This window comes from Plantibacter cousiniae (nom. nud.) (assembly GCF_977070315.1).
On record NZ_CDRVEU010000010.1, the window covers coordinates 1 to 114464 of the forward strand.

At 59.4% G+C, this 114464-nt stretch carries 102 protein-coding genes and 1 tRNA gene (1 of these 103 running past the window's edge); 46 read left to right on the forward strand and 57 right to left on the reverse strand.

Going from position 1 to position 114464, the window contains the following annotated elements; translation table 11 throughout:
• Window positions 1-172: 172 nt before the first annotated feature.
• Window positions 173-529, reverse strand: a complete 357-nt coding sequence (gene queD, locus ACW55A_RS18610; RefSeq protein ID WP_003317991.1) for a 6-carboxytetrahydropterin synthase QueD — start codon at window positions 527-529, stop codon at window positions 173-175.
• Between the two features lie 200 nt (window positions 530-729).
• Here queD and ACW55A_RS18615 point away from each other — a divergent pair, with 200 nt between their 5' ends.
• From ACW55A_RS18615 to ACW55A_RS18640, 6 genes are all read left to right on the forward strand, one after another.
• Complete coding sequence (locus ACW55A_RS18615) at window positions 730-1038, forward strand: PepSY domain-containing protein (protein ID WP_003371699.1); 309 nt, start codon at window positions 730-732, stop codon at window positions 1036-1038.
• On the forward strand, window positions 1038-1346 hold the full coding sequence (locus ACW55A_RS18620; protein ID WP_003317989.1) for a PepSY domain-containing protein: 309 nt from the start codon (window positions 1038-1040) through the stop codon (window positions 1344-1346). The genes ACW55A_RS18615 and ACW55A_RS18620 overlap by 1 nt, the downstream gene beginning before the upstream one ends.
• Complete coding sequence (locus tag ACW55A_RS18625) at window positions 1346-2014, forward strand: response regulator transcription factor (RefSeq protein ID WP_003349419.1); 669 nt, start codon at window positions 1346-1348, stop codon at window positions 2012-2014. The genes ACW55A_RS18620 and ACW55A_RS18625 overlap by 1 nt, the downstream gene beginning before the upstream one ends.
• Window positions 2011-3330 carry a sensor histidine kinase gene (locus ACW55A_RS18630; RefSeq protein WP_003436032.1) on the forward strand — a complete coding sequence of 440 codons (1320 nt, stop codon included), beginning with the start codon at window positions 2011-2013 and terminating at the stop codon, window positions 3328-3330. The genes ACW55A_RS18625 and ACW55A_RS18630 overlap by 4 nt, the downstream gene beginning before the upstream one ends.
• Before the next feature lie 125 nt (window positions 3331-3455).
• The gene (ctpM, locus tag ACW55A_RS18635; RefSeq protein WP_498811109.1) at window positions 3456-5135 is read left to right on the forward strand and encodes a methyl-accepting chemotaxis protein CtpM; all 1680 of its coding nucleotides are present in this window, start codon (window positions 3456-3458) and stop codon (window positions 5133-5135) included.
• Between the two features lie 149 nt (window positions 5136-5284).
• Window positions 5285-6355, forward strand: a complete 1071-nt coding sequence (locus ACW55A_RS18640; RefSeq protein WP_003371712.1) for an AI-2E family transporter — start codon at window positions 5285-5287, stop codon at window positions 6353-6355.
• Window positions 6356-6463: 108 nt separating this feature from the next.
• Here ACW55A_RS18640 and ACW55A_RS18645 read toward each other — a convergent pair whose 3' ends face one another.
• Complete coding sequence (locus ACW55A_RS18645) at window positions 6464-7387, reverse strand: alpha/beta fold hydrolase (RefSeq protein ID WP_498811110.1); 924 nt, start codon at window positions 7385-7387, stop codon at window positions 6464-6466.
• Window positions 7388-7506: 119 nt separating this feature from the next.
• On the opposite strand from ACW55A_RS18645, the gene ACW55A_RS18650 reads away from it, so the two are divergent.
• A complete protein-coding gene (locus tag ACW55A_RS18650; protein ID WP_096105226.1) occupies window positions 7507-8463 on the forward strand; it encodes an AraC family transcriptional regulator in 957 nt (318 codons plus the stop codon).
• Window positions 8464-8531: 68 nt separating this feature from the next.
• Here ACW55A_RS18650 and nuoN read toward each other — a convergent pair whose 3' ends face one another.
• The 22 genes from nuoN to ACW55A_RS18760 all read right to left on the reverse strand — a co-directional run bounded on the left by nuoN (window position 8532) and on the right by ACW55A_RS18760 (window position 33080).
• Window positions 8532-10001: an NADH-quinone oxidoreductase subunit NuoN gene (nuoN, locus tag ACW55A_RS18655; protein ID WP_003371717.1), complete on the reverse strand. Its 1470-nt coding sequence runs from the start codon at window positions 9999-10001 to the stop codon at window positions 8532-8534.
• Between the two features lie 7 nt (window positions 10002-10008).
• Window positions 10009-11541: an NADH-quinone oxidoreductase subunit M gene (nuoM, locus tag ACW55A_RS18660; protein WP_060707968.1), complete on the reverse strand. Its 1533-nt coding sequence runs from the start codon at window positions 11539-11541 to the stop codon at window positions 10009-10011.
• A gap of 39 nt (window positions 11542-11580) precedes the next feature.
• Complete coding sequence (gene nuoL / locus ACW55A_RS18665) at window positions 11581-13434, reverse strand: NADH-quinone oxidoreductase subunit L (protein WP_024663375.1); 1854 nt, start codon at window positions 13432-13434, stop codon at window positions 11581-11583.
• Window positions 13431-13739 carry an NADH-quinone oxidoreductase subunit NuoK gene (gene nuoK / locus ACW55A_RS18670; RefSeq protein ID WP_003317980.1) on the reverse strand — a complete coding sequence of 103 codons (309 nt, stop codon included), beginning with the start codon at window positions 13737-13739 and terminating at the stop codon, window positions 13431-13433. The genes nuoL and nuoK overlap by 4 nt, the downstream gene beginning before the upstream one ends.
• Complete coding sequence (nuoJ, locus tag ACW55A_RS18675; protein WP_003317979.1) at window positions 13736-14245, reverse strand: NADH-quinone oxidoreductase subunit J; 510 nt, start codon at window positions 14243-14245, stop codon at window positions 13736-13738. The genes nuoK and nuoJ overlap by 4 nt, the downstream gene beginning before the upstream one ends.
• Window positions 14246-14255: 10 nt before the next feature.
• Complete coding sequence (nuoI, locus tag ACW55A_RS18680) at window positions 14256-14804, reverse strand: NADH-quinone oxidoreductase subunit NuoI (protein ID WP_002554018.1); 549 nt, start codon at window positions 14802-14804, stop codon at window positions 14256-14258.
• 11 nt (window positions 14805-14815) lie between these two features.
• Window positions 14816-15823, reverse strand: a complete 1008-nt coding sequence (gene nuoH, locus ACW55A_RS18685) for an NADH-quinone oxidoreductase subunit NuoH (protein WP_003371726.1) — start codon at window positions 15821-15823, stop codon at window positions 14816-14818.
• Entirely contained in the window at window positions 15820-18537 is a 2718-nt protein-coding gene (gene nuoG, locus ACW55A_RS18690; protein ID WP_455808623.1) for an NADH-quinone oxidoreductase subunit NuoG, read from the reverse strand. The genes nuoH and nuoG overlap by 4 nt, the downstream gene beginning before the upstream one ends.
• Before the next feature lie 136 nt (window positions 18538-18673).
• Window positions 18674-20032, reverse strand: a complete 1359-nt coding sequence (nuoF, locus tag ACW55A_RS18695; RefSeq protein ID WP_003405108.1) for an NADH-quinone oxidoreductase subunit NuoF — start codon at window positions 20030-20032, stop codon at window positions 18674-18676.
• Window positions 20029-20526 (reverse strand): NADH-quinone oxidoreductase subunit NuoE, encoded by a 498-nt coding sequence (gene nuoE, locus ACW55A_RS18700; protein ID WP_002554014.1) that lies wholly within the window; start codon window positions 20524-20526, stop codon window positions 20029-20031. The genes nuoF and nuoE overlap by 4 nt, the downstream gene beginning before the upstream one ends.
• Before the next feature lie 2 nt (window positions 20527-20528).
• Window positions 20529-22310: an NADH-quinone oxidoreductase subunit C/D gene (gene nuoC, locus ACW55A_RS18705; RefSeq protein WP_455808624.1), complete on the reverse strand. Its 1782-nt coding sequence runs from the start codon at window positions 22308-22310 to the stop codon at window positions 20529-20531.
• Window positions 22311-22384: 74 nt separating this feature from the next.
• The gene (locus tag ACW55A_RS18710; RefSeq protein WP_002554012.1) at window positions 22385-23059 is read right to left on the reverse strand and encodes a NuoB/complex I 20 kDa subunit family protein; all 675 of its coding nucleotides are present in this window, start codon (window positions 23057-23059) and stop codon (window positions 22385-22387) included.
• 10 nt (window positions 23060-23069) lie between these two features.
• Window positions 23070-23483, reverse strand: a complete 414-nt coding sequence (locus tag ACW55A_RS18715) for an NADH-quinone oxidoreductase subunit A (protein WP_002554011.1) — start codon at window positions 23481-23483, stop codon at window positions 23070-23072.
• Between the two features lie 463 nt (window positions 23484-23946).
• Window positions 23947-25272 (reverse strand): isocitrate lyase, encoded by a 1326-nt coding sequence (aceA, locus tag ACW55A_RS18720; RefSeq protein ID WP_455808625.1) that lies wholly within the window; start codon window positions 25270-25272, stop codon window positions 23947-23949.
• Between the two features lie 528 nt (window positions 25273-25800).
• Window positions 25801-26544: a secretin N-terminal domain-containing protein gene (locus ACW55A_RS18725; RefSeq protein ID WP_455808626.1), complete on the reverse strand. Its 744-nt coding sequence runs from the start codon at window positions 26542-26544 to the stop codon at window positions 25801-25803.
• Between the two features lie 186 nt (window positions 26545-26730).
• Window positions 26731-27153 carry a GNAT family N-acetyltransferase gene (locus ACW55A_RS18730; protein ID WP_003371737.1) on the reverse strand — a complete coding sequence of 141 codons (423 nt, stop codon included), beginning with the start codon at window positions 27151-27153 and terminating at the stop codon, window positions 26731-26733.
• Window positions 27146-28312 (reverse strand): ribosomal protein uL16 3-hydroxylase, encoded by a 1167-nt coding sequence (locus ACW55A_RS18735; protein WP_065349569.1) that lies wholly within the window; start codon window positions 28310-28312, stop codon window positions 27146-27148. The genes ACW55A_RS18730 and ACW55A_RS18735 overlap by 8 nt, the downstream gene beginning before the upstream one ends.
• Window positions 28313-28372: 60 nt before the next feature.
• Window positions 28373-29743, reverse strand: a complete 1371-nt coding sequence (gene purB / locus ACW55A_RS18740) for an adenylosuccinate lyase (protein WP_003371741.1) — start codon at window positions 29741-29743, stop codon at window positions 28373-28375.
• Window positions 29744-29874: 131 nt separating this feature from the next.
• Window positions 29875-30495 carry a high frequency lysogenization protein HflD gene (gene hflD / locus ACW55A_RS18745; RefSeq protein WP_003405097.1) on the reverse strand — a complete coding sequence of 207 codons (621 nt, stop codon included), beginning with the start codon at window positions 30493-30495 and terminating at the stop codon, window positions 29875-29877.
• Window positions 30495-31595 (reverse strand): tRNA 2-thiouridine(34) synthase MnmA, encoded by a 1101-nt coding sequence (mnmA, locus tag ACW55A_RS18750; RefSeq protein ID WP_003436015.1) that lies wholly within the window; start codon window positions 31593-31595, stop codon window positions 30495-30497. The genes hflD and mnmA overlap by 1 nt, the downstream gene beginning before the upstream one ends.
• Window positions 31596-31685: 90 nt before the next feature.
• The gene (locus tag ACW55A_RS18755; RefSeq protein ID WP_003350322.1) at window positions 31686-32132 is read right to left on the reverse strand and encodes an NUDIX hydrolase; all 447 of its coding nucleotides are present in this window, start codon (window positions 32130-32132) and stop codon (window positions 31686-31688) included.
• 42 nt (window positions 32133-32174) lie between these two features.
• Complete coding sequence (locus ACW55A_RS18760; protein WP_024663379.1) at window positions 32175-33080, reverse strand: LysR family transcriptional regulator; 906 nt, start codon at window positions 33078-33080, stop codon at window positions 32175-32177.
• Window positions 33081-33383: 303 nt separating this feature from the next.
• Here ACW55A_RS18760 and ACW55A_RS18765 point away from each other — a divergent pair, with 303 nt between their 5' ends.
• Entirely contained in the window at window positions 33384-34265 is an 882-nt protein-coding gene (locus ACW55A_RS18765) for an alpha/beta fold hydrolase (RefSeq protein ID WP_498811111.1), read from the forward strand.
• A gap of 151 nt (window positions 34266-34416) precedes the next feature.
• Here ACW55A_RS18765 and ACW55A_RS18770 read toward each other — a convergent pair whose 3' ends face one another.
• On the reverse strand, window positions 34417-36639 hold the full coding sequence (locus ACW55A_RS18770) for an NADP-dependent isocitrate dehydrogenase (RefSeq protein WP_044308824.1): 2223 nt from the start codon (window positions 36637-36639) through the stop codon (window positions 34417-34419).
• Window positions 36640-37256: 617 nt separating this feature from the next.
• On the reverse strand, window positions 37257-37541 hold the full coding sequence (locus ACW55A_RS18775; protein WP_499140575.1) for a cold shock domain-containing protein: 285 nt from the start codon (window positions 37539-37541) through the stop codon (window positions 37257-37259).
• A 218-nt stretch (window positions 37542-37759) separates the two neighbouring features.
• On the opposite strand from ACW55A_RS18775, the gene clpS reads away from it, so the two are divergent.
• Complete coding sequence (clpS, locus tag ACW55A_RS18780; RefSeq protein WP_003405085.1) at window positions 37760-38122, forward strand: ATP-dependent Clp protease adapter ClpS; 363 nt, start codon at window positions 37760-37762, stop codon at window positions 38120-38122.
• A 30-nt stretch (window positions 38123-38152) separates the two neighbouring features.
• Window positions 38153-40426: an ATP-dependent Clp protease ATP-binding subunit ClpA gene (clpA, locus tag ACW55A_RS18785; protein WP_003371759.1), complete on the forward strand. Its 2274-nt coding sequence runs from the start codon at window positions 38153-38155 to the stop codon at window positions 40424-40426.
• 117 nt (window positions 40427-40543) lie between these two features.
• On the opposite strand, the gene infA is transcribed toward clpA, so the two are convergent.
• The 3 genes from infA to aat form a co-directional block, all read right to left on the reverse strand.
• Window positions 40544-40762 (reverse strand): translation initiation factor IF-1, encoded by a 219-nt coding sequence (gene infA / locus ACW55A_RS18790; protein ID WP_002553999.1) that lies wholly within the window; start codon window positions 40760-40762, stop codon window positions 40544-40546.
• A gap of 101 nt (window positions 40763-40863) precedes the next feature.
• Window positions 40864-41571 (reverse strand): arginyltransferase, encoded by a 708-nt coding sequence (locus tag ACW55A_RS18795; RefSeq protein ID WP_003371761.1) that lies wholly within the window; start codon window positions 41569-41571, stop codon window positions 40864-40866.
• 48 nt (window positions 41572-41619) lie between these two features.
• Window positions 41620-42309, reverse strand: coding sequence for a leucyl/phenylalanyl-tRNA--protein transferase (aat, locus tag ACW55A_RS18800; protein ID WP_044308822.1), 690 nt, complete (start codon window positions 42307-42309; stop codon window positions 41620-41622).
• 468 nt (window positions 42310-42777) lie between these two features.
• Here aat and ftsK point away from each other — a divergent pair, with 468 nt between their 5' ends.
• The 6 genes from ftsK (at window position 42778) to cysG (ending at window position 50290) form a co-directional block, all read left to right on the forward strand.
• Window positions 42778-45183, forward strand: a complete 2406-nt coding sequence (gene ftsK / locus ACW55A_RS18805) for a DNA translocase FtsK (protein WP_058417278.1) — start codon at window positions 42778-42780, stop codon at window positions 45181-45183.
• A gap of 76 nt (window positions 45184-45259) precedes the next feature.
• Window positions 45260-45883 carry an outer membrane lipoprotein periplasmic chaperone LolA gene (lolA, locus tag ACW55A_RS18810; RefSeq protein WP_003371767.1) on the forward strand — a complete coding sequence of 208 codons (624 nt, stop codon included), beginning with the start codon at window positions 45260-45262 and terminating at the stop codon, window positions 45881-45883.
• Between the two features lie 18 nt (window positions 45884-45901).
• Complete coding sequence (locus ACW55A_RS18815; protein ID WP_498811112.1) at window positions 45902-47224, forward strand: replication-associated recombination protein A; 1323 nt, start codon at window positions 45902-45904, stop codon at window positions 47222-47224.
• The gene (crcB, locus tag ACW55A_RS18820) at window positions 47224-47598 is read left to right on the forward strand and encodes a fluoride efflux transporter CrcB (protein ID WP_003317947.1); all 375 of its coding nucleotides are present in this window, start codon (window positions 47224-47226) and stop codon (window positions 47596-47598) included. The genes ACW55A_RS18815 and crcB overlap by 1 nt, the downstream gene beginning before the upstream one ends.
• 16 nt (window positions 47599-47614) lie before the next feature.
• Window positions 47615-48895 carry a serine--tRNA ligase gene (gene serS, locus ACW55A_RS18825; protein WP_003436002.1) on the forward strand — a complete coding sequence of 427 codons (1281 nt, stop codon included), beginning with the start codon at window positions 47615-47617 and terminating at the stop codon, window positions 48893-48895.
• Window positions 48896-50290 (forward strand): siroheme synthase CysG, encoded by a 1395-nt coding sequence (gene cysG / locus ACW55A_RS18830; RefSeq protein ID WP_003436001.1) that lies wholly within the window; start codon window positions 48896-48898, stop codon window positions 50288-50290.
• Window positions 50291-50340: 50 nt separating this feature from the next.
• Here cysG and ACW55A_RS18835 read toward each other — a convergent pair whose 3' ends face one another.
• The 6 genes from ACW55A_RS18835 to tusD all read right to left on the reverse strand — a co-directional run bounded on the left by ACW55A_RS18835 (window position 50341) and on the right by tusD (window position 53821).
• Complete coding sequence (locus tag ACW55A_RS18835) at window positions 50341-51339, reverse strand: glutathione S-transferase family protein (RefSeq protein WP_455808634.1); 999 nt, start codon at window positions 51337-51339, stop codon at window positions 50341-50343.
• Between the two features lie 96 nt (window positions 51340-51435).
• Window positions 51436-52437, reverse strand: a complete 1002-nt coding sequence (locus ACW55A_RS18840; RefSeq protein WP_058417281.1) for a glycosyl transferase family protein — start codon at window positions 52435-52437, stop codon at window positions 51436-51438.
• Entirely contained in the window at window positions 52434-52769 is a 336-nt protein-coding gene (locus tag ACW55A_RS18845) for a TusE/DsrC/DsvC family sulfur relay protein (protein WP_003317943.1), read from the reverse strand. The genes ACW55A_RS18840 and ACW55A_RS18845 overlap by 4 nt, the downstream gene beginning before the upstream one ends.
• A complete protein-coding gene (gene tusB, locus ACW55A_RS18850; RefSeq protein ID WP_226439866.1) occupies window positions 52766-53065 on the reverse strand; it encodes a sulfurtransferase complex subunit TusB in 300 nt (99 codons plus the stop codon). The genes ACW55A_RS18845 and tusB overlap by 4 nt, the downstream gene beginning before the upstream one ends.
• Window positions 53065-53427 carry a sulfurtransferase complex subunit TusC gene (tusC, locus tag ACW55A_RS18855; RefSeq protein ID WP_072366206.1) on the reverse strand — a complete coding sequence of 121 codons (363 nt, stop codon included), beginning with the start codon at window positions 53425-53427 and terminating at the stop codon, window positions 53065-53067. The genes tusB and tusC overlap by 1 nt, the downstream gene beginning before the upstream one ends.
• Window position 53428: 1 nt before the next feature.
• A complete protein-coding gene (tusD, locus tag ACW55A_RS18860; RefSeq protein ID WP_455808638.1) occupies window positions 53429-53821 on the reverse strand; it encodes a sulfurtransferase complex subunit TusD in 393 nt (130 codons plus the stop codon).
• A gap of 234 nt (window positions 53822-54055) precedes the next feature.
• Here tusD and ACW55A_RS18865 point away from each other — a divergent pair, with 234 nt between their 5' ends.
• Together ACW55A_RS18865 and ACW55A_RS18870 are read left to right on the forward strand one after the other, a co-directional pair.
• Window positions 54056-55357 carry an MFS transporter gene (locus ACW55A_RS18865; protein ID WP_498811113.1) on the forward strand — a complete coding sequence of 434 codons (1302 nt, stop codon included), beginning with the start codon at window positions 54056-54058 and terminating at the stop codon, window positions 55355-55357.
• A 15-nt stretch (window positions 55358-55372) separates the two neighbouring features.
• The gene (locus tag ACW55A_RS18870; RefSeq protein ID WP_455808639.1) at window positions 55373-56152 is read left to right on the forward strand and encodes a substrate-binding domain-containing protein; all 780 of its coding nucleotides are present in this window, start codon (window positions 55373-55375) and stop codon (window positions 56150-56152) included.
• Here the strand turns inward: ACW55A_RS18870 and ACW55A_RS18875 are convergent.
• Both ACW55A_RS18875 and ACW55A_RS18880 read right to left on the reverse strand, forming a co-directional pair.
• A complete protein-coding gene (locus ACW55A_RS18875) occupies window positions 56138-57046 on the reverse strand; it encodes a LysR family transcriptional regulator (protein WP_044308814.1) in 909 nt (302 codons plus the stop codon). The genes ACW55A_RS18870 and ACW55A_RS18875 overlap by 15 nt on opposite strands.
• A gap of 143 nt (window positions 57047-57189) precedes the next feature.
• A tRNA-Ser gene (locus ACW55A_RS18880) sits at window positions 57190-57277 on the reverse strand.
• Window positions 57278-57398: 121 nt separating this feature from the next.
• Here ACW55A_RS18880 and ACW55A_RS18885 point away from each other — a divergent pair.
• The 6 genes from ACW55A_RS18885 (at window position 57399) to ACW55A_RS18910 (ending at window position 64983) form a co-directional block, all read left to right on the forward strand.
• Complete coding sequence (locus tag ACW55A_RS18885; protein WP_003317937.1) at window positions 57399-58070, forward strand: Bax inhibitor-1/YccA family protein; 672 nt, start codon at window positions 57399-57401, stop codon at window positions 58068-58070.
• A gap of 479 nt (window positions 58071-58549) precedes the next feature.
• A complete protein-coding gene (locus ACW55A_RS18890; protein ID WP_498811114.1) occupies window positions 58550-59980 on the forward strand; it encodes a serralysin family metalloprotease in 1431 nt (476 codons plus the stop codon).
• A gap of 56 nt (window positions 59981-60036) precedes the next feature.
• Window positions 60037-60420: a protease inhibitor Inh/omp19 family protein gene (locus ACW55A_RS18895; protein ID WP_003435993.1), complete on the forward strand. Its 384-nt coding sequence runs from the start codon at window positions 60037-60039 to the stop codon at window positions 60418-60420.
• Window positions 60421-60501: 81 nt separating this feature from the next.
• Window positions 60502-62298 carry a type I secretion system permease/ATPase gene (locus ACW55A_RS18900; protein ID WP_054081081.1) on the forward strand — a complete coding sequence of 599 codons (1797 nt, stop codon included), beginning with the start codon at window positions 60502-60504 and terminating at the stop codon, window positions 62296-62298.
• Window positions 62295-63632, forward strand: coding sequence for an HlyD family type I secretion periplasmic adaptor subunit (locus ACW55A_RS18905; protein ID WP_003371807.1), 1338 nt, complete (start codon window positions 62295-62297; stop codon window positions 63630-63632). The genes ACW55A_RS18900 and ACW55A_RS18905 overlap by 4 nt, the downstream gene beginning before the upstream one ends.
• Before the next feature lies 1 nt (window position 63633).
• The gene (locus tag ACW55A_RS18910; protein WP_248685020.1) at window positions 63634-64983 is read left to right on the forward strand and encodes a TolC family outer membrane protein; all 1350 of its coding nucleotides are present in this window, start codon (window positions 63634-63636) and stop codon (window positions 64981-64983) included.
• On the opposite strand, the gene solA is transcribed toward ACW55A_RS18910, so the two are convergent.
• The 3 genes from solA to ACW55A_RS18925 all read right to left on the reverse strand — a co-directional run bounded on the left by solA (window position 64984) and on the right by ACW55A_RS18925 (window position 69323).
• Window positions 64984-66159: an N-methyl-L-tryptophan oxidase gene (gene solA, locus ACW55A_RS18915; protein ID WP_003435989.1), complete on the reverse strand. Its 1176-nt coding sequence runs from the start codon at window positions 66157-66159 to the stop codon at window positions 64984-64986. It abuts the gene before it with no gap.
• Between the two features lie 428 nt (window positions 66160-66587).
• Window positions 66588-68171, reverse strand: coding sequence for an aldehyde dehydrogenase (NADP(+)) (locus ACW55A_RS18920; protein ID WP_498811115.1), 1584 nt, complete (start codon window positions 68169-68171; stop codon window positions 66588-66590).
• A gap of 261 nt (window positions 68172-68432) precedes the next feature.
• The gene (locus ACW55A_RS18925; RefSeq protein ID WP_187810021.1) at window positions 68433-69323 is read right to left on the reverse strand and encodes a LysR family transcriptional regulator; all 891 of its coding nucleotides are present in this window, start codon (window positions 69321-69323) and stop codon (window positions 68433-68435) included.
• Between the two features lie 103 nt (window positions 69324-69426).
• Here ACW55A_RS18925 and ACW55A_RS18930 point away from each other — a divergent pair, with 103 nt between their 5' ends.
• Complete coding sequence (locus tag ACW55A_RS18930; protein ID WP_455808640.1) at window positions 69427-69966, forward strand: GNAT family N-acetyltransferase; 540 nt, start codon at window positions 69427-69429, stop codon at window positions 69964-69966.
• 113 nt (window positions 69967-70079) lie between these two features.
• Complete coding sequence (locus ACW55A_RS18935) at window positions 70080-70724, forward strand: TetR/AcrR family transcriptional regulator (protein WP_046719247.1); 645 nt, start codon at window positions 70080-70082, stop codon at window positions 70722-70724.
• Window positions 70725-70762: 38 nt separating this feature from the next.
• Here ACW55A_RS18935 and ACW55A_RS18940 read toward each other — a convergent pair whose 3' ends face one another.
• Window positions 70763-73504 carry a beta-glucosidase gene (locus ACW55A_RS18940; RefSeq protein WP_032609888.1) on the reverse strand — a complete coding sequence of 914 codons (2742 nt, stop codon included), beginning with the start codon at window positions 73502-73504 and terminating at the stop codon, window positions 70763-70765.
• Window positions 73505-74000: 496 nt separating this feature from the next.
• On the opposite strand from ACW55A_RS18940, the gene ACW55A_RS18945 reads away from it, so the two are divergent.
• The 13 genes from ACW55A_RS18945 (at window position 74001) to ACW55A_RS19005 (ending at window position 85193) form a co-directional block, all read left to right on the forward strand.
• Entirely contained in the window at window positions 74001-74228 is a 228-nt protein-coding gene (locus ACW55A_RS18945; protein ID WP_003435985.1) for a hypothetical protein, read from the forward strand.
• A gap of 83 nt (window positions 74229-74311) precedes the next feature.
• Window positions 74312-76036, forward strand: coding sequence for a type II secretion system ATPase GspE (gene gspE, locus ACW55A_RS18950; RefSeq protein WP_046719248.1), 1725 nt, complete (start codon window positions 74312-74314; stop codon window positions 76034-76036).
• A complete protein-coding gene (gene gspF / locus ACW55A_RS18955; protein WP_003371834.1) occupies window positions 76033-77235 on the forward strand; it encodes a type II secretion system inner membrane protein GspF in 1203 nt (400 codons plus the stop codon). The genes gspE and gspF overlap by 4 nt, the downstream gene beginning before the upstream one ends.
• Before the next feature lie 25 nt (window positions 77236-77260).
• Window positions 77261-77692: a type II secretion system major pseudopilin GspG gene (gspG, locus tag ACW55A_RS18960; RefSeq protein ID WP_003317918.1), complete on the forward strand. Its 432-nt coding sequence runs from the start codon at window positions 77261-77263 to the stop codon at window positions 77690-77692.
• Between the two features lie 8 nt (window positions 77693-77700).
• Window positions 77701-78135 carry a prepilin-type N-terminal cleavage/methylation domain-containing protein gene (locus ACW55A_RS18965; protein WP_072366198.1) on the forward strand — a complete coding sequence of 145 codons (435 nt, stop codon included), beginning with the start codon at window positions 77701-77703 and terminating at the stop codon, window positions 78133-78135.
• Entirely contained in the window at window positions 78135-78506 is a 372-nt protein-coding gene (locus ACW55A_RS18970; RefSeq protein ID WP_003343408.1) for a type II secretion system protein, read from the forward strand. The genes ACW55A_RS18965 and ACW55A_RS18970 overlap by 1 nt, the downstream gene beginning before the upstream one ends.
• A complete protein-coding gene (locus ACW55A_RS18975; RefSeq protein WP_003371841.1) occupies window positions 78503-79135 on the forward strand; it encodes a type II secretion system protein GspJ in 633 nt (210 codons plus the stop codon). Before ACW55A_RS18970 ends, ACW55A_RS18975 begins: the two co-directional genes overlap by 4 nt.
• Window positions 79132-79866 carry a general secretion pathway protein GspK gene (locus tag ACW55A_RS18980; protein ID WP_003435982.1) on the forward strand — a complete coding sequence of 245 codons (735 nt, stop codon included), beginning with the start codon at window positions 79132-79134 and terminating at the stop codon, window positions 79864-79866. The genes ACW55A_RS18975 and ACW55A_RS18980 overlap by 4 nt, the downstream gene beginning before the upstream one ends.
• On the forward strand, window positions 79863-80957 hold the full coding sequence (locus ACW55A_RS18985; RefSeq protein WP_017278748.1) for a type II secretion system protein GspL: 1095 nt from the start codon (window positions 79863-79865) through the stop codon (window positions 80955-80957). Before ACW55A_RS18980 ends, ACW55A_RS18985 begins: the two co-directional genes overlap by 4 nt.
• Window positions 80932-81543: a type II secretion system protein GspM gene (gene gspM / locus ACW55A_RS18990; RefSeq protein ID WP_003435978.1), complete on the forward strand. Its 612-nt coding sequence runs from the start codon at window positions 80932-80934 to the stop codon at window positions 81541-81543. Before ACW55A_RS18985 ends, gspM begins: the two co-directional genes overlap by 26 nt.
• Complete coding sequence (locus ACW55A_RS18995) at window positions 81540-82070, forward strand: general secretion pathway protein GspN (protein ID WP_003371856.1); 531 nt, start codon at window positions 81540-81542, stop codon at window positions 82068-82070. The genes gspM and ACW55A_RS18995 overlap by 4 nt, the downstream gene beginning before the upstream one ends.
• A complete protein-coding gene (gene gspD / locus ACW55A_RS19000) occupies window positions 82070-84397 on the forward strand; it encodes a type II secretion system secretin GspD (protein WP_003435970.1) in 2328 nt (775 codons plus the stop codon). The genes ACW55A_RS18995 and gspD overlap by 1 nt, the downstream gene beginning before the upstream one ends.
• A 67-nt stretch (window positions 84398-84464) precedes the next feature.
• Entirely contained in the window at window positions 84465-85193 is a 729-nt protein-coding gene (locus tag ACW55A_RS19005) for an alpha/beta hydrolase (protein ID WP_498811116.1), read from the forward strand.
• A gap of 46 nt (window positions 85194-85239) precedes the next feature.
• Here ACW55A_RS19005 and ACW55A_RS19010 read toward each other — a convergent pair whose 3' ends face one another.
• Both ACW55A_RS19010 and ACW55A_RS19015 read right to left on the reverse strand, forming a co-directional pair.
• Window positions 85240-86094 (reverse strand): hypothetical protein, encoded by an 855-nt coding sequence (locus tag ACW55A_RS19010; RefSeq protein WP_498811117.1) that lies wholly within the window; start codon window positions 86092-86094, stop codon window positions 85240-85242.
• 119 nt (window positions 86095-86213) lie between these two features.
• Window positions 86214-87410 carry an MFS transporter gene (locus tag ACW55A_RS19015; protein ID WP_187810023.1) on the reverse strand — a complete coding sequence of 399 codons (1197 nt, stop codon included), beginning with the start codon at window positions 87408-87410 and terminating at the stop codon, window positions 86214-86216.
• Window positions 87411-87672: 262 nt separating this feature from the next.
• On the opposite strand from ACW55A_RS19015, the gene ACW55A_RS19020 reads away from it, so the two are divergent.
• Genes ACW55A_RS19020 through ACW55A_RS19030 form a run of 3 tightly spaced genes read left to right on the forward strand, consistent with a single transcriptional unit; the run spans window position 87673 to window position 90642 of the window.
• Complete coding sequence (locus ACW55A_RS19020) at window positions 87673-88404, forward strand: GntR family transcriptional regulator (protein WP_455808641.1); 732 nt, start codon at window positions 87673-87675, stop codon at window positions 88402-88404.
• Between the two features lie 49 nt (window positions 88405-88453).
• Window positions 88454-89740 carry an MFS transporter gene (locus tag ACW55A_RS19025; protein WP_455808643.1) on the forward strand — a complete coding sequence of 429 codons (1287 nt, stop codon included), beginning with the start codon at window positions 88454-88456 and terminating at the stop codon, window positions 89738-89740.
• Between the two features lie 56 nt (window positions 89741-89796).
• On the forward strand, window positions 89797-90642 hold the full coding sequence (locus ACW55A_RS19030; RefSeq protein WP_498811118.1) for an amidohydrolase family protein: 846 nt from the start codon (window positions 89797-89799) through the stop codon (window positions 90640-90642).
• Window positions 90643-90646: 4 nt separating this feature from the next.
• On the opposite strand, the gene ACW55A_RS19035 is transcribed toward ACW55A_RS19030, so the two are convergent.
• From ACW55A_RS19035 to pncA, 8 genes are all read right to left on the reverse strand, one after another.
• A complete protein-coding gene (locus ACW55A_RS19035) occupies window positions 90647-93685 on the reverse strand; it encodes an efflux RND transporter permease subunit (RefSeq protein WP_455808644.1) in 3039 nt (1012 codons plus the stop codon).
• On the reverse strand, window positions 93682-94773 hold the full coding sequence (locus tag ACW55A_RS19040; RefSeq protein WP_498811119.1) for an efflux RND transporter periplasmic adaptor subunit: 1092 nt from the start codon (window positions 94771-94773) through the stop codon (window positions 93682-93684). Before ACW55A_RS19040 ends, ACW55A_RS19035 begins: the two co-directional genes overlap by 4 nt.
• Window positions 94770-95894 (reverse strand): efflux RND transporter periplasmic adaptor subunit, encoded by a 1125-nt coding sequence (locus ACW55A_RS19045; RefSeq protein ID WP_498811120.1) that lies wholly within the window; start codon window positions 95892-95894, stop codon window positions 94770-94772. Before ACW55A_RS19045 ends, ACW55A_RS19040 begins: the two co-directional genes overlap by 4 nt.
• A 164-nt stretch (window positions 95895-96058) precedes the next feature.
• Window positions 96059-96922: an alpha/beta fold hydrolase gene (locus tag ACW55A_RS19050; RefSeq protein WP_003371888.1), complete on the reverse strand. Its 864-nt coding sequence runs from the start codon at window positions 96920-96922 to the stop codon at window positions 96059-96061.
• A gap of 498 nt (window positions 96923-97420) precedes the next feature.
• Window positions 97421-98818, reverse strand: a complete 1398-nt coding sequence (locus ACW55A_RS19055; RefSeq protein ID WP_498811121.1) for a sensor histidine kinase — start codon at window positions 98816-98818, stop codon at window positions 97421-97423.
• Window positions 98796-99479, reverse strand: a complete 684-nt coding sequence (locus ACW55A_RS19060) for a response regulator transcription factor (protein ID WP_003371891.1) — start codon at window positions 99477-99479, stop codon at window positions 98796-98798. The genes ACW55A_RS19055 and ACW55A_RS19060 overlap by 23 nt, the downstream gene beginning before the upstream one ends.
• An 86-nt stretch (window positions 99480-99565) precedes the next feature.
• A complete protein-coding gene (locus ACW55A_RS19065) occupies window positions 99566-100501 on the reverse strand; it encodes a formate/nitrite transporter family protein (protein ID WP_044308795.1) in 936 nt (311 codons plus the stop codon).
• 141 nt (window positions 100502-100642) lie between these two features.
• Entirely contained in the window at window positions 100643-101287 is a 645-nt protein-coding gene (gene pncA / locus ACW55A_RS19070; protein WP_455808647.1) for a bifunctional nicotinamidase/pyrazinamidase, read from the reverse strand.
• A gap of 192 nt (window positions 101288-101479) precedes the next feature.
• Here pncA and ACW55A_RS19075 point away from each other — a divergent pair, with 192 nt between their 5' ends.
• Window positions 101480-103606: a TonB-dependent siderophore receptor gene (locus ACW55A_RS19075; RefSeq protein ID WP_498811122.1), complete on the forward strand. Its 2127-nt coding sequence runs from the start codon at window positions 101480-101482 to the stop codon at window positions 103604-103606.
• Between the two features lie 110 nt (window positions 103607-103716).
• Here the strand turns inward: ACW55A_RS19075 and ACW55A_RS19080 are convergent, their stop codons facing one another.
• From ACW55A_RS19080 to ACW55A_RS19100, 5 genes are all read right to left on the reverse strand, one after another.
• A complete protein-coding gene (locus ACW55A_RS19080; protein ID WP_498811123.1) occupies window positions 103717-104904 on the reverse strand; it encodes a cellulase family glycosylhydrolase in 1188 nt (395 codons plus the stop codon).
• Between the two features lie 488 nt (window positions 104905-105392).
• Entirely contained in the window at window positions 105393-106349 is a 957-nt protein-coding gene (locus ACW55A_RS19085; protein WP_455808650.1) for a D-2-hydroxyacid dehydrogenase family protein, read from the reverse strand.
• Between the two features lie 42 nt (window positions 106350-106391).
• Window positions 106392-107045 carry a DUF1345 domain-containing protein gene (locus ACW55A_RS19090; protein WP_003396441.1) on the reverse strand — a complete coding sequence of 218 codons (654 nt, stop codon included), beginning with the start codon at window positions 107043-107045 and terminating at the stop codon, window positions 106392-106394.
• Window positions 107046-107197: 152 nt separating this feature from the next.
• The gene (gudD, locus tag ACW55A_RS19095; protein WP_003371908.1) at window positions 107198-108550 is read right to left on the reverse strand and encodes a glucarate dehydratase; all 1353 of its coding nucleotides are present in this window, start codon (window positions 108548-108550) and stop codon (window positions 107198-107200) included.
• Between the two features lie 63 nt (window positions 108551-108613).
• Window positions 108614-109960 (reverse strand): MFS transporter, encoded by a 1347-nt coding sequence (locus tag ACW55A_RS19100; RefSeq protein WP_498811124.1) that lies wholly within the window; start codon window positions 109958-109960, stop codon window positions 108614-108616.
• 441 nt (window positions 109961-110401) lie between these two features.
• Between ACW55A_RS19100 and ACW55A_RS19105 the strand changes: the two genes are divergently transcribed.
• Entirely contained in the window at window positions 110402-111115 is a 714-nt protein-coding gene (locus ACW55A_RS19105) for a FadR/GntR family transcriptional regulator (RefSeq protein WP_455808652.1), read from the forward strand.
• Between the two features lie 333 nt (window positions 111116-111448).
• On the opposite strand, the gene ACW55A_RS19110 is transcribed toward ACW55A_RS19105, so the two are convergent.
• Window positions 111449-112600: an alpha/beta hydrolase gene (locus ACW55A_RS19110; RefSeq protein WP_498811125.1), complete on the reverse strand. Its 1152-nt coding sequence runs from the start codon at window positions 112598-112600 to the stop codon at window positions 111449-111451.
• Window positions 112601-112770: 170 nt separating this feature from the next.
• Between ACW55A_RS19110 and ACW55A_RS19115 the strand changes: the two genes are divergently transcribed.
• On the forward strand, window positions 112771-113862 hold the full coding sequence (locus ACW55A_RS19115) for a sugar diacid recognition domain-containing protein (protein WP_054081068.1): 1092 nt from the start codon (window positions 112771-112773) through the stop codon (window positions 113860-113862).
• Window positions 113863-113974: 112 nt separating this feature from the next.
• On the forward strand, window positions 113975-114464 hold the 5' portion of the coding sequence (locus ACW55A_RS19120) for a glycerate kinase (RefSeq protein WP_498811126.1). 650 nt of this gene lie beyond the right edge of the window; the window shows 490 of its 1140 coding nt (coding positions 1-490); its start codon is at window positions 113975-113977; its stop codon lies off the right edge, out of view.

The window sequence follows — 114464 nt, forward strand, 5'->3', positions numbered from 1 at the left end:
AGTAGGTCATCGTCAAGATTGAATTCCAGAAACCCTCTTCGCTTACGCGTTGAGGGTTTTTGTTTGTCTGGTGCCTGTAAAAACCAGCGTGAGAGCACGTTATTCAACATGTACTTCCGATCGACAGGCACAAAAAAACCACCGGCAAGGTGGTTTTTTATTTTCAGGGCAATCAATCCCCGCGGTATTCACATCCGCTGGTGCACGTCTCGTGAATACGAACGGCCGACAGTTCCGGCAGCAGAGGCTTCAACTCATTCCAGATCCATTTCGCGAGGTTTTCGCTGGTTGGATTCTCCAGGCCCGGGATGTCATTCAGGTAGTTATGATCAAGGCGTTCGTACAGCGGTTTGAAAATCGCCTTGATTTCCGAAAAGTCCCGGATCCAGCCGGTATGCGGGTCAACCTTTCCGGCCAGATGAATACCGACACGAAACGAATGGCCGTGCAGACGTCCACACTTGTGCCCCTCTGGAACGTGGGGGAGGCGGTGTGCTGACTCGAAGGTAAATTCTTTGAAGATTTCCACTGTGTATTGGCCCCGGAAAAATGGCGATCGCTGACGCGATAAATGCAATCTGCGAGTTTAACAGCAATGGCCTGAAACTCCATGCAAGGGTGAACCTGTCAGAGCGTTTGATGGCACTCGGCCAGATCTATTCAGTTTGAGTTAAGTTGTACCGGTTAAGGTGGGCGCCATAGAAGCACCGATCGTTATGGATACCCTCTATGAAAACGCTGACTACCCTGCTGGCGGCCCTCACATTGGTTTTGACGTCCTGTTTCATTCAGGCGTACGGCGTCGACCCGCAGGAAGTGCTGCGCCTCAGTGATGCAGGTACGCTTCATTCGGCTGAGACACTAGATGCCAAAGCGCTGAGCAAACACCCCGATGCCAGTATTATCGGCACGCAGTTCAAGAACATATACGGCAGGTACGTTTACAATGTCGAGCTGCGTGACAAACAGGGTATTGAGTGGGTCCTCGAAATAGACGCCGCCACGGGCCAGGTCTACAGGAATCATCAGGATAACTAATGAATGTCGACAAGCGTCTCTGTGTCATCCTTGGTTTGAGCCTGACCTGCTCTTTTGTGTATGCCAGAGATCTGAATCAGGATGAAGCGCTCAGTTTGCGTCAGCGCGGGGTCATCCTGCCTCTCGAACAGTTCATCGAGCGCGCGATGGGCCTTCATCCGGGCTCTCGTCTGCTCGAGGCCGAGCTAGAGGAAAAGAATAATGTGTACGTGTATGAGTTTGAATTGCTGACCCCTGAGGGCGTTGTCCGCGAGCTCAAGTTCGATGCGCGTGATAGCCGATTGCTGAAAGACGAGGACGATGACTGATGCGCCTGCTACTGGTTGAAGACCATGTTCCCCTTGCCGATGAGCTGCTCGCTGCGCTGGGGCGTCAAGGCTACGCGGTCGACTGGCTGGCCGACGGGCGCGATGCGGTTCATCAAGGCGCAAGCGAACCGTATGACCTGATCGTTCTGGATCTGGGGCTGCCTGGCATGCCAGGGCTTGAGGTTCTCCAGCAGTGGCGCAGCAAAGGTCTGGCGACCCCCGTGTTGATTCTGACCGCGCGCGGCTCCTGGTCAGAGCGCATAGAAGGCTTGAAGGCAGGTGCCGATGATTATCTGACCAAGCCTTTTCATCCTGAAGAACTGCAGCTGCGTATTCAGGCATTGCTGCGACGTTCGCACGGGCTGGCCAACCAGCCCACGCTGGAATCCGCCGGTCTTAATCTGGATGAAGGCCGTCAATGCGTCAGTCGGGACGGCGTGGATATCCAGCTCACCTCGGCAGAGTTTCGTCTGCTGCGTTATTTCATGTTGCACCCTGGACAGATTCTCTCGAAAAGCCATCTGTCAGAGCATTTGTACGATGGCGAAAACGAGCGTGATTCCAATGTCATCGAAGTCCATGTCAATCACCTGAGGCGCAAGTTGGGCCGCGCAGTCGTCGAGACACGCCGCGGTCAGGGCTATCTGTACGGCGGAGCCGGCGGTTGAAATCCATACAGCGACGTCTGAGTCTGGGGCTGATCGCCGTCATGGTCGTTGTCGGTCTGGTGATGGCGCAGACCAGTCTCTGGCTGTTCGAAGTGGGCCTGCAGCGCTACCTGGAGTCAGGTCTGCGCAACGAGAGTGAAAACCTGCTGGTAGCGCTGGTGCGAGGTCCTGCCGGGCTGCAACTGGATGACCATCGCCTGTCCGGTGCCTACCAGCGTCCACTGTCCGGCCATTACTTCCGGATGGACTTGCCGCAGGGGCACTGGCGCTCCCGTTCCCTGTGGGATTTCGAGTTGCCCCAGCCCGGGGTAGGTTTGCATGCCAATCTTGAGCTCGGCAAGACCGGGCAATCGCTGTTGATGCTGACCAGCGAATACCGCAAGTTCGGCAAAGAGGTTTCAATCACCGTCGCACAGGATTACACACCGGTCAGGGCGAGTTTTCGCCTCATGCAGCAGATCGGGCTGGGACTTGGGCTGGCCGCTCTGATCCTGGTGCTGGTATTGCAACGCATCACCGTGCGAAGAGCTCTTCGCCCGCTTGAAACCGTTCGCGAGCAGATTTTTCAGCTCCAGCAGGGCCAGCGTTCACAACTGGACAACCAGGTTCCCCTCGAACTCGAGCCGCTGGTGGCGCAGATCAACCACTTGCTTGCGCATACCGAAGACAGCCTGAAACGCTCACGTAACGCACTGGGTAATCTGGGACATGCCTTGAAGACACCGCTCGCGGTCTTGCTCAGCCTGGCCCTCAGCGGACAATTGGACGCCAACCCTGGATTGCGCAGGACCTTGCAGGAGCAGCTGGAAAATATCCGCCTGCGTCTGGAGCGCGAGCTCAATCGCGCACGTCTCTCCGGTGACGCTCTACCGGGAGCCCGCTTCGATTGTGACGCCGAACTGCCTGGGCTTTTCTCCACGCTGGGCATGATCCATGGTGCTCATCTCCAATTGATCAACGATGTCGAGGCGGGCATGTACCTGCCGTGGGATCGGGAGGACATTCTCGAGCTGCTCGGCAACCTGCTGGACAATGCCTGCAAATGGGCCGACAGCGAGGTGCGTCTGGACATTCTCAGTCAGGATCAGGGCTTCTGCCTGTTGGTGGATGACGATGGACCCGGTATTCCGGAGGCGCAACGCGCAGAAGTGTTCAGCCGTGGCGCTCGTCTTGACGAGCAGATTACCGGCCACGGGCTGGGGCTGGGTATCGTGCGCGATATCGTCGAGGCATGGGGCGGTCAACTGCAACTGCAGGAGAGCCCGGCAGGTGGGCTTCGGGTACGCATCGACCTGCCCGAGCGGACTGCCCCGTAGGGCGTCAGCCAGTATCGTTCAGCGTCTTCATACAAAAGGCAGGACAGGTCTTAATGTCCATCGGAGAGTGCCGATAACCTGATTGGGCACCTCTGACTTATAAAAATAACCATAAGGCCAATCCTATGCGTCTCAGTCTGAAAGCCAAGGTTCTGTCGCTGGCAGTCCTGCCGGTTCTGATGTTTGCGCTGGTGATCAGCGCTACGACCGTATTCATGCTGCATCGGCAGGCCGAGCGAGAGGTCAGCGATACGCGAGAGCGCTTGCTCAACGAGGCCAAGGCAACGTTGCAAAACTACGTTGCTATCGCCATGACCGCCATCAAACCACTTTACGATGCCGCCACGCCCGGCGACGACGCTGCGCGTGCCAACGCTATCAAGCTGCTTTCCTCGGTCAGTTACGGCAAGGATGGTTACATCTTTGGCTACGACTCTCAGGTGATCCGGATTTTCAGAAGCAACAGCCCTGACGGTGTGGGCAAAAGTTTTGCTGATGCCCGTGATGCGAACGGCGTCTATATCAATCGCGAGTTGGTGGCGGTCGGCAAGGCGGGCACCCACTATGTAATGTACTCGTCGGCACTGCCTGGCAAGACTGAACCGGTCCCCAAGATCGGCTATACGGATTATCTGCCGAAATGGGATCTGGTCATCGGCTCTGCCGTCAATATCGATGGCATCGATGCTCAGGTTGCCGTGGTCAGGCAGGGTGTCGAGGCACGCTTGAAGGAGATGCTCTACAGCATTCTCGGCATTACCGTTCTGGTCCTGGTCATTATCGGCATCATCGGAATAGTGCTGACAGGCACTTTGCTGCGCCCGCTCGGCCTGATGAAAAACAGTCTGGATGACATCGCGGCAGGTGAAGGCGATCTGACTCGTCGGCTGGTGATTACCAGCAATGACGAGCTCGGCGAGCTGGCAGGCTCGTTCAACAGGTTTGTCGACAAGATTCATGGCATGGTTCGTCAAATCAGTGAAATGACCGGGCAGCTCAATGGCCTGGTCGGCGAAGTCAGCTCGCAGGCACAGCGCTCGGAAACGGCCATGGACCGTCAGCGTCACGAAACCGATCAGGTGGCTACTGCAATCAATCAGATGTCGGCTGCTGCTCAAGAGGTTGCCAAGAGCGCGCAGGGTGCGTCCATTGCTGCTCAGCAGACCGACGAGCAAGGGCGAGCCGCCAAGCGTGTGGTGGATGGCAGCATTCGGCAGATTCACGCGCTGGTCGATGACATCCGCAAAAGCGGCTCTTCATTGGATGTCTTGCAGAAGGATGTTTCTTCCATTGTCAGTGTGCTGGGCGTCATCCGCTCGATCGCCGAACAGACCAACCTGCTGGCACTCAATGCTGCCATCGAGGCCGCCAGGGCAGGGGAGGCAGGACGCGGTTTTGCCGTGGTCGCCGACGAAGTACGGGCACTGGCCAGCCGGACACAGCAGAGCACGCAGGAGATCCAGGGCATGATCGATCGCTTGCAGCAGGGCACTCAGGAGGCGGTGACAGCCATGCGCCGTTCCAGCGAAGCAGGCGACGGCACCTCGGCGCAGGCCAACGAAGCCGGTACATCGCTGGTGAGCATCGGCGATCTGATCGCGACCATCAATTCGATGAACGCGCAAATCGCCAGTGCCGCAGAAGAGCAGACGGCGGTTGCCGAGGAAATCAATCGCAGCGTCCATCAGATCGCGGGTGCAGTCGAGAGTGTCGCCGATGAAACCCGGCAAAGCGCCCAGACATCACGCAGCCTGGCCGAACTCGGCGCACGCCTGGACGGTCTGGTCGGTCAGTTCAGGGTCTGATACCTCTCCGGCAGGGGTGTAAACCCCTGCCACAGCCTGTACCTGGCATCGCCGTCATATTGCCGTCATGGAAGATGGCACTCGTGCGCTCGTGTGCTGACTAAGCTCTAGACCGGGCGCGATGCGCGGTCTAATGACATGGACAGGACATGAACGAAACCACGCTGCAATACAAAACCCTCATTCTGCTACTGGTACTGGTGACCATTGCCTTCATATGGATTCTGCTGCCGTTTTATGGCGCAGTGTTTTGGGCGGTCATCCTCGGGATCATCTTCGCGCCTGTGCAGCGCAAGTTGCAGATCAAGTTCAACTGGTCACGCAATCTCACCTCCCTGTGCACCCTGACGATCTGTCTGGTCATCGCGATTCTGCCGGTGATCGTGATCAGCGCCTTGCTGGTTCAGGAGGGCACCACGCTGTACAAGAACGTCGAGACCGGGCAACTGGATATTGCCGGCTATCTGGCCGAGTTCAAGGACCTGCTGCCGCACTCCATTCAGGCGCTGCTTGATCGTCTGGGCATGGGCGACCTGGAAGGGTTGCGCGACAAGATCGCCAAGGGTGCGATGCAGGGCAGTCAGTACCTGGCGACGCAGGCATTCAGCTTTGGGCAGGGCACATTCGACTTTGTCGTCAGCGTCTTCATCATGCTCTACCTGCTGTACTTTTTCCTGCGCGACGGACAGGAACTGGTGCGCAAGATCCGCACGGCCTTCCCGTTGGGCGAACAGCAGAAGCGTCGTCTGCAGCTCAAGTTCACCCGAGTGGTACGTGCCACGGTCAAAGGCAACGTGGTGGTCGCGGTGACGCAAGGTGCGCTGGGTGGCTTCATCTTCTGGGTGCTGGACATCCCGAGTGCGCTGCTGTGGGCGGTGATCATGGCGTTCCTGTCGCTGTTGCCTGCGGTAGGGGCCGGGATTGTCTGGGCGCCAGTGGCGGTCTACTTCCTGCTCAGCGGCATGATCTGGCAAGGTGTAGTGCTGGGCTTGTTTGGCGTCTTCGTGATCGGTCTGGTGGATAACGTACTGCGCCCGATCCTGGTGGGCAAAGACACCAAAATGCCGGACTACCTGATCCTTATTTCCACGCTTGGCGGCATGTCGGTCTTTGGTCTGAACGGCTTTGTGATCGGACCTCTGGTGGCTGCGCTGTTCATATCCAGTTGGGGATTGTTCAGCGGCTCCGGCTCCAAGAAACCCGTGAGACTGCCAGGCTGACATTGGCAGGTCGCGTGGTCGACACAGACCCGCGCATGCCCCCTGCCATTTATCAGGCAGGGAGCATGCGCGGTTTTTTTCATGAGGACGAAACTCCCGGAGCAGGTCTCATTCTGAGCTTTTTGCCGCGATCGCAGCCGAGTCCATGAAGGCGGCCAGATCGGTATTGAAGCGCGATGCTTCTTCCAAAAATGGCGCGTGGCCTGAGTTTTCGTACACCTTCGATTGAATTCGAGGATTGAGCTGCCGAGCGCGTGCGATGCTGGGCTGAAGGTTGACCAGTTCATCCTTGCCGCCATACAGCATCAATACCGGCACCTTTGCCTTGGGCAGGCCTTCGGCCACATCGACAGTCATTGCAGGCGTAGCACGGGTCATCGCCCACGATGCCATCGCAGCACTCGACACCAGCCGCTCGAAAGTCGGTGCATCCGGCTGTGTGTGGAAGCACAGTCCGAGAAAGGTACGTACTGCATCAAGGTGGGTTTTCAGGTCCTCTGAACTCAGGCCGGCATATAGATGAGGGTGGGCTGTAATCAGGGCCGCGTTAAGCTCGATGACACCATCAACATACACAACGCCGCCGATCTTCGCGTCACCATAGGCGGCGAGGTAGTTGGACATGACCACGCCGCCCAATGACCAGCCGACCAATACCGGACGCTTGCTTGTGGTGGCTTCAAGTACCGCTGCCAGGTCGTCCGCATAGCGACGCCCGTTACGGTACGCCTCGACACTGTCGGGCTTGTCGGAAAGCCCGTGACCGCGCAGGTCATAGGTAATCATTCGGTAGCGCTGCAGTTGGGGGCTGGCGATCTGCTTTTGCCAATTGAGGCGACTGCCCAGCAGACCGTGAATGAAAATCAGGGCCGGGCCGTTCGGATCGCCTGATTCCTGCACAGCGAGTTTGACGCCGTCAGGGGCTGTGACGGTGTAGTGTTTGTCTACTGCCAGGGCCAGTGATGATAGTCCGGTCAGCAGCGCAGCAAGCAAAGTATTGCGCAGCAGGTGAACGAAGCGAATGTGATTCATGAGGCTATTTCCACGCGGTAGAAGTGATGGGCGCACTGTAGGTCGATGACGCAGGACGGTCTATGACGTAAGATCCTGATAATTGATTGATCGTCCTGAACTCGAAGTGGCCTCTCTCCATGCAAGCCCCATCAAATGACCCCATCAGCGAGCTGCTGCTCGGTATGCGTCTTTTCGGCGTTCAATTCCGCAGGCTGGAAGTTGTGCCGTCTCTGGGTGTTGGCTTCACTAACGCAATCGGACGAGCGCAGTTTCATTTCGTCGGGCGTGGGCCGGTCTGGCTACGCAGCGCTGAGAGCGTTCTGTACAGGCTCGATACCGGCGACGCGGTTCTTATTCCGCGCGGTGGGCACCACGCTGTGTTGACGGCCGAAGACACGGCTGCAAGCGATGTACAGCTGTTTGATCCGTCTACCGGCATCAGCGATGGCGTTCACGATCGGGCTGATGCCGAGGAGGGCGGAGCGGTTGATCGGGCGATTATCTTCAGCTGTTGTATGGAGTTGGAACTGGGCGGCATGCAGCCGCTTGTTGCCGCCATGCCGGATGTCATGCAGGTCAGTACTCTGCTGGAAACGTGCCCCGAGCTGCGGCCCATGCTCGCGGCAATGGAGCGTGAAGCCTTGATGCTACAGGCCGGGCACGCAGGCATTCTGGCACGTCTTGCTGAAGTCGTGGCCGCGCTGCTGGTGCGTGGCTGGGTCGCGGGTGGCTGTGGGAATGCCACAGGCTGGCTCGGTGCTTTGCAAGACCCTCGGCTGAGTCGCGCCATCGTCATGATGCACCAGCGTCCAGGTAGACGCTGGACGGTGGCCACGCTTGCCCATGAGGCCAGGCATTCCCGCTCTGTGTTCGCACAGCGCTTTCTCGAGGCAACGGGTATGCCGCCATTGCAGTACCTGACGGAGCTGAGAATGCGCCTGGCGTTTCACCGCCTGAGCCGCGAACACTGTTCTCTGGAGGCTGTTGCCAGTCAACTGGGCTACGGTTCATTGGCCGCCTTCAGCCGTGCATTCAAAAGAACGGTGGGCCTATCCCCAGGCGCTGTGCGTTCCGCGAAAAGCGTTGCCGGGTAGCCGTTCCAGCCGTTTTCGGAGATAAAAAAAAGCCCTGCTCAAGAGCAGGGCTTTGCGTTTGCGCAGGATCAGCCTGCTACGTGCAGACCGGCATTGACCACCAGATCGAGCAGCGGTTGCGGGTAAACACCCAGCACGAAGGTCAGGATCGCAACGGCCAGCAGCATCACACCACCTGTGCGCTGAGCCCAGTTGATGGCTGCGTCGTGGCGAGGAAGCTTGTTGTCGACCAGATACATGGTGACCATCACACGCAGGTAATAGAACACGCCGATGGCACTACCGATGACCAACGCCCCGATCAGCCACCACAGCTGCGATTCGACACCGGTGGCGATGATATAGAACTTGCCGATGAAACCAGCGGTAAGCGGGATACCTGCCAGCGACAGCATCATCAGGGTCATGACTGCCGTCAGGTAAGGGCGACGCCAGAACAGACCGCGGTATTCGAACATCGCGTCGGCATCACGTCCGCTGTAAGGCGAAGACATCATGGTGATCACGCCGAAGCTGCCCAGCGAGGTCAGGACGTAAGTTGCCAGATAGACACCAATCGCCTCGACCGCCATGCCTTTGCTGGCCACCAGCGCAATCATCAGGTAACCGAAGTGAGCGATGGAGGAGTAGCCCAGCAGACGCTTGAGGTTGGTCTGAGTCAGCGCAAGCAGGTTGCCGACCAGGATCGACGCTACGGCGATGACTGCCAGTACGTCATGCAGGACACCGCTGCTGGCTGCCGGTGAAATCTGGAACAGACGCACCAGTACCGCAAATACCGCCACCTTGCTGGCGGTTGCCAGGAAGGCCGCGACCGGCGCAGGGGCGCCTTCGTAAACGTCCGGGGTCCACAGGTGGAAAGGTACCAGTGACAACTTGAAGGCCAGGCCGACGACCATCATGCCCAGACCCAGGCTGGCAATCGGGCTCGGCATACCGGTCGCTGCGATGGCCTTGCCGATACCGTCGAAGCTCAGCGAACCTGCCTCTGCGTACAGCAGCGCCATACCGAAGAGCAGGAACGCGGACCCTGCGGCCGACAGGACCATGTACTTGATGCCACCTTCCAGCGAGCGCTTGTTGAAGAAGGCATAAGCCACCAGCCCGTAGACCGGCACCGACAGCAGTTCCAGGCCGATGAACAGGCCCGCCAGATGCTGAGCGCTGACCAGAACCAGCCCACCGGCGGCTGCCAGCAGGATCAGCAGGTAAAGCTCTTCGCGATTGCCCGGATACCCGGCCTTGCCGTCACCCAGATAGGCGTGCGCCATGGTCACGCAAGCGAGGGTAGAGGCGAGGATGATCGCCATGTACAGGCAGGCAAAGTTGTCGATATGCAGCAGTGGCGTCACGACCAGAGGGGCAACTTTCAGTGCTGGATAGATCGACAGCAGGGCCAGGTTGAGGCCTGCTACCGAAAGCAGGAACGTTTGCGAGTGATTGCGGCGCCATGCGATCGCCAGCATCACCACGACAATGGTGAGGCTGGTGATCAGCAGTGGCGCAAGCGCAATAAAGTGTTGAATCGTCAGGTCCATAGCGCTCTTACCGGGCCGAAGCGAGTTGAGTGAAGGCAGTGCCTAGCCATTGCTGCACGCCGTGCATGGTCGCTGCCGAAGTGTCGAGGAACGGCTGCGGGAACACCCCGAGCACGACCAGCAACACGGCAAGGCCCAGCACCATGATCATTTCCCGTCCGTCCATGCCCTTCAGAACCTCGTCGGACTTCGACGGGCCGAAGTAGGCGCGGTGGATCATGATCAGCGAGTAGACAGAACCAAATACCAGACCGGAGGTGGCGATCGCCGTGATCCATGGTGAGCTGGCGAAGCTGCCCAGCAGAATCAGGAACTCGCCGACGAAGTTGCCAGTGCCCGGCAGACCCAGAGAGGCGGCGGCAAAGAACAGGCTGATGGCCGGGATGTAAGCGATGCGTGACCACAGGCCGCCCATCTCACGCATGTCGCGGGTGTGCAGGCGCTCGTACAGCTGACCACTGAGAATGAACAGTGCCGCAGCCGACAGACCGTGGGCAATCATCTGGATCAGTACGCCTTGCAGCGCTTGCTGGCTGCCCGAGTAGATACCGATCAGTACGAAGCCCATGTGCGAAACGCTGGAGAACGCGATCAGGCGCTTGATATCAGTCTGGGCAAATGCCAGGAATGCGCCGTAGAAGATACCGACCAGCCCCAGCGTCATGGCAATCGGTGCGAACTCGGCCGATGCGTTGGGGAACAGCGGCAGGGCAAAGCGCAGCAGACCGTAAGCCGCCGTCTTCAGCAGGATACCCGCCAGGTCGACGGAGCCTGCAGTCGGTGCCTGGGCATGCGCATCCGGCAGCCAGGAGTGCAACGGCACCACCGGCAGCTTGACGGCGAAGGCAATGAAGAAGCCCAGCATCAGGATGTACTCGGTGCCCGGTGCCAGTTTGGTCTTCAGCAGGTCGGCGTAGGCAAAGGTGATCACGCCGGTCTGATTGAAGTGCACCAGCACCAGACCCAGGATCGCCACCAGCATGATCAGGCCACTGGCCTGAGTGAAGATGAAGAACTTGGTGGCTGCGTAGATACGGGTTTTCTTCCCATCCGAAGAACTGTGACCCCAGAGCGCGATGAGGAAATACATCGGCACCAGCATCATTTCCCAGAAGAAGAAGAACATGAACAGGTCGATGGCCAGGAACACGCCGACGACACCGCCCAGGATCCACATCAGGTTAAGGTGGAAGAAACCGACCTTGCGCTGGATTTCCTTCCACGAGCACAGCACCGACAGCACACCCAGAAGGCCGGTCAGCAGGATCATCAGCAGCGACAGGCCATCGAGTGCCAGATGCACGTCGATGCCGAAGCGGGTGATCCATGGGTGGTGGAATTCCAGGGTCCAGGTCGGATCGGCACCCGGCACCGGCGCGTAGCCGAAGTCGCCGGTAGCCCACAGCCAGAGGCCGAGAACCAGTTCCAGGGTCATTGTCAGCAACGCAATCCAGCGCGGCAGGGTAGAGCCGAAGCGCTCACCCAGCCAGCACAGCAGGCCGCCGATGAAGGGGATCAGGATTAGCCAGGGCAGAATCATGACGGGCTCAATTCCTTTCGCAAATTCGCAAGGTTCATATCAGATCGCAACCAGAACGACGGCACCGAGTACCAGAACGGCACCCACGGCGATCGAGGCAGCATACCAACGCAACTGGCCGGTCTCGGTGCGGCTCATGGTGTCATGACCGCCTTTGACCAGACGTGGGATCAAGCCGATGGTGCGGTCGAACGGATCACTACGCAGTACATGGCTGATTGCCAGATACGGCTTGACGAACAGCTTGTCGTAGATCCAGTCGAAGCCCCATGCCGCGAACCACCAGGCCGAGAGGAAACGGCCCGGAGCGCTGTTGGCGATAGCCGTCGCCAGGCGGCGCTTGCCGAGGAACAGCAAGGCTGCCAGCAGGATACCGGCCAGCGCGATGGCGCCGGAGGCGATCTCCAGGCTGTGCTTGGCTTCGCCACCGGCATGGCCGACGCTCTGCGGCAGCACACCGGCCAGGGGCGGAGTGATCCACGCGCCGATGAACGTCGACAGTACGATCAGCACCGACAGTGGCAGCCAGTGAGCGATACCGTGACCTGCGTGTGCTTCGGTCTTGGCTTCACCGTGGAACGCGATGAAGATCAGACGGAAGGTGTACAGCGACGTCATGAACGCGCCCACCAGACCGGCATACAACAAGCCATTGTTACCGCTGGCAAATGCTTCCCAGAGAATTTCGTCCTTGGAGTAGAAGCCCGCCGTCAGCAGCGGCAGGGCGGAAAGAGCAGCGCCACCGACGATGAAGCTGGCGTAGGCCAATGGCAGTTTCTTCCACAGGCCGCCCATCTTGAAGATGTTCTGCTCGTGGTGGCAGGCAACGATCACCGCACCGGAAGCAAGGAACAGCAGCGCCTTGAAGAAGGCGTGGGTCATCAGGTGGAAGATCGCGCCTTCCCAGGCGCCAACGCCCAGTGCCAGGAACATGTAACCGATCTGGCTCATGGTCGAGTAGGCGAGGATACGCTTGATGTCGGTCTGCACCAGTGCGGCGAACCCCGCCAGAACCAGCGTGACGCCGCCGACAATGCCGACCAGATGCAGGATGTCAGGTGCCAGTGCGAACAGGCCATGAGTACGCGCAATCAGGTAGACGCCCGCCGTGACCATGGTCGCTGCGTGGATCAGCGCCGAAACAGGAGTAGGACCGGCCATCGCATCCGCCAGCCAGGTTTGCAGTGGCAGCTGTGCAGATTTACCGACCGCACCGCCCAACAGCATCAAGGTCGCCAGCACGATCCAGAAATCGCCGACCTTGAAGTGTTCCGGCGCCCGGACCAGCAGTTCCTGCACATTGAGCGTGCCCAATTGCTGGAACAGGATGAACAAGCCGATAGCCATGAACACGTCACCGATACGGGTGACGATGAACGCTTTGAGGGCTGCGTTGCCGTTGTTGCGGTTGCTGTAATAGAAACCGATCAACAGATAGCTGCACAGGCCCACGCCTTCCCAACCGAAGTAGATGAACAGCAGGTTGTCGCCCAGGATCAGGAACAGCATGCTGGCAATGAACAGGTTGGTGTAGGAGAAGAAGCGCGAGTAGCCCGCTTCACCGCGCATGTACCAGGACGCGAACAGGTGGATCAGGAAGCCGACACCAACCACGACGCCCAGCATCGTGACGGACAGCCCGTCCAGATACAGCGCGAAGTTGGGCTGGAAGCCATCGACGTCCATCCAGCGCCACAGCACCTGCGTGTAGTGACCGCCTTCAGGTGGTGCCACGTTGAACTGCCAGATGACCCAGGCCGTGACGATGGCTGAAAGGCCGATGGAGCCGACACCGATCAGCGCAGCGAGGTTTTCCGAGATGCGTCCACGGGAGAACGACAGCAGCAGAAAGCCGATGAGGGGGAATACGAAAGTCAGAAAGAGAAGGTTCATCCGCGCATCTCGCTGGCAGCATCGATATCGAGAGTGTGGAAGCGGCGATACAGTTGCATCAGGATCGCCAGGCCGATACTGGCCTCGGCTGCCGCAAGGCTGATCACCAGGATGAACATCACCTGCCCGTCCGGTTGCCCCCAACGGCTGCCGGCCACAACGAACGCCAGTGCAGCGGCGTTCATCATGATTTCCAGGCTCATCAACACGAAGAGAATGTTACGGCGCACCATCAGGCCGACCAGACCCAGGCAGAACAGGACCCCGGCGACCGCCAGACCGTGCTCAAGAGGGATAGCATTCATTGGCTTGGCTCCTTGGCCTCGTTGCGGCCCAGATGGAAGGCCGTGATGGCTGCTGCAAGCAACAGCATCGAGGCGAGTTCCACCACCAGCAGATAGGGCCCGAACAGGCTGATGCCGACTGCCTTGGCGTCGACCGTGGTGTGACCGACACCAGCGCCGGTCGGGTTGGCGAACAGCACATACAGCAACTCGGCCAGCAACAGCGCGCCGAGAATGACCGGGCCGATCCATATGCCGGGTTTGAGCCAGGCACGTTCCTGCTGAACCGAGGCCGGGCCGAGGTTCAGCATCATCACCACAAACACGAACAGGACCATGATTGCGCCCGCGTAGGCAATGACTTCCAGCACGCCGGCGAACGGAGCGCCGAGGCTGAAGAACGTCATTGCTACGGCGATCAGCGAGATGATCAGGTAGAGCAGGGCGTGCACCGGATTCGTGTTGGTGATCACCCGTAGGGTGGACACAACAGCGATACCGGATGCGAAGTAGAAAGCGAATTCCATCTTTACTTCCTTAAGGCAGCAAGCTCTTGACGTTGATCGGCTCGGCTTCGTTCTGTGCGGAGCCCTTGGGCTTGCCGCCGATGGCCATACCGGCAACGCGATAGAAGTTGTAGTCAGGGTTCTTGCCGGGTCCGGAGATCAGCAGGTCTTCCTTCTCGTACACCAGATCCTGACGCTTGAAGTCGGCCATCTCGAAGTCCGGCGTGAGCTGGATCGCGGTTGTCGGGCAGGCTTCTTCGCACAGGCCGCAGAAGATGCAGCGCGAAAAGTTGATGCGGAAGAAGTCGGGGTACCAGCGTCCGTCCTCTGTTTCGGCCTTCTGCAGCGAAATGCAGCCGACGGGGCAGGCTACTGCACACAGGTTGCATGCCACGCAGCGCTCTTCACCATCGGGGTCGCGGGTCAGGACGATGCGGCCGCGATAGCGGGGCGGAAGATAAACCTGCTCTTCGGGGTATTGCAGGGTGTCGCGCTTGCGAAAGCCGTGGCCGAAGACCATGACCAGGCTGCGCAACTGGGTACCCGTACCCTTAACGATGTCACCAATATATTTGAACATGGGTCAAATCCTCACTGAACCGAGCCTGCCGGTGTGTTCAACAACACAATCGCAGCAGTCACCAGCAAATTGATCAGGGTCAGCGGCAAACAGAACTTCCAGCTGAAATCCATGACCTGGTCATAACGCGGGCGCGGGATGGAGGCGCGCAGCAGGATGAACAGCATGATGAAAAACGCGGTTTTCAAGGCGAACCAGAAGAATGCCAGCGATGGCAGAATGTCGAACGGGCCGTGCCAGCCACCGAAGAACAGCGTCACCAGCAGCGCCGAGATCAAGATGATCCCGATGTATTCGCCCACGAAGAACATGCCCCATTTCATGCCGGCATATTCAATGTGGTAGCCGTCAGCCAGTTCCTGCTCGGCTTCCGGTTGGTCGAACGGATGGCGGTGAGTGACCGCGACGCCAGCGATGAAGAACGTACAGAAGCCGAAGAACTGCGGAATGATGAACCACAGGTTCTGCGCCTGATATTCAACAATGTCGCGCATATTGAACGAGCCGACCTGAACCACGATGCCCATCAGCGCAAGGCCCATGAACACTTCGTAGGACACGGTTTGTGCCGAAGCACGCAGGCTGCCCAGCAGGGCGAACTTGTTGTTGCTCGACCAGCCGGCGAACAGCACCGCATATACGGACAGACCGGCCATGGCGAAGAAGAACAACAGGCCGATGTTCAGATCCGCGACGCCCCAGGTCGGGGTGATCGGGATGACCGCAAAGGCGATCAGCAGGGCACTCATGGCAACCACCGGCGCCAGGGTGAAGATCACCTTGTCGGCGAACGGTGGGGTCCAGTCTTCCTTGAAGAACATCTTCAGCATGTCGGCTGCGATCTGGAACATGCCGAACGGACCCACACGGTTCGGACCATAACGGTCCTGCCACCAACCCAGCAGACGACGTTCGATGAAGCTCAGCAGGGCACCACAAACCACGACCGCCAGCAACACCACAATGGCCTTGACCACTGCAATGATTGCGTCGATCACATCAGGGGTAAACCAGGTCATTGCGCTGCCTCCTGCAGACCGTCAACGGATTTGCCGAAGAGTGCTGGCGGAATGCCAGGCAGTCCTGCCGGCAATGCCACAAGGCCTGCGCCCAGTTCTTCGCTGATGCGCAACGGCAAGGTCAGCGTTTCACCGCCGATGCTCAAGGAGAGCAGGGCACCGTCGTTGACGCCGAGACGATCGGCTTCGGACTTGGCCACTGCGACATAGGCCTGCGGGATGCGTTCCTGAACCGGCGCGGCCAGAGACGAGGTTTCGTCGCTGCCGAACAGGTGGAAGAACGGCACGACCTGCCAGGTGCCGCGCTCTGGAGAGAACGCACGTGGCACGCTGGAGAACCACGACAGACCATCGCCCTGGCTTTCGATCAGGCGAGTGCCCGGGTCGCCGGCGCGCAAGTGACCGCCGACTTCGTCCTGAAACTTGTTCCAGGCCTGCGGCGAGTTCCAGCCCGGCGACCAGGCGAATGGCACCTGCTGACGAGGCTCTGCCGAGCCCGAGTAGCCTTCCATGGAGAAGGAGAACGCTGTGTCGATGTCTTGCGAGGTGCGCGGCTCATGCACGCTGATATTGGCTCGCATCGCGGTACGGCCGCTATAACGCAGCGGTTCGCGAGCCAGTTTCAGGCCCTTGATGCGGAACGACGCAGACGGCGCGGCGTTGACGATACCCGCCAGTTGCGGGGTGCTGCTGGCGCAGGCCTCGGTGACGTGGTCGAGTTGCGTCCAGTCAACCGGCCTGTTCAGCAAGGTGGCACGCAGGGCATGCAACCAGCGCCAGCCTTCGTGGACCAGAATGCTCGCATCCAGATAGGTCGGATCGAAGACCTGGAAGAAGCGTTGGGCACGGCCTTCCTGGCTGACCAGTGTGCCGTCGCCTTCAGCGAAGCTGGCAACTGGCAGGATCAGGTGGGCGCGGTCGCTGGTCGGGGTTTTCTGATGGTCAGCGACGATCACGACCTTCGCAGCGCTCAGTGCGGCGTCGACGATCTTGGCGTCCACACGACGATACAAATCGTTCTCCAGCACCACGATGGCGTCGGCCTTGCCAGAGATCACCGCTTGCAGCGCGGCATCTACGGACTCGCCGCCGAACATCGCCAGGCCCATGCTGTTGGCTTCAGGCACGATCAGGCTGATGGAACCCTGCTTGTCGCGCAGCTTCAAGGCCTTGGCGATGTTGGCAGCAGCTTCGATCAGCGCTGTCGAACCCAGCGAACTGCCGGAAATGATCAGCGGTCGTTTGGCAGCCAGCAGCGCATCGGCAATGCGTTGCGCCAGTTCCAGCGCCTCGCTGTCCAAACCATCGACGGCAGGTGCGCTGGCGTCCAGGGCATGAGCCACGGCAAAACCGATACGCGCAAGATCATCGGGCGCTGCATGCACGCATTCTTCTGCAACATCGTCGAGACGGGTTTCGGCGAGGCTGGCGATGAACAGCGGATTGAGCTCGTGCTGACCGATGTTCTTCACAGCCGCGTCGAGCCACGGCTGGACTTTCATCGCCGCAGCCATGTCTTCAGCCTTGCCTTTGACGGCTTGGCGCAAGCCCAGAGCCATACGTGCCGCCGTCTGGGTCAGGTCCTCGCCGAGGACGAAGATGGCATCGTGATCTTCGATGTCGCGCAGGGTCGGGATCGGCAGCGGGCTGTCGTTCAGGACCTTGAGGATGAGTCTGATACGCTCCAGCTCACCGGCTTCGATACCGCTGTAGAAATGCTCGGCCCCCACCAGCTCACGCAGCGCATAGTTGCTTTCGAGGCTGGCGCGAGGAGAGCCGATACCGACGATGTTACGGCCGCGCAGCAGGTCCGCCGCCTTGTCCAGCGCCTCGTCCAGGCTCAGTTTGACCTGGCCGTCGACAAGCAATGGTTGGCGCGGGCGATCCTTGCGATTGACGTAGCCGTAGCCGAAACGTCCGCGGTCGCAGAGGAAGTACTGGTTGACCGAGCCGTTGTAACGGTTTTCGATGCGGCGCAATTCACCGTAGCGTTCACCCGGGCTGATGTTGCAGCCGCTGGAGCAACCGTGGCAGATGCTTGGTGAGAACTGCATGTCCCACTTGCGGTTGTAGCGCTCAGAGTGGGTCTTGTCCGTGAACACACCGGTCGGGCAGACCTCGGTGAGGTTGCCGGAGAACTCGCTTTCCAGCGTGCCGTCTTCAACGCGACCGAAGTACACGTTGTCATGGGCACCGTAGACGCCCAGGTCGGTGCCGCCCGCGTAGTCTTTATAAAAGCGTACACAGCGATAACAGGCGATGCAGCGGTTCATCTCGTGCGCGATGAAAGGCCCCAGCTCCTGATTCTGGTGGGTACGTTTGGTGAAGCGATAACGGCGCTCGTTGTGGCCGGTCATCACGGTCATGTCCTGCAGGTGGCAGTGACCGCCTTCCTCGCAGACCGGGCAGTCATGCGGGTGGTTGGTCATCAGCCATTCGACGACACTGGCCCGGAAGGCCTTGGACTCATCGTCTTCGATGGAAATCCAGGTGTTGTCGGTGGCTGGTGTCATGCAGGACATGACGATACGACCGCGTGTGTCGTTCTCGTCGGTGTACTGCTTGACCGCGCACTGGCGACAGGCGCCGACGCTACCAAGGGCAGGGTGCCAGCAGAAATAAGGGATATCGAGGCCCAGCGACAGACATGCCTGTAACAGGTTGTCTGCACCATCGACTTCGAGCGCTTTGCCGTCTACGTGAATAGTAGCCATGGTTCAAAGGTCTTCGTTGGCCCGTTGTCAGCGGGCGTGGCTAATGGAATCTCGGTAGTACCCGTATCGTTCAGCCCGGAGGGCGTCAGCAGGTACGAGGACGGCAGCCCGAACAGCCGCCGACCGTTGTGTCTTGTTATGCGCCGACCACTGTCGGACTTTTGCCCGGAACGAGCGTGGCTGCGCTGGCTGGCGCGATACCGGCTTCGAACTCTGAGCGGAAATACTTGATCGCACTGCCCAAGGGTTCAACGGCGCCCGGTGCATGGGCACAGAAGGTCTTGCCAGGGCCGAGGAAATTGACCAGACCCAGCAGGGTTTCGATATCACCCGGCTGACCCTGACCGTTCTCGATGGCGCGAAGCATTTTCACGCTCCATGGCAAACCGTCGCGGCATGGCGTGCAGAAGCCGCAGGACTCCTGAGCGAAAAACTCTTCCATGTTGCGCAGCAGCGAGACCATGTTGACCGAATCGTCGACCGCCATCGCCAGACCCGTACCCATCCGGGTGCCGACCTTGGCGATACCGCCTGCATACATCTGGGCGTCCAGATGCTCAGGCAGCAGGAACCCCGTACCGGCGCCTCCGGGTTGCCAGCACTTGAGCTTGAAGCCATCGCGCATGCCGCCGGCGTAGTCTTCGAACAGTTCGCGAGCCTGTACGCCGAAAGGCAGCTCCCACAAACCGGGGTTTTTGACCTTGCCGGAGAAGCCCATCAGCTTGGTGCCGTGGTCTTCACTGCCTTCGCGAGCCAGCGACTTGTACCAGTCGTTGCCGTTGTTGACGATGGCAGGCACGTTGCACAGGGTCTCGACGTTGTTCACACAGGTCGGCTTGCCCCAAACGCCTACTGCAGCAGGGAAGGGCGGCTTGGAGCGCGGGTTGGCGCGGCGGCCTTCCAGCGAGTTGATCAGTGCGGTTTCTTCACCGCAAATGTAGCGACCGGCACCGGTGTGCACGAACAGTTCGAAGTCGAACCCGGTGCCGAGAATGTTCTTGCCCAGCAAGCCGGCGGCCTTGGCTTCCGCCACTGCGCGATTGAGGTGCTTGGCCGCAGTGACGTATTCGCCGCGCAGGAAGATATAGCCGCGATAGGCTTTCAGCGCGCGGGCACTGATCAGCATGCCCTCGACCAGCAGATGGGGCAGTTGCTCCATCAGCATGCGGTCTTTCCAGGTGTTGGGCTCCATCTCGTCCGCGTTGCACAGCAGGTAGCGGATGTTCATGGATTCGTCTTTGGGCATCAGGCCCCATTTCACACCGGTGGGGAAGCCTGCGCCACCGCGGCCCTTGAGGCCCGAGTCCTTGACCGACTGGACGATATCGTCAGGCGCCTGTTGCGTCAGCGCCTTGCGCGCTGCGGCATAGCCGTCCTTGGTCTGGTACTCGTCGAGCCAGACCGGTTCGCCGTCGTCGCGCAGACGCCAGGTCAGCGGATGGGTTTCTGCCGTGCGCGCAATGCGGTTGGCAGGGCCGAAGGAAGTGATGGTCATAGGTAACCCTCCAGCATCTTGGCAACGCCAGCAGGCTGTACATCGCCGAAAGTGTCGTCGTCGACCATCACGGCCGGCGCCTTGTCACAGTTGCCGAGGCAGCAGACCGGCAGCAGTGTGAAACGACCGTCGGCGGTGGTCTGACCCAGGCCGATGCCCAGTGAGCTCTTGATCTCGTCGACCACGTTTTCGTGGCCGCCGATGAAGCACACCATGCTGTTGCAGACGCGAATGATGTGACGCCCGACCGGCTGGCGAAAGATCTGGCTGTAGAAGGTGGCAACGCCTTCGACGTCGCTGGCGGGAATGCCCAGCAGGTCGCCGATCGCGTAAATCGCGCCGTCGGGCACCCAGCCACGTTCCTTCTGAACAATTTTCAGGGCTTCGATGGACGCCGCGCGCGGGTCCTCGTAGTGATGCATCTCATGCTCGATGGCCGAGCGCTCGGTTTCGCTCAGCGCGAAACGGTCTGTCTGGATTAGCGGGCTATTCATGCTTAGCGGTCCACGTCGGCCATAACGAAATCGATACTACCCAGGTACGCGATCAAGTCCGCGACCATGCTGCCTTTGATCACCGAAGGGATCTGCTGCAGGTGCGGGTAACTCGGGGTGCGGATCCGGGTACGGTAGCTCATGGTGCCGCCGTCGCTCGTCAGGTAATAGCTGTTGATACCCTTGGTCGCTTCGATCATCTGGAAGGACTCGTTGGCCGGCATGACCGGGCCCCACGAAACCTGCAGGAAGTGCGTGATCAGGGTTTCGATGTGCTGCAGGGTGCGCTCTTTCGGCGGCGGCGTGGTCAGCGGGTGATCCGCCTTGTACGGGCCTTCCGGCATGTTGCGCATGCACTGGTCGATGATCTTGATACTCTGGCGCATCTCTTCGACGCGGACCATGCAGCGGTCATAGGCATCGCCATTGGCGGCCAGCGGCACTTCGAATTCGAAGTTCTCGTAGCCCGAGTAAGGGCGCGCCTTGCGCAGGTCGAAATCGCAACCGGTGGAGCGCAGGCCTGCACCGGTGACGCCCCATTCGAGGGCTTCCTTGGTGTTGTAGGCGGCGACGCCGACGGTACGACCCTTGAGAATACTGTTCTGCAGGGCAGCCTTGGTGTATTCGTCCAGGCGCTTGGGCAGCCAGTCGACGAAGTCCTTGACCAGTTTTTCCCAGCCACGCGGCAGGTCGTGAGCGACCCCACCGATGCGGTACCAGGCAGGGTGCAGACGGAAGCCGGTAATCGCTTCGATCACGGTGTAGGCTTTCTGGCGGTCGGTGAACGTGAAGAACACCGGTGTCATGGCGCCCACGTCCTGAATGTAGGTACCCAGGAACAGCAGGTGACTGGTGATACGGAAGAACTCGGCCATCATGATGCGGATGACGTCGACCTTTTCCGGCACCTTGATGCCTGCCAGCTTCTCGACCGAGAGCACATAAGGCAGGTTGTTCATCACCCCGCCCAGGTAATCGATACGGTCGGTGTAGGGAATGAAGCTGTGCCAGGACTGGCGTTCGGCCATTTTCTCGGCACCACGGTGGTGGTAGCCGATGTCCGGAACGCAGTCGACGATCTCTTCGCCGTCCAGTTGCAGAATGATACGGAACGCGCCGTGAGCAGAAGGGTGGTTCGGCCCCAGGTTGAGGAACATGTAGTCCTCGTTGGCGCCAGAGCGTTTCATGCCCCAGTCTTCCGGACGGAAGCGTGCGGCTTCCTCTTCCAGTTGCTGTTTGGCGAGGGTCAGGCTGTACGGGTCGAATTCCGTTGCACGGGCAGGGAAGTCCTTGCGCAGCGGATGACCTTTCCAGGTCGGCGGCATCATGATGCGGCTCAGGTGCGGGTGGCCTGGGAAGTCGATGCCGAACATGTCCCACACTTCACGCTCGTACCAGTTGGCGTTCGGCCAGATGCTGGTAATCGTCGGTACGCTCAGGTCGCTTTCGGAAAGCGCTACCTTGATCATCACGTCGCTGTTTCGCTCGATCGACAGCAGGTGATAGAAGACGGTGAAGTCTGCACCGGGCAGACCACGACGGTTTGTGCGCAGACGCTCGTCGACGCCATGCAGGTCATAGAGCATGGAGTAGGGCTTGGGCACGTTGCGCAGGAACGTCAGAATTTCAAACAGTCGGGCGCGCTCGACCCACAGCACGGGCATGCCGGTGCGAGTCGGCTGGGCAGTGAAAGCCTCGGCACCAAAACGGTTATTCAGTTCAACGACGACATCTTGGTCGTCAGCCTTGTAAGGCGGGATGTACAGAGCGTTGTCTGCAGTCATAGGTCTCAATCACTTCGGTCAACGTACAGAATCAACCCCGGTTCTTGTCTTTTTTATAAGAAGAACGGGCTGGATCAGACTTCGTCGGGGCTGCGCAGGTTGGTCACCTGAATACGCTGTTCGCGGCGCTGTTCCTTTTGCGATGGCATCTCGGCGCGATACACGCCTTGATCGCCAACGACCCAGGAAAGAGGGCGACGCTCCTTGCCGATGGATTCCTGCAACAGCATCAAGCCTTGCAGAAACGCTTCGGGGCGGGGCGGGCAGCCGGGCACGTAGACATCCACGGGAAGGAATTTGTCCACCCCCTGGACCACTGAGTAGATGTCGTACATGCCACCGGAGTTGGCACACGAACCCATGGAAATGACCCACTTGGGTTCGAGCATTTGCTCGTAGAGACGCTGGATGATCGGCGCCATCTTGATGAAGCAGGTACCGGCAATGACCATGAAATCCGCCTGTCGTGGCGACGCCCGGATCACTTCAGCGCCAAAGCGCGCGATGTCGTGGGGTGCCGTGAAGGCGGTGGTCATTTCCACATAGCAGCACGACAGGCCGAAGTTGTAGGGCCACAGGGAGTTTTTACGTCCCCAGTTGACCGCACCGTTCAGCACGTCTTCCAGCTTGCCCATGTAGATGTTTTTGTGGACTTGATCTTCTAACGGATCGGAAACGGTTTCCCGTTTGCCAATGGGGTACTGCTCGTTAGGAGCGTCCGGGTCGATCCTGGTGAGATTATATTGCATCGCCAAAGCCTCATTGTTTCAGCTTCGCTTGCCGATTACGGCGACCTTCAGGAGCCCAGTCAAGAGCACCAACCCGCCATAGGTAGACAAGACCTGCCAACAGAATTGCTATGAAAACGAGAGCTTCGACGAATCCGGTCCAGCCGCTTTCGCGGACGGACACAGACCAGGCAAAGAGAAAGAGGGCTTCAATGTCAAAGATCACGAAAAGCATCGCGACCAGATAGAATTTTGCGGAGAGACGCAGGCGCGCACTGCCGGTAGGCAGCATGCCGGATTCGAAAGGTTCGTTCTTGCTGCGGCCCCAGGCCTTGCTTCCGAGCAGGCTGGAAAGACCGAGCATGAAGGCGCAAAGGCCGACAACACCCAAAAGGAAAATGGCGAAGCCCCAGTTATGGGCAATCAGACCTGTCGATTCGGGCATGCTGTCAGTCCTTGTTAGAGAGCAAAGGTCTCTGTGCTTGATAAAGAGTCGAGGCAGTGACGAAATGTCGCAGTGCGGTCAACGGATTGATTTTATGTGCAAACAGTTGGCAAGTAAATTTTCTACATCAAATTTATTTACGGAATTAATTGCCCAAGGCCTTTCAGGGAGGCTGCAGGGCCTGCCGGGCGGGCATCAGCGGGGATTTCGTTAATTATGTTTCTTGACCGAGAAAAGCAGGAAAACGCAATTTGAATGATAATTAATATCATTTGAAGTGGTCTTGGTAGTTTGCCGTTCGGTAGTCGGCGCATAGTGGGTAACGGTACTGCTTATAAAGTACGCCTTTTGTAGCATTCGCCCGGCAACTGCATATTGTCCGAAATCAATACCGGCACCTTCTGACACAAAAGACAGACCGCCCTGACGGACGGCCTGTGTTTTCAACGCGTTGCGCGGTGTATCAGTGGAATTGCTCTTCTTCGGTCGAGCCGGTGAGTGCGGTTACCGACGATACGCCGCCCTGAATCACGGTCGTCATGTCGTCGAAATAGCCGGTACCCACTTCCTGCTGGTGAGCCACGAAGGTATAACCCTTGGCAGCGTCGGCGAATTCCTGTTCCTGCAGCTTCACGTAGGCGGTCATGTCGTTGCGGGCGTAGTCATGCGCCAGATTGAACATGCTGTGCCACATGTTGTGAATGCCTGCCAGGGTAATGAACTGGTGCTTGTACCCCATCGCCGACAGCTCGCGCTGAAACTTGGCGATGGTTGCGTCGTCGAGGTTTTTCTTCCAGTTGAAGGACGGCGAGCAGTTGTAGGACAGCAACTGATCCGGGTATTCCTTTTTGATCGCTTCGGCGAAGCGGCGTGCCTCGTCCAGATCCGGCCTGGCGGTTTCGCACCAGATCAGATCGGCGTAGGGCGCGTACGCCAGACCGCGTGCGATGGCCTGATCGAGGCCGGCGCGAACCTTGTAGAACCCCTCATGGGTACGTTCGCCGGTCACGAATGGCTTGTCGTACGGATCGCAATCGGATGTCAGCAAGTCGGCAGCGTTGGCATCAGTCCGGGCCAGAATGATGGTCGGTACACCGGCCACGTCGGCGGCCAGGCGTGCAGCGACCAGTTTCTGTATGGCTTCCTGAGTCGGGACCAGCACTTTGCCGCCCATGTGGCCACATTTCTTCACTGAAGCCAGTTGATCTTCGAAGTGCACCCCGGCGGCACCGGCCTCGATCATGCTTTTCATCAGCTCATAGGCATTGAGTACACCGCCGAATCCGGCTTCCGCGTCTGCCACGATCGGAGCGAAGTAGTCGATGTAGCCTTCGTCGCCCGGCGCCTTGCCGGCTTTCCACTGGATCTGGTCGGCACGGCGGAACGAGTTGTTGATGCGCTTGACCACGGTAGGCACCGAGTCAACCGGGTACAGCGACTGATCCGGGTACATGGACTCGGCAGAGTTGTTGTCGGCGGCGACCTGCCAGCCGGAAAGGTAGATGGCCTGAATGCCAGCCTTGACCTGCTGCACAGCCTGGCCGCCCGTGAGGGCGCCCATGCAATTGACGAAATCCTTGTCCGGCCGAAAGGACGGTTTGGCACCCTGGGTCACCAGGTTCCACAGCTTGTCCGCGCCCAGCCGTGCAAAGGTGTGTTCGGGTTGAACCGAGCCGCGCAGGCGGACCACATCTGAAGCGGAATAAGTACGGGTCACGTTTTTCCAGCGCGGATTTTCAGCCCAGTCTTTCTCGAGAGCCGCTATTTGTTGTTCGCGTGTCAGTGCCATGGTGATAAACCTCTAGAAGTAGGTCTCGTTGGAAAGTCCTGCTCCGCCAAAACGCCTCGTTTATCGAAGGCACGGTAGATGGCTGCTCGCTGATCCGGGGTTTTGCCTGAAGCCGCATGTTATGAGTGGCGCGACGGGCGAACGAGGTGCTCGAGGGGAGAGCGGGCGTCCGGACATGAGGCTGTCAGGTGGACAGTCGGGCCTGCAGTGGCGTTGTGCATCACCGTCGGCCTTGCCGGGTTACCGTTTACGCTTCCGTCCCTCGGGACAACTTCGTTCCAGTCGCAACCTCGTCAAACTGCCTTGTGGGCGATGCGGACACGAATCGGCTCTGCGGGTGTGTGAGAGCGGCGACTCGAAGGCTTTTTGCAAAGCCTCTGATTAGCGGGAGCGAGGCAATCATGCCTCGCACTTTAGGGGGGCGTCAAACGTTTTGTAGTGCTTTTTTTAAATCACTACATATTTGTGAAAAGTAGACCGGGCAGTCATCAAAAGGCCCGTAAGTATTGGGTTTTCGGCCCGTGCAGGCTATTCGAGGGTTTCGACCTTTACACGCAAAATCATATCGTCACGACCCTGTGTGGAATAGCGTTGCGCCAGGCCACTTTGATCCGCGACGGATTCATTGCTGTTGCTCGCCAGTGTGATCCATTCTCCCAGCCGTCCGCTGACCTGGCTGTCAGTACTCTGCACCTTGATAGCGTCGGGTCGCTCCTGGCTCATGCGGTCATGATTGGTGCTGATACTCAGGTGAACCGTGTCGCCGGTCACGCTGGCCGTGACGTAAAACCCTTGGGTTACATTGCGGTACTCGGTGTCGCTTCGGGAATATCCGTACGCGTCCGTGGATGAAGAGGTCAGCGGCACACTCTGGCCAACCTGTATGAGTGCCGGGGTGCCCTCGCTGGTCTGCACTTGTTGCACGCCGCCTTCACGGCTGGCGGTACCGTACTGAATAACCCGCGAGCCACTGCTGCTGCGGGTCGCGCTGTCGCTGGTGTCGATGCTGATCAGCAAGCGTTTCGGTGCCGTATCGAGCTGCGAGATCAAGGCGCGAAGTTCTTCGATCTTGCGTGACTCTGCATTCACGATCAGTTGATTGCCGTAGGCGCTGACGGTGCCTTCGTCCCCCAGAAAGGATTTGGCGACCGGCAACAGATCGGCACTGGTGCGGTAGTTGAGCGGGACGACTTCGGTCGCCGCGAAGACCTGAACGCTAAAGACGATCAGCATCGAGGTGAGCGCTGCATTGAGCAAGTTGCGTACTGACATGTTCATTCTCCGCGGTGAGCGCGTAAAGCATGATTGTGCCACTGTGTCGGCTGCAGGCAATCAAGCTGAATGGTCAGGCATAAAAATGCCCTGCGGCTTTTCGGTTCGACCTTGAGGGGGGCGAGCGAAAAAGAGCAGGGCGATCATCATGTAGTGCCGCTGCAAGCGCCTACATAACTGCGTTGATCACGCTTCGCGGAGCATATCAACGTGTGGCAGGCCGGCTTCGAGAAACTCGTCGCTGATAACCGAAAAGCCGAAGCGCTGATAAAACTCGACGGCCTGCACCTGAGCGCTCAGCTTGAGCGGCTTGAGCCCACGCTGTTCGGCTTCATGGATCACTGCACCCAACAGAGCCTCGCCGACCTTCAGGCCACGCCAGTCTCTCAGGACTGACAGGCGACCGATCTCGCCATCGGGCAGCAGTCGGGCAGTGCCCACCGCATATTCACCCTCGTACGCCAGAAAATGCACGGCACCTGCGTCTTCGGCATCCCACTCCAGTTCCGGCGGCACCGATTGTTCGGCAATGAATACCGAATCGCGTATGCGCCGGATATCGGCGTTGTTCTTCTGCCATTGGGCGACAGTTACAGTGACTTTATTCATCGGCAAATCCCAGGCTTCCTTGTTTTACGAGTTCGCAAAGCAAATTGCGCCCCTCGTCATCGGCCAACCATTGGCCAAGGTTTTCGCTGTGCAATGCATCGGCGGCACAGATCAGTTTGAGCAGGTCACGCAGGCTGCCTGGCAGCAGGCGGCTCTGGCCACTGGCAAACAGTAGCAGATCGTCATCGACTTCAGACCACGCCAGCCGTGCGCTCGGGTTACGAATCAGCACCGCGCCCTGCTCAAGGCTGTCGAGCAGGTCCTGTTCGTCGAGCTCTGGGCCGGTCACCAGTTCCGGGTAGCGCGGTTCGGTCATGAACTGGCCGAACCAGGTCAGCAGCAGGCGTTCGTCACTCATGTGCTCGGCCAGCAGCGTTTTCAGGCGATCAAGCGCTTCATGCTGGATCTGATGAGGATCGCTGACCGGCTGGGCGTCAGCATCGGTGTAGCGCTCTTCGTCCGGTATGAACTGGCTGAGGAAGTCAGTGAAGTGAGTCAGGACTTCGGCGGCGCTTGGTGCGCGGAAACCGACCGAGTAGGTCAGGCAGTCGTCGACGGCGACGCCGCAGTGCGCTAGGCGCGGCGGTAGATAAAGCATGTCGCCCGGTTCCAGCGTCCACTCTTCGGTCTTCTCGAATTCGGCAAGGATGCGCAGGTCGGCATGCTGCAGCAGCGGGCTTTCCGCATCGCACATCTGGCCGATCTGCCAGTGGCGTTTGCCATGCCCCTGAAGCAGGAACACATCATAGTTGTCGAAGTGCGGACCGACGCTGCCGCCAGGGGCTGCGTAGCTGATCATCACATCGTCAATCCGCCAGCTGGGCAGAAAGCGGAAGTTTTCCAGCAGCTCGCTGACTTCCGGAACGAATTGGTCCACGGCCTGGACCAGCAGCGTCCAGTCGCGCTCGGGCAGTTTGCTGAATTCGTCTTCAGCGAACGGGCCACGACGCAGCTCCCACGGGCGCTCGCCGTTTTCGATGACCAGGCGCGACTCCACTTCTTCTTCCAGGGCGAGGCCGGCAAGCTCGTCCGCGTCGATCGGGCTTTGAAAGTCCGGCAGAGCCTGGCGGATCAGCAGCGGTTTTTTCTGCCAGTAGTCACGCAGGAAAACGCGAGCAGTGATGCCGCCCAGAAGTTGTAGAGGAATATCAGGATTCATGTGTAAGCCCTTGAAATGAAAACGCCCGGCACAGCCGGGCGTGTGCAATTTTTTTGCGTGTCAGATGCGCTTGGCCTGAGCGGCTGCGTTACCGATGTAATTGGCAGGCGTGAGCTTCTTGAGCTCGGCCTTGGCTTCGGCAGGCATGTCCAGGCCATCGATGAAAGTCTGCAGCGCTTCAGGGCCGATGCCCTTGCCGCGTGTCAGCTCCTTCAGTTTTTCGTACGGGTTTTCGATGTTGTAACGACGCATGACGGTTTGAATCGGCTCTGCCAGAACTTCCCAGCAAGCGTCCAGATCGGCGGCAATGCGCTGCTCGTTCAGTTCCAGCTTGCTGATGCCCTTGAGGCTGGCTTCGTAGGCAATGACGCTATGGGCAAAGCCGACGCCCAGGTTGCGCAGTACGGTGGAGTCGGTCAGATCACGCTGCCAGCGGGACACAGGCAGCTTGCTCGCCAGGTGCTGGAACAGTGCGTTGGCGATGCCCAGGTTGCCTTCGGAGTTTTCGAAGTCGATCGGGTTGACCTTGTGCGGCATGGTTGAGGAGCCGATTTCGCCAGCAATGGTGCGCTGCTTGAAATAGCCCAGCGAGATGTAGCCCCAGATGTCGCGGTCGAAGTCGATCAGGATGGTGTTGAAGCGGGCAATGGCGTCGAACAGCTCGGCAATGTAGTCGTGCGGTTCGATCTGCGTGGTGTAGGGGTTGAAACCCAGGCCCAGCTCGTCTTCGATGAAGGCCCGCGCATTGGCTTCCCAGTCGATGTCTGCATAGGCAGAGAGGTGGGCATTGTAGTTGCCGACTGCGCCGTTGATTTTGCCGAGCAACGGGACTGCTGCGATCTGACTGATCTGGCGCTCGAGGCGGTAAACGACGTTTGCCAACTCCTTGCCCAGTGTGGTCGGGGAGGCGGGCTGGCCGTGAGTGCGGGACAGCATCGGCACGTCTGCAAAGCGAATCGCCAGCTCGCGGATGGCGTCGGCGATCTGGCGCATCAGTGGCAGCACTACGGTGTCGCGACCCTCGCGCAGCATCAGTGCGTGAGACAGGTTGTTGATGTCTTCGCTGGTGCAGGCGAAGTGGATGAACTCGCTGACCTTTTCCAGCTCTGGCAATTTGGCAGCCTGCTCCTTGAGCAGATACTCCACAGCCTTCACGTCATGATTGGTGGTGCGCTCGATTTCCTTGACGCGCTCGGCATGTTCCACGGAGAAGTCTTCAGCCAGGGCATCCAGGATGGCATTGGCTTGCGCGGAGAAGGCCGGGACTTCGGTGATTTGCGGGTGAGCCGCAAGACGCTGGAGCCAGCGAACTTCAACCATCACGCGAAAACGGATCAGGCCGTATTCGCTGAAAATAGGGCGCAAGGCCTGGGTTTTGCCGGCGTAGCGGCCATCAACAGGGGAAACCGCAGTGAGCGAAGAAAGCTGCATGGGATGCTCTCGGACAGTCGGGCGACGAAAAGGGCGCATATCATACATGAAAAGTCAGTCGGACCGGAGCCCGCCGACCAGCGTAGACAGCGTCGTGCCTGGGGTGGTGAAGGTCATTGGCGCGCGGCGGGTCAGCCGTGCAGCAATGGGTAGAGTTCTTTCAACAACTTGCGGCGGCTGAACACCAGTTGCCAGCGATGACCGCCAACTTGCCGCCACAGGCGGGCAGAGCGAATACCGGCCAGCAGAATGCCGCGAATCTTCGAGGCATTGTTCGGCTGCTGCAGGTTACGCATGTCGCCTTGTACCTGAATGCGCTGGCGCAAGGTACTCAGGGTGTCCTGGTACAGCGCGCCGGTCGCGGCAATCACGTTCTCATGGGCGATGCCAAAATGCTCGACCTGGGACTGAATCACCGGAATGCGTTTGCCGATCACTTCAAGCAGGTCATCGCGCTTGGCCAGCTGGCGCTCGAGGCCGAGCATCGACAGGGCGTAGCGCAACGGTTCGCGTTGCAAGGTTGCCGGGTCACGTTCCAGGGCGCTGGCCATGGCGCGATAGCCTTCGTGCAGGTTGAGATCGTCGCCGCCGTAAACGTCCAGCGTATCCTTGGGGTCGACCACCAGCAGGCTGCCGAGCATGCAGCTTAGGGCTGCTTCGCTGATCTGACCGGTCTTGGCGATCCGGTCGACCAGCACGGCGGCCTGGAATACACCGCCCAGAGCGATCAGTTGTTCCTGAGTCGGGCTCATCAACGCTTGTCCTTGCTGGTCCAGGGTTCGGCAATTTCGATCACGCCGCCGCCCAGACAGATTTCGCCGTCGTAGAACACCACGGACTGGCCGGGGGTGACGGCGCGCTGCGGGTCATCGAATGTGGCGCGGTAACCGTCAGCGGTCTTTTCCAGCGTGCACGGCTGGTCGCCTTGACGATAACGGACCTTCGCGGTGAGCTTGCGCGGGCTGCTCAGGTCGATCGGGTTGACCCAATAGATTTCCGAAGAAACCAGCGCACGGGAAAACAGCCAGGGGTGATCATTGCCCTGACCGACAATCAGTTCATTGTTGTCCAGGTCCTTGACCAGCACGTACCACGGATCATCACTGGCGTCCTTGAGGCCGCCGATTCCCAGGCCCTGGCGCTGGCCGATGGTGTGGTACATCAGGCCGCTGTGACGACCGATGACTTCACCCTCGGTGGTCTTGATTTCGCCGGGCTGGGCGGGCAGGTACTGGCGCAGAAAATCAGTGAAGCGGCGCTCGCCAATGAAGCAGATTCCGGTGGAATCCTTCTTCTTGGCAGTGGCCAGGCCGTGTTTTTCGGCAATGGCCCGGACTTCCGGTTTTTCCAGTTCGCCAACCGGGAACAGCGTCCGGGCGATCTGCTCGCCGCCAACGGCGTGCAGGAAGTAGCTCTGGTCCTTGTTCGGGTCCAGGCCCTTGAGCAGCTCGGTACGTCCATCGATATCACGGCGGCGCACGTAATGGCCTGTAGCGATAAGGTCAGCGCCCAGCATCAGTGCGTAGTCGAGAAACGCCTTGAACTTGATTTCGCGGTTACACAGGATGTCCGGGTTAGGGGTGCGCCCGGCCTTGTACTCTTCAAGGAAGTGCTCGAAGACGTTGTCCCAGTACTCGGCCGCGAAGTTGGCCGTGTGCAGCTTGATGCCGATCTTGTCGCACACGGCCTGGGCGTCCGCCAGGTCTTCGCGGGCGGTGCAGTATTCCGTTCCGTCGTCTTCTTCCCAGTTCTTCATGAACAAGCCTTCCACCTGATAACCCTGCTCCATGAGCAGTACGGCGGAAACGGAAGAGTCCACGCCGCCGGACATGCCGACTATGACGCGCTTCATTTCTGAGTTCGAGGGGGCTGGATCACGCATGGGGGTTCAACGGCTGACCTGTAAAAGGACGCGATTCTATCAGGCTGAGGGCGTCGAGTCTCACGCCTTGTCGCGCAGCAGGTCGAGACTGAAATGTTCGCCATCGAGGTAGTCGTCCAGACAACGCAATACCAGCTCGCTGCGCCAGCGCTCCTGTTGGGCCACTAGTTCATCGCGAGTCAGCCAGACTGCGCCGACGATGCCTTCATCGAGTTGATACTCCGGGTGGTGGCGCAGGCCCTTGGCGGCAAAGCAGATTCGCTGGTAGGTCACGCCATTGCTCGGCGCGGTGTACAGGTAGATGCCCACCACGCTGGTCAATTCGACGTCCCAGCCGGTTTCTTCCAGGGTTTCACGCACGGCGGCACGTTGCAGGCTTTCGTTCGGGTCCAAGTGCCCGGCGGGTTGGTTGAGTACGGCGCGTCCGCCTTTGATTTCCTCAACGAAAAGAAAGCGGCCTTGATCTTCGACGATGGTGGCGACGGTAACGTGGGCTTGCCAGGTCATGGTAATGGTCTCTTTGCAGGGGATTGGGTCGGCCGTAACAGCTTATTGGTGCTCGAACTGCAGGTCATGCCTCAGGGCACTGACGCAGAAGTCCACAAAGGCTCGCACTTTGGATGAGCGACGACGGCCCTCCAGGTAAACAACGTGAACCGGTTCCGGCGTTATTTCGAACGTCTCCAGAACACACTTGAGCCTGCCTTCCTGCAGGTGATCGCGTATCTGATAGTACGGCACCTGGGTCAGCCCCCAGCCTTGTAATGCTGCGCTGATCGCCGCCTGATAAGACGTCAGGCTGAGTCTCGAGGCGACATCGACCGAATAATTATTGTCATCGATCCGGAAAAGCCATTGAGGCGGGCGTTCGGCGGTGGTGGTTGAAACCGTCGAATGCTGTCGCAAATCGTCGGGATGCTGCGGAACTCCATGCTTTTCGAGATAGGCCGGGGATGCGCAAACCATGCGCCGCACGCTACCTGTCGGGATTGCGGTCAGAGACGAATCGGGCAGGGCACCGATCCTGACGGCCACGTCGACGCCCTCATCGAGCATGGACACTACTCGGTCGACCAGAATGGCACGGATGTCCACAGCCGGAAAACGCTCGAGAAAGCTCGTCATTACGGGCACGACATGCAGCGCGCCGAACATCTGGGGTGCGGTGATCGTCAGCAGGCCGCCTGGCACTGCATGCAAGCCGCCTGCCGCGCTTTCAGCCTCATCAAGGTCGGCAAGCAGTCGGCGGCAATCAGCGGCGAAGCGCTGGCCCGCCTCGGTGAGCCGCATGTTGCGAGTGGTGCGCACCACCAGCAGGATGCCCAGGCGGCTCTCCAGACTCGCGACAGCCCGGGTTACCGTGGCGGTCGACAGGCCAAAATGGCGGGCTACCCCGGCAAAACTGGTTTGCTCGGCAAGTCCGGCAAAAAGCGTCATTTCCTGAATACGGTCCATAGGCAGCCTGCTTGCCACGAAAGACGCGAAATCGTATCAGCATTTCAGAAATTGAAAGGGTGAATTGATTTTTTCGGTAATTCTGCAGTCCAGTTGCAATGACTAGGATGGCGACTCATTCATCCAGCCCGGTCAGACTCTGCTATGAAAAATTCCGGTTCAGTCGACGCTGAAAATGCCGCATCCGGTGTCAGTCGGCGCAAGGTTTTACAAGCGTCAGCGTTAGGCGCTGCTTCTGCTCTCGGGGCGTCGTTGGTGAGCGCCGCTTCTGCAAGTAATAAACCTCTATCCAGGGAAAGTGCAATGAGCATTGATGATGCCTTCCGCGTGACGTTTCACACTCAGCAGGTAGGGGACGTCAATGTGTGCTATCGCGAAGTCGGAGCCAAGGACGCCCCGGTGCTGCTGTTGCTTCATGGTTTCCCGAGTGCCAGTCACATGTTTCGTGACCTGATGCCATTGTTGGCGAGTCAGTACCGCCTGATCGCTCCCGATCTGCCCGGATTTGGTAATACCAAAGCACCACCGCGCGGGCAGTTCGATTACACATTCGAAAACCTTTACAAGGTAATCGAGGGCTTCACCGAGGCGCTGGGCCTGAAGAAGTATGCGTTATACATATTCGACTATGGCGCACCGACAGGTTTGCGGCTCGCAGCGGCGAACCCGGAGAAGGTCACCGCAATCATCAGTCAGAACGGCAATGCCTACCTGGAGGGATTCAGCGATCAATGGGGCCCGTGGCAAGCCTATTGGCGCGAGCCTTCGGCAGCCAATCGCGAAGCCTGTCGCGCCTCGCTCTCACCGCAAGTCATCCGGGACTGGCAATACGGTACGGGAGCCGATCCTGAAAAGCTTTCTCCCGATGGCTACAACCTCGACATTCTGTATATGGCGCGGCCGGGCGCAGAAGAGATCCAGCTTGATCTGATTCTCGACTACCGCAGTAACGTAGCGGCTTACCCCTCGTTTCAGGAGTGCCTGCGCAAATATCAGCCACCCTTGCTGGCGGTCTGGGGCAAGCACGATCCTGCGTTCATACCTCCCGGCGCGCATGCTTTTCGCAAGGACGTTCCGGCGGCTGAAGTGCATCTGCTGGATGCAGGCCACTTTGCATTGGAAACGCACGCGCCGGAGGTCGCTGAATACATTCGCGACTTTCTTTCGCGCGCGCTGAAAAACTGAAGGGGGCAATCATGTTCTTGAGCAGGGATCTCCCAGGCTTGCGAGATCACACCTGTAACTGAAATTTTTCATGGATAAAAAAATCCCCGGCAAAAGGCCGGGGATTTTTTTGCGAGGCGGTGCATTTTTATGCACCGCCTCGGATTGCCTCTTACAGCGCGGCGATAGCCGCGTTGAGCGTGGCGCTCGGGCGCATGGCCTTGCTGGTGACTTCCGGGTTAGGGAAGTAGTAGCCGCCGATGTCTACCGGCTTGCCCTGAACCGCGTTCAGCTCGGCAACGATTTTTTCTTCGTTGTCGGTCAGGGTTTTCGCCAGAGGTGCGAACTGCGCCTTGAGGTCTGCATCGTCGTTCTGAGCCGCCAGTGCCTGAGCCCAGAACAGGGTCAGGTAGAAGTGGCTGCCGCGGTTATCGATACCGCCGACCTTGCGCGAAGGCGACTTGTTACGGTCCAGGAACTCGCCAGTGGCCTGGTCGAGGGTCTTGGACAGAACCAGTGCTTTCGGATTGTTGTAGGCATGGCCCAGATGCTCGAGGGACGCTGCCAGAGCCAGGAATTCACCCAGCGAATCCCAGCGCAGGAAGTTTTCCTCGACGAACTGTTGCACGTGCTTCGGAGCCGAACCACCTGCGCCGGTTTCGAACAGGCCGCCCCCGTTCATCAGCGGAACGATCGACAGCATCTTCGCGCTGGTGCCCAGTTCCATGATCGGGAACAGGTCGGTCAGGTAGTCGCGCAGTACGTTACCGGTGACCGAAATGGTGTCCTTGCCTGCGCGAGTGCGTTCCAGGGTCAGCTTCATCGCGTCGACAGGTGACAGGATCTGGATATCCAGGCCCGACGTGTCGTGGTCGCCCAGGTACTTGCGCACTTTTTCGATCATCACGCTGTCATGGGCGCGGGACGAATCCAGCCAGAAGATAGCCGGGGTATTGCTGGCGCGGGCACGATTGACGGCCAGTTTCACCCAGTCCTGAATCGGTGCGTCCTTGGCCTGGCACATGCGCCAGATATCGCCCGCTTCGACCTTCTGTTCCATCAGCAGGTTGCCCTGGCTGTCAGTTACACGAACAACGCCGTTGGTCTGAATGTGGAACGTCTTGTCGTGGGAGCCATACTCTTCGGCCTTCTGAGCCATCAGGCCGACGTTCGGTACGCTGCCCATGGTGGTCGGGTCGAATGCGCCATTTTTCTTGCAGTCTTCGATGACTGCCTGATAGATGGTGGCGTAGCAGCGATCCGGAATCACGGCCTTGGCATCGTGCAACTGGCCGTCTGTGCCCCACATCTTGCCGGAGTCACGAATCATTGCCGGCATTGAGGCGTCGACGATGACGTCGCTCGGCACGTGCAGGTTGGTGATGCCCTTGTCGGAATTGACCATCGCCAGCTGTGGGCGAACGGCGTAGACCGCTTCGATATCAGCCTTGATTTCTGCCTGCTTGTCAGCGGGCAGGCTAGTGATGCGCTCGTACAGGTCGCCGATGCCATTGTTCAGGCTGAAGCCGATCTGTTTGAGCGTATCAGCGTGCTTGGTCAGCGCATCCTTGTAGAACTCGTCGACGATCTGGCCGAACATGATCGGGTCGGAGATCTTCATCATGGTCGCTTTCAAGTGCACCGAAAACAGCACGCCCTGCTTGCGGGCGTCTTCGATTTCGGCAGCAATGAAGCTGCGCAGGGCCTTGGCGCTCATGACCGAGCAGTCGACGACTTCGCCAGCCTTGACGGCGGTTTTTTCTTTCAGGACGGTGGTGGTGCCGTCCTGAGCGACGAGTTCGATCTTGACGGTATTGTCGGCCGCGATCTCGGCGGCTTTTTCGCTGCCGTAGAAGTCGCCGTTGCTCATGTGTGCAACGTGAGCCTTGGAGTCAGCTGACCAGGCGCCCATCTTGTGCGGGTGTTTGCGCGCGTAGTTCTTGACCGACAGCGGGGCGCGGCGATCGGAGTTGCCTTCGCGCAGAACCGGGTTCACGGCGCTGCCCTTGGTCTTGTCGTAGCGTGCGCGGGTTTCTTTTTCCGCGTCAGTGGCAGGATTTTCAGGGTAGTCAGGGATGTTGTAGCCCTGATTCTGAAGCTCCTTGATGGTCGCCTTCAATTGCGGGACCGAGGCGCTGATGTTAGGCAGCTTGATGATGTTGGCTTCTGGCGTGGTAGCCAGTTTGCCCAGCTCGGCGAGATGATCCGGCACTTTTTTGTCGGCAAGCAATTCCGGGAAGCTGGAAAGAACACGGCCCGCCAGAGAAATGTCGCGTGTTTCCACGTCGATATCGGAGGTCGCTGTGAACGCTTCGATAATAGGCAGCAGGGAGTAGGTGGCGAGGGCCGGAGCTTCGTCGGTGAAGGTGTAGATGATCTTCGAGCGGTTGGACATTCGTATTAACTCTCTTTTGCTGAGCATGCACAAAATCTCGATACGCGCATTCTAAGCGCGCTTGCCCACGGTTCGGCCATGAGCCAGGTCGAGGTTTATTCGCGGTGATGTTGGGTGCATCAGTCGAGCGTCAAGCTGTCGGGTCAGGTAGCAGCCCGACGCATAAGGAAGGCCGAGGGTCAGAATTCGGACGGGTCGGCCTTGATGACTCTGCGGTCACGGCGCGAGTATATCAAACCATTGGCACCAAGCATTAATGCTATGCGAGCTATCGAAAAATGAATATCCGCCGTTGGTCGAACGTGCGGTTTGCCAGACAGGCACTCGGAGTGGCTGGCGCATCGGCCCCAGCAGGCCTGAAGGTAGGACGAATTCGATGGGAGAGGGGCGAACTTCCATTGTACGGGCTGGGCTGCGCAGGCCATATGAACGTCCTGGAGTCTGGGCATCCGCGGTGCAACAACCGCTAATTCGATACCCTGTGGAGCGCGACGGGTATAAAGCAGACCAACATAGCTGTCTCTTTATGTGTCCGGCAAAGCTCATTGCGTGCTTCTGGCAGTTCGGCTGCTCTGATGGCTGCCGTTATACATCAACTGACTTTTTCAACACGAGCATCAGGCGTCCGCGTGAGCGTGGTCCTGCTGAAGCAGCGGCTGCGTGTCCTTTGCCGGATCCAGCTTTTTCTCTTCCGAGCTGTTGATTTTTATTGCCTGCAGCCCTTTAGGGCCGTGGGCGACTTCAAATCTGACTTTATGGCCAGCCTTGAGGGTTTTGTAACCTTCCATTTCGATAGCCGAGAAATGAACGAACAGGTCCTCGTCACTCTTGCCTTCAGCGTTTATGAACCCAAACCCTTTTGCATTGTTGAACCACTTGACTTTTCCTTCAATCATCACCATCTCCCTCTGCAAAGGACTCCGTCAGGAGTATCATCCACTTCAATCCGCTACCCACCCAAAAAATTTTGGTTGACTGTGCGGACCCTTTTTACCCAATGTGGGCTCTATTGGTTGTAACACCGTTTAGCTGATAGTCAAGGTCATGTGGCAGCCCATTTAAAAACCGTCCAGACTGCGACTAAATTGCTCAATCCGCCCTCAAACGAACATTTCTTTCCATGCATGCATTCAGCAAGATTCGACTAACATTCAATCAGGATGATCCGCAGTCGCACGAGGACGACTCGGCGGGCATTGCGGTGCAGGACGCCAAGCCGACCCTGCAGGCGCCACCGATGTACAAGGTGGTTTTATTCAACGATGACTACACCCCGATGGATTTCGTCGTAGAAGTGCTCGAGGTGTTTTTTAACCTGAATCGTGAGCTGGCTACCAAAGTCATGCTGGCCGTCCATACAGAGGGACGGGCAGTCTGCGGATTGTTTACCCGCGACATCGCCGAGACCAAGGCAATGCAGGTCAATCAATACGCCAGGGAGAGCCAGCATCCGCTACTCTGTGAGATCGAGAAGGACGGTTAAACGCCGACCACTTGGGTATGAGGTGAAGCTATGTTAAACCGTGAGCTCGAAGTCACCCTCAATCTTGCCTTCAAGGAGGCACGTTCGAAGCGTCATGAGTTCATGACGGTCGAGCATCTCCTGCTGGCTCTATTGGACAATGAGGCTGCAGCCACTGTACTGCGTGCCTGCGGCGCAAACCTCGATAAACTCAAGCATGATCTGCAGGAGTTCATCGACTCCACCACTCCGCTGATCCCCGTTCATGACGAGGACCGCGAGACACAACCGACGCTCGGGTTTCAGCGCGTGCTGCAACGGGCAGTCTTCCACGTGCAGAGCTCCGGCAAGCGCGAAGTGACCGGTGCCAACGTGCTGGTTGCGATTTTCAGTGAGCAGGAAAGCCAGGCCGTATTTCTGCTCAAGCAGCAGAGCGTGGCCCGGATTGATGTCGTCAACTATATCGCCCACGGTATCTCCAAGGTTCCAGGGCATGGCGAACACTCTTCTGAAGGTGAACAGGATATGCAGGATGACGAGGGCGGTGAAGCATCTTCCTCAGGCAATCCTCTGGATGCCTATGCCAGCAATCTGAACGAGTTGGCGCGTCAGGGGCGCATCGATCCACTGGTCGGCCGCGAAAGCGAAGTCGAGCGGGTGGCACAGATTCTGGCTCGTCGCCGCAAGAACAATCCTTTGCTGGTCGGTGAAGCGGGTGTCGGTAAAACGGCCATCGCCGAAGGTCTGGCCAAGCGCATCGTCGACAATCAGGTGCCTGACCTGCTTGCCAACAGCGTCGTCTACTCGCTCGATCTTGGCGCGTTGCTGGCCGGGACGAAATACCGCGGCGATTTCGAGAAGCGCTTCAAGGCGTTGCTCAATGAACTGCGCAAGCGTCCTCAGGCGATCCTGTTCATTGACGAGATCCATACGATCATCGGTGCTGGCGCAGCGTCCGGCGGGGTAATGGATGCTTCCAACCTGCTCAAGCCGCTGCTGTCTTCCGGCGAGATCCGTTGCATCGGTTCGACGACCTTTCAGGAATTTCGCGGGATTTTCGAGAAGGATCGTGCCTTGGCGCGTCGCTTCCAGAAAGTCGATGTGTCCGAGCCTTCGGTCGAGGACACCATCGGCATCCTGCGCGGCCTGAAAAGCCGTTTCGAGCAGCATCACAGCATCGAATACAGCGACGAAGCCCTGCGCGCCGCCGCCGAGCTCGCCTCGCGCTACATCAATGATCGTCATATGCCTGACAAGGCCATTGACGTGATCGATGAGGCGGGTGCCTATCAGCGTCTGCAGCCTGTCGAGCAGCGCGTCAAGCGCATCGATGTGCCTCAGGTCGAAGACATTGTCGCCAAGATCGCGCGCATTCCGCCAAAACACGTCAACAGCTCCGACAAGGAACTGCTGCGTAACCTGGAGCGTGATCTCAAGCTCACCGTCTTCGGGCAGGATGCGGCCATCGATTCGTTGTCGACTGCGATCAAGCTGTCCCGTGCAGGCCTCAAGTCGCCTGACAAGCCGGTCGGTTCTTTCCTGTTCGCCGGCCCTACGGGCGTCGGAAAGACCGAGGCGGCGCGTCAGTTGGCCAAGGCACTGGGCGTCGAGTTGATCCGTTTCGACATGTCCGAGTACATGGAGCGGCATACTGTTTCCCGTCTGATCGGTGCGCCTCCGGGTTACGTCGGTTTCGACCAGGGCGGTCTGCTGACCGAGGCCATTACCCGCCAGCCACATTGTGTGCTGTTGCTCGATGAAATCGAAAAGGCTCACCCGGAAGTCTTCAATCTGCTTCTGCAGGTGATGGACCACGGTACGCTGACCGACAACAACGGGCGCAAGGCGGACTTCCGCAATGTGATCGTGATCATGACCACCAACGCCGGGGCTGAGTCTGCTGCGCGCGCTTCGATCGGTTTCACGCATCAGGACCACTCGTCCGATGCGATGGAAGTGATCAAGAAGAGCTTCACGCCAGAGTTCCGCAACCGTCTGGATACAATCATTCAGTTCGGTCGCCTCAGTCACGAAGTCATCAAGAGCGTGGTCGACAAGTTCCTCACCGAGCTTCAGGCCCAGCTGGAAGACAAGCGCGTACTGCTCGAAGTGTCCGAGGCGGCGAGAAGCTGGCTGGCGCAGGGTGGTTACGATGCGGCAATGGGTGCCAGACCGATGGCTCGCCTGATTCAGGACAAGATCAAACGGCCTCTCGCCGAAGAGATCCTGTTCGGCGAACTGTCAGAACATGGCGGCGTGGTTCACATCGATATCAAGGATGGTGAGATCACCTTCGATTTCGAAACCACGGCAGAAATGGCCTGATAGCCGACGCCTCGCCCCGCATCATTGACGGATGCGGGGCATGTCGAGGACATCGATTGTAAAAAACAGGCATACAAAAACGCCCGGCTTATGCCGGGCGTTTTCGTTAATGCCTGTTTAGCGAGCGCGGTAGGTGATGCGCCCTTTGCTCAGGTCGTAGGGCGTCAGCTCTACACGCACTTTGTCACCGGTCAGAATACGAATGTAATTCTTGCGCATCTTGCCGGAGATATGCGCGGTTACGACGTGCCCGTTTTCCAACTCCACGCGAAACATGGTGTTGGGCAGGGTGTCGACGACAGTGCCTTCCATTTCGAAGCTGTCTTCTTTCGACATGCAGTAAAGCCCTCGGTATACAAATGAGTGGCCCGGTGCAAGTGGCGCCAGGCAAAAGCGGCGTGCATTGTGCCCGAAAAAACCAGTTTAAGCCAAGGGGTTCAATACAGAGTGACCCATCTTTGATTGGTGAGCAGCTCGATGGGGCGATATTGAGTCTTGTAATTCATCTTTTTGCAGTTCTTGATCCAGTAGCCGAGGTACACCGCCTGCAGTTGCAGCCTGGCCGCTTCGGCGATCTGCCACAAAATGGCGTAACGGCCCAGACTGCGGCGTTCTTCATCGGGTTCGTAGAACGTATAGACCGCCGAAAGCCCGTTGGGCAGCAGGTCGGTGACGGCAACTGCCAGCAGACGTTGATCGACACGAAATTCGTAAAAGCGCGAGAAAGGCAGGTCGCGAACCAGAAATGTCGAAAATTGCTCCCGGCTCGGCGGGAACATGTCGCCGTCAGCGTGCCGTTGTTCAATATAACGCTGATAAAGATCGAAGTATTCCTGAGTGAAAACAGGTTTGGCGCTTTGCACCTGAATGTCGGCATTGCGTTTCAGAATACGTTTTTGCTGACGGTCGGGAACGAAGAGGCTTACCGGAATGCGTGCGGGTACACAGGCGCTGCAGTTCTGGCAGTGCGGGCGATAAAGGTGATCACCGCTGCGGCGAAAACCCATGTCCGACAGGTCGGCATAGACCTGTACATCCATCGGCTGGCTGGGGTCCAGAAACAGGGTCGTCGCCTGCTCTTCGGGCAGGTAACTGCAGGTGTGCGGTTGAGTGGCATAAAACTTCAGCCTCGCCAGCTCTGTCATGGTCGTCGCCTAATGGTGAATCCTTACCCATGAGTGTATGCCAGCCTGTCAAACTCGCCTAGCTGACCAGTCAGCGTCGGTCGGCTGATCAAGATGGCGGGACAGGTAATCGGCGAAAGTCTGCCGAGGAATGGCGCGCGCGCCGAAGCTGTGAAGATGCTGAGTGGGCATCTGGCAGTCGATCAACACAAATCCCCATTCAGTCAAATGCTCTACCAGGGTGGCAAAGCCGACCTTGGAGGCGTTATCTGCCCGGCTGAACATCGATTCGCCGAAAAACAGCTGGCCCATTGCCAAGCCATAAAGCCCACCGACCAGCTCATCCTGATCCCAGACCTCGACGCTGTGCGCATGTCCACGGCGGTGCAGCTCGATATAGGCCTCCTGCATCGAGCCGGTTATCCAGGTTTCGTTGGCATAGCTGCGAGGGGCGGCGCAGGCCGTGATCACGCTGGCGAAGTCCTGATCGAAGGTCACCCGATAGCGCGACTGGCGCAGAACCTTGCCAAGACTTCGCGAGACGTGCAGTTCTTCGGGAAATAACACAGTGCGCGGATCGGGGGACCACCAGAGAATCGGCTGACCGTCCTGAAACCAGGGAAAGCAGCCGTGTCGATAGGCGCTGATCAGGCGATCGGCCGACAAGTCTCCGCCTGCGGCAAGCAAGCCGTTGGGTTCGCGGAGGGCTTTTTCCAGTGGCGGAAAATCGAGGCTGTTGCGGTTCAACCAGGTCAGCATGGCATCACAACTTTGCGGAAGGGGAGGGCGCACCTGCTCTGTAGTGCAACTCTGTGCGACAGGCGTGGTCACAAGCGGTTGTCATTATGGCGCGTACCTTGTGCATGCGGTAGGGCGCGAGTCTCGCAGCGGTCGTGTGGTCGTTCAAGTTGCGGGCCGTTGATAGAAACACGCCATAAGCCTTTGTCACAAAACGTAATGCATGCTCAAATTGAACATCATCAGTGAAGGTGAAAGCATGTTGTGTCTTGCGGAACCGTCTGAAGTGGAGATGGTGTGTTTTCGTACAGACTCAAGTGGCTGTAAAGCCGTACAATGCCTGTTTTGGGCGTTATCATTCAAGCGTCTGTCGACAGGCTTTCCCGCTGTCTGCACTCCCTGTCCATTCGGGAGCCGTCAGTGCCGTCCGACAGCCGTTTCTGGTCAATCAACGAGATGTTCGCGCTACCGCGCAGGAAATAAAGCGTTTTGAAGAAATCCACCCCCGCACCCAGCGCTGTCCCGCTTTGGCGGCAGCAATTGCACTACCGGCTCAAGGAAGGGGCCCTGATCGCCTTTGGCGCACTGTGCCTGTATCTGATGATGGCCTTGCTGACCTACGATCAGAGCGATCCCGGCTGGAGCCACACCAGCAGCAATGCGGCGCAGGTTCAGAATGCCGCAGGGCGTGCAGGTGCGTTCTGTGCCGATATTCTGTTCATGGTTCTGGGCTACTTCGCCTACATCTTCCCACTGTTGCTGGCGATCAAGGCCTGGCAGGTGTTTCGCCATCGCCATGAGCCTTGGCAATGGAGCGGCTGGCTGTTTTCCTGGCGCCTGATCGGGCTGGTGTTCCTGATCCTCGCGGGTGCTGCGCTGGCGCATATTCACTTCCATTTTTCGGCCGGTTTCCCCGGTTCGGCAGGCGGTGTGCTGGGCGAAGTGCTCGGCGATCTGGCCAAGAAAGCCCTGAATATTCAAGGCAGCACCTTGCTGTTCATTGCCCTGTTTCTGTTCGGCCTGACGGTGTTTACCGACCTGTCCTGGTTCAAGGTGATGGATGTCACCGGCAAGATCACCCTCGATCTGTTCGAACTGTTTCAAGGCGCTGCGAACCGCTGGTGGACCGCCCGTGCCGAGCGCAAGCAGATGGTTGCGCAGTTGCGTGAGGTGGACATGCGTGTCAACGATGTGGTGGCGCCTGTGGCGCCCGATCGTCGCGAGCAGGCCAAGGCCAGAGAGCGCCTGGTGGAGCGTGAAGCGTCGTTGAGCAAACACATGACCGAGCGCGAAAAGCACGTGCCTGCGGTCATCGCGCCAGCGCCTTCGAAGCCTGTAGAGCCCAGCAAGCGCGTCATGAAGGAAAAGCAGGCCCCGCTGTTCGTGGACAGCGCAGTGGAAGGCACGCTGCCGCCGATTTCCATCCTCGACCCGGCAGAGAAGAAGCAGCTCAACTATTCCCCGGAGTCTCTGGCGGCCGTCGGTCATTTGCTGGAAATCAAGCTCAAGGAATTCGGTGTGGAGGTGTCGGTAGACTCCATCCATCCCGGTCCGGTGATTACTCGCTACGAGATCCAGCCAGCTGCCGGCGTCAAGGTCAGCCGCATTTCCAACCTCGCCAAGGACCTTGCGCGCTCGCTCGCCGTGACCAGCGTTCGTGTGGTCGAGGTGATTCCGGGCAAGACCACTGTCGGTATCGAGATCCCTAACGAAGACCGCCAGATCGTGCGTTTCTCCGAGGTGTTGTCCACACCTGAATACGATAACGCCAAGTCGCCCGTCACCCTGGCGCTGGGCCACGATATCGGCGGCAAGCCGGTGATTACCGATCTGGCGAAGATGCCCCACCTGCTGGTGGCCGGTACGACCGGTTCCGGTAAATCGGTGGGTGTGAACGCCATGATCCTGTCGATCCTGTTCAAGTCCGGCCCGGAAGACGCCAAGCTGATCATGATCGACCCGAAAATGCTCGAGCTGTCCATCTACGAAGGTATTCCGCACCTGTTGTGTCCGGTGGTCACCGACATGAAGGACGCCGCCAACGCCTTGCGCTGGAGCGTTGCCGAGATGGAGCGCCGCTACAAGCTGATGGCGAAGATGGGCGTACGTAACCTGTCCGGCTTCAATCAGAAGGTCAAGGAAGCTCAGGATGCCGGCGAGCCGCTTGCCGATCCGCTGTACAAGCGCGAAAGCATTCATGACGAAGCGCCGCTGCTGAGCAAACTGCCGACCATCGTCGTGGTGGTGGACGAGTTCGCCGACATGATGATGATCGTCGGCAAGAAGGTCGAAGAGCTGATCGCGCGTATCGCCCAGAAGGCGCGTGCGGCGGGGATTCACCTGATCCTCGCGACCCAGCGTCCGTCGGTGGATGTGATCACCGGTCTGATCAAGGCCAACATTCCGACGCGTATGGCGTTCCAGGTGTCCAGCAAGATCGATTCGCGGACCATCATCGACCAGGGGGGCGCCGAACAACTGTTGGGCCACGGTGACATGCTGTACATGCCGCCGGGCACCAGCCTGCCGATCCGTGTGCATGGCGCGTTCGTTTCCGACGAAGAAGTGCATCGTGTGGTAGAAGCCTGGAAGCTGCGTGGTTCTCCGGACTACAACGACGATATTCTCGCTGGCGTCGAAGAGCCCGGCAGCGGCTTTGATGGCGGTGGCGGCGAAGGCAGTGAAGACAGCGAAAGCGATGCGCTTTACGATGAGGCCGTCAAGTTCGTGCTGGAAAGCCGTCGCGCCTCGATTTCTGCCGTACAGCGCAAGTTGAAGATCGGCTATAACCGCGCAGCGCGCATGATCGAAGCGATGGAAATGGCAGGGGTCGTGACCTCCATGAATACCAACGGTTCGCGCGAAGTCCTGGCCCCCGGGCCGGTGCGCGACTGATTTTTATCACCCCGTATTGCGGCGACGGCGTGCACGCCACGCTGTCGCATCATCATCGACTTCAAAGAGGAATCCAATGCGCCTTATCCGCATGCTGTTGGCCACCGCACTGACCTTCTCCATGATCCCCGCCCATGCCGACAGCAAAGACGTGGCGCGCCTGACTCAGTTGCTGGAGAAATCCCAGACCCTGACCGCTCGTTTCTCGCAACTGACGCTGGACGGTGGCGGTACCCAGTTGCAGGAAACCACCGGCGAAATGGCGCTGCAACGCCCAGGCCTGTTCAACTGGCATACCGATGCGCCACAGGAACAGTTGATGGTCTCGGACGGCAAGAAAGTCTCGCTGTGGGACCCTGATCTGGAGCAGGTCACGATCAAGAAGCTCGACCAGCGCCTGACCCAGACTCCAGCCTTGCTGTTGTCCGGTGATGTGTCGAAGATCAGCGAAAGCTTCGACATCACCGCGAAAGAGGCGGGTGGCGTGATCGATTTCGTGCTCAAGCCCAAGACCAAGGACACGCTGTTCGACAGCCTGCGCCTGTCGTTTCGCAACGGTATCATCAACGATATGCAGCTGATCGATAGCGTGGGTCAGCGCACCAATATCCTGTTCACCGGGGTCAAGGCCAACGAGTCGATCGCAGCCAGCAAGTTTCAGTTTCAGATTCCCAAGGGCGCTGATGTCATTCAAGAATAAAAGGGCTGATTTCTGACCATGGATCTGTTCAGCCGCGAACCGATAGCTCAGCCTCTGGCTGCACGTTTGCGTGCTACCAACCTGGATGAATATGTCGGTCAGGAACATGTGCTTGCCCACGGCAAGCCTCTGCGTGAGGCGCTGGAGCAGGGCGCACTGCACTCGATGATTTTCTGGGGCCCGCCCGGCGTCGGTAAAACCACCCTGGCGAAGCTGCTGGCCAAAGTGTCGGACGCGCACTTCGAGACGGTTTCGGCAGTGCTCGCCGGGGTCAAGGAAATCCGCCAGGCCGTCGAAGTCGCCCGTCAACAGGCCGGACAGTACGGCAAGCGCACTATCCTGTTCGTCGACGAAGTGCACCGCTTCAACAAGTCACAGCAGGATGCCTTCCTGCCTTACGTCGAGGACGGCACGCTGATCTTTATCGGCGCGACCACCGAAAACCCGTCGTTCGAACTCAACAACGCCCTGTTGTCCCGGGCGCGTGTCTACGTGCTCAAAAGCCTGGGCGAGGCGGCGCTGCGCAAGCTGGTCAACCGTGCCCTGACCGAAGAGCGCGGGCTGGGCAAGCGGCAGCTGACCCTGAGCGATGAGGGGTTTGCGATTCTGATGTCCGCCGCCGATGGCGACGGTCGGCGCATGCTCAACCTGCTGGAGAACGCCTCGGATCTGGCCGAAGACGGCAGCGAAATCGATGTCGGGCTGCTGCAGAGCCTGTTGGGTGACAGTCGACGCCGCTTCGACAAGGGCGGCGAGGCGTTCTACGACCAGATATCGGCGCTGCACAAGTCGATTCGCGGTTCCAATCCCGATGCGGCCCTGTACTGGTTTGCGCGGATGATCGACGGCGGCTGTGATCCGCTGTATCTGGCGCGCCGCGTGGTGCGCATGGCCAGTGAAGACATCGGTAATGCCGATCCTCGTGCGCTGCCGTTGTGCATGTCCGCCTGGGATGTACAGGAACGCCTCGGCAGTCCCGAGGGCGAACTGGCGGTCGCGCAGGCCATTGTCTATCTCGCCTGCGCGCCGAAGAGCAACGCGGTCTACATGGCGTTCAAGGCGGCCATGCGTGAAGCGGGCGAGCACGGTTCGCTGGAGGTTCCGCTGCACTTGCGCAATGCGCCTACCAAGCTGATGAAGCAGCTCGGTTACGGTGAAGAATATCGCTATGCCCATGACGAGCCCGATGCTTATGCGGCTGGCGAAGACTACTTTCCAGACGAGCTGGAGCCACGGCAGTATTACCAGCCTGTACCTCGCGGTCTGGAACTCAAGATCGGCGAAAAGCTCAGGCATCTGAACGCATTGGACGATGCCAGCCCTCGTAAGCGGAGAAAGTGATGATTCAGACTATTCTTGCGGTGTCGATTGCCGGGATCGCTGGTACATTATTGCGCTTTGCGACTGGCACCTGGGTCAGCGCCAACTGGCCACGTTATTTTTACGCGGCGACGCTGGCGGTCAACATCGTCGGGTGCCTGATCATCGGTGTACTGTACGGACTGTTCCTGCTGCGTCCGGAAGTGCCCATCGAAATTCGTGCCGGCTTGCTTGTTGGCTTTGTAGGCGGTCTGACGACCTTTTCATCCTTTTCACTGGATACGCTGCGCCTGCTGGAAAGCGGGCAGGTACCGCTGGCCCTCGGCTATGCCGGTATCAGCGTATTCGGCGGGCTGCTCGCAACCTGGGCTGGCCTGTCCCTGACCAGACTTTGATAGACGAGAGAACGATATGCTCGATTCCAAACTGTTACGTACTCAACTTCAGGACGTAGCGGATCGCCTGGCTTCCCGTGGTTTCACACTGGATGTGGCGCGCATTGAATCGCTGGAAGCCCAGCGCAAGGTAGTGCAGACCCGCACCGAACAGCTGCAGGCCGAGCGCAATGCACGTTCCAAATCCATTGGTCAAGCCAAGCAGCGCGGCGAAGATATTGCGCCGTTGATGGCTGATGTCGAGCGCATGGGCAACGAGCTGAGCGAAGGCAAGGTCGAGCTGGACGGCATTCAGGCCGAGCTGGATGCGCTGGTGCTGAGCATCCCGAACCTGCCTCACGAATCCGTGCCGGTCGGTGCCGACGAAGAGGGCAACGTCGAAGTGCGTCGCTGGGGTACGCCGACGCATTTCGATTTCGAGGTCAAGGATCACGTTGCGCTGGGCGAGAAGTTCGGCTGGCTGGATTTCGAGACTGCCGCCAAGCTGTCCGGCGCGCGCTTTGCGCTGCTGCGTGGCCCGATCGCGCGTCTGCACCGTGCCCTGGCACAGTTCATGATCAATCTGCACATCAACGAGCACGGCTACGAAGAGACCTACACGCCCTATCTGGTGCAGGCTCCAGCGTTGCAGGGCACAGGTCAGTTGCCCAAGTTCGAGGAAGACCTGTTCAAGATCTCCCGCGAAGGCGAAGCCGATCTGTACCTGATCCCGACTGCCGAAGTATCGCTGACCAATATCGTGTCGGGTGAAATTCTCGATGCCAAACAGCTGCCTCTCAAGTTTGTTGCCCACACCCCTTGCTTCCGTAGTGAAGCGGGCGCGTCCGGGCGTGATACCCGCGGCATGATTCGCCAGCACCAGTTCGACAAGGTCGAGATGGTCCAGATCGTTGCGCCTGACGACTCCATGGCCGCGCTCGAGTCGCTGACCGGCAACGCCGAACGCGTGCTGCAACTGCTTGAACTGCCTTATCGCACGCTGGCGCTGTGCACCGGCGATATGGGTTTCAGTGCGGTGAAGACCTACGACCTGGAAGTCTGGATTCCGAGCCAGGACAAATATCGCGAAATATCTTCCTGCTCCAACTGCGGTGATTTCCAGGCGCGGCGCATGCAGGCTCGCTGGCGCAACCCGGAAACCGGCAAGCCGGAGCTGGTCCATACCCTCAACGGGTCGGGCCTGGCGGTAGGTCGCACACTGGTGGCAGTGCTGGAGAACTATCAGCAGGCGGACGGTTCGATTCGTGTGCCTGAGGTGCTCAAGCCGTATATGGGCGGCCTTGAGGTCATCGGTTAAATGGAATTTCTGCCGCTGTTCCATAACCTGCGTGGCAGCCGGGTGCTGGTGGTTGGCGGCGGTGAAATTGCCCTGCGCAAATCACGCCTGATTGCCGACGCCGGTGCAGTGCTGCGCGTGGTTGCGCCGGAAGTCGAGGCACAACTGAGCGAACTGGTTGTCCAGAGCGGCGGTGAGATGATCCTGCGCGGATACAGCGAGTGCGACCTCGATGGTTGCGTGCTGATCATTGCGGCGACGGACGATGAGCCGCTCAATGCTCAAGTGTCCCGCGATGCCCGCTTGCGTTGCGTTCCGGTCAACGTAGTCGACGCCCCGGCGTTGTGTACGGTGATCTTCCCGGCCATCGTCGACCGCTCGCCGCTGGTGATCGCCGTGTCCAGTGGCGGCGATGCGCCGGTGCTGGCACGTTTGATTCGCGCCAAGCTGGAAACCTGGATTCCCTCCAGCTACGGGCAGCTCGCCGGACTGGCTGCGCGCTTTCGCAATCAGGTCAAAGGCCTGTTTCCGAATGTGCAGCAGCGCCGAGCGTTCTGGGAGGATGTTTTTCAGGGCGCCATCGCCGACCGCCAGCTGGCCGGGCAGGGTGCTGAAGCCGAACGTATGCTGATCGCCAAGATTGCCGGCGAGCCGCCTTCTGAGACCGGTGAGGTCTATCTGGTGGGTGCGGGTCCCGGTGATCCGGATTTGCTGACTTTTCGCGCCTTGCGCCTGATGCAGCAGGCAGATGTGGTGCTGTATGACCGCCTGGTCGCGCCAACGATTCTTGACCTGTGCCGTCGTGATGCCGAGCGTGTTTACGTTGGCAAACGCCGTGCGGAGCATGCCGTTCCGCAGGAGCAGATCAACCAGCAACTCGTGGCACTGGCAAAACAGGGCAAGCGAGTGGTGCGTCTGAAGGGCGGGGATCCGTTTATCTTCGGCCGTGGCGGCGAGGAAATCGAAGAGCTGGCGGCGCATGGCATTCCGTTTCAGGTGGTGCCTGGCATCACCGCTGCCAGCGGTTGCGCGGCGTATGCGGGTATACCGTTGACGCACCGTGATCATGCGCAATCGGTGCGCTTCATCACCGGGCACTTGAAAAACGGTACGACAGATCTGCCCTGGTCAGACTTGGTGGCGCCTGCGCAAACACTGGTGTTTTACATGGGGCTGATCGGTTTACCGGTTATCTGTGAGCAATTGATCCGGCACGGTCGCTCTGCCGACACGCCTGCTGCGCTGGTTGAGCAGGGCACCACCGTCAATCAGCGTGTGTTCACGGGGACCTTGGCAAACTTGCCGCAACTGGTCGCCGAGCATGATGTTCACGCGCCGACGCTGGTGATCATTGGTGAGGTGGTCAAATTGCGTGAAAAGCTGGCGTGGTTCGAGGGCGCTCAGGCGACTCTCTGATGCCATTGGTGGGTAGCCCGTCCGGGCTATCCACCACTTCTCCGGATACTTCAGTTGCTCCATACACCTTCACCGGAAAGTCGCTCACGATCGTGATCTGCCTGCAGATCGAGTGCTGGCCCCTTCGGTATGATGCCGGTCGGGTTGATGGTGCGATGGCTCCCGTAGTAATGCCCTTTGATGTGCTCGAAACTCACTGTCTCTGCGATTCCCGGCCACTGATACAGCTCGCGTAGCCAGTTGCTGAGATTGGGGTAGTCCGCGATGCGCCGCAGGTTGCATTTGAAGTGGCTGTAATACACCGAATCGAAGCGCACGATGGTGGTGAACAGGCGTATGTCGGCTTCAGTGAGGTGTTTCCCTGTCAGGTAGCGCTTTTCGCCGAGCAGGTTTTCCAGCACGTCCAGTTCAGCGAACACATCGTCGAACGCCTCCTCATACGCGCCCTGCGAGGTGGCGAAACCAGCCCGGTACACGCCGTTGTTGACCTTCGGGTAGATCTGCTCGTTGAGTTCGTCAATGCTCGCGCGTAACGCTTGCGGGTAGAAATCCAGCGTATTGCCGGTCAGCTCGTCGAATGCGGAGTTGAACATGCGGATGATTTCCGCAGATTCGTTGCTGACGATGCATTGCTGCTGCTTGTCCCACAGCACCGGAACGGTGACGCGGCCAGTGTATCGAGGGTCGTCGTCGGTGTAGCGCTGGTGAAGGAACTGCAGGTCATCCAGTGCATCGCCGCTGGAGCCTTTCTGCTGATCGAAGGTCCAGCCGTTTTCCAGCATCAGCCAACTGACCACTGAAACATCGATCAAGCTTTCCAGGCCCTTGAGCTTGCGCAAAATAAGCGTGCGGTGTGCCCACGGGCAAGCCAGAGACACGTACAGGTGATAGCGGCCCGCCTGCGCAGCAAACTCGCCTGCACCTGACGGTCCCGGCTGTCCATCGGGGGTGACCCAACTGCGTCGCTGAGCATTTTCGCGCTGAAATGCGCCATCTTTGCTGCTTTCGTACCACTGGTCTTGCCAGTGTCCTTCGACCAGAAGGCCCATGTCTGACTCCCATTTCCAGGTTATAGAGCTTGGAGGTCAGCGCAGGTGCATCGGTTCGACTGGATTATGGCCTTTCATTGTCGAAAGGCCGACGGGTCATAGATTCGTGTCGCGGCGATCCCAGAACACCTGCGCTTTGGCGAAGGCTTCGTCACGATCAGCGCCCAGGCCGCGCAAGGCGAGCGCCATGGTCGATATCAATGCCAATTGCGGGTAACTGTCTTCGATCTCTCCTCGCCACAAGGCCAGCAGTTGCTGCGGGTCGAGCGTCGCCGGTTTTACGTGGCGGCGCGGTGAGAGCGCTGGCCATTCTTCATCCCACGGCTGACCGCCGGTGGTGCCGTACAGGTGGCTGATGGTGTCAGGGTTGATCTCGATTTCGCCGCCATCACCTTTGACCACGATGGCGTTGTCACCGAGCAGGCTGCTGGCATCGCGATGCACGCTTTGATAGCCCGGGTGAAAAATGCTTTGCAGGCCGCAGCGCGCCTGCAGCGGATTAAGAATGCGTGCCAGCGAATGAATGGGCGAGCGTAGCCCCAGCGTGTTGCGCAGATCGATCATGCGTTGCAACTGCGGTGCCCAGTCGGCGAGCGGAATGAACGCCAGATGTTCTTGCTCAAGCGAGGTCTTGACCGCTGACCAGTTGCGGCACAGCGGGATCTTCAGCAGGTCCAGCAACTGCTCGGTGTACAGACGCCCTGCGGTATGCGCGCCGCCGCCGTGCAGGAGGATCCTGACGCCGTTTTGCGCCAGGCATTTGGCTGCCAGCAGATACCAGGGCAGATGACGTTTTTTCCCGGCGTAGGTCGGCCAGTCGATGTCGACCTGCATGGCGGGAGCGTTGAGACGTTCACGCACCGCTTCGGTAAACCCCGCCAGTTCCTCGGGACTTTCTTCCTTGTGGCGCAGCAGCATCAGAAAAGCCCCGAGCTGGGTGTCCTCGACTTTTTCATCGAGCAGCATGCCCATGGCTTCCCGTGCTTCCTCGCGAGTCAGGTTGCGCGCGCCACGTTTGCCTTTGCCCAGAATGCGAACGAAGGTCGCAAAAGGATGTTCTTCAGGTGTTTCAGTGACAAGCGCAGCGTAATCATTCATATGCAATTGGTCGGTTTTGGCAGGCCCGCCAGCTTGGCGGCGAGTTTGGCGGGAGTGCCGTTGAACAGGCGGTTGAGGTGCATGCTGTTGCCTTTTTCCGCACCCAGCTTCAGCGCGGTGTATTTGATCAGCGGCCGCGTCGCGGGCGAAAGCTGGAACTCGGCGTAAAAGCCGCGCAGCAGTTCGAGGATTTCAAGGTGCTCGGCACTTAGCTCGATACCTTCCTCGGCGGACAGGGCGTGGGCGACGTCCAGCGACCAGTCGCTGAGGTCTTGCAGAAAACCATCCTTGTCCAGTTCGATGCTGCGCCCGTCAATGTTCAACTGTTTCATAACCAGGTATTGACCTTGTCGAAGCGAAGAGACAGTTCCACGAACGCCGGGTAATCGATGCTGCTGACTCCGGCAGGGAGGGGCAGATTGCGTGCGCTAATGTCTTCGTCGAGGGCGAACAGTTGCGATGAGTCGACCAACGACTGAAGGGCTTTGAGTTGCGTGCTGGACGGCATCAGCGCATAGGTGGCATCGCCACAGAGCAGTACGCCATCCTGATTGCCCAGCAAGCGCAGGCAACTGTCCAGCCGGGTATCGGCAAACGGCGAGTGAGAGAGAACGTGCAAAGTAGCCATCAGATTGTGATCACCTCGTCGTACCGATCAAAAAGCGCTGACAATTCCGCGCGCGTAGTCAATTGGCTCATCTCTTCGCTCAATACGCCAGGAGAGATGCCGCGCTCGGCCAGGCTCTGCCCGCAGACGTAAAGGTCGTCGACACCGAACATCGGCAGGGCTTTCAGGTTTGCGGTCAGGTCTTTCTGTTGCAGGGCGTCGGGCGACTGCTGTGGCGACAACTGAAAAACCCCGTCGTCCAGAAACAGCAGGCCTACCGACAGATCGAATGCCCCGCCCGCCAGTACGATATCCAGTGCTTCGCGGGCACCTGGACCTGACCACGGCGACTGACGGCTGACAACCAATAGTGATCTGGGCATCTCATGGCCCTCCGAAGCAGATCAGGCGATCAGCCGATTGCACGGCATCGTGCAACTGGCCCAGCCCGGACAATTCCCATGGCTCGCGCAGGTTTGCCGCCGGCCGCTGATAACGCTCGGCCTCTTGCGTGTCGAGCACACCGCGACGCAACGCGGCGGCAATGCACACCACGCCGTCCAGCTTGTGCTCGACGATGAAGTCACGCCACTGCAGTGCCATATCCTGCTCGTCCTGCGGCGTTACGACGTTGGCCGACGCGCTGTGTACGCCGTCTTGGTAGAAGAACAACCGGACAATTTCATGCCCGCCTGCCAGCACCGCCTTGGCGAACTGCAAGGCTCGCCGGGAGGAGGGCGCGTGGGCGGCGGAAAAAAGGGAGATGGCGAATTTCATGATCGGCTCTGCCAACAAAACATGCGCAATGATAAAGAATTCAAGGGCTGGCGTGTGAGTTTGGCGCGTGTTGACCTGCAAGCGCTGGGCCGGGATGCAACGGTTTAGGCCTGGATTGATGTCAATTAGGCATCAATCGATGAAAACATGGCACTTATCGTTTCAAAGTGTGTCCGGCAGACTCCTTCCTCACAAGCGCTTACAACACTCTAATAAGATCGCTGGAGAACACTGATGCACGTCTCATCCTCATTACGAAAAGAATCCTCCCGGTCGAAGGCAGGCGCGGTATTTCGGGTTACCTCCGGTAATTTCCTCGAGCAATTCGACTTCTTCCTGTTCGGCTTCTACGCCACCCAGATCGCCTCCGCCTTTTTTCCGGCCAGCAGTGAGTTTGCTTCGCTGATGATGACCTTCGCGGTCTTTGGTGCGGGCTTCCTGATGCGTCCGTTGGGTGCCGTGATTCTGGGCGCTTACATCGATGACGTCGGCCGGCGCAAAGGCTTGATCGTGACCCTGTCGATCATGGCCAGTGGCACGTTGCTGATCGTTCTGGTGCCCGGTTACGCAAGCATCGGCCTGTGGGCACCAGCCCTGGTATTGGTCGGCCGCTTGCTGCAAGGCTTCTCTGCCGGTGCCGAGTTGGGTGGCGTGTCAGTGTATCTGGCGGAGATGGCGACACCCGGCCGCAAGGGCTTCTATACCAGCTGGCAGTCAGGTAGCCAGCAGGTGGCAATCGTTGTTGCCGCTGCACTGGGTTACGGCTTGAACCAATGGATGGCACCTGCTGCTGTCGCCGATTGGGGCTGGAGAATTCCGTTCGCCATCGGCTGCCTGATCATCCCGTTCATTTTTCTGCTGCGCCGCAGCCTGCAAGAAACCGAAGAGTTCGCCACACGCGCTCACCGGCCGACCATGCGGCAGGTGTTCGCGACGCTGCTGCAAACCTGGCGCGTGGTGATTGCCGGAATGCTGATGGTGGCGATGACCACTACCACGTTTTACCTGATCACCATCTATGCACCGACATTCGGCAAAACCGTACTCAATCTGAGTACCTCCGATGCGCTGCTGGTGACGTTGCTGGTCGGTGTCTCCAATTTTATCTGGCTGCCGGTCGGCGGCATGTTGAGCGACCGTTTCGGGCGCAAGCCACTGTTGGTCGCGATGACGCTGCTGACCATCATCAGTGCTTACCCGGCGCTGTCTTTCCTCGCCCTGGCGCCCAGCTTCGCTCATATGCTGGAAGTGCTGTTGTGGTTCTCGTTCCTCTACGGGTTGTATAACGGCGCGATGATTCCAGCGTTGACGGAAATCATGCCGGTAGAGGTGCGTGTTGCCGGTTTTTCTCTGGCCTACAGCCTGGCGACGGCGGTTTTCGGTGGTTTCACTCCGGCGATCTCGACCTGGTTGATCCACCTCACCGGCGACAAGGCTGCACCTGCTTACTGGATGAAGTTCGCTGCAGCCTGTGCGCTGGGTGCCACACTGGTGCTCTACCGGCACATCTCGACCCGCCCGCAACTGGCTGTTTAATCAAGGAAAATCACTATGAAATCGTTATACAAAACTCAATTGGCCGGGCTTTTTCTCGGCTGTATCGCGGTCAGTGCGGCGGCGCAGGCTGAACAGCTCAAAGTCATGACCTCCGGGGGCTTTACGGCTGCGTACAAACTGCTCGGACCGCAATACGCGGCGTCTTCCGGGGACTCGCTGGACACCATTCTCGGCCCATCGATGGGCAAGGCGCCCGAGGCCATTCCGAATCGTCTGGCCCGTGGCGAACACGCCGATGTGGTGATCATGGTCGGCTATGCGCTGGATGATCTGATCAAGCAAGGCAAGGTAGACCCGGCATCGCGGGTCGAGCTGGCTGACTCGCGTATCGGAATGGTGGTGAAGGAGGGCGCGGCCAAGCCTGCGATTGGCACCGACAGTGAGCTCAAGGCGACCTTGCTCAAGGCCAAGTCGGTGGCTTACTCCGACAGCGCCAGTGGCGTGTACATCGAAAAAGAGCTTTTCAAAAAGCTCGGTATCGAGAAGGAACTCGCGCCGAAGGGCAAGATGATCGAGCGCATCCCGGTTGCTTCGGTGGTTGCCAAGGGCGACTACGAAGTGGGCTTTCAACAGGTTGCCGAGCTGCTGCCGATTCCCGGCGTGACGTTCGTGGCGAAGATCCCGGAAGACGTTCAGTCGGTTACCCGTTATGCCGCGGGCATCCCGGTCAATGCCGAGCACCCGAAAGAGGCGAAGGCCTTGCTGAATTACCTGGCCTCCCCGAAAGTCCAGGCCACGGTGCAGTCTACCGGGCTGGATTCAGTTCCCCGCTGAGCGTGACGGCATTTTCCTGACCAGCTGTTCCAGCTCGAGGGCTGCCGGTGTCAAGGTCCTGCCACGACGCTTGAGCAGCCCCACATTGCGCATCACCTCGGGCGCAACCAATGGCACGCTCACCAGAAACGGGTGAGCGGTCATCGGCATGGCAATCGACGGCACCGCAGCCACGCCAAGCCCGGCCTCCACCAGGCCGATCATGGTCGTGACATGGCGGGTTTCGCAGATGCTTTCCTTATGCGGGCGCGACGGGGCCAGCGCCTGATCCAGCACCAGACGATTACCTGAAGTGATGTCCAGGGCGATGTAATCGTGACGGTACATCTCCTCCCAACTGACGCTTTCGCACATTGCCAGCGGGTGATCCCGTCTGCAGGCCATCACGTAGCGTTCCTGCAGCAGCAGTTCGAAATCCACTTCCGGCGCCAGATTGCCGCTGAAACTCACCCCGAAATCGGCTTCGCCCAGGGCAACCGCACTGTTGACCTCATTGGCGCTGGCGTCCATGACCCGAATTCTGATTTTCGGAAACAGCTGGTGGAAGGCGCTGATCACCTGAGGCATGAAGTAATAGGCGGCTGAAGGCACGCAGGCAATCGTCACGCTGCCCATACGCGTGGAGCCGACGCCGTCGATGGTCATCAATGCGCTGTCCAGATCGTCCAGAATGCGCTCGACCTGAGGCAGAAATGCGCGGCCAACCGTGGTCAGGCTGACCCTGCGGGTGGTCCGCTCGAACAGCTTCACATTCAGCGCAGATTCGAGCTTTTCTATCCGCCGACTGAGCGCAGGCTGGGTGATCTGTACGGTTTCAGCGGCCTTGCGGAAGCTGCCATTCTCGACAACGGCACGAAATGCCTGGAGGTCGTTGAGGTCGAAATTGATGGGCATTGCGTAACCAGGATGATTGATTCGGTCTGGACATCAATATATCAGGTTGCGCACGTCAGCTCGCAAGGCGGGGAGGCGGGAGGGCTTCGTTGGCGCCAGAAACGACAAAGCCCTGAATAATCAGGGCTTTGCGCTGCCAAATATGGCGGAGGCATAGAGATTCGAACTCTAGGACCTGTTACAGTCGGCAGTTTTCAAGACTGCTGCCTTAAACCACTCGGCCATACCTCCACTTCGTTGCGGGCGCCATAATACCGGAATGAAACAAGCTGTCAAACTCTGTGACTAGCCAGTTGCAGCGCCTCTGTTATGATCTTTGCAACTCAACATTTCAACAGCAAGGAGTTTCGCCATGCGCGAACAGGATTACAGCCTTAAAACCGGCATGCAGGCCGACCAGCTCGAGGTTAGTCGTGTCCTGCGCAATACTTACGGTCTTCTCGCCCTGACACTGGCTTTCAGTGGTGTCATGGCATTCGTCGCTCAGCAGATGCGCGTCGGCTACCCGAACATTTTCGTGGTGCTGATCGGCTTCTACGGTCTGTTCTTCCTGACCAACAAGCTGCGTGATTCGGTCTGGGGTCTGGTGTCGACCTTCGCCCTGACAGGTTTCATGGGCTTCCTGCTGGGCCCGATCCTCAACCGTTACCTGGGCATGGCCGGTGGTGCTGAAGTGGTCAGCTCCGCCTTTGCGATGACGGCTCTGGTATTCGGCGGCCTGTCAGCCTACGTACTGATTACCCGCAAGGACATGAGTTTCCTGGGTGGTTTCATCACCGCAGGTTTCTTCGTTCTGCTGGGTGCGGTAGTGGCCGGCATGTTCTTCCAGATCAGCGGTCTGCAGCTGGCTATCAGCGCGGGCTTCGTACTGTTCTCGTCGGTGTGCATTCTGTTCCAGACCAGCGCGATCATTCAGGGTGGTGAGCGTAACTACATCATGGCGACGGTCAGCCTGTATGTATCGATCTACAACCTGTTCATCAGCCTGCTGCAGATCTTCGGCATCATGAGCCGCGACGACTGATCAACAAGGCCTGACTACTCAGGCCGCTCTGCTTGAAAAAAGCCCCGACTCGTCGGGGCTTTTTGCGTTTCTGAGGTACGCAAAAGTGTCAGCCTTGGCCAATGATAATGCTGGCGAAAGTGCCGTTCCCTGCGATTGGCTGGCGAGGGTAACTACCCCATGGCATTCGTGCTCCGTCAGCACCGTAAAATCCTGACCTATCAGTCATATTTATCAACCTTGTTAAAGTCTACTCAGGCGTTTATCGGCTATCACGTCATCACAAAAAATAATATCAGGCGATTCCCCAATGGCTGTAGGTGCTTGCCCATTTGGGGCCACTTGACATCATCGAACAGCGCTGGACACAAGATTTCAAGATGTGTCAGTTTTGTTACGCAACGCGATTTTACGCTTCGCAAAGCGAGTGACTGGACTCTCTCGCTACAGGGGAGAGTCCTGTCGTACCTAACCTGTCACACAGCAAACAAGGAAGTGTCATGACGAAAGTCAAAGAAAATGCTGCAATCCAACTTTCCGCTGCTACCAGCACCTCTTTCGACCAGATCAATGCGTTCGCGCACCAGTATGACCGTGGCGGCAACCTCACGATCAATGGCAAGCCCTCGTATTCGTTCGATCAGGCCGCTGATTATATTCTTCGCGACAACGCCGCCTGGACGGATCGCGATGGCAACGGCACCATCAATCTCACTTACACGTTCCTGACGGCCAAGCCTGCCGGGTTCGACAATTCGCTGGGGACTTTCAGTGCGTTCAACGCGCAGCAGAAAGCACAGGCGGTATTGTCGATGCAATCCTGGGCAGACGTCGCCAAGGTCAGCTTTACCCAGGCGGCTTCCGGCGGCGACGGGCATATGACCTTCGGTAACTACAGCAACGGCAGCGCGGGCGGGGCAGCCTTTGCCTACCTGCCCAGCGGCAACAGCCGCACTGACGGCCAGTCCTGGTACCTTGTCGATAACAGTTACAAGGTCAACACCACCCCGGACAATGGCAACTACGGCCGTCAGACCCTCACTCATGAAATCGGCCATACCCTGGGCCTGTCTCACCCGGGTGACTACAACGCGGGCGAGGGCAATCCGAGCTACAAGGACGCCACTTACGCAGAAGACACCCGTGGCTATAGCGTCATGAGTTACTGGAGTGAGTCCAACACTGACCAGAACTTCGTCAAGGGCGGCGCTCCGTCGTACTCTTCGGCACCGTTGCTGGATGACATCACTGCCGTTCAGCAGCTCTATGGCGCGAACATGAGCACCCGTGCCGGTGATACGGTCTATGGGTTCAACTCCACTGCCGGGCGCGATTTCTACAGCGCCACGTCCGCCTCTTCCAAGGTGGTGTTCTCGGTATGGGATGGCGGGGGCAAGGATACCCTCGACTTCTCCGGCTTCACCCAGAACCAGAAGATCAACCTCAATGCCGCGTCGTTTTCGGATGTCGGTGGCATGGTGGGCAACGTTTCGATCGCCAAGGGTGTGGTGGTTGAAAACGCGGTGGGCGGTTCGGGCAATGACCTGTTGATCGGCAATGCTGCCGCCAACGACCTCAAGGGTGGTGCCGGCAACGACATCATCTACGGTGGTGGCGGCGCCGACAGCCTGACCGGTGGTGCGGGTGCCGACATCTTCGTGTTTGGCGCCAGCTCCGACTCCAACCGTGCGGGCCAGGATACGATTCGTGATTTCGTCAGCGGTCAGGACAAGATCGACGTATCGGCCATCTCCACGCTGAGCGCGCTGCAGTTCGTCAACGCATTCAGCGGCCACGCTGGCGAGGCGATCCTCAACTATAACCAGAGTAGCAATCTGGGCAGTCTGGCGATCGACTTCACCGGACAGGGCTTGGGGGACTTCCTCGTGGGGACCGTTGGTCAAGCGTTGGCTACTGATATCGTGGTTTAATCTGTAACAATCATGGACGACCCTGCGGTCGTCCATGATCTGGAAAGTACCCCGTCATGAAGATCAAACACGTTTTTCGAATCGTGCCGGCCGCCTTTGCGTTGCTGGCGGGTATTTCTGGAGCAAGCATGGCCATGAGTTTGAAACTGCCCGATCCTGCTGAACTCAGCGGCAAATGGCGACTTTCTCTTCAGGGAAAGACGAACGAAGTCTGTGAATTGCACCTCAATATCGATGTACCAAAACTGACGGGCGATCTCGCCTGCGCAGTGAAGTGGTTGCACGAAGCACCCACTGGCTGGTTCCCGACTCCGGATGGCCTGGCGTTCACCGACAAGGAAGGCAATCGCCTGATTCACCTCAATAACATGGGGGAGCAGATCTATCAGGCGAGTCTGCCCGACGGTGAGGTGCTGGTCCTTGGACGGCTCGCCGATTAAGCGTTTCATGGATATGCGCGAGTTGTTTGTCAAAACCCAGGGATGTCACTCCGTCACAGGCAAGACCATCAAGGAACAACCATGAGTGCGTTGCCCCAAAGCGCCCGGCCGCCGCTTTATAAAGCGCTGGCTGACTACAAGAGCGCGTTGATTGGTGTCGGTTGTTTTACCGCCCTGATCAACGTGCTGATGCTCGCCCCATCGATTTACATGCTGCAAGTCTATGACCGCGTACTGACGTCGCAGAACCAGACCACCCTGGCCATGCTGACGCTGATGGTAGTCGGGTTCTTTGCGTTTATCGGCTTGCTGGAGATGATCCGCAGCTTTGTGGTGATCCGCATCGGCAGCGAGCTGGAAAAGCGTTTCAATCTGCGCGTCTATCAGGCCGCGTTCGAGAGCAATCTGCACGCCGGGCAGCGTCAGGCCGGACAGGCGCTGGGTGACCTGACCTTCATCCGCCAGTTTCTCACCGGGCCGGCGTTGTTCGCGTTCTTCGACGCCCCTTGGTTCCCCATCTACCTGGCGGTGATCTTCCTTTTCGACCCCTGGCTTGGTGTGCTCGCCAGCGTGGGCACGGTGTTGCTGGTCGGACTGGCCTGCCTCAACGAATGGCTGACCCGCAAACCGCTGGCCGAAGCCAGCGGTTACTCGCAGCAGTCCGCACAATTGGCGACCCGACACCTGCAACAGGCCGAGGCGATCCAGGCGATGGGCATGCTCGAAGTGTTGCGGCGCCGTTGGTTCCATGTGCATGGGCGCTTTCTGGCCCTGCAAAACCGGGCCAGTGACACTGGCGCGGTGATCAGTTCGATCAGCAAGGCCCTGCGTCTGTGTCTGCAGTCGCTGGTGCTGGGCTTGGGCGCATTGCTGGTGATAAACGGAGACATGACCGCCGGCATGATGATCGCCGGTTCGATCCTCATGGGGCGGGTCCTCAGCCCCATCGATCAATTGATCGCCGTCTGGAAACAATGGAGTTCTGCACGCCTGGCTTACGGGCGCCTCGACCAGTTGCTCAAGACCTACGCCGAGCCCGCGCCGCGCATGCCACTGCCGGCACCGCGCGGTCAGATCAGCGCGGAACAGGTCAGTGCTGCGCCTCCCGGCAAAACGTCGCCAACCATTCAGCAAGTGAGCTTCCAGTTGCAGGCCGGTGAAGTGCTCGGCGTGCTGGGCGCATCCGGCTCCGGCAAATCGACCCTGGCACGCGTGTTGGTCGGTGTCTGGCCAGTGCTGGGCGGAACGGTACGTCTTGATGGTGCTGACATGCATCGCTGGGACCGAGAGGCGCTGGGCCCCTATATCGGTTATCTGCCGCAGGACATCGAGCTGTTCGGCGGCAGCGTGGCAGAAAACATCGCGCGTTTTCGCGAGGGTGATGCGAGCGCTGTGGTTGCTGCCGCGCAACTGGCGGGCGTACACGAATTGATTCTGCGCCTGCCGCAGGGCTATGACACGCGGCTGGGCGATGATGGCGCTGGCTTGTCCGGAGGTCAGAAACAGCGCGTCGCGCTGGCCCGCGCGTTGTATGGCGATCCACGACTGGTGGTGCTCGATGAGCCCAATTCCAATCTGGATGCCGCGGGTGAAGCGGCGCTGACTCAGGCGATTGCTGAACTCAAGACCCGCGGCTGCACCGTTGTGCTCGTCACCCACCGCACACAGTCTCTGAACCAGACCGATCGTCTGCTGGTGCTGAGCGAAGGTCGCATGCAGGCATTCGGCGCCACGGCTCAGGTGTTGCAGGCCTTGTCCGGGCAGACCTCACCCGCGCAAGCGCCGCAAGCACACCCCCAATCGCAATCTCGCCCGGCACCTGCCGGGCTTTCCATGAGCCGTCAGTACGGCACGCAGAACAGGCAGTCCGACGTATGAACAGCCCTATCGACACTCATTACGCCGTGCCGGGCAAGGAGCGCGGCGTGCAGTTCTTCGTTCGCGCGGGCTGGATTCTCATGCTGGCAGGGGCGGGCAGCTTCTTTTTGTGGGCCAGTCTCGCTCCTCTGGATCAGGGTATTGCCGTGCAGGGGACGGTGGTTGTTTCTGGCAAGCGCAAGGCCGTGCAGTCGCTGGATGGCGGTGTGGTCAGCAAAATTCTGGTCAGTGAAGGGCAATTGGTGAAAGAGGGCGAGCCGCTGTTTCGCCTCGATCAGACTCAGGTCGAAGCCGACGTGCAATCGCTGCGAGCCCAGTATCGAATGGCCTGGGCCAGCCTGGCGCGCTGGCAAAGCGAGCGCGACAACCTTGACGAGGTGCGCTTTCCTGCAGAACTGATTGCCGCCGGGCAGGGGCAAGATCCCGACCCACGGCTGGCGCTGGTGCTTGAAGGGCAGCGGCAGTTGTTCAGCAGCCGACGCCAGGCCCTGGCGCGCGAGCAATCCGGCTTGCAGGCGAGTATCGAGGGGGCCGGACTGCAGCTCGCCGGCATGCGCCGTGCCCGCTCGGACCTGCTGGCTCAGGCTGACTCGCTACGCAAGCAACTGAGTAACCTGGAGCCGCTGGCGCAGAACGGGTTCATTCCCGGCAATCGCCTGCTGGAGTTCCAGCGTCAGCTTTCTCAGGTGCAACAGAGCCTGGCGCAAAACGCAGGCGAAACCGGACGTATAGAGCAAGGTATCGTCGAGTCGCGCCTGCGCCTTCAGCAGCAGCGCGAGGAGTACCAGAAAGAGGTGCGCAGCCAATGGGCCGATGCCCAGGTCAAGGCGCTTACCCTTGAGCAGCAACTGGCCTCGGCCGGTTTCAGTCTGCAACACAGCGCAATCCTTGCGCCGGCTGATGGCATCGCCGTCAATCTGGGCGTGCACACCGAAGGTGCTGTGGTGCGTGCCGGTGAAACCCTGCTGGAAATCGTCCCGCAGGGTACACGTCTGGAAGTCGAAGGGCGGCTGCCGGTGCAACTGATCGACAAGGTCGCCAGCCATCTGCCGGTCGACATCCTCTTTACTGCGTTCAATCAAAGCCGCACTCCACGGGTTTCCGGCGAAGTGAGCCTGATTTCCGCCGACCAGATGCAGGATGAAAAAACCGGCCAGCCTTATTACGTGCTGCGCACCTCGGTGGGCGACGCGGCGCTGGAAAAACTCAACGGGCTGGTGATCAAACCCGGTATGCCCGCTGAAATGTTCGTGCGCACGGGTGAACGCTCTCTGCTCAATTATCTGTTCAAACCTTTGCTGGACCGTGCCGGCTCCGCGTTGACGGAGGAATAGGATGTCTCGTCATCCCCTGAAAGCCGCTTTGCTGACGGCCATCCTGCTGGGCACTGCTTCATTGAGTCATGCGATGGGCCCGTTTCAGGTCTATGAGCTGGCGCTTCGCAACGACCCGACTTATCTGGGCGCACTCAAGGAGCGCGACGCAGGCCTGGAAAACCGGGTGATCGGTCGTGCCGGCTTGTTGCCTCGCGTGTCATACAGCTACAACAAGGGGCGCAACGATTCCAAGGCGACCCTCAAAGGCAGCGCTCAAGACACCACTGACCATCGCCACTACAACAGTTTTGGTTCGAGCCTGACGGTTCAGCAGCCATTGATCGATTACGAGGCGTACGCCAATTACCGCAAGGGGCTGGCCCAGGCGCTGTTTGCCGACGAGACCTTTCGCAGCAAGAGCCAGGAATTACTGGTGCGGGTGTTGACCCTCTACACCCAGGCACTCTTCGCCCAGGACCAGATCAATATCGCGCGTGCCAAGCAGCAGGCGTTCGAACGCCAGTTCGCGCAGAACCGACAGATGTTCGAGCAGGGAGAGGGCACGCGCACCGATATTCTCGAAGCCGAATCGCGCAACGAACTGGCGATTGCCGAGCAGATCGAAGCCAGCGATGAGCAGGACGCGGCCTTGCGCGAGCTTGCCGCGTTGCTGGGCGAGCCGAGTATCGATGTTACGCAACTGGACCCGTTGAGGGACAGCTTTCAGGCGTTGGTCCTGGCGCCGTCCAGCTTTACCGAGTGGCATGCGCTGGCGATGGCCAACAGCCCGATTCTGGCTTCGCAGCGTCAGTCCCTGGAAGTGGCGCGATACGAGGTGGAGCGCAATCGCGCGGGGCATCTGCCGACGGTGAATGCTTACGCAAGTATCCGTCAGAATGAATCGGACAGCGGCAACACCTACAATCAGCGTTACGACACCAACACGATAGGCATCGAGCTCAGTCTTCCGCTGTACGCCGGAGGTGGCACCAGTGCCTCGGTGCGCCAGGCCAACAGCAAGCGCGAGCAGGCTGAATACGAGCTGGAGGGCAAGACCCGCGAAACCCTGATCGAGCTGCGTCGCCAGTTCAACGCCTGTGCGTCAGGGGTGGGCAAGTTACGCGCCTACCAGAAGGCGCTGATCTCGGCGCAGGCACTGGTCGAGTCGACCCGCCAGAGCATTCTGGGTGGCGAGCGCATCAGCCTGGATGCCCTCAACGCCGAGCAGCAGCTCTACAGTACCCGTCGCGATCTGGCAAAAGCCCGTTACGACTATTTGATGGCCTGGATCAAACTGCATTACTACGCGGGCACCTTGCGCGACACCGATCTGGCGCGCATCGACGAGGCGTTCGTGGTGGCGCGCTGATCAAGCCTGCCTGGCGAAGCGTTGTAATGAAAAGGCCGAGAGATCCATATCGCTCTCGCCATCAATACAGCGCTGCGCCAGTGCCAGTCCGAGCCCGGCCGAATGCTTGAAGCCGTGGCCGGAACAGGCCGAGACCACCGTCACATTTTTCAGGTGCGGATGTTCATCGATGATGAAGTGGCAGTCCGGCGTGACCGTGTAAGCGCACACCGAAGACTTGACCACCTTTGGCGTCAGTCCCGCTATCCTGCCCTGCACCTGGGTGCGGAACATTTCCTGTTCTTCCCGCGCGGAAATGGTGCGGTCGAGCTGGTCCGCCGCTGACGTCTCGCTGTATTGCTCGGTGGCGACCTTCATGCTGTTTTCACCGGGCAGCGGCGGGAAGCCGTAATTGACATCGGCGTCGCCCGGCCCGTGACTCAGGATGAAGCTTGGCGACCGCGCAGCAAAGGCAGCCTCGTGCTGCAACTCGAACCAGAACAGCTTTTGCCGGCACACCCGCAGCAGGTCGCTGAACGGTGCGCCGAGCAGCCCGGATGACCACATGCCCGCGCTGACCACGACCTTGTCGGCGATGATCGAGCCCTTGTCGGTGGTGATTCGTACCTGATCGCCATGCGCCTGTAAGTGCGTGACCGTTTCATGGGTCAGCAAACGCGCGCCATGTTGCCTTGCCAGCTTGAGCTGTACGGCGATGCAGCGCTCGGGCCGAACGAATCCGCCTTCGGGTTCGAAATAGCCGATAGCGCTGTCCAGTACAGGAGCGAACTGAGGGAAGCGCTCGCGAATCGCTGCGGCCGCCAGTACCTCGTGCTTCACCCCATAAGTACGGGCCAGCGCGATGGTCTGATGGGTGAAGTCGTTGACGTCCTCGGGATCGTAGGCCGGGCTTGAGGTCATCACCAGCACACCGCATTGCTCGAACAGCGATTCGCCGCTCAATGCTTCAAGTTCGCGCCAGATGCGCTGCGAGCTGCGTACCAAGGGCAGGTATTGCGGACCTTCACCGGCCGATAGCCGCGTGATGCGTGTATCGCCGTGACTGGAGCCTTGTGTGTGCGGAGGGTCGTAGCGGTCGATGCCAATCACATCGACTCCGGCCTTTGCCAGCTGATAGGCAGTGGCTGCACCCATGGCACCCAGGCCCAGTACGGCCACTTTACAACGCTGTTGCATAGGGGAGCCTCGATAAATGGTCTATCTCACTATGGACAGCCTGTCGAATCAACCGCCAAACGTGCATAAGGTTATGTCAGGCGACCTCGTGGGCCATTACAGATGCCATCACACCGGGATTGCAGGCACCCGTCAAAAATTTACGCTTGCACTGCTCAGGGTTTTTAAGGTCCGAAATCGATGAAAAGTTGTCCACGGAAATCGTGGGTATGTCTGTGGGTAACTTTTTGAAACCCTTGTTACACGTGGCTTACAGCTGTGTGGTTATTTTATGAACAGCCCATGTTTTGCACTTCTATGGTGCTGTCGTCCGGGTACAAAACCGGTCCGCTGTAAGCGAATTCGGGCACAAAAAAGAAATATTTTCCAAAAAAAAGCGCGACCCTGATCAGGTCGCGCTGCTTTGCTGCGGGTTCAACCGGCGGCTATCAAGCGACAGGCTGATCGCTCCATTCGCCATTGACCAGACGACGCAGGCCCAGCGGGTTGGCGTTCTGCAACGCAGGTGGCAACTGGCTGTCCGCCAGGTTCTGATAGCAGACCGGGCGCAGGAAACGGTCGATGGCGAGGGTGCCCACCGAGGTACCGCGCGCGTCCGAAGTTGCCGGATACGGACCGCCGTGAACCATGGCTTCACAGACCTCGACACCGGTCGGGTAGCCGTTGAACAGAATGCGCCCGACTTTCTCTTCGAGAATCGGTTGCAGCCAGCTGTACTGGCTCAAGTCCGCAGGCTCGCCGATCACCGTCGCAGTCAGCTGACCACGCAAGGCTTGCAGCGCGTCCTTCAACTGCGCATCGTCAGCGACTTCGATCAGCAGCGTGGTCGGGCCGAAGACTTCCTCTTGCAGCAACTGATCACCGTTCAGCAACAGGCTGACGTCAGCCTTGAACAACTGCGCCTGAGCCTGCTTGCCTTCCTGAGGCTTGCCGGCCAGATGTGTCACGCCAGGATGCGCCAGAAGATGTTCCACACCCTTGCTATAGCTGCGCAGGCCACCCGCGTTGAGCATGGTCTGCGGAGCCTGACTGCCCATCTGTTCGGTCAGTTGCTCGATGAATGTCGAGAACGCCGGGGAGCGCAGGCCGATGACCACGCCGGGGTTGGTGCAGAACTGACCGGCACCCATGACCACCGAGCCGGCAAGCTCCTTGGCCACGGTTTCACCACGTGCCTGCAAGGCACCTGGCAGCAGCACGACCGGGTTGATACTGGACATTTCGGCAAACACCGGAATGGGTTGTGGACGCTCGGCGGCCATTTTGCACAGCGCGTTACCGCCGTTCAGCGAGCCGGTGAAACCGACCGCCTGGATGGCCGGGTGCTTGACCAGACCTTCGCCGACGCCGTTGCCGAAGATCATGTTGAACACGCCTTTCGGCATTTGCGTACGCTCGGCAGCGCGAATGATTGCGCTGGCCACCAGATCGGCAGTCGCCATGTGACCGCTGTGCGCCTTGAACACCACCGGGCAACCGGCGGCCAGTGCCGCTGCGGTATCACCGCCCGCAGTGGAAAACGCCAGCGGGAAGTTGCTCGCCCCGAACACGGCAACCGGGCCCACGCCGATGCGGTACTGTCGCAGGTCGACGCGTGGCAGCGGCTTGCGATCCGGCAGCGCCAGGTCGATACGGGCACCGACGAAATCACCGCGACGCAGAACCTTGGAAAACAGACGCATCTGGCCACTGGTGCGACCGCGCTCACCCTGAATGCGCGCCTGGGGCAGGGCGGTTTCCTGGCAGACGATGGCGACGAAGTCATCGCCCAGGCCGTCAAGCTCATCAGCAATGGCGTCGAGGAAGTCGGCGCGACGGGCCGGGCTCAACTGACGAAATTCCGGGAATGCAGCCTTGGCAGCCAGTGCCGCAGCGTCGATTTCGCCGTCGGTGGCCTGATGAAAGCTGTAAGGCAGCTCTTCGCCGGTGGTGGCATCCAGGCTTTTTTGCAGGCTCTGGCCCAAAGCACTGCGGCCGCCAGCGATGAAGTTCTGGCCGAGAATGTGAGGCATCGGTATCTCCTGTTGTTTTGAGGTTAGAGGTCGGCAGGGAAGGTATCCGGACCGGCGCTCCTTATGGGTTGCCGAGTTGCTTTACAGATTGTCAGTGATGGGGCGTCTAAAAGCAGGCCAGCCATCATGTTTTCAGTTATCAGTGGGCAGTCATCGTACAACCTGATTCGCTGCCTGTGCAACTGTCGACCTTATTTGCCAGGCCGAGTGCCTTTACCTTTACAGTGCATGAGCGCAGTCAGGTCCTATCGTGGCGCGCGTTCATGACCTTTTAAGGTCTTGCAATGCATCCAGCACCTGACGCAGGGCCTTGCTGACCGGTTTATCCTGGCGCAAGGCAATTCCCAATGTGCGACTCAGCGCTGTGGCCAGGGGCAGCATTTGCAAGCCGCGGCGATGGTGCAGCGCAGCAACGGCCATCCGCGGCACGATGCTGTAGCCCAGGCCCGCAGCGACCATTTCCTTGATCGCCTCGATGCTGCCCAGTTCCATGACCGGTTTTACCCTGATCCCTGCCTGCAGGAACCATTCATTGATCAGCAGACGCGTGCTGCTGCCTGCTTCGAATACGACCAGTGGCTGTGTGCTGAGGCGCTCCGGAGTCATGTGTGCCGGCATCGGTCGCTGGCTGCTGGCGAAAATCGCGACGAATTCATCCTCAAGCAGCGGCGTGACGTGCAGGCTGCGACCGGAGGCGGGCAGGGTGACCAGCGCCAGATCCAGCAGGTTTTCTTCGACCGCCTTGAGGATACCCTCGGTGTTGCCGGTACTGACGCGCACATCCAGTTCGGGGAAGCGCCGACGTAGCGCCTGCAACATGGGCGGCAGCAGATGGATGCAGGCTGTCGCGCCGGTGCCGATGGCGACTTTCCCGGCAATGCCGCTGGCATGGCTGGACAACTCCTGCAGGGCGTCTTCGACCACGGCATCGATGCGCGCGATATGCTCCAGCAGTACATTGCCAGCGGAGGTGGGTTTGAGGCGTTTGCCGACCCGTTCGATCAGTTGCAGCTTCAGTTGTTCTTCCAGCTGTCGCACGTGCAGGCTGACTGCTGGCTGGGTCAGGTGCAAACGCTCTGCCGCCGCGGAAAAACTGCCATGGGCGATGACCAGCGAAAACGTGTGCAGGTGATTGAGGTTCAGCCGACGCATGACAAAGTATTTCTTATACTGTGGATGACAAATCATAGCTTTTTTAATGCTGTGACGGGCTGCATCATTATGGCCTTCACAGACATTCGTACAGAGCCTGGACATGACTTCAACCTTTGACCTGCGTGACGCCCGCGACGATGACATGCCCGACGTACAGGCGATTTACGCTGACCACGTGCTGCACGGGATTTCCAGCTTCGAGCTGGAGCCGCCCGATCTGGCCGAATTGCTGCAGCGTCGTCGCATGGTCCTCGCCAAAGGCTTGCCGTATCTGGTCGCCGAGCGCGCCGGAGAAGTTGTCGGCTATGGCTATGTCACGCCGTATCGACCTCGCCCAGGCTACCGCTTTACTGTGGAGGATTCGGTGTACGTGCGCGACGGACTAGGCGGTCAGGGGATCGGCCAGGCGTTGTTGAGCGCCCTGGTGCAGCACTGTGAAGCGGGAGGCTGGCGGCAGATGATTGCGGTTATCGGCAATAGCCAGAATATCGCTTCGTTGCGCCTGCATGAGCGTCTTGGCTTTCGCCGGGTCGGCGTGTTCGAATCGGTCGGTTTCAAGCATGGCCGTTGGGTAGACACGGTACTGATGCAGCGCATGCTGGGCGAGGGCTGGGCCAGTGTTCCAGTGGAGCGCACCTGACCCTGCCATGGCTCTGCTGTACAAAATTAAATTGTCGAACAATCTGGCTCAATAGCGTTGCCAGCGCTTGCCTGAATCGTTAGGGTACGCGGCTGTTCAAGAAGGAGCCTGATATGACTCGGCATGACCCCACGGAAAAGGGCACGGCAGTCACTCGACAGCGACGCGCGCCAAAGGGCGAGAAGCGCCGCGAAGAACTGCTCGATGCGGCCCTGCAAGTGTTTTCCCTTGAAGGCTACACCGGCGCTTCAGTGGCCAAGGTGGCAGCCATCGTCGGTATTTCCGTCGCCGGACTGCTGCACCATTTTCCGAGCAAGATCTCGCTGCTGATGGGCGTGCTGGAGCGACGCGATGAGGTCAACGGCCGAATTGCTGCTGAAGTCCGCACCGATAACACCCTGACCGGTCTGCTCGGCGGCTTGCGCGCGATCAACCGCTCCAACGCTACGGCGCCCGGCGTGGTACGTGCGTTTTCGATCCTCAATGCGGAAAGTCTGCTGGAAAACCAGCCTGCCTTTGAATGGTTCCAGACGCGCTACAAGCGCATTCACGCGCACTTGCTGGGACAGTTTTCGGCCTTGGTGGAACGCGGGGAGGTACGTGCGGATGTGGATCTGGACAAGATAATCCGGCAGATTCTGGCGATGATGGATGGTTTGCAGATTCAGTGGTTACGCTTTCCCGATCAGGTGGACCTGGTCGAGTGTTTCGATACCTACATTGCGCAGGTCGATGCAGCGGTAAGGGCTCGTCCCTGAGCCTTTATTTGTCCGTTTACCCTTCAGTCAGCTAACGCTTACTCGACGGTCTGCTTGAATACACCGCCGGTCTTGACCGGTGGTTTCTCGACCAGAACCGAGTTCAGAGCGGAGCGTGGCAGCGGGTTGCTGGTGGTGGTCGACAGTTCCTGACGGAACGAGTTGACCAGCTTGGCGTTCAGGCGGATGTCCTGCGACGACGAACCGAGCGAGATGTTGAAGGTGTCGGCATCGACCACCCACTGCTTGCTCTTCTCGTCAAAGTAGGCCAGCGAGCGGTCATTCAACTCGATGGTCACACGCTTGCTTTCACCCGGCTTGAGGAACACCTTCTTGTAGCCTTTGAGTTCCTTGATCGGACGCTCGACTTTCGGGTTCTGCTGGCCAACGTACAGCTGAGCGACTTCCGAACCACCGACCTTGCCGGTGTTGCTCAGGTCGAAGGACACCTTGATCGGCGTATTGCCGACCGCGACACCTGGCGTGACCTTGATGTTGCTGTAGCCGAACGTGGTGTACGACAGACCGTAGCCGAACGGGTAGAGCGGCTTGATGCCTTTCTTCTCGTATCCGCGATAACCCAGCAGCAGGTCATCCTTGTAATCCATTTCGGTCAGAGTGTTCTGATTGTCGAATTTCGGGAAGGAAGCGTAAGCCGGGTTGTCTTCGATGTTGCGTTCGATACTGATCGGCAACTTGCCCGACGGGTTGACCTTGCCGAACAGGATCTCGGCCAGGGCCTGACCACCGTTCTGACCTGGGTAGAAAGCGTGCAGCGCTGCTGGAACCTGTTCGATCCAGTCGCTCATCTTCAGACCCGTACCGCCATACATGGTCACCACGGTATTGGGGTTTACCTTGGCGATGTTCTGGATCAGCTCGTTCTGGAACTCAGGCAGATCGAAGCTGTGGTCGAAACCTTCACCTTCGTATTCGTTGCTGTTACCCACGGCAACCACGACGGCGTCATAGCCGGACAGGTCCTGAGGAGCGTTCAGCGAAGCGGAGCTCAACTGCACACCTACCAGGCCGCCCATGGTCGACAGGTAGCCGGCACGACGCGAGTACTCGAGCTTCACGTCGTAAGACTGGCCTGCTTCCAGATTGATCTTGGCGAACTCTGGAATGGTTGGCGGAATGCTGTTGCCCGGAAGCGGCTTGCCGTCACCGTTGTCGATGATTTTCTTGCCGTTGACCCACAGACGCACGGCGCCGTCGGCACGTACCTTGAACACCTGCTCGCCGCTCTGGGTCGGGGTGACCTTGCCGGTGTAGCGAATCGACGTCGACGATGTATCGCCGTTCAGTTCGCCAGCAGTCGAACCTTTGCTGGTGTACGGATCGGACGTCGACGTGTTGCTTTCGAACGGCAGGTTCTTGTCGTTGGCCCAGTCCAGGTCAACATGCTTCTCGGTGCGGGTGACCGCTGCATCACCAGACCAGTTGGTGTTGCTGAAGTACTCGACCTTCATGCCCTGAACTTCATTGCCCGTTGCGTCGGTGGTGGTCCAGGCACTGGTGCTTGGGTCCAGCGACAGGCCTTCGATGAAGTCGACCTTGGCGTTAGGCGCGATTTGTTGCAGGCCGCTCAATTCGCTGACGTAATGGCTGGCCATAACGTTGGCGCTGCCGAAACCGGTTGGTGGCGAGTACTTGGCCAGGGTGCCGACAACGGCGATTTTCTTGACTTTCTGCTTGTCCAGCGGCAGCAGATTGTCCTGGTTTTTCAGCAGGACGATACCTTCACGCGCAGCGTTCAGAGCAACCTTGTTGCTGGTCGAGCTGTTCATGTTGTGCGTGGTCAGCGGCGTCTTGCTGTCGAACTTGTACAGGTAGATCTGCTTGAGGATGCGGCGGACCTTGTCGTCGATGGTCGCAGCGCTCAGGTCGCCGGCGTCCAGATGCGGCTTCAGCACGGAGCTGTTCATCTGGTAGCCCATCATGTCCAGATCGGTACCGGCGCGGGCAGCGTTGAAACCGTGAACGACAGCGTTGTAGTCGCTCTGTACGAAGCCTTTGAAGCCCCATTCCTTCTTCAGGATCTGGGCGATCAGGTGGTCGCTTTCGCAGGCGAAATCACCGTTCACCTTCTGGAAGGCACACATCATCATCGCCACATTGCCGTTTTTCGACGACGATTCGAACGCAGGCAGCGACATTTCGCGCAGAACGCGCTCTGGCATTGTCTGGTTCAGATTGAAGCGGTTGCTTTCCTGATCGTTGGCCGCGTAGTGCTTGGCGTTGGCCCATACACCACGAGACTGGATCCCGTTGATGACGCCTGGTGCCAGGCTGGCGCCGAGGAACGGGTCTTCACCGGAGAGGTATTCGAACGCACGGCCGCCGTACGGCATGCGATACAAATTGACGCCGGGACCAGTGATGAACTGGTAGCCGCCGACGGCAGTGTCATAACCCAGCGCGCGGCCGAGGTCGATGGCACGACGTGGGTTGAAGGTGGCGGCCAGGTTAGGACCGGACGGGTAAACAACACCCTGATCGTTGCCTTCGCTGGTGTAGCGCACGCCGACACCGCCGTCAGCGCCGTGGATCTGCGGAATGCCGTAGTTGGTCAGCGGCTTGACGTCCCAGCCGCCGGTGCCGCCGATGTAGGCCAGCTTTTCTTCCATGGTCATTTTGGCCAGGGTTTTCTGTGCGGCTTTTTCGGCGCGATCTTCACGCCCTTGTTGCACGGTAGGGTCAGCGGCGTGCACCTGGGATACTGCCAATGCCAGCAAGGCCAGCGCCGAGTGCGCGCCTATCATCTTTCGCTTGTTCATATTGCTCTCCAACTGCGTTTCAAATATCTGTCTGCCTGCGCACGTGCGCAGGATCATTGCGTTCTTATTTACCGCTTTCCGCCAACTTTTTCTTTCGGCAACAGTTTCCCGTCGTCGCGTTTATTCCCTGTTGTCAGGGCGCGAGTTAGGACTCCTTAGTTGCCCTATTAGTTTTGTTTGGCGTTTCTTTTTTTACTTGTGGTGCGCTACTAAAGTGACATCACGTAGTGGCGTTTTGAATCTACAAAACGGTACAATTAAGTCTAAAACAAGACATAAATGTCAAATAAAAGCGTATTTTTCTTCGATTTCGTATTTTTTCTTTACAAATGAGGAACTCTTGTTAAACCTACTGGTCGATGGGTTTAAGATTTTTCAGGACGAAGAAAGACAGCTCGCAAGTTGCGACGTTTGCTGTGCGCTAGTTCTTGCCCGGTTTCTACAACTGCCCCGCTTTTTTTGCGGGGCTCTTTTTGTTTTTCGAGGAGTTAATACGATGAAGTTTTCCATGATGAGTGCCGGTGTGGTGTTGGGTCTTGCCCTGAGTGGTGCGGTCTTTGCTGACGACGCGACAGACGCAGACGCGACTTCCGGTGCCAGCGACGAGACCGTGATGACCCAGACCCAGGACGCCAAGGCAGCGCAGAAGGCGCAAAACCAGAAGACCGAAACGACAAAAGGTGGTCGCCCGCAGAACGCAACCACTCAAAAGCAGTCAAACTGATCGTTTGAAGCCTTTGAGCGCAGCACTCTCCAGTCGGAGAGTGCTGTAATATGTCCCTCCGAAGTAGCAAAATGCCCTCATTCATGCCGTCAGCTCCCGTCGATGTTTCCAGTCTGCTCATTCCGGATGCCCAGCAGGTTTGTGCCTGGCTGATAGAAAATGCTGGTCTGAAAACGGCCGATCTGGAGCGCGCGCAACGTTTGCAGCAGGAGTCGGAAGGCACTGAGTTGCTCGGGCTGCTGACGCGTCTGGGCCTGGTTTCCGAATTCGAACTGGCCCGCGCATGGGCGGCATTGCTGCAGGCGCCATTGTTGCTCGCCGATGCCGTGCCGCCACTGTTGGATCCTCTGCCGCCGCTGACCGAACGCTTTATGCGCCACTATCAAGTCGTGCCAGTAGGCTGGAGCGATCAAGGCCTGCAAGTGCTCAGTGCCAACCCCGGCACGCTGTACCCGTTTCAGGCCATCGCCTATGCCTGCGAGGTGCCCGTGCGACTTTCCATCGGCCCGCGCAACGAGGTCGAGACCCTTATCGAACGCTACTACGGCCAGGGCCGCTCGGCGATGGGCACCTTGATCGAAAACCTGGATGAAGAGGGCGGCTCGCTGGAAGACATTGAGCACCTCAAGGACCTGGCTTCCGAAGCGCCGGTCATTCGTCTGGTCAATCTGATCCTGCAACGCGCGGTCGAACAGCGTGCGTCCGACATCCATATCGAGCCCTTCGAGAGCCAGTTGAAGGTGCGCTATCGCATCGACGGTGTCTTGCACGAAGCCGAAGCACCGCCGTCCAGTTCTTCGGCCGCGGTGATTTCCCGGGTGAAGATCATGGCGCGGCTGGACATCGCCGAGCGTCGTCTGCCGCAGGATGGCCGGATCATGCTGCGCATCCAGGGCAAGGAGCTGGACCTGCGGGTATCGACAGTGCCCACCAGCTTTGGCGAATCGGTGGTCATGCGTCTGCTGGACCGGCAGACCATCAACTTCGATTTCCCGAGCCTGGGTTTCGATGGCGAACGGCTGGACGAATTTCTCGACGTGCTGGAGCGTCCGCACGGCATTCTGCTGGTCACCGGGCCGACCGGTTCTGGCAAGACCACCACGCTGTACACCGCGCTGTCACGGCTCAATACGGCCGAGCGCAAGATCATCACCGTTGAGGATCCGGTCGAGTATCAGCTCGAAGGTATCAACCAGATTCAGGTCAAGCCATCCATCGGGCTGGATTTCGCCGGAGCGCTGCGCTCCATCGTGCGTCAGGACCCGGATGTCATCATGATCGGTGAGATGCGCGACCTGGAAACCTGCCGTATTGCCATCCAGTCCTCATTGACCGGTCACCTGGTGCTCTCGACTCTGCACACCAACAGCGCGGCGGCGAGTATTACCCGCTTGCTGGACATGGGCGTCGAAAGCTACCTGATCGCGTCGACGGTCAACGGGATTCTGGCTCAGCGCCTGGTCCGTCGCCTCGATCCGGCAACCCGGGAAGCCTTTGATGCGCCACCGGAGCTGATTGCTGAACACGGGCTGGAGCGCTTCACTGACGAGCGTCCCATCCGTCTGTATCGCCCGCGTGCCGATGCGCCCGGCGGTGGCTATCGCGGGCGCAGTGCAATCACTGAACTGCTGGTGATGAACGAAGAACTGCGCAGTCTTTTGATGCGCCACGCCGACGCTTCGACGCTGGAAGAGGCTGCCCGACGTGGCGGCTTGCGCACATTGCATGAAGAAGGTCTGCGTCAGGCCGTGGCCGGGGTGACTTCGCTGGAAGAAGTGCTGCGCGTCACCCGTGGTGAAGGCACATGAGTCTGTTCAAGTACCGAGCGCTGGATGCTCAGGGCGCGCCGCAGAATGGCACTCTGGAAGCCCGCGATCAGGATGCCGCCATTGCCGCGTTGCAGAAGCGTGGCCTTATGGTCTTGCAGGTCGATGCCGCCGGTATGGGCGGTTTGCGCCGTGCGCTGGGCAGCGGCTTGCTCAATGGCGCGGCGCTGGTCAGCTTCACCCAGCAGCTCGCAACGCTGCTCGGCGCGGGGCAGCCGTTGGAACGATCGCTTGGAATTCTGCTCAAACAGCCTGGACAACCGCAGACCAAGGCGTTGATTGAGCGCATTCGCGAACAGGTCAAGGCTGGCAAGCCGCTGTCCGTGGCGCTCGAGGAAGAGGGTAGCCAGTTTTCGCCCCTCTATATAAGCATGGTTCGCGCCGGTGAAGCCGGTGGCGCACTGGAAAGCACGCTGCGCCAGTTGAGCGATTACCTGGAGCGTAGCCAGTTGCTGCGTGGCGAAGTGATCAACGCGCTGATCTATCCGGCCTTTCTGGTGGTAGGCGTATTGGGTTCTCTGGCCCTGTTGCTGGCCTATGTCGTGCCGCAATTCGTACCGATCTTCAAGGATCTGGGCGTGCCGATTCCATTGATCACCGAGGTCATTCTCAACCTCGGACAGTTTTTGAGCGACTACGGGCTGGCTGTGCTGGCGGGCCTGATCGCATTGATCTGGGGCATGGCCATTCGCATGCGCGACCCGCAGCGTCGCGAGCGCCGTGACCGCCGATTGCTGGGCATTCGGGTGATCGGTCCTTTATTGCAACGCATCGAGGCAGCACGCCTGACTCGAACCCTCGGTACGCTTTTGACCAATGGCGTGGCGTTGTTGCAGGCGCTGGTGATCGCTCGCCAGGTCTGCACCAATCGTGCTCTGCAAGCGCAGGTCGAGCAGGCGGCCGAATCGGTCAAGGGTGGCGGCACGCTGGCCAGCGCGTTTGGCGCGCAGCCGTTGTTGCCGGATCTGGCGCTGCAAATGATCGAGGTCGGCGAACAGGCGGGCGAACTGGACACCATGCTGATGAAGGTCGCCGATGTGTTCGACGTCGAGGCCAAGCGCGGTATCGACCGCATGCTGGCCGCGCTCGTACCGGCGCTGACGGTGGTGATGGCGGGCATGGTCGCGGTGATCATGCTGGCCATCATGCTGCCGCTGATGAGTCTGACCAGCAATATCTGAATTCATGAAAGAGGAAACCATTCTGATGACTTTTAGCCGTACACGTTTCAAACCCGCACGTCGACAGGGCGGTTTCACGTTGCTGGAAATGCTCGCCGTTATCGTATTGCTGGGCATCGTTGCGACCATCGTCGTACGTCAGGTGGGCGGCAACGTCGACAAGGGCAAATACGGCGCAGGCAAGGCTCAGTTGGCCAGCCTGGGCATGAAGATCGAAAGCTACGCGCTGGACGTTGGTTCGCCGCCCAAGACCTTGCAGCAATTGACTGAGAAACCGGGCAATGCGTCGAACTGGAACGGCCCTTATGCCAAGCCTTCGGACCTCAAGGACCCGTTCGGTCATGCATTCGGCTACCGCTTCCCGGGCCAGCACGGCAGCTTCGACCTGATCTTCTACGGCCAGGACGGTCAGCCGGGCGGCGAAGGCTACAGCGCCGACCTGGGCAACTGGGAGTAAAGCTCGGCATGAGAACGCCTGTCGCAAGCCGGGGTTTTACCCTCATGGAAATGCTGGTGGTGCTGGTGTTGATGAGCATCGCCGTCGGTCTGGTGGGTTTCGGTCTGCAACAGGGTTTGAGTACCGCCAGTGAACGGCGCGCGGTCGGTGACATGGTCGAAGCGCTGCGGGCAACCAGAGTGCGTGCGATTGTGACCGGTCAGCCGGCGCGCACCGAGTTCAACCTGCGCAAGGCGACCTTCAAGGCGCCGGGCAAGCGCGAGATGCACTGGCCGGAAAACCTGCGCGTGACCATGCAGACTGCGTCCGATCTTGGCTCCGCCGTGGAGTTCTATCCGGACGGCGGCTCCAGCGGTGGCAACGTGGTGGTCGCTGACGGCGACCGGCGCTGGCGTATTGATATTGGCTGGCTGACCGGCAGCGTCCAGGTCCGGACGCTTTAATGAAAACATCGCAGTCGGGGTTCACCCTGCTGGAAATGCTTGCTGCACTGACCGTCATGGCGGTGTGCAGCGGTGTTCTGCTGGTGGCGTTCGGGCAAAGCGCGCGCTCCTTGCAGCAGGTGTCGCGCAGTGACCGGCTGAGCCATGCGGCACGCACGATAATGGATCAGGAAAGCGCCGGTCCGCTGGAAAACGGTACGCGAAAGGGCGAACTCGCAGGCATCGACTGGACACTGGATATCCGTCAGTTGCCGGGTGCCAATGGTCAGGCGAGGATGTTTCGCCTCGACCTGATGCTCAGTGAACATCAGCGCAAGGCGCAGTTCAGCACGTTTAAATTACGCGGCGCTGTCAGCGGTGCGGGGTCATGATGCGTACCCAGCGTGGCTTCACGCTGCTGGAAGTGCTGCTGGTGATCAGCCTGCTCGGCGTGTTGTTGGTACTGGTTGCCGGGGCGTTGCTGGGCGCCAATCGTGCCGTGCTCAAGGCTGAGCGCTACACCGTTAACCTGGACGAGATCCGCGCCGCGCAAGCGTTTCTGCGCAGCTCGATCGCTCAGGCGCTGCCGCTGGACACGTCTGGTGAGGATGACGTCAACAGCGGTTTTTTTGAAGGCTCGGCGCAGCAGTTGCGGTTTGTCGCAACGCTGCCGGGCGAGCTAGGCGGCGGTATCCAGGTTCACAGCCTGGAGCTCAAGGGGCCGCAAGACCATCGGTCTTTGCAAGTGTCGTTCGCTCAGGTTCTGTCCAGTGCGAATGGCATTGCCCTCAAACCCTGGGGTGAGCCTCAGGTATTGCTGCAAAACGTCGAGTCGTTGACGTTCAGTTATCGCGGGCTGACGCCCAAGGGCAAGCCGACCGGCTGGATGGCCGAATGGCCCTGGCCGAATCGCTTGCCGGGCGCGGTGCGCATCGACATGCAGACCCATGGCGCGGTGAAATGGGTCTCTGAAGTGGTGGCCTTGCGGCTGGACCTGTCCGGTGGGGCGGGCGGCGAATGAACGTGACCGGCCAATCGCAGCGCGGTGTTGCGCTGCTGGTGGTGCTCTGGGTGCTGGCACTGCTGAGCCTGTTGCTCGGCGGGCTGGCCGGGTGGGTGCAATTGGAGAGCCGGCAGTCGCTCTGGTTACGGCAAAATACTCAGGCGCTGATGGCCGCCGAAGCTGGCATGAATATGGCTGTACAGGGCTTGCTCGATCCTGAACAGCGCAAACGCTGGATTGCCGACGGGCGTGTGGTCTCGTTACGGATGGATGACACGCAACTGTTGGTGAGCATCAGAAGCGAGCGGGGCAAGCTGGACCTCAACAGCGCACCGGTTGCTGATATATCGCGTCTGCTGCAGGCCTGTGGCGCGGCTAAGAATCAGGCCAGCGGTATCGCCCAGGTGCTGGAGTCGCAGCGCAATGGCGGTCAGTCACCGTTGCGGGTGGTAGAGGAAGTTCGCCAGCTGCCGGGCATGAGCCAGGCGCTGTATGCCCGGTTGCTACCGGAAATAACATTATGGAGCGGTCTGGATCGGCCCGACCCGGCATTCGCTTCGGCGTTGCTGCGTCGGGCTTTGAACCTGCCGAACCAGAGCGCGGTCGGGGCCGATCCCGGTGAGGTACTGGCCATCGACACGCGCGCAGAACGACCGGGCGGAGTGACCGCCCTGTTACAGACCACTGTTTTATTGAGCCCATCGGAGGGAGGCGCACAGCCCTACAGGGTGTTGCGTTGGCAAGAATGAATTCATCAGTTTCTGCACGTCTGGCGCCTGTTTACGCGTTACGCGAACAGGTCGCCCGGCAGTGGCGTGGCAGTCCGGCGCAACACGCCTGGCAGTGGTGGGTGACGGAGCTTCGCGCCTGCCTGCCGCCGCGTGTGCGTCGATGGCTGGGCCGCGAGACCGTGGAGCAGACGCTTGTCTGGCCGTTGGTCGAGCCGCTGCCCGATGCATCGCCTCAGGTGCGGCGGGTGTTGCTGCTGCCGCCGTCGGCTGTGCTGTTGCAGACCTTGCAGCTTCCTGCGGCTGCGGCACGCAATCTGTCGACTGTGGTCGGCTACGAGCTTGACCGTTTCACGCCATTTGACGCTGGGCAGTTGTACTTCGTCGCCCGTCAGGACAGTCGCAGCGCCAGCTTTGTGCAGGTCACGCTGGTGGCAATACTGCGCGAGCGGCTGGACGCGATACTCCGTGAGTGCGCCGAGCGTGGGTTGCGTCCCGATGCTGTCGATGTGGGCACTGATGTGGGCGCTGACAACCTGACTACAGGGCAGCGCATGGGTGTCGATCTGCTGCCGATGCCGTTGCGCCCGCAACAGTCGCGCTCCGGCCATCGCTTGCAGCGCGGGCTGATCTGGCTATGTGCCGGCCTGCTGCTGAGCGCCATGTTGCTGTGGCTGAACGACCGCCAGAGCCTGCTCGATGACATGCAGGCCAGCGTCAAGGCGCAGAAGGCTCAGGTTGGCGAGGTCCAACAACTGCGCCAGCAATTGACCAACACTCTGGGCGCTGCCAACTACCTGTTGCGCCGCAAGGCTGCTCAACCGCCGCTTTCGGCGCTGCTCAGCGAGCTGACCGCCTGCCTGCCTTCGGACACCTGGATCGAGCACCTGGAAATCAGCGACAGTGCCGAGGTGGCCTTTTCAGGGCAGAGCGCCAAGGCCAGTGCGCTGATCGGCCGCGTCAAGGACTGCCGAAGTCTGGATAATGCGCAGTTTCAGGGTGTGATCCAGCCCGACACCAAAACCGGCAAGGATCAGTATTCCCTGCGCGCGCATTTGCACCAGAACCAGCAGCAGGAGAACGCCGATGCGCCGTCCACTGACAAGCCGTGAGCGGCGGGGCGCTGCCCTGATGATCCTGGCTCTGGTGTTGTGCCTGGCTTACTGGTTGCTGATAGACAGCTGGTTCGCCGGTCCACTGCGTGACATCAACGAACAGACCGACCAGCTGCGCGAACAGCAGCAGCGCTACGCTGGCCTTCTGCAGCAGGGTGGCTCGTTGCGCGAGCAACTGGAGCAGGCGCGTCGTGATCCGGCCAGCAGCACCAGCCTCCTGCCGGGCGAAGATCCCAGTGCCGTGGCCGCTGATCTGATGCAACGCATTGCCGACCTGATCAGCAGCCAGGCCAGCACCGGCGGTGGCTGCGAGTTGACCCAGCGCATGCCGATCACCCCGGAGCAGGACAGCGCCGAGCCGTATCGGCAGGTCAAGGTCAGCCTGACCCTGAACTGCGCCATCGAACCATTGACTGCGATCCTGCATGCGCTGGAGTATCAGCGCCCGTTTTTGTTTATTGATGAGATGAGTATGCGTCGCGACGCCAACGCTCCGGCCAGCGGTGCTGCCGGCAAACTGGTGGTGCACCTGCTGGTGCGTGGCTACCTGCAACCGGCCAGTGCCGGCGAGGGCGAGCAATGATCGGTTCACTGCGTCCGCTGGAGTGGGCACTGCTGGCTTTCGCCGCAGTCCTGGCAGCCTTGATCGCATTGGTTGTCAGCGGCGCCGCGCACTCACCGGACTGGCTGCCCGAGCAGGCACCGCGCGACCCGGTCGATCAGAGGGCGCAGGTCCACAGCGCGCCTTCGGCGACACTCGACAGCCTCGCCAATACCTGGAAAACCCCGCTGTTCAGTCCTGATCGCAGCCCTGACGTGGCCGTTCGCAAAGCCGATGCGCAGGCCACCAATCTGGCTGGCCTGACCCTGACCGGGGTAATCATGGACGGCTCGTTGCGCGTGGCATTGCTCAAGCAGGCCAGCGGTCCGGCATTGAAAGTCCGTCAGGGCGATCGCTTGCCCAACGGCTGGACGCTGGACCGTCTGGAGCCCACCCAGGCCACGTTCAAACTTGATGACCGCTCGCAAGTCCTGCGCCTGCCCGCGCTGCGTCTGCCGCCGCCGTCGAATACACCGCCGATTACCTTAACCAACGATTCCACCCTGTGATGGGTACCTTTTCTGGAGTTCCTGCCATCGCTACCTTGCGCACACCCTTGCTTTGCCTGGCCACCGCCGTCGCCCTTGGCGGCTGCGCGTCACAGTCAGACACACTCGATCCCGACAATGGCATGCTGCAGGAAGCGCTCCAGGGAACCGGTTCACAACGCCCGCCGGTAGACCCGCGCAGCGAAAGACCGCCCGTCGAGCCACCTTCCCAGCAGGCGACCAGCTCGCCGCAGCGGCAGATCATCAAAGGCAACCAGCGTTTCATCCGGCAGCCCGCCGCAGCTCCGGCAGCGCGTCAGGCCGAGACCGGTGACATCGTCTTCAACTTCACCAACCAGCCGATTCAGGCGGTGATCAACAGCATCATGGGCGATCTGCTGCACGAGAACTACAGCATTGCCCAAGGTGTTAAAGGCGATGTGAGCTTCTCGACGTCCAAGCCGGTCAACAAACAGCAGGCACTGTCGATTCTCGAGACACTGCTGTCCTGGACCGACAACGCGATGATCAAGCAGGGCAACCGCTATGTGATTCTGCCGTCCAATCAGGCGGTGGCGGGCAAGCTGGTCCCGGAAATGCGCGTCGCGCAACCTTCGGCAGGCATGTCGGCGCGGCTGTTTCCGCTGCGCTACATCTCGGCGACGGAAATGCAGAAGCTGCTCAAGCCGTTCGCCCGGGAAAACGCCTTCCTGCTGGTCGATCCGGCGCGCAACGTACTCAGCCTGGCGGGTACGCCGGAAGAGCTGGCCAACTATCAGGACACCATCGACACCTTCGATGTGGACTGGCTCAAAGGCATGTCGGTCGGTGTCTTCGGCCTGCAACGCGCCTCGGTCGGCGAGCTTATGCCCGAGCTGCAGAAAATGTTCGGCCCGGAAAGCGGTATGCCGCTGGCGGGCATGGTGCGTTTCCTGCCGATCGAGCGGACCAACTCGGTGGTGGCGATTTCCTCGCAGCCTGAATACCTGCACGAGGTCGGCGAGTGGATTCACACCATCGATGAAGGTGGTGGCAACGAGCCGCAGATGTATGTGTATGACGTGCGCAACATGAAGGCCACTGATCTGGCCAAATATCTGCGGCAGATCTACGGTACGGGTGCCATCAAGGAAGACGCTGCGGCCAAGGTTGCACCGGGCCTGCGCACCACCACCTTGTCATCGCTCAACTCCAGTGGCGGCAGCGGTGTCGGCGGCATGAGCAGCTCCAACGGCCTGGGCAGCACTGGCAGCGGCCTGAGCAATGGCGGAGGTTTTGGCAACAGTCAGGGCATGAACAACAGCCAGACCAATAGCGACAGCGAATCGGAAGGCGACGATCAGAGCGGCGGCGATTCGGATTCGGCCAGTCAGGACGGCAGCGGGTCTGGCGGCAACAACAAGTCTCTGGACGCCAGCACGCGCATCACTGCGCAGAAGAGCAGCAACCAGTTGCTGGTGCGCACCCGTCCGGCGCAGTGGAAGGAGATCGAGTCGGCCATCAAACGCCTCGATAATCCGCCGCTGCAAGTGCAGATCGAAACGCGCATTCTGGAAGTTCAGCTCACGGGCGAGCTGGACATGGGTGTGCAGTGGTACCTGGGGCGTCTGGCGGGCAACTCGGGTACGACCGGCAACGTGACCAACACTTCAGGCAGTCAGGGGGCGATTGGTACTGGCGGGGCTGCGCTGGCCTCCACTGACGCGTTCTTCTATTCCTTCGTCAGCAACAATCTGCAAGTCGCCTTGCGGGCGCTGGAAACCAATGGCCGCACCCAGGTTCTGTCGGCACCTTCGCTGGTGGTGATGAACAACCAGCAGGCGCAGATTCAGGTCGGCGACAACATCCCGATCAGCCAGACCTCGATCAACACCAACACCTCCACCGACACCACATTGAGCAGCGTCGAATATGTGCAGACCGGTGTGATTCTCGATGTCGTGCCACGCATCAATCCGGGCGGCCTGGTGTACATGGACATTCAGCAGCAGGTCAGCAGTGCCGACACCAATGCCAACAACAACGATGCCAACGGCAATCCGCGTATTTCCACCCGTTCGGTCGCCACGCAAGTGGCCGCGCAGAGTGGTCAGACCGTGCTGCTGGGCGGTTTGATCAAACAGGATAACGCCGAGTCGGTCAGCGCCGTACCTTATCTGGGACGCATCCCGGGTTTGAGATGGCTGTTCGGCAACACCAGCAAGTCCAAGGACCGTACCGAACTGATCGTGCTGATCACGCCGCGAGTCATCACCAGCAGCAGCCAGGCACGTCAGGTGACGGATGATTACCGTCAGCAGATGCAGTTGATCAAGCCGGAAGTTTCGCGGACCAGCATGCAGAACTGACGCTGTGCTGGCTTCCGCCACCACGCCCACTCACGACGCTGCCCGTTGGCAGCGTCAAACAGAGGTCATGAACATGCTGAAATTCTTCGCTGCCTTGCTGTTCGCCTTTACCGCAATGGCACAGGCGCAGGACACCTTGCACACCGATCTGCCACTGGATTACCTGGCGCAGACCAATGTCGACAAGCCCGACCAGCCGCTGGTGATTTTCATCCACGGTTACGGCAGCAATGCGGCCGACCTGTTCGGGCTCAAGGAAGAGCTTCCGGCCGACTACAACTACGTGTCGGTACAGGCGCCGATGGAGTTGCGCGCTGACAGCTACAAATGGTTCACCCAGAAGCCCGGCGTCGCGGATTACGACGGTGTGACTGAAGACCTGAAAAGCAGCGGTACCCGGTTGGCTGCGTTCATCGGCAAAGCCACTGAGAAGTTTCATACCCAGCCAGGCAAGGTCTTCCTGATCGGTTTCAGCCAGGGCGCCATGATGAGTTACGAAGTCGCGCTGCGACAGCCAAAACTGGTCGGCGGTTTTGCAGCATTGAGCGGGCGGCTGCTGCCGGTCGTGAAGTCCGAGGTCAAAGCCTCCGACGACCTCAAGGCTCTGAGCGTATTCATCGGCCACGGCACGCAGGATCGCCAGGTGGCCTATGCCAGCGCACCGCAAGCCGAAGCGACGTTGAAATCGCTCGGCCTGACGCCGCAGTTCCATGCCTATGACGGCATGGGGCACAGCATCAACGAGGCTGAAGTGATGGATCTGGCGGCTTGGTTGAAACAGTCAAACCGCCAGTGAATACGTGCGTCGTCCGAGGGGGGTGCGACGCGAGATCCTCGGTTACCTAGTTGACCTTGACCTCTTTGAACTTGAGCACGTTTTCCTTGCTCTCGCGGTCGCGAAAGGTCAGTTTCAAGGCCGGTGATTTCTTCAGTCGACCCTTGGTCGCCTCAAATATCAACGTGACTCTGGTTGGCACGTTACGGATCAGCTGGAAGCTGTCCCAGCGATCATACTTCGCATCGCCAACATGCATTTGTGTCAGGCCCAGCGCGCCACCGGTTTCTTCAAACAGGCTGACAGGGTTCAGAAAGCGAAAGTCGCGATCGGCGCTTTTATTGATCAGCTCAAGCGTGCAGGTAGGCGACTGACCATTCTGATCACAGTCGAGCAGCTCAATACTCAGATTGTCGACGGTCTCGGACCGCTTGCCGAACATGTTGGCGTTGTCATTCTCGGTAAACAGTTTCTGACTGCGGGCGAACTCCACCGAAGGTTTTGCGTATTCGCCGCCCAGCTTGAAGAACACCGCGCAGAGAAACAGTGACAGCGCCATCCACACGCCAAGCTTCAGTAACGAGGGGAGCTTTCTGGCGAGGATGGCGATACCCAGCCCGCTGAACAGCATGACTGTGCTGACGATGATGATCAGTGTCTTCCAGTTGATGAAGTCGACACTGAGGCCAAGAATGGTCGGGTCCGGAAACAGGTAGGTGAAGATGCTCCAGATGACCCCGATCATCCAGACTATGCCTGCCGATATTTTGACCAGAATCGCGGAAATCTTGCTTGTTCGTGGTGCTGCGTCCATTGCTGTTTTTGCCTTGTTCGGGTTGCGCGAATGCATGCCGATACGCTTGAGCAGCGGTATCGACGGGTGGGAGCCTTGGGATGAGGCGTGTGTACAATCCGTGTTCAATCGCGCAGATCCAGAGGTGCCGGATACGCGAGCCTTTAGGTGCGAGAGAGATCCAGAAGGGCGATGGGCTATGCCATCGCCGCGGCATTATCCTGCAATTCAGTTACAAAGTGCAGGGTTTACACATTCTGCCTGGATCGATCCCTGAGCAGCGCGAGCAATGCAATCAGCGGCAGCGCCGTGCCTGCGATCAGCACCCAGCTCCAGCCGCCATGATCAAACAACGGACTGGCCACCGCTGAGCCAATCGCGCCGCCGATGAAAATGCTGGTCATGTACAGCGCGTTGAGCCGGCTGCGGCTGGCGGCATCCAGCGCGTAGACCGTGCGCTGACCCAGGACCATGCTGGTCTGTACGCAGAAATCCAGCACTACGCCCGTTATGGCCAGGCCAATCACGCTGTACGCGGGATGAACCAGGCCTGGAAGAAAGCTCAGCGCGCCGAACAGCAGCGCGCCCAGTGAGGCGATGCGGGTGTAGCCGGCGTCTGCCAGACGGCCGCTGATCGGTGCCGCAATGGCACCGATCGCGCCGATCAGGGCAAAAATCGCGATCTGGCTTTGTGACAGCCCGTGATTGCGCGACAGCTCCAGCGGCACGGCGGTCCAGAACAGGCTGAAAGTCGCGAACATGCAGGCCTGATAAAAGGCACGCTGGCGCAGCACCGGCTGGGTACGAAGAAGAGTCCATAGCGAGAACAGCAATTGTCCGTAGGACGCACGATGATCCGGGACACGTTTTGGCATGGTGGTCGCCAGTACCACGCTGATGCCGATCATCACCACGGCCGCCGAGCCGAACACCGCCCGCCAGCCGAAATGGTCAGCCACCAAACTGGCAATCGGCCGCGCCAACAGAATCCCCAACAGCAGTCCGCCCATGATCCCGCCAACGACCCGCCCACGCGACTCCTCCGGAGCCAGATGCGCCGCCAGCGGAATGAGCATCTGCACCGACACCGAACTGAAGCCCACCAGCAGCGAAACCAGCAAAAACACATTCGGCTGCTCGGCGAAAGCGGCACCCAGCAGGCTGAGAATCGCGACGACAGTCGTTACCAGCATCAGCCTGCGGTTCTCCAGCAAATCACCCAGCGGCACCAGAAAAAACAGCCCCAGTGCGTAACCGATCTGCGTCAACGAAACGATCAGACTGGCCGCCGTGCTCGACAGCCCGATGTCCGGGGCAATCAGCTCGATGATCGGCTGGGCGTAGTAGATGTTGGCAACAATTGCGCCGCAGCAGAAGGCAAACAGCATGACCATGGCCGGTGTCATGGTCACAGCGTTATGCGCGGATTGGGACGAGTGGGGCATGAAAATCTCGCTTGAGCAGGGACTGTCAGACACTGGAAACGTGTCTGTCAGACGGTTTTTGATCGATGCAGCGCAGGCTAACGGTTTTGTCGGCGATTAAGTAGGTGCGGCGAGTTGATACAGCATATTTCCGGGAATGATGATCGGCGAAGCACTGCGATGTGTCGGTATAGTCACGCACGCTCGCGGACTATTGACCTTCGCTTGCCACGGATGAATACTCTTTTCAAAAATTCATATATATGACTGGATGAATAAAATAATGAACAAGCTTTCCAGCGACGAACGTCTACCACTTTACCAACGCCTGCGCGACAGCCTGGCGGGGCAGATTGCCAATAATCGCTGGCGTCCGGGTGAGGCGATTCCTACCGAAGCGGCGTTGTCTGCAGAGTATGGCCTGTCCACCGGTACGGTACGCAAGGCCATTGATCTGCTGGTCAGCGACAACATTCTGGAGCGCCAGCAGGGGCGTGGCACGTTCATTCGTCGTGCGCAGTTTCAGTCTTCGCTGTTTCGTTTTTTCCGTTTTCAAACCGAAGCGGGTGAACGCCGGGTGCCGGAAAGCCGGATTTTGTCCGTCGAGCCTGTGGACGCGCCTTCGTCGGTCGCTCAGGCGCTGGGGATGGGCGCAGGTGCGCCGGTGATTCGTATGGTCCGCTTGCGGTTGCTGGATGGCCAGCCGGTGCTGGCCGAGGAGATCTGGCTGCCACGTGCGCGGTTTCAGGCATTGCTGGAGCTTGACCTCGATACGCAGGGGCCATTGCTTTATCCGATCTACGAAGACGTCTGCGGTCAGGTGGTCGCCTGTGCGCAAGAAAGCCTGACGGCCGAGACGGTCAACGACGTATACGGCCGGTTGCTGCAGATTCCGGTCGGCAGTGCGGTGGTGGTCATCGAACGCCTGGCGCGCAACTACGCCGGTGAGCCTCTGGAGTGGCGCCGCTCGCGAGGGCACGCCAGCCATTTCCGCTACAGCGTGGAAATTCGCTGACAGCGCTGCAGTCTGCCCGAGCCGTTCAACGTCTTTAAGGATAAAAGCCATGTTCAACTGGTATCGCGAAGTCACCCCCAAAGAACGCAAGACTTTCTGGGCCTGTTTTGGCGGCTGGTCGCTGGACGCGCTGGAAGTGCAGATGTTCGGTCTGGCCATTCCGGCCCTGATTGCTGCGTTTGCCCTGACCAAGGGCGATGCAGGGCTGATCAGCGCAGTAACACTGGTGACGTCAGCGTTGGGAGGTTGGGTGGGCGGGACGCTGTCCGACCGCTATGGCCGGGTGCGCACGCTGCAGTGGATGATCCTGTGGTTTTCCTTCTTTACCTTTTTGTCTGCGTTCGTGACCGGTTTCAACCAGTTGCTGATCGTCAAGGCACTGCAGGGCTTTGGCATCGGTGGTGAGTGGGCGGCAGGCGCGGTGCTGATGGCCGAGACCATCCAGTCCCGCTACCGCGGCAAGGTCATGGCCACCGTGCAAAGTGCGTGGGCCGTAGGCTGGGGCCTGGCGGTGGTGCTATTCACCCTGATTTATTCGTTTGTACCGGAGGATATTGCCTGGCGGGTGATGTTCTTTGTCGGCCTGCTGCCGGCCCTGATGATCATCTGGGTGCGACGCAACGTCGAAGAACCGGACAGCTTTCAGCGCATGCAGAAAAGCGCAGCGCCGAAGGGCAATTTCTTCAAGTCGATGGCCGGGATTTTTCGCCCCGATCTGCTGCGCGTTACCTTGCTCGGCGGTTTGTTGGGGCTTGGTGCGCATGGCGGTTATCACGCGGTCATGACCTGGTTGCCGACCTTTCTCAAAACCGAGCGCAACCTCTCTGTGCTCAGTTCCGGCGGCTATCTGGCGGTCATTATCGTTGCGTTCTGGTGCGGTTGCGTGTGCAGCGGTCTGTTGATCGACCGGATTGGTCGACGCAAGAACATCATACTGTTCGCCTTGTGCTGCGTAGTCACCGTGCAGTGCTACCTGATGCTGCCGTTGAGCAACACGCAGATGCTGTTTCTCGGCTTTCCGCTGGGTTTCTTCGCCGCAGGTATTCCGGCCAGCCTCGGTTCGTTTTTCAACGAGCTGTACCCGGCAGAGGTGCGGGGTGCCGGGGTGGGCTTCTGCTACAACTTCGGGCGCGTGCTGTCGGCGGTGTTTCCGTTTCTGGTGGGGCATATGAGCCAGTCGATGTCGCTCGGCAGTGCCATCGGAATCGACGCGGGCATTGCTTACGGCGTGGCAATGATCGCCGCTTTCTGTCTGCCGGAAACCCGTGGGCGCAACCTTGAGGCCGTGCCGCCGATTGCCGAGCCACTGGACAAGGACGCAGCGCAGCAGGCTTGAAAATCCTTTCATTCGCGGTGTTGCGGCGCCGCATTGACTTTTTTGTAGACGATCCCATGACTGATTCCTGTACCACGCCCATACTGGGCATCGATGCCCACGCGCACGTCTTCAGCAAGGATTTGAGCCTGGCGCCAGGACGACGTTACAGCCCGGACTATGACGCAACGGTGCATGCCTATCTGGCCAACCTGAGCGAACACGGCCTGAGCGACGGCGTATTGGTCCAGCCCAGTTTTCTGGGCACTGACAACCGGTTTCTGCTCGACGCCCTGGCGCAGGCTCCTGACCGGTTGCGCGGCGTGGCGGTGGTCGACACGGACATCAGTCGCGGTGCGTTACAGCGTATGGCCGGGCTGGGCATTGTCGGCATCCGCCTGAACCTGATCGGCAAGCCGCTGCCAGACTTCGCCGCGCCTGAATGGAAGACGCTGTTCAAGCACATCTGGACGCTCGGCTGGCATGTCGAACTGCACCGCGAGGTCGCTGACCTGCCGGCGCTGATCCGGCAGTTGCTGCCGTTTGGCTGCAAGCTGGTGATTGATCATTTCGGGCGGCCCGATGCGCGTCTTGGCGTTGACGATCCGGCGTTCCAGGCCTTGCTGGAATTGGGCCTGAGCGGGCAGCTGTGGATGAAGATTTCGGCAATCTATCGTCTGGGCGGCAGTGTCGAGCAGAACGCGACGTTTGCTCGCGCTGCATGGCCTTTGCTGCTGCAAAGCTTTGGGCCGCGCCGGCTGGTATGGGGCAGCGACTGGCCGCACACCCAACATGAGCAAGCGGTCAGCTACACCGGTGTGGTCGAGCAGTTCCGCGCGCTCGAATGCCCTGACCCGCTCAAGCGCATTATGTTGGTCGAGGCCCCGCAGGCGTTGTTCGATTTCCTGCCGGTGGAAATCTGACCTGCTAAACGACAGGTGGCCTGATCCGATAGCTGACCATATACAGCGCCGGGAGGAAAAACAGGGTCAGCAGGGTGGCGATGGCGATGCCGCCGATCATGGCGATGGCCATCGGCCCCCAGAACACTTCGCGGGCAATCGGGATCATGCCCAGGCTCGCGGCCGCTGCGGTCAGCATAATCGGTCGGCAGCGATGTTCGGTGGCCTTGACCACCGATGTCCAGGCGCTTTCCCCTGCGGCGATGAATTCATCGATCTGCGTGACCAGAATCACCGAGTTGCGGATGATGATGCCGATCAGCGCCAGCACGCCCAGAATCGCCACGAACCCCAGCGGATAGCCGGACATCAACAAGGCTGCGACCACGCCGATCAGGCCCAGCGGCACTACGCTGACCACCAGCAGCAGTTTTTTCACGCTGTGCAACTGGATCATCAAAAAGCTGACCACCAACAGCAGCATCAACGGTACGACCTTCAGGATCGGACCCTGTGAGCGCGCGCTGGCCTCGACTGCGCCGCCGGTGGCGACCGAGTAACGCAACGGCAGGCCGGCGCTGAAGGCATCGACGTCGGGCTTCAATTGCCTGACCAGCGCTGCCGGCTGCAGCTTGCCGAGCACGTTGGCCTTCAGGGTGATGGTCGGCAGCCTGTCACGGCGCCAGACCAGCGGCTGTTCCTGCTCGTAACTGAGCGTGGCGAACGCCAGCAGCGGCACGCTAGCACCGCCAGGGGTCGGGATCTGCAGGTTGGCGAGGGTCTGCACCGAGCTGCGTTCGTCGCTGTCTGCACGTCCGACCAAGTCGATCAGATAGGTGCTGTCACGCACCTGAGTGATGGTGGTGCCACTGACCAGACTGTTGAGGATTTGCGCCACGTCTTCAGAAGACAGGCCGAACTGGCGTACCTTGTCCTGCGCGATGTCGATCTTCAGCACCTTGCCCGGCTCGTTCCAGTCATAGATGACCTGACCGATATGCGGGTTGGCATCGAGAATCGCCGCCAGCGCCATGGCCTGGCTGCGAACCTGTTCGATGTCCGGTCCGCTGACCCGGTATTGCACCGGCCAGCCCACCGGCGGCCCCATGTTCAGTGGCTGAACGTAGCCACCCACGCCGACGTAATCGTCACGAAAGCGCTGACGCAAGCGCTCGATCAGCCGGTCACGCGCTTCGCCACCCTGGCTGACGATCACCAGTTGCCCGTAGAACGGATTGCTCAATTGTTGATCCAGCGGCAGGTAAAAACGCACCGCGCCCTTGCCCACGTAAGAGCTCCAGCGCAGCACATCGGCATCCCCTTTGAGCGCTGCTTCAAAGCGGTCCATGGTCTGGCGGGTACCTTCGATGGAGCCGTTTTGCGGCATGTAGATATCCACGAGGATTTCCGGTCGGTCGGAGTCCGGGAAGAACTGGTTCTGCAGCAACCTGCCTGCAAACAGCGACCCGATGAACATCAGCAACGTGATGCCGATCACCCACCCGCGGTGCTTGAGTGCCTTGACCAGCAGGCGGCTGAAACCACGCATCCAGCGCCCCGGCGCGGCATGTTGCGCCGAGGCTTTGAGGATGTGCACGCCAATCAGGGGCGCGAACAGTACCGCCACCAGCCAGGACAGCAGCAACGCCACGGCAATGACGGCAAACATGGTGAACACGTATTCGCCTGCGGAACTGGAATTAAGGCCGATGGGCACGAAACCGGCGACCGTGACCAATGTGCCGGTCAGCATCGGGAACGCGGTCGAGGTGTAAGCGAAGGTAGCGGCCTGCGGTAATGAATCGCCGCTTTCAAGGCGGGTGACCATCATCTCGACGGTGATCATCGCGTCATCCACCAACAGCCCCAGAGCGATGATCAATGCGCCCAGCGAGATACGTTGCATGGTGATGCCGCTGTACTCCATGAACACGAAGACCAGCGCCAGCACCAGCGGGATCGAACAGGCCACTACCAGACCGGCACGAATACCGAGGCTGATGAAGCTGACGACCAACACAATCAGGATCGCTTCAAAGAGTGCATGGGTGAAGCCGCCGATGGCTTTTTCGACCACATCGGCCTGGCTGGAGACCAGGTGTACGTCGATGCCCAGCGGCAATTCAGTGGTCAGATCGTCGATGCGCTGCTGCAACTGGGTGCCGAATGCCTGGATGTTGCCACCTTGCTTCATGGCCACCGCAAGGCCAATGGCTGGTTGGCCATTGAAGCGGAACAGTGAGGAGGGCGGATCGGCATAACGGCGCTCGATAGTCGCCAGATCGCTGAGGCGAAAGAACCGGTCGCCGAAGCGCAGATTGACGGCCTCGAGGTCCTGTTCATTGCTGAACTGCCCGCTGGCCCGCACGGCAATGCGTTCAGGGCCGGCCTCCATCACGCCAGCAGGCGTAACCGAGTTTTGCGCTTGCAGGCTTTGCAGCACCTGGCGTTGATCGATGCCCAGCGCCGCGAGCTTGCGGATCGAAAAATTCAGATAAATGACTTCGCGCTGGGCGCCGAGCAACTCGATCTTGCCCAGGTTGGGTACGCTGCGGATGTCGGCGCGCACTTGCTCGACGTAATCACGCAGTTGGCGGAAAGACAGGCCATCGGCGGTGAACGCGTAGATGCTGCCGAACACGTCGCCAAATTCGTCGTTGAACGCAGGGCCCTGAATGCCGCTGGGCAGCTCACTGCGCACGTCGCTGATCTTCTTGCGCACCTGATACCACGCCGCAGGGATGTCGGCGCTTCGGGTTTCACTCTTGAGGAAGACGAAAAGCGTCGATTCGCCAGCCAGCGTGTAGCTTTTCACGTAATCCAGCGCGTCGATTTCTTCGAGCTTCTTTTCCAGCCGATCAGTCACCTGCTGCAGGGTATCGGGCAGCGTCGCGCCCGGCCAGCGCGCCTGTATGACCATAGTCTTGATGGCGAATGAAGGGTCTTCCTCGCGCCCCAGATTCAGGAATGACCAGCTGCCCATCAGCAATGAAACGAACATCATGTACCAGACCAGCGTGCGATGCCTGAGCCCCCAGGCCGACAGATTGAAGCGCTCCTTCACAAACTGACCTCTCGCTGCAGGCGGATCTTTTGTCCGGACTGCATGCCGTTGACGCCGGCAGTCACTACCTTTTCGCCCTCGTGCAGCTCGCCGCTCACCCTTACCGTCGAGCCCGATCTCGCCAATATCTGCACCGCTCGCGGGACCAGTGTCGATGTCGTTGGGTCGATCACCCACACCTGAGAGGAGTCGTTACGCTGCAGCACTGCGCTGCCGGGCAGCTCATGAAACGCCGGCGCGTCGCCACTGATCTCTATCGTGACGGTCGAGCCCAGGCGAAAGCTGTCCGGAGGGTTCTGCAAGGCCAGGCGGACGCGCTGAGTGCGGGTCTCGGCATTGATTTGCGGTGCAAGCTGGCGGACGTTCGCGGCCACTGAAAGCTGATCGTTCAGTTGCGAAACCACTCTGATGCGGTGGCGTTCATCCAGCGAACCGAGTGGCAAGTCGACGACCGCTTCACGGCTGTCGGGGCGCGCAAGGCTGACGACTGCCTGACCGGTCGCCATGACCTGGCCGACCTCCGCTTGCCATCCGGTAATCAGGCCATCGAACTCGGCTGACAAGCGGGTGTAGGACACATGATCACGGGCTTGCTGCACCGCCACGCGGGCCTGATTGCACAACGCTTCCTGAGTGCTCAGGTCGTTGTCCAACTGATCCATTCGCGCCCGCGAGCCGATACCGCGCTCATAGAGCTGCTGGTAGCGCGTCAACTCGTCGCGCGCCTGTTGCCAGGCGGACTGGGCCTTGCCGAGTTCCGCCTGGCGGGCGCGTAAACGGTGTTGCTGGTCGCCGGGTTCCAGTGTGGCGAGCAGATCGCCCTTGCGCACTTGATCGCCGATCTCCGCGTACCGGGTTGCCAGTCGGCCAGCGACGCGAAACCCCAACGCCACTTCATACTGCGGCTGGACGACGCCAGCAAAGCGGCCATAAGAGGCGCTGCGCTGGTCGACTATTTCGGTGAACAGTACCGGGCGTTCGACAATCTCGCGAAGCGGTTTTTCGCGGCAGCCCGGCAGTGCCACAATCAGAATGCAGATCAGCCAGCAGCGGGATCTCGTTCGTGGTTCTGCGCACGAGGTGCTCATTGCGCAGCTCCCGACGAGGCCAACGAGACGAGGTTTTCGACCGGTGCTCGCTCTGCGACCTCTACCCGTTGCCCCGGGTAGAGAAACTGCAGCCCTCGGGAAACTATTCGATCGCCTTCGGACAACCCCTCTGAAACGATGACCTGACCCTGCTCGTAACGCATCACTTTCACAGGCGTCAGCCTGACCCTGGCCTCAGCGTCCACCCGCCAGACTGCCGGTTGTCCTTGTGTGCGGCTCAAGACGGACAAAGGCAGGGCGAACGCTATTTGCGACTGCGTCTGCAAGCGAGCGCTGACCACGGAGCCCAGCGCAAGCGGTGCAGCAGCTCCCTGCAGTGCAACGCGCACCCGCAACGTGCCGTTCGCGGCGGAGACGATGGGGGTGATTTCCCTGATGATGCCGGTCAGCTGAATCTCTGGCTGGCCGAGGGGGCTGACAATCACTGCAGCACCGATCTGATCGGCGCGCAGCAGGGACTCGTACGCGGAAAATACCGCTTCGCGCTCGCCATCGTGAGCGACGCTGAAAATCGCAGTGGCGGCCTGAACCACCTGACCTTCTTCGGCGTAGCGCGCCGTCACGACGCCATCGGCTGCGGCGAACAGCTCGGTGTACCCGACCTGTTCACGCGCGTTCGCCTGCTGCGCCTGCAGTGCGGCGAGATCCGCCCGCGCACTGTCGAGGCCAGAGCGGGCCTTCTGGTATTCACTGAGGTTGGTATAGCCCTTGGGCAGCAGCACTTGTTGACGCTGGTAGTTTTGTTCGGCGAGGTACAGTCGCGACTGTCGCACGGCCACTTCGGCACTGGCTGACGCCAGCTCGGTCTTTTGCTCGCGCGCGTCGAGCCTGGCAAGAACCTGTCCGACCCGCACTCGATCCCCGACATCCGCATATCGCTTGATCAGCTTGCCGGAGACGCGAAACGATTGCTCAGTTACCTTGCGGGCCTGGATATCGCCCGTCAGCGTCACACTGCTGGCGACGTTCAGTAGGGCAACCGGTTGCGCGACGACTCGCACCAGCGCCTTTTCTGCGGGTTTTCCTGCAGAGCAAGCGCTGAGCGAGAGTAGCGAGATGAACCCCAGCACCACGCCGGGCTGAGTGTACAGAGAGTGCAACGGCCGGATATTTCCGGAAACACGGCAGCACGAACGCAGGAGCGTTGCAAAGGGAAAAGTCATCAACGAATAGCACTGCCCGATCAAAGAAGCCAACATCATCCATGAGTCAAAGCGTCAGGCCGGAAAAGCGCAAGGGCTTCCCGGGCTCAGGCGAGCGAGCTTCAGGCCATCGCGGTGACGCTGGGCCAAACCTCCTGGGTGGCTTCAGTGCCCAGAAATGTCAGTGCGGTTCTTTGCGAGTGGTGCCACGCCGCCTTGCTTTCCAGGTCCAGAAAGTGCCCGGTGTCCGGAACGACATTGAAACTGCTTTTGGCGATGTAGTTGGAAAACATCCGCGCATCGTCAACGGTGGTGTATTCATCTTTTTCACCGTTGATGAACAGCACCGGAATGTTGATCGAGGAAAAACGCTCGACGTAGTTACTGGCGCTTAGTTGGCGAATCTGGCTGATGTGAAAGTCGATCTGGCGATATTCGTGCTCGGCAAGGCTGATCAGGTGCTTGTAGTTATAAAGTTTGAACAGGCGCGGCAGGTACTTGCCCACGGTGTCGTTGAGCAGTGAGCCGATCTTGCGCTTTTCGCGTGCGGCGAGGTAGATCTGGGCGTTGTCGATATAGTCGAGCATGGCCTCGTTGAGCACCGGCGAGAACGAACTGATGATGGCCTTTTCCACGGAAGGAGGGCATTCGGAGAGGGCCAGCAGGGCCGATACACCGCCCCAGGAGACTGACAGCAGGTGGTTTACCTGATAGAGATCAATCAGTTGCAGGAGAATGTTTACTTCATCTTCCTTGCTGACAATCATGTCGTCCGGGTTGTGCGCTCGGGATTGCCCCGAAAATGGCAGGTCGAACAGCACCAGATTGTAGTGCGGTTGCAAGTATTTGACCGTCTGCCCGAAAGAGCCAGTAGTCGACAGTGCGCCGTTGACCAGCAGAATGGTCTTGGCATCGCTGCCTTTCCAGTAAGTCTCGGCGTACACCTTGTACTTACCGATGGTTAGAATCTTCGATTGTGCGCCCATAACAGCCTCCCAGCTAAAATTTGATCCAGCAATTAGTACAGTGTTCTCTGCTTCGGCAGCCATGCCAAAGCCTCGCCTGGTAAGTGGCGAAATCCGGTGAGTTATTATTATGGGTGCAGCGAAAACGTTACCGCAGGAACTGTGCTTGCCCTGACATAGATAACGCAGTGCCAGCATTGCGACAAGTCACTGACGTCATAAAAATGTCTAGCTGTTCACATTGCACCTTGGCGTTTGGCCATCATCCTTTGACCAATAGACGGATTTAATCGGGGAAAAACGCCATATCGAACCTGAAAAGCGTATTTATTGGGGTGAACTTGCTGGTGCTGAAACGGTCAAGCTGGATACGAATTTGTAACATTCAGTTACATTTTTGCGCTTGGCATAACGCGCCAGATTAATATCGAAATCGCTGAAACCCTCGAGCCAGACGCTTTAATCTCGTCAAAAAGCAGGCACGATCGTGCAATCAAGGGTTTGGGAAGTGCCTGAATCTCAGGCCAGCGTATTCACTGTGCGGCATTCCAGCAGCAAGCTTGCGCCGCCATATTCGCTGGTGCCTATTTGCAGGGTAAAACCATGCAGATTGACGATGGCGGCCACTACCGAGAGACCAAGGCCAAAACCGCTTTGCTCGGTGCCGGCTTCGCTGCGATAGAAGCGCTGGAAGACAGCGGCGCGCTCGGCGACAGGGATGCCAGGCCCGGAATCCTGTACTTCGATGCACGGCGTGGTGCCGCCTGGGGCAGGGTAGGCGCTGACTTTGACGATTCCGCCGCCAGGGGTGGACTTGATTGCGTTGCCCAGCAGGTTGGTCAGTGCTTCGAACAGCAGGGCGCGGTCGCCTACCAGCGTGGGTAACGTTTCATGCAGGTCGAGTATCAGGGTGATCTGGTCTTCCTCAGCCAGCGGCAGGTAGAAATCATGCAGCTCCTGCAGCAGCGGGCGCAGTTCCAGTTCAACGAATGCCGAGCGCCGCTGGCGGTCTTCCAGCTCGGAAATGCGCAGCAGCCCGCGGAAACGTGCCATCAGTGTGTCAGCTTCGCTGATGACCTGGGCAATCTGCGTGGCGTGGGTCGAATCGTGGGCTGACTGCTGTTGAATACGGTAAAGCTGCGCACGCAAGCGGGTCAGCGGTGTGCGCAGGTCATGGGCGATGTTGTCGCAGACGCCCTTGACCTCGTTCATGAGCTTTTCGATCCGGTCGAGCATGGCGTTGACGATTACCGCCAGCATGTCCAGTTCATCGCGCCTGTTGGAGACCGGCAGACGGCCGGCCATGTCGCCGGCGATGATCGATTCGGCGCTGGCCTGGATCGCACGGATGCGTCGCAACGGTCGACGGCGCAGCAGATGCCAGCCGGCAACACCGGGAATGATGGTCAGCGAGATGCCCCACAGCAACGCATGCAGGATCAGCGTGCTCACCGCAAACAGCGAACCGTTCTCGCGAACCAGCACCAGCCAGCGGCCGTCCGACGTGCGATTGACGATCGCATCGCAACTGCCTTGCGGCATGCCTGGATCATCCGATTCGATGCAATCGTTCAGTACATGAATCTGGCCGTCGATAGGCAGGTTTTTCGGGACGCTGGTGATAGGCCCTGCAACCGGGCGGAAGTTTTCGTCGAACAGACCGTAGGCATCCACCGAGCGGGTATCGAAGGTCATGCTGGTGGCCAGAGCGTCCACCAGGCCCTGGCCCTCGAAGCGTGAAAACAGTTGCTGGCGATGGGTAAGCGACTGGCGGGCGAGGGTGTCCAGATAGGACGTCACCTCCCAATACAGGACGCCAAGCAGAATCACACTCCAGGCTACGAACAGCGAGCTGTACAGCGCCAGTAATCGACTTGTGGATGATCGCCAGCCGTCAGACGGGTTCGGCAATGACATAGCCGGATCCTCGCACGGTCTGAATGAGCTGTGCGGTACCGGGTTGGTCGATCTTCTTACGCAGACGGCCGATGTGTACGTCGATCAGGTTGGTGCCCGGATCGAAGTGGTAGCCCCAGACTTCCTGAAAAATCATCATTCGCGTGATGATCTGTCCGCTGTTGCGCATCAGGAACTCAAGCAGCTTGAATTCGGTGGGCAGCAGCGTCAGCGGTTCGCCGCCGCGACATGCTTCCCGGGTGATCAGGTTCAGTTCCAGGTCGGCAACCTGCAAGACCGTCTTGGCGGCACTGACCGGGTTGCTGCGTCGCAACAACACCTCGACGCGTGCGGCCATCTCATCCGACGCAAAGGGTTTTGGCAGATAGTCGTCCCCTCCGGCACGCAGGCCGCGGACGCGCTCGTCAACGTCAGAGAGTGCGCTGATCATCAGGATCGGCGTAGAAATGCCCTGGGCACGCAAGTGGGTGACGATGGTCAGACCATCCATCTCCGGCAACATGCGGTCCAGGGTAATAAGGTCATAATCGCCACTCACTGCACGCGCCAGACCATCACGGCCATTGTCGACCCAGTCCACTTCCAGCCCGTGGCTGCTGAGTTCGGTCACGATTTCCTTTGCAGTGATGGCATCGTCTTCGATTGCCAGAATTCGGGTCATGGTCCCTGCCTGAATAGGTGCGTTCAAAGAGTCATTCTGCCTTTAAAATCCGCTGCGTTTCCTGAAAGAAAGTTTAATGATAGGGATCATATTTCTCGCTTTGCCGTGGAATCCTCTTCCTTGAGCTTCTGCGCTTTCTCCAGGCGACGTTTTTCTTCCTTGTTTTTGCGATCGCGCTCCATTTTCTCGGTGGTGTCTTTTTCACTGCGGATCTGCGCATGGCTGATCAACGCGAAAATAAAACTGCCACCGATAATGTTGCCCGCCAGCGTGGGGCCTGCGAAAGCAAACCAGAAATCCTTCCAGCCCAGCTCACCCGCGAATACAAGATAGGATACTTCGGCCGAACCCACCACGATGTGCGTAAAGTCGCCGAGCGCCATCAGGTAAGTGATAAGCACAATGATCGCTATCTTGGCGTTTTCCATCGACGCGATCATCCAGACCATGGTCGCAATCATCCAGCCCGACACAATGCCCTTGGAAAACATCTGGCCCAGGTCGTTTTCCATGACCTTGTGGCCAATTTCCAGAAACGCCTTGTCGGTGCTGGTATCGAAAATCGGCAGGTTGAGCATGACGTAGGCCACCGTCAGCGTGCCGACCAGATTGCCGGTCAGAACCACACCCCACAGGCGCAGCAGCCGCCAGATGTTGGCCAGGTTCAGCTTGCTCATGACCGGCAGTACAGCCGTGATGGTGTTTTCCGTGAACAGTTGCTGGCGCGCCAGGATTACCGCCAGAAACCCTGCCGAATAGCCGAGGCTGCTGATCACATGACTACCGGGGATGCCTTCGAGGCGCGAGTTCAACAAACCCATCGCCATCAGCGACAGGCCCATGGTCAGCCCCGCAGCCAGTGCCGACCACCACAGCGCGGCTACGCTGCGCTCCAGTTCGTGGTCGCCCTGCATGCGAATGGTTTCGTGCAACACTGCCGCGCGGGGCGGCTGATTCTCATCGATCTCGCGCTCTTCCTCGGCGGAAAGGCCGGGGGTCTTGCCATCTACTTCGTGATCCATACAACGTCCTCAGCGCCAGTGATGAAATGGCCCGACCGGGGCAATGTCGGGCCGATGGTTCAGACAGGCGCCGCGCGCTGTCGTTCGCCAGCGGCGGGGCGTATCGAGAAATGTTTGAGCCAGTCGGCAGAATGTGTCGGTCTAGCCCAGCAGATCGGCGCTCTGCACGCGTTCGATACCCACGCCGAGCATGGTCTTCCAGGCCTGCTCCAGCGAGCCGTTCATGTCGATGGCGCGACAGGCATCTTCGACCACAAAAGTATTGAAACCGGCACTGCGTGCATCCTGCGCCGACCAGGCGACACAGAAGTCCAGCGCCAGACCGACCACGAACAGCGTATCGATACCGCGCTCTGTCAGGTACCCGGCCAGCCCTGTACGGGTCGTGCGGTCTGCCTCCAGAAATGCCGAGTAACTGTCGATGTGCGCATTGCAGCCCTTACGCAGGACCAGTTGCGCGTGAGGCAGATCGAGGTCGGCATGCAACTGAGCACCGTGGCTGCCTTGTACGCAATGATCCGGCCACAGCGTCTGCGGACCGTAGGGCAGGGTAATGCTCTCGAACGGCAGGCGCTGCGCATGGCTGGAAGCAAAGGAAATGTGCCCGGCAGGGTGCCAGTCCTGCGTGATGACCACTTGGGAAAAGCGCGCACCCAGGCGATTGATCAGCGGCAGCAGCGCATCGCCTTCAGCCACAGCCAGTTGCCCGCCGGGCATGAAGTCGTATTGCATGTCGATCACCAGCAAGGCGCAACGAGGATCGGCAGGCTTGTGGGAAAGGGGCATGGTGAATTCTCTGGTAAGGAGCAATGAGCGCAGTTTGCCTGTTTATCGCCACATTGGCTAAGCGTCATGTCTGGCCTGTGCAAGAGTATTTTTTGGGAATTTGTATCAGGTGTTAATACGAATCTGTACTATTCGCAAAAAAATCCTGCCGGGTCCCAAGAGGCCTGGTTTCTTGCCAAGGGCTGCACGTCGATGCGTCGTACTCTCGTTTCACTTTGCGTTATCCAGGCGATCTCTCAAGCGGCCTGGGCCGATCAGGTGGCTGGCGTCCAGCCTGCCATGGAGTTGCAGAATATCGATATCCAGGGCGCCGCCAATGCCGAAACGGCACAAGGACCGGTCGATGGTTATCGGGCCACACGGTCTGCCAGTGCAACGCGTACCGATACCTCGCTGCACGAAACCCCGCAATCGGTCAGCGTGGTGACCCGTGAAGCGGTCGAGGACATCGGTTCCACACGTTTGCAGGATGCCCTCGACTACGCGGGTGGCGTCGGGCGAGCCAACAACTTCGGCGGCCAGGGGCTGACCACCTTTACGGTGCGCGGCTTCACCACCGGCGAGTTCTATCGCAACGGCTTCCCGATCAATCGTGGTTATCCGAACATGCCGGACGCCAACACCATCGAGCGCCTTGAGGTGCTGCGCGGTCCGGCCACCACGCTCTATGGCCGTGGCGATCCGGGCGGCACCTTCAATGTGGTTTCCAAGCAGCCGTTGGCCGAGCCCTCCGTCACGCTGGGCAGTCAGCTCAATGATCAGGGCATGAAGCGCGGAACGCTGGATGCCTCAGGACCCGTGGATGACGAAGGGCGTTTTGCCTACCGCCTGAATGTCGTGGGCGAGGGCGGCGATACGTTCCGTGACCACGTCGAGACCGAGCGCTATGGCGTGGCGCCGGTATTGAGCTGGCAGGTCAACGACGTTACGCGGATCACCTTCGAAGGCGACTTCATGCGCAATAACGCGCCGCTGGATCGTGGCCTGACGCGGTATGCCAACCAGACGGGCACGGCTTCCCGCGACACGTTCTTCGGCGAGAAGAGTGTGGGCAAGCTGCATAACGACAACAACATGGCACAACTGCGCTTCGAGCATGACCTCAACCCGGACTGGACGCTGGGCGGCGGTGTGCAGATCCTTGACGGCTCCCTGCAAGGCGATGCCATCGAGGCCAACGGGCTGGCGGCGGACGGCCGCACCCTCGGGCGCAACTTCAACTATCGCAAGCTGGAATGGACCGATCGCGATGTGCAACTGAACCTGACCGGGCATTTTTCTGCGGGCGGTTTCGAGCACACGCTGCTGACCGGTGTCGAGTACGAAGATTATGACTACAAGTCGATCATTCAACGCTCCAGCGGTGCAGTCAGTGCCTACCCGATCGACATCTTCAATCCGGTCTACGGCCAGGCTCGTCCGGCACTGACCCGAACGACAACCCACGACAAGGAAAACCTCAAGACCTGGGCTGCCTTCGTGCAGGACCAGGTGGCCCTGACCGAGCGCCTGAAGCTGCTGGGCGGTGTGCGTCTGGAGCGTTTCGAACATGATTATGATTCTTTTCTGCCCGGCACCAGCAGTTGGACTGCCAGCGATAACGCGGTCACACCGCGCCTCGGCCTGAGCTACGACCTGACCGACGACCTTGCCGTCTACGCCACGACTGCTCGCTCGTTCAAGCCCAACAGCGGTGCCAGCCGACTGGGTGGGGGGTTCAAGCCGGAGGAGGGCAAATCCTATGAGATCGGAACCAAGTGGGAGGGGCTGGACGGGCAGTTGAGTGTCGACACGGCCGTCTATCAGATCGAAAAGCGTAACGTGCTGACCACTGACCCGGTCGATTCAACGTTCAGTGTGGCGGCGGGCGAGGTGCGCAGTCGCGGCCTGGACCTTAACGTAGTCGGCAACCTGACGCCGGAGTGGCGGGTAATGGGCAGTTACGCCTACGTGGACGCCGAAGTCACCAAGGACAACACGCTATGGTCCGGTACACGGCTGATGAACATTCCCGAGCAAACCTTCAGCCTGCTCAACGTCTACGAGTTTCAGGACGGCGCCCTGCGTGGCCTGGGCCTGGGCGGCGGCGGTCGCTATGTCGACCAGCGCGCCGGGCGTACAGCCAACACTTCTTTCTCGATGGACAGCTATACGGTGTTTGACCTGCTGGCCTATTACAAGGTCAACCCGCACGTGAAACTCAATCTGGACCTGAAGAATCTGTTTAACACCGACTATGAGGAAGGCTCGTTCGGCAACGTCTATGCCTATCCGGGGGCACCACGGACGGTGCAGGTGGGGATTGCCTATACGTTGTGATGCCATGTGCCGATATCGGGTTCTGATAGCGCAAGCCTGATCCTTTCAGGGGCAGGTTCAGCAGCGTGTGTCATGGGCACTGGCCCTTGTGCACACGCAGCCGTGCATCATCAGTACTGATCGGCCGTTGAAAAGCCTGCACGGTGGCGAAGTTTGCCCCCCTGGAACTGTTCCTTGCCGGGTAAAATGTCCGCTCCGGCTGCTTTGAGAGCGCTCATATTATCCCGCAGGGCATTAGTGGCGGCGTCCTTTTGCTGGAAGGTATTGGCTGCTGTCAGATTGGCATTACCCACTTCGCCAATCTGGAATTTGTAGCCAGCCTCTTTCATTGCCTTGATCTGGTTGGCGAGTCGCGTAGAGGCTTCGCTTTCCCTGGCATACACATGAAAACTGCCAATCAGTGCAGGGTTGTCGTCGCCATTGGCAGCCTTTAATTGAACCGCAAACTTGACCAGGCCGCTTTGCGGACCTGCGGTCAGGCCACCCCCCCAATTGCTGTCCTCGACAACAATACTTCCTTTATAACCGGCATCGCGCGCAGATTTAATTAACGTGGTCTGCATGTCGGCCCATTCCTGACTTGCGCTTTTACCGCCCTGATGGAAGGTATCCAGCACAAAGCCTGTGCGACTGCCAAACCTTTTGACAATGGTACTGATGTCGGCCGAGGCCTGCTTCAACTTGTCTCCCGTCAGCACGTTTCCGCTACCCTGGTTTGCATCGTCGCGGAACGTGAACTGAACTTTTACACCCTGTTTGCCCCCTTCATTGAGCAACGCCCTGAGCTTGTCCAACTGCCTGCTATCCTGAATCTGGTCGTGCGTCATCTGAAAGCGCAATGTTCCGCCTCCAATCGCTTTCAGGTCCTGAATCATCTTCGTGGCTGCGGCAGGTGTGGCGATATCATCAGGATTGACGTTGGCTCCCCCGCGCAAGACGGGCTCGGCAGTTTTGACCGGCTCTGAAGCGGAAATCTTGTCTTTGTCTTTGACTTTGTTATCTGGCTCGGCAGGCGCCGTATTGTCTTTGACAGTGGCGACGTCATTGAGCACGGCCTTGGTATCATCCTGACTGACACGCGTTTTTTGACTGGTAAGTAACGCCGTATCCGACGGGGATGCTTCGCTCGCCAGTGCTTGAGCATTTCGCTTGAACATTGCTCTGGTATAGACCGGAGAGGTTTCCGCTGCTTCAGCGGAGTGCCTGTCGGAGGGCGTGTAAGTATCGAGTTTCGCCTGCGCATCCGAAGTTGTGTCAGTCGCGCCAGCGCTCGCCGGCTGTACGGTCCTGTCGGCCATGACAGGTTTCTCGTTAGCGGCCATGAGACTGTCATATAGCCTGGCTGAGCGGATATTCATCGGGTGTCTCAGTGATCGGTGCGAAAAGTGATTGCGCCTGGTGAAACAGGAGAATAAATCTCAAGGCAAGCGATAGCTGATGGAATTACAGTATTCATATAAATACGTCGGAAACTTGATGAAGCGATTGTGCGACTGTTTCTATTTTTCTGTTGTTTTCTGTTGTTTATTGATACTCGGGCTCAGGGTGCAATTATATTCCGGGCATTGTCCATCGGAAGAGCAGGTTCGCCTAGATATAATTTTCAATGTTGGCAAAAACCGGAGGATTAATCCTGTGCTGAACTTTTTTGTCCGAAGCGCTAATCGTTGCTGATATGCAAGTGGGGGCCTGCGGCGGGCCCCGTGACCACTCTTTACAGAGGCTGAAATCCGACGCCAGACGCAGCCTGGCATCCATAGATTACAGCCTGATGTTGCAGGACTCGTCAGCCAAACACCCGAATCGGCGACCCCGCATGCCACGCCTGAATGTCTTCGATCATCTGCCCGTAGAAGGTCCGGTAGTTATTTTCGGTGACATAACCGATGTGCGGAGTTGCCAGCACGTTGTCCAGCGTACGGAACGGGTGGTCGGCCGGCAGTGGTTCGATGTCGAAGACGTCCAGCGCTGCACCGGCGATTCTGCGCTGTTGCAGTGTGTCGATCAGCGCGGCCTGATCGATGATCGGGCCGCGTGACGAGTTGATCAGATAAGCCTGGGGCTTCATCCAGCTCAGCGCCTCTGCGTCGACCAGACCGCGGCTGCGATCGCTGAGCACCAGGTGCACCGACAGCACATCTGCCTGCTCGAACAGTTGCTGTTTGCTGACATGGGTGACGCCTGACTCGGCAGCCGCCTCTGGCGTCAGGTTCTGGCTCCAGGCAATGACCTTCATGCCGAATGCCTGTCCGTAGCGGGCGATCCACTTACCGATACTGCCCAGGCCGAGAATGCCCAGGGTTTTGCCATGCAGGTCGCTGCCCAGTCCGACCTGCCAATTGCCGGCACGTAACGAGTTGGCCTCGGCTACCAGGTTGCGGGTGATGCCCATGATCAGCGCCCAGGTCAGCTCCGGTGCCGCATGCTTATAGCTTTCGGTTCCGCACACGACAATGCCCTGACGCTTCGCCGCAGCGGTATCGATCGCCGCATTACGCATTCCGCCGGTGACCAGCAGTTTCAGCGCCGGCAGCCGGCTGAGCAACGTCGCATCGAACAGGGTTCGCTCGCGCATCACGCAAATGATGTCGAAGCCTTGCAGGCGCTGCGCCATGGTCGATGTATCGGCAGGGTAGTCATGCAGAAAGCTGACCGTGCCCACTGAGTCGAGTACGGACCAGTCCACGACATCGCTGGCGACGTTTTGCCAGTCATCGAGTACCGCTATTTTCAATAGGGTCATTGTCTGAAGGCCTCTTGATGGGATTGTTTTTCAAGGCAAACGCTAGTTGAACAGGCTGGCGGCGATGTTGATCGAAAAACCCAGAATCGCGGTGTTGAACACAAAACAGATCAACGACTGGCCGAGCACGACCTTGCGCATTTCGCGCGTCGCTACGCCAACGTCGGAGGTTTGCACCGCGACGCTGAGGGTGAACGAAAAGTACAGGAAGTCCCAGTAATCGGGGTTCTTTTCACCGCCCACAAATGCCAGTGCGGGTTCTTTGCCTTTCCAGGTGTAGAACATGCGTGCGTAATGCAGGCTGAAGATCACGCCGATCATCAGCCAGGAGCCGATGACCGTCAGGCCGGTGAAGGCGTGGTGAAGCATCTTGGCGTCGTTGGAAAGGCCTTTGCTGTTGGCGATTTCAAAAATGATTGCGGCCAGGCTGGCCAGCGCCGCGACGCAGACTGTAACCAGAATGACGCCCGCGTTTTCGTCTTCCCTCATCGCAACTCGCCGAACATCGTCAGCGTCGCTGCGCAGCGTGCGGATGAAAATCATGATCAGATAAAGCCATACCCCCGTGTCCCAGCCAGTCAGCAGGCTCTGGGTCAGTGTCGAGTGAGGTATGAGCCAGGACCAGGCGATGCCTGCGGTCAGGCCGACCAGAGCGGCAAGGGTGAGGCGAGGGCGGGTGCGGGCGAGATGGCGCATGCGGTCTAATCGTTACTGGACATTACCAGACAGTAGCATGCCGCTTCGGCAAGCCAAATTCGATTAAAAAAAACGGCGCGCAAGGGGATTGCGCGCCGTGTGCCAGCCAGAGAGTGAACAGGCGGCGAGTCAACTGCGAGTGTCAGACCGATTCAACGCACCAGGCAAGGCTGCTTGTTATTGAATTTCCAGTCCGGGATCAGAAACTGCATGGCCACGGCGTCGTTACGCGCGCCCAGGCCCATGCCTTTATAGAGTTCGTGAGCCTTGGCCAACTGGTCCATATCCAGCTCGACACCGAGCCCCGGTTTCTTCGGGACCTCGACCTTGCCACCGACGATTTGCAGTGGCGCCTTGGTCAGACGCTGGCCGTCCTGCCAGATCCAGTGCGTATCGATTGCGGTGATAGTGCCCGGTGCTGCAGCGGCGACGTGGGTGAACATCGCCAGGGAAATATCGAAATGGTTGTTAGAGTGCGAGCCCCAGGTCAGGCCCCACTCGTTGCACATCTGCGCCACGCGTACCGAGCCCTGCATGGTCCAGAAGTGCGGGTCGGCCAGTGGGATATCCACTGACTGCAACTGAATGGCGTGGCCCATTTCCCGCCAGTCGGTAGCGATCATGTTGGTAGCTGTCTTGAGGCCGGTAGCACGGCGGAACTCGGCCATCACTTCACGCCCGGAATAACCGTTTTCCGCGCCACACGGGTCTTCGGCGTAGGCCAGCACATGATGCTGATCGCGGCACAGGCGGATCGCTTCCTTGAGCGACCAGGCACCGTTCGGGTCCAGCGTAATGCGCGCCTCGGGGAAGCGTTCGGCGAGTGCGGTCACCGCTTCGATTTCCTGGTCGCCGCTCAGCACGCCGCCCTTGAGCTTGAAGTCCTGAAAGCCGTAACGCTGATGCGCGGCCTCGGCCAGGCGTACTACGGCCTCCGGTGTCAGTGCTTCTTCATGGCGGATACGGAACCAGTCATTATCGGCCTCGGGTTCGCTGCGGTAAGCCAGATCGGTTTTGCGCTGGTCGCCGACATAAAACAGGTAACCGAGCATTTCGACCTGATCGCGTTGCTGACCTTCGCCCAGCAATGCGGCAACCGGTACTTCCAGATGCTGGCCGAGCAGGTCGAGGAGCGCCGCTTCCAGTGCGGTGACCGCATGAATGGCAATGCGCAGGTCGAATGTCTGCAAGCCGCGGCCACCGGCGTCCCGATCGGCAAACGCCTTGCGTGCCTCGTTGAGGATCTTCTGGTAGGTGCCGATGCTGCTGCCGACGACCAGCGATCGCGCGTCTTCCAGCGTCTGGCGAATCAGCTCGCCGCCAGGTACTTCGCCCACGCCGACATGCCCGGCATTGTCCTTGAGAATGACCACGTTGCGAGTGAAGTAGGGGCCATGTGCGCCACTCAGATTGAGCAGCATGTCGTCATGGCCCGCCACGGGCACGACCTGCATCTCGGTTATGACGGGGGTCTTGCTGGTGATATTGGATTGCTGAATATTCATGACGGGTCCTTTAAACGTAAGGCCTTGAAAAATGACCGATGAAAAAGTGGCTGCGCATGTGTGTCAGTGGGTCGCCGGCGTCTGAATGGCGGCGACCGGTGTCGCGCCAGGCTTGGGGGTGTTGCGCGCGGCGAAAACAATGATCGCGGCAATGATCGACGTGGCTGTCAGGCCATACAGCCCGCCCTGGATCGAGCCGGTGTGTTCTTCCAGCAGGCCGAAGGTGGTCGGTGCTACGAAGCCGCCGAGGTTGCCCACCGAATTGATCAGCGCGATGACCGCTGCGGCGATCCGTGCGTCCAGATAGGCCTGTGGGATCGGCCAGAACAGCGAAGAAGCCGACTTGAAACCCAGCGCTGCAAAGCAGATGGCAACGAAAGCGAAGATCGGGCTTCCGGTGGTCGACATGAACATCCCGGCAGCGGCAATCAGCAGGGCAATGGCTACCCAGGCCTGCTGGCGTTTCCATTTGGCGGACAGCGTGGCGAACACGTACATGCCGATGATCGACAGCAGCCACGGAATGGAGTTGAACATGCCGACTTCGAAGTCAGTCAGGCTGCCCATTTTGCGGATGATGCTCGGCAGCCAGAACGTCGCTGCGTAAATCGTCAGCTGGATGAAAAAGTAGATCAGGCAGAACAGAATGATCTGACCGTCCTTGAGCAGCTTGCCGATGGAGGCCTTGACCGGCGTCGCGGCTTCGCGGGCAGCTTGTTCGGCATCGATGGCGTTGACCAGCGCATCCTGTTCTTCGCGGGTCAGCCACTTGGCATCGTGCGGTTTGGAGTCCAGCCAGAACCAGACGAAGAAGCACAGACCGACCGAGAACATGCCTTCGATGAAGTACATCCACTGCCAGCCTTTAAGGCCGAAACCGGTGATTTGCAGCAGCAGGCCGGACAGCGGGCCCGAGATCAGCGAGGCAATGGCCGAGCCGCTGAGGAAGATGGCAATCGCCTTGCCACGCTCGACGCCAGGCAGCCAGCGGGTGAAGTAGTAGATCACGCCTGGAAAGAAGCCGGCCTCGGCCACGCCGAGCAGAAAGCGCAGGATGTAGAAGTGGGTTTCGTTCTGGATGAAGGCCATACAGGCGGCGACGATGCCCCAGGTGAGCATGATTCGCGTCAGCCAGATACGCGCCCCGACTTTCTGCAGCAGGATGTTGGAAGGGACTTCGAAGAGGGCGTAGCCGATGAAGAACAGTCCGGCACCCAGGCCGTAGGCTGCTGCGCCGATGCCCAGGTCATGCTCCATGTGCGAACGCACGAAGCCGATGTTGACCCGGTCGATGTAGTTGACGATGAACATGATAACGAAAAGCGGCAGGACGTGACGTTTGACCTTCGATACGGCTGAATTCAGAGCCGAACCTGTGCCGTCGGCCATCCTGGAATTGGATGTGCTCACAGTTGAATCTCCCACTCGTTGTTTTTATGCGGGTATGTGCGAAGTGTGTCCTTCGCATTGTCGGTCATCATACAAGTAAACGGTGGTTGTGCAATCCCCTTGCGGTGACGATCTGCAAGATTATTAAACTATGATCGGCTGCCGATGTGCAGGTGTGCGGGGGGCTGTATGATGGTGTTAATTTAAAGTTTATGACCAGTAAATACTGGGGTTTTAGATCGTGCGTATCCGTTGATGCCTGTTCGGGACCTTGAACGTAGTGGCTGATGGTAGGCGGTGTGGATGGACACAGGAACTTTGACAGTCGGGAATGACTTGTAATACAAGTAAGACAACTGTGCAGGGCGATTAAATCCGGCTTTCAAACGCACTCAGCCCGGCATTTGCGCTGCCACGGCCGTGATACGGCAGCTTAACCAGACAAGTCAGGATTCACTCACCATGCAAGAGCCCGCCGGTACTGCGCCCAAACGCCGTCAGCACAGCCTGGCCACTGATCTGGTCACCGAACTGAGCCAGCGCATCCTGCTCGGCAAGATCGCACCGGGTCAGAAGCTGCCGTCCGAGAACCAGATCGTCTGTGAGCACGGCGTCAGCCGCACCGTGGTGCGTGAAGCGATTTCCAAATTGCAGGCGTCCGGGCTGGTGGTGACCCATCACGGCATCGGTACGTTCGTTCTCGAGCGCAGTGACCAGACGGGACTGCGCCTCAAAGTCGAAACGGTATCCAGAGTGCGCGATATCATCGAACTGCGTATCGGCCTGGAAACCCAGGCCGTGGCGCTGGCGGCTGTGCGCCGCACCGATGAGCAACTGGCGGCCATGCGTCAGGCGCTGGACGACTATCAGGACCTGCTGGCCAACGACGACAGCTGCGTCGAGGCTGACAAACGCTTTCACATGCTGATCGCCGAAGCCACTGGCAATCCGTATTTTCTGGAGATCATGCAACACCTGGGTAGCGCGATCATTCCGCGCAGCCGCATCGCATCGAGCGAGCGCGCAGGCAACAACCTCGCGCATCAGGGCTATCTGGCCAACCTCGAACACGAAGCACTGCTCAGCGCCATTCGCCGCAAGGACCCGGATGCAGCACGTGCGGCGATGTGGACACACCTGAGCAACAGCCGTGAGCGGCTGGTTCCGCTGGAGTAGATGCGAACAAGTTCGCTCCCACAGAAGCCCCCCATGCGCGAGCGTACGGCAAAATTTAGGAGCGAACGTGTTCGCGAAAAGGCCCGTACAGTCGCAGAAGATTCGGTGTTCAAAACACCGCCTTCGCGAACAAGTTCGCTCCCACAGAAGCCCTCCATGCTCGAGCGTACGGCAAAAATGCAGGAGCGAACGTGTTCGCGAAAGGGCCCGTAAAGTCCAAGAAGATTCGGCGTTCAAAACACCGCCTTCGCGAACAAGCGAAGCGTCGCCCGGTTCGCTCCTACAGAAGCCTGGCGTCTCCGGTATCGACGATACAAGGGAGGCGGTTGCGTACTACGGTGTTGCGTTCAGCACGCCGAGCATCACTTGGGTCTGCCACTCGAAATACGGGTTGAACGTCAGGCGCGCATGGATCTTGCCCGGTTCGGTGTAACCCCAGTCCGAATACCATACCGGCTCGCCTGCCATGCACTTGGCGGTGTCCGGCGTGCTCTGGCCGTTCCAGCAGATACGCTGGCTGCCGGATACGCCGTAAAGCGGATTGTCCGCTGAAAAAAGCAGGCCCATGTGTGAAAAGCGGCTGATGCGGTATTCCGGCAGGTAGTCCTTGCGCACCTCGACGCGCGGCGTATTGGCCGCGCGGGCGGGCAGGTCGCCGTACCAGATCAGGCGACTGGCGGGATTGCTGAAGCGCTGGCTGAAATTATCCAGCACGTAATCAGTGTCTAGTACTGAGTCGTGCTCGGCGATGGCGATGAATACCGGCTTGTCATAGCGACGCTGATGCAGGCGGTCCTGGGCCAGCGCGCTGCTGCGATAGAACTGGGCAAAACCATTGGTGGGCATGTTCATGTAGCGAACCGGCGTCTGCATTGGGCGCAGGCCTTGGTTCGGCGCGGCGAGCCAGGGGCGTGCCCAGCCGATCCACGGGGTCAGCCAGGCATAGCCGCTGTTGGAGCGAAATGCCGGCGAGAACAAGAGCAGCCCGGCGATTTCGTCATGCCCATAGGCGTAATCAAGGACCAGATTGGCGCCGGTCGAAAAGCCTCCCAGATAGACCTTCGGCACTTGACGAGCGAGCAGTTGCGCCTGTTCGCGCACCACGCGCTGCCACTGTTCGAGGCGCACGTCGAGCATGTCTTCGGGCTTGGTGCCGTGCCCCGGCAATAAAACGGTTCGGACCAGATAACCCTGAGCGGCAAGCATCTGTGCAACGTCATGAAACGACCACGCCGAATCCCCCAGGCCATGCACCAGCAGCACGCCGCCCTTGGGTGCCCCGCTCGGGGTCCACTGGCGTGGCGCGTTCCAGTCCAGCTCGGCCTGGTGGTCGGCGGTCTGAAAGTTGCGCTGGTTGCGAATCAGCTCGAGGGTCTGCTGACGGTAGTCTTCAAAGCGTTGTTTCGGCTCATCGCTTTCCGCCATTGACGTGCAGGCTTGCAGGGTCAACAGCGACAGCAGGCTGGCGAGTCGGAATTTGATCAAAAGGGGGCCTGTGCGCACATATATGAGGGTTCAAAAGGTCGACGCGGGCACTCTGCCATGTACGTCGCGCCCGTGACTACTTTCAGGCACACTCGGGCGTTCTATAACTTCAACAAAATGTATCCATATGCCCAAGCATTGCAAGCCTCGCCACGCGCCTGGAGTCGTTCATGTTCGCCCTTGATCGAGCGCTGGCCCAGGACATCGTCGACCGGGCCATGGCCATCCTGCCGTACAACGTCAATGTCATGGACTACCTGGGCATCATCATCGGCAGCGGTGATGCCGAGCGATTGTGTACCCGTCATGAAGGCGCGCAGCGAGTGCTGGCCAACCGGCAGGTGGTGGAAATCGATTCTCTGGCAGCGTCACAGCTCGGGGGTGTCAAGCCGGGTGTCAACCTGCCGCTGATGCTCGATCATCAACTGGTAGGCGTGCTCGGCATCACCGGCGAGCCGGACGAAGTGCGGGTGTATGGCGAACTGGTCAAGATGACTGCCGAGATGCTCATGGAACAGCGCCGCCAGCAGGCTGACCTTCAATGGCGGGCGCAGCGCAGCGAAGACCTGCTGGCTCGCCTGCTGTTGCCGGATTGTCCCGACAGCCTGGTGGATGAAGCGCGACAGCTGGGTTTGCAGCCGCACATGGCGCGTCAGGTGGTACTGCTGCAGTTTGCCGAGCAGGGGCTGGCTGCCAGCCAGGTTGCCAAATGGCTCGGCACGCGCTACGCCGACAGCTGGTGCGTGCTGCGTGAGCCCACCTTGCTGTACTGGTGCCGCGCCACGGGCAAGGAGCGTGACGATGCGCTGCTGCTCAAGCAGTTCGATGAACACCACTGGCCAGTGCTGCGTATGGCCACTGTGGCGCAATCGGCGGATCTGCCCACCCTGCGCCAGGCCTGCGCGGCAGCGCGGGATCTGCTCGACTACGCCAGCCAGGCAAGGCCGGCACAACGCCTGCTGCGTCTTGAAGCCTATCGGCTGCCGGTGCTGTTCTGGCGTTATCGTCATGACTGGCTGGCCGAGAACGTCGCCGAGCCGATGGAGCGTCTGCACACGCATGCACAACTGCTCGACACCTTATGCAAATGGTTCGAGTACAGCGGCGAAAGCCAAGCGTGCGCTGAAGCGCTGGGTATCCATCGCAACAGCCTGCGCTACCGGCTGGAGAAGATTGGCGAGCTGACGGGTTGCGATCCTTACAAAACCGATGACCTGCTGCGCCTGTACCTGGGGGCGCAGATGATCACCCGTCACACCTGAAGCCGGGTTTTGTTCAAACGCCCGATGACGACCGCAGATCATTGTGCGAACGGCAGGCGGAGAACACGGTTTTGAGTGAGAGCATGCGAGATACCGGATCTGGAGAACAACAATGAAAATCGTCATCGCCCCCGACTCGTTCAAGGACAGCCTCAGCGCCCAGGCAGTTGCCGACGCGATCGCCAGTGGTCTGGCCGAGGTCTGGCCGCACGCCGAACTGATCAAATGCCCGATGGCAGATGGCGGGGAGGGCACCATCGAGGCGCTGCTGGCTGCCTGCAATGGTGAACTGATGAGTGCCAGCGTCAGCGGTCCGCTTGGCGCCCCGGTCAATGCTCAGTGGGGCTGGCTGGCGGAGAGCAGGACCGCAATCATCGAAATGGCCATGGCCAGTGGCTTGCAACTGCTGATCCTGGCACAACGCGACGCCTGTGTGACCAGCACGGAAGGCACCGGTCAGCTGATCTTGGCGGCGCTGGATGCAGGAGCCCGTCGGGTGATCCTGGCCATCGGCGGCAGCGCAACCAATGACGGCGGCAGTGGCATGCTTTCAGCCCTGGGCGCGCGCTTTGTGGATGCCGACGATCAGACTCTGGCGCCGG

What these genes read in the sequence shown, in the direction of transcription:
- ACW55A_RS18615 (WP_003371699.1), top strand. Translation starts at nt 730, where the DNA reads ATGAAAACGCTGACTACCCTGCTGGCGGCCCTCACATTGGTTTTGACG.
- ACW55A_RS18620 (WP_003317989.1), top strand. Translation starts at nt 1,038, where the DNA reads ATGAATGTCGACAAGCGTCTCTGTGTCATCCTTGGTTTGAGCCTGACC.
- ACW55A_RS18625 (WP_003349419.1), top strand. Translation starts at nt 1,346, where the DNA reads ATGCGCCTGCTACTGGTTGAAGACCATGTTCCCCTTGCCGATGAGCTG.
- ctpM (WP_498811109.1), top strand. Translation starts at nt 3,456, where the DNA reads ATGCGTCTCAGTCTGAAAGCCAAGGTTCTGTCGCTGGCAGTCCTGCCG.
- ACW55A_RS18640 (WP_003371712.1), top strand. Translation starts at nt 5,285, where the DNA reads ATGAACGAAACCACGCTGCAATACAAAACCCTCATTCTGCTACTGGTA.
- ACW55A_RS18645 (WP_498811110.1), bottom strand. Translation starts at nt 7,387, where the DNA reads ATGAATCACATTCGCTTCGTTCACCTGCTGCGCAATACTTTGCTTGCT.
- ACW55A_RS18650 (WP_096105226.1), top strand. Translation starts at nt 7,507, where the DNA reads ATGCAAGCCCCATCAAATGACCCCATCAGCGAGCTGCTGCTCGGTATG.
- nuoN (WP_003371717.1), bottom strand. Translation starts at nt 10,001, where the DNA reads ATGGACCTGACGATTCAACACTTTATTGCGCTTGCGCCACTGCTGATC.
- nuoM (WP_060707968.1), bottom strand. Translation starts at nt 11,541, where the DNA reads ATGATTCTGCCCTGGCTAATCCTGATCCCCTTCATCGGCGGCCTGCTG.
- nuoL (WP_024663375.1), bottom strand. Translation starts at nt 13,434, where the DNA reads ATGAACCTTCTCTTTCTGACTTTCGTATTCCCCCTCATCGGCTTTCTG.
- nuoK (WP_003317980.1), bottom strand. Translation starts at nt 13,739, where the DNA reads ATGAATGCTATCCCTCTTGAGCACGGTCTGGCGGTCGCCGGGGTCCTG.
- nuoJ (WP_003317979.1), bottom strand. Translation starts at nt 14,245, where the DNA reads ATGGAATTCGCTTTCTACTTCGCATCCGGTATCGCTGTTGTGTCCACC.
- nuoI (WP_002554018.1), bottom strand. Translation starts at nt 14,804, where the DNA reads ATGTTCAAATATATTGGTGACATCGTTAAGGGTACGGGTACCCAGTTG.
- nuoH (WP_003371726.1), bottom strand. Translation starts at nt 15,823, where the DNA reads ATGACCTGGTTTACCCCTGATGTGATCGACGCAATCATTGCAGTGGTC.
- nuoG (WP_455808623.1), bottom strand. Translation starts at nt 18,537, where the DNA reads ATGGCTACTATTCACGTAGACGGCAAAGCGCTCGAAGTCGATGGTGCA.
- nuoF (WP_003405108.1), bottom strand. Translation starts at nt 20,032, where the DNA reads ATGACCATCACTTCCTTCGGCCCTGCCAACCGCATTGCGCGCACGGCA.
- nuoE (WP_002554014.1), bottom strand. Translation starts at nt 20,526, where the DNA reads ATGAATAGCCCGCTAATCCAGACAGACCGTTTCGCGCTGAGCGAAACC.
- nuoC (WP_455808624.1), bottom strand. Translation starts at nt 22,310, where the DNA reads ATGACTGCAGACAACGCTCTGTACATCCCGCCTTACAAGGCTGACGAC.
- ACW55A_RS18710 (WP_002554012.1), bottom strand. Translation starts at nt 23,059, where the DNA reads ATGCAATATAATCTCACCAGGATCGACCCGGACGCTCCTAACGAGCAG.
- ACW55A_RS18715 (WP_002554011.1), bottom strand. Translation starts at nt 23,483, where the DNA reads ATGCCCGAATCGACAGGTCTGATTGCCCATAACTGGGGCTTCGCCATT.
- aceA (WP_455808625.1), bottom strand. Translation starts at nt 25,272, where the DNA reads ATGGCACTGACACGCGAACAACAAATAGCGGCTCTCGAGAAAGACTGG.
- ACW55A_RS18725 (WP_455808626.1), bottom strand. Translation starts at nt 26,544, where the DNA reads ATGTCAGTACGCAACTTGCTCAATGCAGCGCTCACCTCGATGCTGATC.
- ACW55A_RS18730 (WP_003371737.1), bottom strand. Translation starts at nt 27,153, where the DNA reads ATGAATAAAGTCACTGTAACTGTCGCCCAATGGCAGAAGAACAACGCC.
- ACW55A_RS18735 (WP_065349569.1), bottom strand. Translation starts at nt 28,312, where the DNA reads ATGAATCCTGATATTCCTCTACAACTTCTGGGCGGCATCACTGCTCGC.
- purB (WP_003371741.1), bottom strand. Translation starts at nt 29,743, where the DNA reads ATGCAGCTTTCTTCGCTCACTGCGGTTTCCCCTGTTGATGGCCGCTAC.
- hflD (WP_003405097.1), bottom strand. Translation starts at nt 30,495, where the DNA reads ATGAGCCCGACTCAGGAACAACTGATCGCTCTGGGCGGTGTATTCCAG.
- mnmA (WP_003436015.1), bottom strand. Translation starts at nt 31,595, where the DNA reads ATGAAGCGCGTCATAGTCGGCATGTCCGGCGGCGTGGACTCTTCCGTT.
- ACW55A_RS18755 (WP_003350322.1), bottom strand. Translation starts at nt 32,132, where the DNA reads ATGACCTGGCAAGCCCACGTTACCGTCGCCACCATCGTCGAAGATCAA.
- ACW55A_RS18760 (WP_024663379.1), bottom strand. Translation starts at nt 33,080, where the DNA reads ATGGACCGTATTCAGGAAATGACGCTTTTTGCCGGACTTGCCGAGCAA.
- ACW55A_RS18765 (WP_498811111.1), top strand. Translation starts at nt 33,384, where the DNA reads ATGAGCATTGATGATGCCTTCCGCGTGACGTTTCACACTCAGCAGGTA.
- ACW55A_RS18770 (WP_044308824.1), bottom strand. Translation starts at nt 36,639, where the DNA reads ATGTCCAACCGCTCGAAGATCATCTACACCTTCACCGACGAAGCTCCG.
- ACW55A_RS18775 (WP_499140575.1), bottom strand. Translation starts at nt 37,541, where the DNA reads ATGGTGATGATTGAAGGAAAAGTCAAGTGGTTCAACAATGCAAAAGGG.
- clpS (WP_003405085.1), top strand. Translation starts at nt 37,760, where the DNA reads ATGCATGCATTCAGCAAGATTCGACTAACATTCAATCAGGATGATCCG.
- clpA (WP_003371759.1), top strand. Translation starts at nt 38,153, where the DNA reads ATGTTAAACCGTGAGCTCGAAGTCACCCTCAATCTTGCCTTCAAGGAG.
- infA (WP_002553999.1), bottom strand. Translation starts at nt 40,762, where the DNA reads ATGTCGAAAGAAGACAGCTTCGAAATGGAAGGCACTGTCGTCGACACC.
- ACW55A_RS18795 (WP_003371761.1), bottom strand. Translation starts at nt 41,571, where the DNA reads ATGACAGAGCTGGCGAGGCTGAAGTTTTATGCCACTCAACCGCACACC.
- aat (WP_044308822.1), bottom strand. Translation starts at nt 42,309, where the DNA reads ATGCTGACCTGGTTGAACCGCAACAGCCTCGATTTTCCGCCACTGGAA.
- lolA (WP_003371767.1), top strand. Translation starts at nt 45,260, where the DNA reads ATGCGCCTTATCCGCATGCTGTTGGCCACCGCACTGACCTTCTCCATG.
- ACW55A_RS18815 (WP_498811112.1), top strand. Translation starts at nt 45,902, where the DNA reads ATGGATCTGTTCAGCCGCGAACCGATAGCTCAGCCTCTGGCTGCACGT.
- crcB (WP_003317947.1), top strand. Translation starts at nt 47,224, where the DNA reads ATGATTCAGACTATTCTTGCGGTGTCGATTGCCGGGATCGCTGGTACA.
- serS (WP_003436002.1), top strand. Translation starts at nt 47,615, where the DNA reads ATGCTCGATTCCAAACTGTTACGTACTCAACTTCAGGACGTAGCGGAT.
- cysG (WP_003436001.1), top strand. Translation starts at nt 48,896, where the DNA reads ATGGAATTTCTGCCGCTGTTCCATAACCTGCGTGGCAGCCGGGTGCTG.
- ACW55A_RS18835 (WP_455808634.1), bottom strand. Translation starts at nt 51,339, where the DNA reads ATGGGCCTTCTGGTCGAAGGACACTGGCAAGACCAGTGGTACGAAAGC.
- ACW55A_RS18840 (WP_058417281.1), bottom strand. Translation starts at nt 52,437, where the DNA reads ATGAATGATTACGCTGCGCTTGTCACTGAAACACCTGAAGAACATCCT.
- ACW55A_RS18845 (WP_003317943.1), bottom strand. Translation starts at nt 52,769, where the DNA reads ATGAAACAGTTGAACATTGACGGGCGCAGCATCGAACTGGACAAGGAT.
- tusB (WP_226439866.1), bottom strand. Translation starts at nt 53,065, where the DNA reads ATGGCTACTTTGCACGTTCTCTCTCACTCGCCGTTTGCCGATACCCGG.
- tusC (WP_072366206.1), bottom strand. Translation starts at nt 53,427, where the DNA reads ATGCCCAGATCACTATTGGTTGTCAGCCGTCAGTCGCCGTGGTCAGGT.
- tusD (WP_455808638.1), bottom strand. Translation starts at nt 53,821, where the DNA reads ATGAAATTCGCCATCTCCCTTTTTTCCGCCGCCCACGCGCCCTCCTCC.
- ACW55A_RS18865 (WP_498811113.1), top strand. Translation starts at nt 54,056, where the DNA reads ATGCACGTCTCATCCTCATTACGAAAAGAATCCTCCCGGTCGAAGGCA.
- ACW55A_RS18870 (WP_455808639.1), top strand. Translation starts at nt 55,373, where the DNA reads ATGAAATCGTTATACAAAACTCAATTGGCCGGGCTTTTTCTCGGCTGT.
- ACW55A_RS18875 (WP_044308814.1), bottom strand. Translation starts at nt 57,046, where the DNA reads ATGCCCATCAATTTCGACCTCAACGACCTCCAGGCATTTCGTGCCGTT.
- ACW55A_RS18885 (WP_003317937.1), top strand. Translation starts at nt 57,399, where the DNA reads ATGCGCGAACAGGATTACAGCCTTAAAACCGGCATGCAGGCCGACCAG.
- ACW55A_RS18890 (WP_498811114.1), top strand. Translation starts at nt 58,550, where the DNA reads ATGACGAAAGTCAAAGAAAATGCTGCAATCCAACTTTCCGCTGCTACC.
- ACW55A_RS18895 (WP_003435993.1), top strand. Translation starts at nt 60,037, where the DNA reads ATGAAGATCAAACACGTTTTTCGAATCGTGCCGGCCGCCTTTGCGTTG.
- ACW55A_RS18900 (WP_054081081.1), top strand. Translation starts at nt 60,502, where the DNA reads ATGAGTGCGTTGCCCCAAAGCGCCCGGCCGCCGCTTTATAAAGCGCTG.
- ACW55A_RS18905 (WP_003371807.1), top strand. Translation starts at nt 62,295, where the DNA reads ATGAACAGCCCTATCGACACTCATTACGCCGTGCCGGGCAAGGAGCGC.
- ACW55A_RS18910 (WP_248685020.1), top strand. Translation starts at nt 63,634, where the DNA reads ATGTCTCGTCATCCCCTGAAAGCCGCTTTGCTGACGGCCATCCTGCTG.
- solA (WP_003435989.1), bottom strand. Translation starts at nt 66,159, where the DNA reads ATGCAACAGCGTTGTAAAGTGGCCGTACTGGGCCTGGGTGCCATGGGT.
- ACW55A_RS18920 (WP_498811115.1), bottom strand. Translation starts at nt 68,171, where the DNA reads ATGCCTCACATTCTCGGCCAGAACTTCATCGCTGGCGGCCGCAGTGCT.
- ACW55A_RS18925 (WP_187810021.1), bottom strand. Translation starts at nt 69,323, where the DNA reads ATGCGTCGGCTGAACCTCAATCACCTGCACACGTTTTCGCTGGTCATC.
- ACW55A_RS18930 (WP_455808640.1), top strand. Translation starts at nt 69,427, where the DNA reads ATGACTTCAACCTTTGACCTGCGTGACGCCCGCGACGATGACATGCCC.
- ACW55A_RS18935 (WP_046719247.1), top strand. Translation starts at nt 70,080, where the DNA reads ATGACTCGGCATGACCCCACGGAAAAGGGCACGGCAGTCACTCGACAG.
- ACW55A_RS18940 (WP_032609888.1), bottom strand. Translation starts at nt 73,504, where the DNA reads ATGAACAAGCGAAAGATGATAGGCGCGCACTCGGCGCTGGCCTTGCTG.
- ACW55A_RS18945 (WP_003435985.1), top strand. Translation starts at nt 74,001, where the DNA reads ATGAAGTTTTCCATGATGAGTGCCGGTGTGGTGTTGGGTCTTGCCCTG.
- gspE (WP_046719248.1), top strand. Translation starts at nt 74,312, where the DNA reads ATGCCGTCAGCTCCCGTCGATGTTTCCAGTCTGCTCATTCCGGATGCC.
- gspF (WP_003371834.1), top strand. Translation starts at nt 76,033, where the DNA reads ATGAGTCTGTTCAAGTACCGAGCGCTGGATGCTCAGGGCGCGCCGCAG.
- gspG (WP_003317918.1), top strand. Translation starts at nt 77,261, where the DNA reads ATGACTTTTAGCCGTACACGTTTCAAACCCGCACGTCGACAGGGCGGT.
- ACW55A_RS18965 (WP_072366198.1), top strand. Translation starts at nt 77,701, where the DNA reads ATGAGAACGCCTGTCGCAAGCCGGGGTTTTACCCTCATGGAAATGCTG.
- ACW55A_RS18970 (WP_003343408.1), top strand. Translation starts at nt 78,135, where the DNA reads ATGAAAACATCGCAGTCGGGGTTCACCCTGCTGGAAATGCTTGCTGCA.
- ACW55A_RS18975 (WP_003371841.1), top strand. Translation starts at nt 78,503, where the DNA reads ATGATGCGTACCCAGCGTGGCTTCACGCTGCTGGAAGTGCTGCTGGTG.
- ACW55A_RS18980 (WP_003435982.1), top strand. Translation starts at nt 79,132, where the DNA reads ATGAACGTGACCGGCCAATCGCAGCGCGGTGTTGCGCTGCTGGTGGTG.
- ACW55A_RS18985 (WP_017278748.1), top strand. Translation starts at nt 79,863, where the DNA reads ATGAATTCATCAGTTTCTGCACGTCTGGCGCCTGTTTACGCGTTACGC.
- gspM (WP_003435978.1), top strand. Translation starts at nt 80,932, where the DNA reads ATGCGCCGTCCACTGACAAGCCGTGAGCGGCGGGGCGCTGCCCTGATG.
- ACW55A_RS18995 (WP_003371856.1), top strand. Translation starts at nt 81,540, where the DNA reads ATGATCGGTTCACTGCGTCCGCTGGAGTGGGCACTGCTGGCTTTCGCC.
- gspD (WP_003435970.1), top strand. Translation starts at nt 82,070, where the DNA reads ATGGGTACCTTTTCTGGAGTTCCTGCCATCGCTACCTTGCGCACACCC.
- ACW55A_RS19005 (WP_498811116.1), top strand. Translation starts at nt 84,465, where the DNA reads ATGAACATGCTGAAATTCTTCGCTGCCTTGCTGTTCGCCTTTACCGCA.
- ACW55A_RS19015 (WP_187810023.1), bottom strand. Translation starts at nt 87,410, where the DNA reads ATGCCCCACTCGTCCCAATCCGCGCATAACGCTGTGACCATGACACCG.
- ACW55A_RS19020 (WP_455808641.1), top strand. Translation starts at nt 87,673, where the DNA reads ATGAACAAGCTTTCCAGCGACGAACGTCTACCACTTTACCAACGCCTG.
- ACW55A_RS19025 (WP_455808643.1), top strand. Translation starts at nt 88,454, where the DNA reads ATGTTCAACTGGTATCGCGAAGTCACCCCCAAAGAACGCAAGACTTTC.
- ACW55A_RS19030 (WP_498811118.1), top strand. Translation starts at nt 89,797, where the DNA reads ATGACTGATTCCTGTACCACGCCCATACTGGGCATCGATGCCCACGCG.
- ACW55A_RS19040 (WP_498811119.1), bottom strand. Translation starts at nt 94,773, where the DNA reads ATGAGCACCTCGTGCGCAGAACCACGAACGAGATCCCGCTGCTGGCTG.
- ACW55A_RS19050 (WP_003371888.1), bottom strand. Translation starts at nt 96,922, where the DNA reads ATGGGCGCACAATCGAAGATTCTAACCATCGGTAAGTACAAGGTGTAC.
- ACW55A_RS19055 (WP_498811121.1), bottom strand. Translation starts at nt 98,818, where the DNA reads ATGTCATTGCCGAACCCGTCTGACGGCTGGCGATCATCCACAAGTCGA.
- ACW55A_RS19060 (WP_003371891.1), bottom strand. Translation starts at nt 99,479, where the DNA reads ATGACCCGAATTCTGGCAATCGAAGACGATGCCATCACTGCAAAGGAA.
- ACW55A_RS19065 (WP_044308795.1), bottom strand. Translation starts at nt 100,501, where the DNA reads ATGGATCACGAAGTAGATGGCAAGACCCCCGGCCTTTCCGCCGAGGAA.
- pncA (WP_455808647.1), bottom strand. Translation starts at nt 101,287, where the DNA reads ATGCCCCTTTCCCACAAGCCTGCCGATCCTCGTTGCGCCTTGCTGGTG.
- ACW55A_RS19075 (WP_498811122.1), top strand. Translation starts at nt 101,480, where the DNA reads ATGCGTCGTACTCTCGTTTCACTTTGCGTTATCCAGGCGATCTCTCAA.
- ACW55A_RS19080 (WP_498811123.1), bottom strand. Translation starts at nt 104,904, where the DNA reads ATGGCCGACAGGACCGTACAGCCGGCGAGCGCTGGCGCGACTGACACA.
- ACW55A_RS19085 (WP_455808650.1), bottom strand. Translation starts at nt 106,349, where the DNA reads ATGACCCTATTGAAAATAGCGGTACTCGATGACTGGCAAAACGTCGCC.
- ACW55A_RS19090 (WP_003396441.1), bottom strand. Translation starts at nt 107,045, where the DNA reads ATGCGCCATCTCGCCCGCACCCGCCCTCGCCTCACCCTTGCCGCTCTG.
- gudD (WP_003371908.1), bottom strand. Translation starts at nt 108,550, where the DNA reads ATGAATATTCAGCAATCCAATATCACCAGCAAGACCCCCGTCATAACC.
- ACW55A_RS19105 (WP_455808652.1), top strand. Translation starts at nt 110,402, where the DNA reads ATGCAAGAGCCCGCCGGTACTGCGCCCAAACGCCGTCAGCACAGCCTG.
- ACW55A_RS19115 (WP_054081068.1), top strand. Translation starts at nt 112,771, where the DNA reads ATGTTCGCCCTTGATCGAGCGCTGGCCCAGGACATCGTCGACCGGGCC.